A 112,783-nucleotide genomic window follows, 5' to 3' on the forward strand; every position below is an offset into this window, starting at 1 on the left:
GCGGCACCACGATCCCGCAGTGCGCGCACACCGGTCCCGCGCCGGGATAGTGGTTGAGACGGTCGCGCCACAGGAGCCGCTCCTGCGCGCAGACCGGGCAGGCGCGCCCCGCCCCCGCGTCGATCGCCGTGATGATGCGGCGCAGGACGTCCGCGAGCCGGTCGGAGGGGTGCGTGAGCGGATCGTCGCACCAGGCGACCCCGTTGCCGCCCCAGGTGCGCCGGTGCCAGTCGTCGAGCGCGCCGGGCTGCCGGATGCCGGAGAACTTCTCCTCCTTGCGGCGGGCGGCGAACTCCCGTTCGTACGCGAGCCAGACGGCCCGCGCCTCCTCCAGCTCCGCGAGTGCGGACAGCAGGCGGGCCGGGTCGGGTTCGCGGTCCTGGGGGGCGAACCCGGCGCGGGCGCACAGGTGGTCCCAGGTCGCGCGGTGCCCGTACGGAGCGAAGCGCTCCAGGCATCGCCGCAGGTAGGTGCGGCGCTGGGTGGGGGACCACCGCGGGTCGCGCACCTGTCTCGCGAGACTTCGGAATCCGGCCATGGCATGCCACCTCCGTCATCGGGTTCGCATCGCTGTCCAATGGACGTAACGGACGGCGATCCGGATCCATCCCCGGTGCGGTGAGTTCCGGCCGATCTCGTGTGCTCAAAACGTGACGCATGTTCATCTTACTCGTGGGTCAACTTCGAAGTAATCTGCGTCACACCGGCCTTCGGGAGGAGCGGTCATGCGTGTGCAGATTGACAGGTTCAGGTCAAGACTGAGAGCGGGTGCCGCCGCGGCGGTGCTCGTACTGGGCGCGAGCCTGCTCGCGCCGCTCCCATGGGCGGCCCCCGCGGCCGCCGCCACGCCCAACGACTACTGCCAGGGGCAGTGTTCCGACATCCTGCCGCCGGGGGAGAACGGCAACGCCACTCTCGCCCAGATCCTGCTCAACCAGATCTTCGGCACCCAGCCCGACCACGCGGAGGACCAGCTCGGGCCGTACGCCAATCTGGCCACCGGGTACCAGGGCCTGACGAACGCCACGATCAACACCTTCTTCAACGACGCGTCCTTCGGCGTCCCCGCCGGCCAGGTGGCGTCCACCGTCTCGCCCCGCAGCGACGTGACGATCACGCGCGACAAGAAGACCGGTGTCCCGCACATCTCCGGGACGACCCGCTACGGCACGGAGTTCGGCGCGGGGTACGCCGCGGCGCAGGACCGCCTGTGGATGATGGACCTCTTCCGGCACGTGGGCCGGGGGCAGTTGACCTCGTTCGCCGGCGGCGCCCTGGCCAACCAGGGCCTGGAGCAGCAGTTCTGGCGCGCGGCCCCGTACACCGAGGCCGATCTGCAGGCCCAGATCGACTGGATCGCCTCCCACAACGGCGCGCGCGGCCAGCAGGCGTACGCGGACGTCAGCGCGTACGTGGACGGCGTCAACGCCTACATCGCCGCATCCGACAGCGGCCGCTACTTCCCCGGCGAGTACGTGCTGACCGGTCACAAGGACGCGATCACCAACGCCGGCACCATAGAGAAGTTCAAGCCCACCGACCTGGTGGCGCTCGCCTCCGTGATCGGCGCCCTCTTCGGCACGGGCGGGGGCGGCGAGGTGACCAACGCGCTGTCGCTGCTGGCGGCCCAGGAGAAGTACGGCGTCACCGAGGGCACCAAGGTGTGGGAGTCCTTCCGCGAGCGTGACGACCCCGAGGCGGTGCTCACCGTCCACAACGGGGAGAGCTTCCCGTACGCCGTGCGCCCCGACACCCCGCGCGGCACGGCGATGCCCGACGCCGGCTCGGTCACCGAGGAACCGCTGGTCTACGACCGCACCGGCACCGGCGCGACCGCCAAGGCCGCCGCCGCGTCCAGGAGTGCGGCGAATACGGCCCTGTCGGCCAACACCAGGGGCATGTCCAACGCCCTGCTGGTGAGCGGCGCGCACACCGCGAGCGGCCACCCGGTCGCCGTCTTCGGCCCGCAGACCGGCTACTTCGCGCCGCAGCTGCTCATGCTGCAGGAGATCCAGGGGCCCGGGATCAGCGCCCGCGGCGCCTCCTTCGCGGGTCTGAGCATGTACGTGGAGCTGGGCCGCGGCCCGGACTTCGCCTGGAGCGCGACGACCTCCGCCCAGGACATCACCGACACCTACGCCGTCGAGCTGTGCCAGGACGACGTCCACTACCTCTACCACGGCACCTGCACGCCCATGGAGAAGCTGGAGCGCAGCAACTCCTGGACGCCGACCACCGCCGACGGCACGGCCGCCGGCTCGTACCGGATGCAGGTCTACCGGACCAAGTACGGGACCGTGGAGTACCGCGGGACCGTCGGCGGCAAGAAGGTGGCGTTCACCAGCCTGCGCAGCTCCTACATGCACGAGGCCGACTCGGTGGTCGGCTTCCAGATGCTCAACGACCCGTCCGCGGTCACCGGTCCCGCCTCCTTCGAGGAGGCCGTGCAGCACATCAACTACACCTTCAACTGGTTCTACGCCGACTCCCAGCACACGGCGTACTACAACAGCGGCGACAACCCCGTCCGGCAGACCGGCGTCGACGGGACCTTCCCGGTCCGCGCCGAGAGCGCGTACGAGTGGCAGGGCTTCGACCCCGCGCACAACACCGCCGACTACACACCGACCGCCCAGCACCCGCAGTCCGTCGACCAGGACTACTACGTCTCCTGGAACAACCGGCAGGCCAAGGGGTACGACGCGGCCGGGTTCGGCAACGGCTCGGTGCACCGCGGGGACCTGCTCGACGACCGGGTCAAGCAGCTCGTCGCCGCGGGCGGGGTCACCAGGGCGCAGCTCACCCGGGCGATGGCCGACGCGGCGCTGACGGATCTGCGCGGCGAGGACGTGCTGCCGAACCTGCTGAAGGTGATCCGCAGCAGCGCCGTCTCCGACCCGGCGGCCGCCGCGGCCGTCACGAAGCTCGGCGACTGGGTCACCGCGGGCGCCAAGCGCAAGGAGACCTCGGCGGGTTCGCACACCTACGCCAATGCCGACGCGGTGCGCATCCTGGACGCGTGGTGGCCGCTGCTGGTCAAGGCCGAGTTCGAACCGGGCCTCGGCAGCGGGCTGTACGCGGCGCTCACCGCCAACCTGACCGTCGACGAGTCGCCCTCGGCCGGGCACGGCCCGACCGGCGCGCACGCCGGGAGCGCCTTCCAGTACGGCTGGTGGTCCTATGTCGACAAGGACATCCGCCAGGTCCTCGGTGAGCCCGTCCAGGGCGGGTTGGCCAGGAGCTACTGCGGCGGCGGCTCGCTCAGCGCCTGCCGGGACATTCTGATCACCACCCTGAAGCAGGCCGCGGCGGCGACCGCCGCCCAGGTCTACCCGGGCGACGAGAACTGCTCGGCAGGCGACCAGTGGTGCGCCGACACCGTGATCCAGCGGCCGCTCGGCGGCATCAAGCACGGCAAGATCAGCTGGCAGAACCGCCCGACCTACCAGCAGGTCGTGGAGTTCGCCGCGCACCGCTGACCCGGTGCGACCGCCCGTGCCGCGATCCGGGGCCCGGCCGTTTCGGCCGGGCCCCGGCCCGTGTCCGGGCGGCATGACCTTCCCTCTCTCTGACCGACCGCTTAGTATGCGAAGGGAGCCGTACGAGTCGAAGGAGACGCGATGGAAGCGCTGCGCGATGCCCGGGTGGTCGTCACCGGTGCGGGGGGCGGGATCGGTGCGGCGCTGGCCCGCCGATTCGCCGCGGAGGGCGCCCGTGTCGTCGTCAACGACCTGAACAAGGCCGCCGCCGAGGCCGTCGCCGAGGAGATCGGCGGCATCTGCCTGCCCGGTGACGCCTCGGGCGTGGTCGGGCCGGCCCGCGAGGCGCTGGGCGGCCGCATCGACCTGTTCTGCGCCAACGCCGGTATCGGCTCCATGGCCGGCCCCGAGGCCGACGACGAGGTCTGGCAGCACGTGTGGGACGTCAACGTCATGGCGCACGTCCGGGCGGCGCGCGAACTGCTCCCGGAGTGGCTGGAGCGCGGTGAGGGCCGCTTCGTGGCCACCGTCTCCGCCGCCGGACTGCTGACCATGGTCGGCGACGCCCCGTACTCCGTCACCAAGCACGCGGCCCTCGCCTTCGCCGAGTGGCTGGCCGTCACCTACCGCCACCGCGGCGTCCGCGTCCACGCCGTCTGCCCGCAGGGCGTGCGCACCGACATGCTGCGCGCGGCCGGCCACGCCGGCGAACTCGTCCTCGCCCCCGGCGCCATCGAACCGGAGGACGTCGTGGAGGCCGTGCTCCAGGGCATCGCCGACGAGCGCTTCCTGATCCTGCCGCACCCCGAGGCCGCCGGGTACTACGCGGCCCGGGCCGGCGACACCGACCACTGGATCGACGCCATGAACCGGATGCAGCGGAAGCTGGAGGAGGGGGGAGCGGCATGACCTCGTACGAGAGCAAGCCCTGGCTCAAGCACTTCAGGCAGGAGCTGCGCACCCTCCCCGACCCGCCGCCGACCCTCCTGCACACCTTCCGCGCCACCGTGGAGCGGGTGCCGGACCGCACCGCGCTCGCCTACTTCGACGCCCGGATCTCCTACCGCGAGCTCGACGAGCTCTCCGACGGGCTCGCCCGCCACCTCATCGGACGCGGCTTCACGACCGGCGACCGGCTCGCGATCGTGCTGCAGAACATCCCGCAGTTCGCGGTCGCCCTGCTCGCCGCCTGGAAGGCCGGCGGCAGCGTCGTCCCGGTCAACCCGATGTACAAGGAGCACGAGCTCGGCCACATCCTGCGCGACGCCGACGTGGCCGCGCTGGTGTGCTCCGAGCGCGCCTGGGACGCCTACATCCGCAAGACGGCCGCGGACTCCCCGGTCCGCATCCCGCTGACCACCAGCGAGCTCGACCTGCAGACCCGCGACGACCAGCGGGTTCTGCCAAAGCGGCGGACCGGTGCCGGGAGTACCGGGGGCGCGGAGGACGCCGAGGACCTGCTCGCCGCCGCCCACGCCGGCACGGTGGGTCCCGCCCTGGCCGGCCCCGGGCTCACCGGCGGGGACGTCGCGCTGATCAGCTACACCTCGGGCACCAGCGGCGTGCCCAAGGGCGCGATGAACACCCACGGCAACATCAGCTTCAACGCCGACCGGCAGCGCGCCCACAGCGTGCTCCCCGAGGGGGCGACGATCTTCGCGCTGGCGCCGCTGTTCCACATCACCGGCATGGTCTGCCAGCTCGCCGCCGGCATCGCCGCAGGTGCGACGGTCGCCCTCGCCTACCGCTTCGAGACGGGCGTCGTCCTGGACGCGCTCCGCGAGCACCGTCCCGCCTACATGGTCGGGCCGTCCACCGCCTACATGGCGCTGATGGCCCACCCGGAGGCCGTGCCGGAGGACTTCGCCTCCTTCCAGCTGCTGTACTCCGGCGGCGCGCCGCTGCCGCCCGCCCTGGTGGAGGCCTTCCGGGAGCGTTTCGGGCACTACCTCCGCAACGGCTACGGCCTCACCGAGTGCACCGCCCCGGCCACCAGCACCCCGCCCCATCTGGAGGCCCCGGTGGACCCGGTCTCCGGCACGCTCTCGGTGGGCGTCCCCGGTCCCGACACCCTCGTGCGGATCGTCGACGAACAGGGCGCGGACCTGCCCTTCGGTGGGCACGGCGAGATCGTGGTGCGCGGTCCGATGGTCGTCCCCGGGTACTGGCGGCTGCCGGAGGCCTCCGCGGCGGCCCTGCCCGGCGGCGAGCTGCGCACCGGCGACATCGGCTTCATGGACGAGGACGGCTGGGTCTACGTCGTCGACCGCAAGAAGGACATGATCAACGCCTCCGGCTTCAAGGTGTGGCCCCGCGAGGTCGAGGACGTCCTCTACACGCACCCCGCGGTGCGCGAGGCCGCCGTCGTGGGCGTCCCCGACGCCTACCGCGGCGAGTCCGTGAAGGCGTACGTCAGCCTGCGCCCGGACGCCGCCGCGTCCCCCGGGGAGCTGATCGCCCACTGCAAGGACCGGCTCGCGGCGTACAAGTACCCCCGCGCGATCGAGGTCCTGCCCGAGCTGCCCAAGACCGCCACGGGCAAGATCCTGCGCCGGGAGTTGCGGGCACGAGCGGACTGACGACATACCGCTCGGTACGCTGTCCCGCGCACCGTACGGAGAGAGGGCAGGCCATGGCACGGAGTACGACACCACCGAAGGCGGCCGCCACCGCTGTCCCGCAGCGGCTGCTCGCCGAGGCCACCCGGCTGTTCGCCGAGCGCGGGTACGACCGGACCTCGGTGCAGGAGATCGTCGAGGCCGCCGGAGTGACCAAGGGCGCGCTGTACCACTACTTCGGCAGCAAGGACGACCTCCTGCACGAGATCTACGGCCGGGTGCTGCGGCTGCAGATGGAGCGCCTGGAGTCGATCGCGGACAAGGACGAGCCCGTGCAGCGGCGCCTGGTCGAGGCCGCGGCGGACGTCGTCGTCACCAGCATCCAGAACCTCGACGACACCAAGATCTTCTTCCGGTCCATCCACCAGCTGAGCCCGGAGAAGCAGAAGGCGGTGCGGGCCGACCGCCGCCGCTATCACGAGAAGTTCCGCGCGCTGGTGGAGGAGGGACAGCGCGAGGGGGTGTTCCGGGCGGAGGCCCGGCCCGACCTCGTCGTGGACTTCTTCTTCGGCGCGGTGCACCACCTCGGCACCTGGTACCGCGAGGACGGACCGCTGTCCGCCGGCCAGGTCGCCGCCGATTTCGCCGACATGCTGCTGCACTCCGTGCGGCAGCCCTGAACAGGAGCCGGGAGCGGACCGCATGAAGGCATGGCGAGTGCACGAGAACGGGGAACCGCGCGAGGCGATGCGCCTCGAGGACCTCCCCGACCCGCAGCCCGGCCCCGGCGAGCTGCTGCTCACGGTGCGCGCGGCCGCGGTCAACTTCCCCGACGCGCTGCTGTGCCGCGGCCACTACCAGGTCCGGCCACCGCTGCCGTTCACCCCCGGTGTCGAGTTCTGCGGCGAGATCACCGCCGTCGGCGAGGGCGTCGAGGGACACCGCGCCGGCGACCGCGTCATCACCCCCGCGGCGCTGCCCGGCGGCGCCTTCGCCGAGCGGGCCGTCGTCCCGGCCGCCGGTGTGCTGCCCGCGCCGCAGGCGCTGGACGACGCGGAGGCCGCCGCTCTTCACATCGGCTACCAGACCGGCTGGTTCGGCCTGCACCGGCGCGCCGGCCTGCGAGCGGGCGAGACCCTGCTCGTGCACGCCGCGGCGGGCGGTGTGGGCAGCGCCGCGGTCCAGCTCGGCAAGGCGGCGGGCGCCACGGTCATCGGCGTCGTCGGCGGCCCGGAGAAGGCCAAGGCCGCCCGGGAGCTCGGTGCCGACGTCGTCGTCGACCGGCACAGCGAGGACTTCGTTTCCGTCGTCAAGGAGGCCACCGGCGGGCGCGGCGCCGACGTGGTCTACGACCCGGTCGGCGGCGACGCCTACACCCGGTCCACCAAGTGCATCGCCTTCGAGGGCCGTATCGTCGTCGTCGGTTTCACCAGCGGCACCATCCCCAGTCCCGGGCTCAATCACGCCCTCGTGAAGAACTACGCCGTCCTCGGCCTCCATTGGGGCCTTTACAACGCCCACGACCCGGCCGCGGTCCGGCGCTGCCACGACGAGCTGACCCGGCTGGCCGCGGAGGGCGCGATCAAACCCCTGGTGAGCGAGCGGGTCCCGCTCACCGGCGCCGCCGACGCCGTGCAGCGCGTCGCGGACGGCAGGACGACGGGACGACTGGTGGTCGTCAACAGCTGATCACCCGCGAGCAACCTGTGCGCCGCCTGGATCGTCTCTTCTCCAAAGGCCGGACCGCCGAACAGGGGGAGAAACGAACGATGCGGTGGTGCCTTGACGCACGCGGGCAGTGGACGGCCTGGGCGGTGACCCGGCTGCTGCTCGTGGGGGCGTCGCTGCGCCTCGGCCCGTTCAGCGGTCTCGGAGACCTCGACCCGTCGGTCTCGGAGGTGTACACGGGCTGGTACGCGGTGCTGCGCACCGGTGTCTTCCCCGTCGCCGACGTCACCTGGCAGTACCCGCCCGGTGCCGCGCTCCCGCTGCTCGCCCCGGGCCTGGTGCCGCTGCTGGACTACGGCCACGCGTTCATCGTCTGCTGCGCGCTGTGCGACGCCGTCGTGACCGCCGTCCTGCTCCGCAAGGGGCCCGGCACGGCGGCCGCGTGGATGTGGATCGGCGGCCTGCCGCTGCTGATCACGCTGCCCTGGAGCCGCTTCGACGTCTTCGTGACCGCCACGGCCATGGGCGCCCTCATCGCGGCGGGCACCCGGCGCCGCTGGGCCGACCTCGCCTTCGGGATGCTCGTCGGGCTCGGCGCCATGGTCAAGGCCTGGCCGCTGCTCCTGCTCGGCGGACTGCGGGCCGGCCCGCGGGCCCGTACCGCGGTCCTCACGGCGGCGGCGACCGCGGCGGCCGTCGCCCTCGGCTTCGCCGTCGCCATGCCCGGGGCCTTCGACTTCCTGGCCGCGCAGCGCGAACGCGGCATCGAGGTCGAGGCGACGGCGGCGCTGCCGTTCCACGTCGCCCGGCACTTCGGCTGGTCGGGGCGGTGGATGCCGCGCGACGGCTCCATGGAGTTCGTCGGCCCCTGGATCCGCGAGGCGGTCTGGGCCAGCGAGGCCTGCACGGTCCTGGCCTTCTGCTGGCTGCTGTGGTGGTGGCGGCGGGCCGACCGCAGGGGGCCCTGGGTGCTGCCGGACGCAGCACTGACGGCGGTGCTGCTCTTCGTCGTCACCAGCCGCGTCCTGAGCCCGCAGTACCTGATCTGGCTGATCGGCCTGGCCTCCGTCTGCCTGCTGCACCGCGGCACCTCGCAGCGGCCGGTCGCCGCCCTCCTGGTCGCCGCGACCGTGCTGACGACCCTGGACTTCCCGCTGCTCTTCCGCGACCTGCTCGACGGGTCCGTCCTGGCCGTGGGCGTGCTGACCGCCCGCAACCTGCTGCTCGTGGCCGCCGCGGCGGTCTCGGCGACCCGTCTGCTGCGGGCCACCCGCCGCGCCGGCACCGGCCCCGGGGCGGTCCACCTCGTCGCGGACGGCGAGACGCGGGGCGGGAAGGACGCGCAGGCGGTGGGCGTGGGCAGCCGGGCCGCCTGACCGGGCCGGCCGCGCACCGCTCCCGCACACGAAGGCGCCCCCGGGCGGGGGACCCGGGGGCGCCTTCGCAAGCGTGTGACGCTCAGCCCTCCCGGGGGGCGTACCGCTTCAGTTCACGCCGGGCGAGCGACCGCTTGTGGACCTCGTCCGGCCCGTCGGCCAGACGCAGCGTGCGGGCCGCCGCGTACAGCTCGGCGAGCGGGAAGTCCTGGCTGACGCCGCCCGCCCCGTGCACCTGGATGGCGCGGTCGAGGATCAGGCCGACCTTCGCCGGAGTGGCGATCTTGATGGACTGGATCTCGGTGTGCGCCCCGCGGTTGCCGACCGTGTCCATCAGCCACGCGGTCTTCAGCACCAGCAGCCGCAGTTGCTCGATCTCCACGCGGGCCTCGGCGATCCACTCCTGGACGACGCCCTGCGCGGCCAGGGGCTTGCCGAACGCGACCCGCCCGGTGGCACGCCGGCACATCAGCTCCACCGCGCGCTCGGCCATGCCGATCAGCCGCATGCAGTGGTGGATGCGGCCGGGGCCCAGCCGGGCCTGGGCGATGGCGAAGCCGCCGCCCTCCTCGCCGACCAGGTTCTCCGCCGGCACCCGAACGTCGTGGAAGGCCACCTCGGCGTGGCCGCCGTGGTCCCCGTCGTCGTAGCCGAACACCCGCATGCCGCGCCGGACTTCGAGGCCGGGCGTGTCACGCGGCACGAGGATCATGCTCTGCTGGCGGTGCCGGTCCGCGGTGGGATCGGTCTTGCCCATGACGATGAAGATCGCGCACTTCGGGTTCATCGCGCCGGAGATGTACCACTTGCGGCCGTTGACGACGTAGTCGCCGCCGTCGCGCACGATCCGGGTCTCGATGTTCGTCGCGTCCGAGGAGGCCACGTCCGGCTCGGTCATCGCGAAGGCCGAGCGGATCTCCCCGGCGAGCAGCGGCTCCAGCCAGGTCTTGCGCTGCTCGTCGGTGCCGAACTCGTTCAGCACCTCCATGTTCCCGGTGTCCGGGGCGGCGCAGTTGAGGGCGGGCGGGGCGAGGTGCGGGCTGCGGCCGGTGATCTCGGCCAGGGGCGCGTACTGGAGGTTGGTCAGGCCCGCGCCGCGCTCACCGGGCAGGAAGAGGTTCCACAGGCCCAGCTCCCGCGCCGTCGCCTTCAGTTCCTCCACGACCGGCGGCGCCGACCAGACCGCGTCGCCCTCGGCCGCCTCGCGCTGCCGGTGGAAGACCGGCTCGGCGGGGTACACGTGCTCGTCCATGAAGGCGAGCAGCCGCCCGCGCAGTTCCTCGGTCCTGGCGTCGTACGCGAAGTCCATGGTCAGCCTTCCTCAAGTGTGCGCAGGCCGTTGTCGATGAAGGCCGGGACGACGGCGCCGATCCGGTCGAAGCCGGCGCCGACGGTCTGGCCGAGGGTGAAGCGGTAGTGGATGCCCTCGAGGATGACCGCGAGCTTGAAGTACGCGAAGGCCGTGTACCAGGCCACCGCCGACACGTCGCGTCCCGATCCGGCGGCGTAGCGCTCGACCAGCTCGGCGGCCGAGGGGTGACCCGGGGCGCCGCCGGTGACGGACACCGGCGTGCCGGGGGTCGGGCGCAGCTCGCCGTACATGAGCAGCAGGCCGAGGTCGGTCAGCGGGTCGCCGAGCGTGGACATCTCCCAGTCCAGGACGGCCCTGATGGTGTCGTCGGAGCCGACCAGCACGTTGTCGAGCCGGTAGTCGCCGTGCACGACCGCCGCGGGGCCGGAGGCGGGCAGCCGCGTGCCCAGGGCGGCCGCGAGCTCGTCGATGCCCGGCAGGTCGCGGCTGCGCGAGGCGTCGAGCTGCTTGCCCCAGCGGCGCAGCTGGCGCTCCAGGAACCCGTCGGGACGGCCGAAGCCGGCGAGCCCGGCCGTGACGGGGTCGACGGCGTGCAGCGCGACCAGCGTGTCCACCAGGTCGAGGACGATGGCGCGGGTGCGCGCGGGGCCGAGTTCGGTGAGCTGCTTCTCGGTCCGGTAGGGCGTGCCCTCCACGAAGTCCATGACATAGAAGGGCGCGCCCAGGACCTCGGGGTCCTCGCACAGGAGCACGGCGCCGGGGACGGGCACGGAGGTGTCGCGCAGGGCGCTGATCACCCGGTGCTCGCGGCCCATGTCGTGCGCGGTCGCCAGGACGTGTCCCAGCGGCGGCCGCCGGACCACCCAGCGCGCGATGCCGTCGGTCACGGCGTAGGTCAGGTTGGACCGCCCGCCCTCGATCAGCTCGCCGTCGAGCGCGCCGTGCAGCAGGCCGGGCCGCTGCGCGTCCAGGTACCGCCGCAGCCGGTCCAGGTCGAGCCCCGGTGGGTTCTCCGTACCGCTCATCATGCTCCTCGCCACTGCCGAACCTGTCCCCGACATCATGCCGACCAGTCGGTATGTCGTCCAGTCCACCGCGTGAACCGGCGGCCGCGCGCACCGAGGTGCCCGCGCCCGGCGGCGCCGCGGGACGTGCGGCCATGATCCCGCCCACCGCGCCCGACTGCCTCTGCGGCCCGGCCGCGATGACGCTTTCGGCTGCGCCGTCGACCGGGACGCCTTTCCCCGCGCGTTCGCCGACGCCCACGCGGCCGACCCGCACCGCGTGCCGCGCCGCATCGGCGCGGGGGAGTCGCCCCGCGGGGCGCGCGGCTCGCCGAGGGGGACCCGGCCCCGACCTCGCCCCGGCGCCGGCCCAGGTCTGGACGCGGTCGCCGACGTGCCCGGTGGCCCGCGCGTCGCGAGCCGCTTCCCGGAGGCCCCCGTCCGGCATGCCGCCGGTGTGCGGGGCTCGGGCCAACGGCGGGGTCCGCACCCGGCGCCGTGCGCTTCGCCCTCTGGGACGCCGCGGCCGGGCCGGCGGCATGGGCACCGCCCCCCGCCGCGGTGGGCGGTGTCGTCGCCGCCCGTGCCGGCGTGGCTGCCGCCCGGTCGGCGTCGCCGGGGTGCGATCCGTGTCCGGACCTGTGCGTTCTTGACGAGTTTGGGGAGGGGACCTAGGGTCCGATTCTGATAGACGCATCTCAATCATGTATGTGAACAACGAGGGTGGGCGTTGATGACACACCGCAGGGACCTGACGATCACGGACGTACGACTCACCCCCGTCCTGATCTCCGACCCGCCGCTCCTCAACACCCAAGGTGTTCACCAGCCGTTCACGCCCCGGTTGATCATCGAGGTGACCACCGAGACCGGGATCACCGGCGTCGGCGAGACCTACGGCGACGCCCGCTACCTGGAGCCGGCCCGGCAGCTCGCCGACGCGCTGCCCGGTTGCGAGGTCAGCGACCTGAACAACCTGGTGCCGCTCGCCAACCTGGTGTGCGCACCGCCCCAGGAGACCTCGGACGCCGTGGACGCCGGCGGGCTGCGCGGCGTCCAGACCGCCGACAAGGTGCTGCTGTCGGTCGTCTCCGGCTTCGAGGTGGCGTGCCTCGACGCGCTCGGCAAGGCGCTCGGGCTCCCGGTGCACGCGCTGCTCGGCGGCAAGGTGCGCGACACCGTCGACTACAGCGCCTACCTCTTCTACCGCTGGGCGGAGCACCCGGACGGGCAGGGCCTCAAGGACGACTGGGGCGCGGCGCTCGACCCGGAGGGTGTCGTGGCGCAGGCCCGGCGCTTCGTCCGCGAGTACGGCTTCGCCTCGTTCAAGCTCAAGGGCGGCGTCTTCCCGCCCGAGGAGGAGATCGCCGCGGTGCGGGCGCTGGCCGCGGCCTTCCCCGGCATGCCGCTGCGCCTGGACCCCAACGGCGCCTGGTCCGTGGAGACCTCGCTGCGCGTCGCGGACGAGCTCGGCGACGTCCTGGAGTACCTGGAGGACCCCACCTCCTCCACCGCCCGCATGGCCGAGGTCGCGGCGCGCACCGACCTGCCGCTGGCCACCAACATGTGCGTCACCACGTTCGAGGAGATCCCCGAGGCGTTCGCCCAGGAGGCCGTCCAGGTCGTGCTCTCCGACCACCACTACTGGGGCGGGCTGCGCAACACCCGTGAACTTGCCGCGCTCTGCCGCACCTTCGGGGTGGGGGTGTCCATGCACTCCAACACCCACCTCGGCATCAGCCTCGCCGCGATGACCCACGTCGCCGCCACGGTGCCGAACCTGCACCACGCCTGCGACTCGCACTACCCGTGGCAGACCGAGGACGTCATCACCCGCCGCCACGAGTTCCGCGGCGGCCGGCTGGCCGTGTCCGACGCCCCCGGCCTCGGCGTGGAGCTGGACCGGACGGCCCTGGAGACCCTGCACCGCCGCTGGCTCGACGACGACGGCGGCCTGCGCGACCGTGACGACGCCAAGGCCATGCGCCGCGCCGAGCCCGGCTGGGTCACCCCCGCGGTGCCGCGCTGGTGAAGGCGGGCCTCAGGCCAGGCACTCCGGGACCCGGCCGCCGTTCAGCACCGCCATGTCGGTGATGATCCGCGCCAGGTCCAGCGGCGAGCCGGGCGGCAGCCCGTCCAGCTCCGCGTACGCGCGGTGCAGATTGGCGACCAGCCGCTCCGGCTCGCGCAGTGCCGCGAACTCCCCGGCGTCGGCGGTCCTGGCGACCTCCAGCGGTTCCCGCCCGGCCTTGTGGCCGTCCGCCGCGAGCTCGGTCACGAAGCGCAGGTAGCGCTCCGTCGTGTCGTACGCCGACGGGTCGCAGACCTGCCCGTGGCCCGGCACGACCACCTCGGCGTCCAGCGAGCGCAGCATCTCCAGCGCGTCCAGCGAGCCCGCCACGGAGCCCATCAGGACGAAGGGCGCGCCGCCGTTGAACACCAGGTCGCCGGTGAAGACCACCCGTGACCCGGGCAGCCACACCACGGTGTCGCCGAGCGTGTGGGCGACCCCGGGGTGCAGCAGCCGCACCTCCTCGTCGCCGACGTGCAGGGTCAGCTGCTCCTCGTAGGTGACCGTGGCGGGGACGACGGGCACCTCGCCGTAGTCCACGTCCGGCCAGATGGCGTGCAGCTGGTGCCCCGCGGCCAGCTGCTCCTTGACGCACGCCGTGTGGCCGACGATCCGGGCGCCGGAGGCGAAGACGCTGTTGCCGTTGGTGTGGTCGCCGTGGTGGTGCGTGTTGACCACGTACGAGGGCTGCGGCACCCCGGCGGCGGTCAGCGCGTCGCGCAGCAGCAGGGCGCGCCGCTCGGTGGCGGCGGTGTCCACCAGCAGGGTCGTGCGGCCGTCGCTGACGAACCCGGCGTTGTTGAGGCACCAGCCGCCGTCCGGCTGGACGTAGGCGTGGACGCCCGGCGCGAGCCGGGAGGTGTACGGAGCTTCGGTGTACGACGGTGACGGCATGGCTGCGCCCTTCCCTGGTGGACCCCGAAGAACCTAACAGGGAAGGGCGCAGGCCAGGCGGGGTGGGGTCCGCCCTCGACGGACCGGCTACAGGATCAGCGAGAGCAGCAGGACGAAGACGATCGCGACCACCGAGATGAGGGTCTCCATCGCCGACCAGGACTTGAGGGTCTTCGGGACGCTCATCCCGAAGTACTCCTTGACCAGCCAGAACCCGGCGTCGTTGACGTGCGAGAAGAACAGCGACCCGGCGCCCACGGCCAGTACCAGCAGCGCGGCGTGGGTGGAGGTCATGCCCTCGGCGAGCGGCGCGACCAGGCCCGCGGCGGAGATCGTCGCCACGGTCGCGGAGCCGGTGGCCACCCGGATCAGGACGGCGATCAGCCAGGCCAGCAGCAGCGGCGAGATGTGCCAGCCGTCGGACCAGGCGAGGATCATGTCGCCGATGCCGGCGTCGACGAGGGTCTGCTTGAAGCCGCCGCCCGCGCCGACGATCAGCAGGATGCCCGCGATCGGGCCGAGGGACTTCTCGACGGTGGTGGAGATCCGCTCCTTGGTGAAGCCGGCCGCCCGGCCGAGGGTGAACATGCCGAGCACGACGGCCGCCAGCAGGGCGATCAGCGGCGAGCCGATGACGTCGAAGATGCGGAAGACCAGGCTGCCCTGGTCGTCGACCAGGACGTCCACCAGTGCCTTGCCGAGCATGAGCACGACCGGCAGCAGCATGGTGGCCACGGTGGGGGCGAAGCCGGGCCGCTTCTCCAGCTCGTCCGAGGCGCGGGTGGGGGTGAGGTGCTCGGGCGGGGTGACCTGCACCCAGCGGTCCACGAAACGGCCGAAGAGCGGTCCGGCTATCGCGACGGTCGGCAGGGCGACGAGGACGCCGAGCGCGAGGGTGGTGCCGAGGTCGGCGTGGATGGCGTCGATCGCGGCGAGCGGGCCGGGGTGCGGCGGGACGAGACCGTGCATGACCGACAGGCCGGCCAGCGCCGGGATGCCGATCCGCATCAGGGAGTGGTTGCCGCGGCGGGCCACCAGCAGTACGACCGGGATCAGCAGCACGATGCCGACCTCGAAGAACAGTGGCAGGCCGATCAGTCCGGCGATCAGGGCCATCGCCCAGGGCAGCCGGCGCTCGCTGGTCCTCGCCAGGATCGTGTCGACGATCTGGTCCGCGCCGCCGGAGTCGGCGAGCAGCTTGCCGAGGATCGCGCCGAGCGCGATGAGCACGCCGACGCCCGCGACGGTGGTGCCGAGCCCGGTGGTGAAGCTGGTGATCGTCTTGGCCAGCGGCGCTCCGGCGACGGCGCCGAGCACACCGGTGCCGATGGTCAGGGCGAGGAAGGCGTGCATCTTCCAGCGGGTGATCAGCAGGACGATCACCGCTATGCCGACGAGCGCGGCGACGGCGAGCCGGGTGTCGCCGGCGCTGGTGATCGGCTCCGTCGCCGCCGGCGTCGCGGCCAGCAACTCGGCGCTGAGTGCAGACACGTGGGTACTCCGTTGTCAGTGGGGGGAGGGTGTCGGAGGGTGCGGGGCGCGCTCCGGGGGGCTCAGTGGGGGAGAGCCGCCAAGGCGCGCTCGGTGATCTGCTGCGGCCCGCCGTCGATCGTGACGACCGCTCCGGCCTCGTCCGGGTCGAGCGGTTCCAGCGCCTCGAACTGCGAGTGCAGCAGCCCGGCCGGCATGAAGTGCTGCATCCGCGCCGCGAGACGGCCGGCGATCAGCTCCTCGGGGCCGTCGAGGTGGAGGAAGAACAGGCCGGGCGTGTCCCTGCGGAGCCGGTCGCGGTAGCGGCGGCGCAGTGCGGAGCAGCTGACCACGCCGCCGCGCTCGCCGCGTTCGGTGATCCAGGCCGCGATCGCGTCCAGCCAGGGGGCGCGGTCCTCGTCGTTCAGCGGGTGCCCGGCCGACATCTTGGCGATGTTGGCGGGCGGGTGGAAGTCGTCGGCCTCGGCGTACGGGACGCCGAGCCGCCCGGCGAGCAGTCCGCCGACGGTGGACTTGCCCGATCCGGAGACCCCCATGACCACCACCAGGGGCAGCCGCGGGCCGTCCGGGCCGTTGTCCGTCATCGCTGGTACCTCCTCGTCCGGGTGACGGCCCTCAGGAAACGGCATAGGTACTACTTATTCAAGGGGTCGAAATCAAATCGTCATACGAATCAATCCCGCATAGGCTGTCGCCATGGATCGGCAGGGAGAGAACGGCGGCCTGCACGCCCGGGTCCTGGCGGAACTCGGCCCCGCCATCGCCTCCGGCGTCCACCCGCCCGGCACGGTGCTGCGCATCGACGAGATCGCGCGCGACTTCGGCGTCTCCCGCACCGTCGTCCGCGAGGCCGTCCGCGTGCTGGAGGCCATGCACCTGGTCGAGTCCCGGCGCCGGGTCGGCATCACGGTGCGCCGCACCGAGGAGTGGAACGTCTTCGACCCCGCCGTCATCCGCTGGCGCCTGGCCGGCGCCGACCGGCCCCGCCAGTTGCGCTCGCTGACGATGCTGCGCACCGCCGTCGAGCCGGTCGCCGCCGCCCTCGCGGCGGCGGCGGCCACGCCGGCCCAGTGCCGCGAACTGACCGTGCTCGCGGCCGAGATGGCTGCGGCCGGACGGGCGGCGGACCTGGACGCCTACCTGGTCCACGACGTCGCGTTCCACCGCGTGATGCTCCAGGCGTCGGGCAACGAGATGTTCGCCCGGCTCGGCGACGTGGTCGCCGAGGTCCTGACCGGCCGCACCGAGCACCACCTGATGTTCAGCGCCCCCGACCCGGAGGCGGTCACCCTCCACGTCCGGGTCGCCGAGGCCGTCCGCTCCCGGGACGGCGAGACCGCCGAGCGGCTCATGCGGGAGATCTGCGTGGGCGCCATGCGCGAACTGGACATCCTGGCGCCCTGACACCGCCCGGCCGCCGGGACCGAGTCGGCTCAGCCCGTGGGCCCGGCGTGGCGCAGGATCGTGTCGACGGTCTCCTGCGGGGTCTGCTCGCCGGTGTCCAGCCACAGTCCGATCCGGGGGGTGCCCGAGCGCAGCGCGCGGTCGAGCCGGGCGGGTGTGACGACGGCGTCGTAGGCCCGCTTGGCGCGGGCTGCCTCCCGCGCGGCGACCGCCCGGGGCGGCGGGACGAGGACGACGACGTGCAGCGGCCTGGTGCGCAGCAGCGCGATGGTGCGCGGCAGTTCGTCGCCGAGGATCACGTCCTGCAGCACGGGCGTGAAGCCGGCGGCGGCGTACGCGTCGGCGCTCGCCGCGGCCAGCGCGTACCGCAGCCGCATCTGCCGCAGCGCCTCCTCGTCCGGGCCGTCGTCGTGTTCGTCGCCGGGGTGGCCGGGGTGGCCGGGGGCGGGCTCGGCGCGGCCGCCCACGATCATCCGGCGGAAGACGTTCCCGCGGATGTGCGCCGACCTCGGCAGCCGCTCGGCCAGTGCCTGCGCCACGGTGGACTTGCCCGAAGCCGGGATCCCGGTGATCAGGAACATGCCTCGCACCGCCGCCGTCTGTCGCGGAACCGGTAACGGGTCGTCACAAGGCCCTCCCCTCAGGGGAATTGACGTGTCAGGGGCGAATCTAGGGTCGAACGCGCCGGCAGCGGAATCCCTGGTGACGGACGACTGGAAACCGGATGACCGGCCGGGCCCCGGAATGGTCGACTGGTGGCCATGACCTCCCCGCCCGGCGCGCGCCCCGCCCCGCCGCAGCCCTACCGCTGGACGCTGTCGCGGGCCGGCGGCGGGCGTCGCCCCGACCGCCTCGGCGCGCTCGCCGAAGGGGGCGAGCCGCCCCGGCTCTGGTTCCTGCCCGAGCTGACGACCTGCGCGGGCAAGGTGCTCGCCCGCTCCGGCGGGGCCGATCCGTGCTTCGTGGGGCGTTCCCTGGACAGCATGTACGACCTGCTCAGCGGTGCCTTCGAGGGTTCCTCGTGGGACGGGCGGCTGCTGCGTCTGCCGCTGTCGCTGCGGGCGGCCGGCGCGGGGCTTGACGCGGCGCACACCCGCCGGCTGCGGGAGCACCTGGCGGCCGCCGGGCTCGCCCCGTACGACCTGGCCCGCCGCACCCGGCCGGTCGCGCTGGTCGACGTGGTGGACGGGGGCACGACGTACGACGTGCTGCACGGCGCGCTGGCCGGCTGGGCGGCAGAGAGCCGCGAGCCCTGGCCGGTGATCCGCCGCAAACTGCGCTTCGTCGGGGTGACGATCCGGGAGCGGACCAGCCCGAACACCTGGCGCTGGCGGCAGCACACCGAGGGAGACTGGGCCCGCGCCCTGCCGGCCGGGCACGTCGTGAGCGTGTCACTGGACGCCCGGGTGTGGGCCTACCTGGGCAACCACCAGGACAAACTGCAACCCTCGTTCCCGCCCCGCCGGTGGTTCGACGACTGGGCCGGCGAGCCCTGGCACCGCCCGGGGCTGCCGGCGGCCCTGGCCGAGTCGCTCGCCCTGGTCCGGGCGGGCCGCGGCCGCGCCGTGCGCGAGCACCTGATCCGTGTCATCGGCGCCGAGCCCGGCTTCGCCGACCGGAACGTCCGGGCGCTCGTCGCGCCGTTGCGGCGTCAGCCGCGGGCGCGGTCCTCCATGACCGGGCGCAGCCGCTCCAGCAGGCCGTAGAGCGCCTCCCGCTCCCCGGCGTCGAGCACGTCGAGGGCGCCGTGGGTGGCCTGCATCTCGTCGCGCACGCGGCGCATCGTCTCGCGGCCCAGATCGGTGGCGACCACGTTCTTCACCCGGCGGTCGGCCGGGCTCACCTCGCGGCGCACAAAGCCGTGGGCCTCCAGACGGTCGACGATGCCGGTGATGTTGGACGCGTCGCACACCAGCCGCTCCGCGAGACCGCGCATCGGGACCGGGCCGTGCAACTGGGCGAGCACCTTGGCCTGCATGGACGTCAGCCCGTGCCGCGCCGCCGCGGCCGCGAAGTCCTGCCACTGGGCGGTACCGATGGCCGCGAGCAGCTCCAGCAGCTGGATCTTGGAGGGCGGGGCGACGGCCGGCGAAGCCGGGGCGGTCGGGGCGTTCCGGGCGCTCATGCTGCGAGTGTACTCAGGTACTTGACATTGTGAACCATTTGCTTGACGTGCCCAAGTTCCCGCGGGCGCGGCGGCCCGGGCTCACAGGAACAGCAGCGCCGACCCGAGGAGGACCAGCACCAGGACGCACAGCCCGGCCCAGGCCGCCCACGGCACGCTCAGCACCGGCGGCCGGGCGTCGTCCAGCACGGCGATCCTGCGCTGCGCGACCGCCGTGAACGCCAGCCACACCAGCGCGCACACCGCCACCTCGCAGATCGCGCCCGCCGACACCCCGTGCAGCAACGACTCGCGCCCGGCCAGCAGCGCCGCCACCGCGAAGGCGAGGGTCGTGCGCCGCCACGCCAGCCGGGTCCGTTCCGGCTGCAGCCCGGGATCACGCGACGGGGTCCGGCCGGCGTCCATCAGCCGGCCCGCCCCAGCACGGCGGTGAGCAGCAGCGTCACCGCCATCGCGGCCACCACCACCGCCAGCAGCGCCGGGAACCGCGAGACCGGCAGGTCCTCCCCGCGCCGCATCGCCCGCTCGCAGCGCACCCAGTGGTTGACCGCCCGGACCGCGCACATCGCCCCGCCCACGACCAGAACGACCGCCAGCGTCACCCGGACCGGACGCTGCAGGTCCCGCAGGAACTGGTCCACGGCGAAGCCGCCGCCCACCAGCGCCAGCGCCGTGCGCAGCCAGGCCAGGAACGTCCGCTCGTTCGCCAGCGAGAAGCGGTAGTCGGGGGTCGTGCCCTCCGTCCGCATCCGTTCCGGGGCGAACCACAGGCCGACCGCCCGTGCGGTGTTCCGGACAGCGTCGATCACACGGTTCACCCTACCCACGCCGGGACAACCCCCGGCGTCCACGGGCTGCCGCCCAGGGGAGGGGTGCGTGACGTCCGCGGTCGTGGCACCGTACGGAGATCACCGGCGACCGGACGGCGGAGGCGCGGCATGGACGACACGGACGACACGGACGGGGCGGCGCGCTCGGCGGACGAGCTGCTGGACATCGTGGACGAGCAGGACCGGGTCGTCGGGCAGGCCCGCCGCGGCGAGGCGACCGCCCGCGGACTGCGGCACCGGTGCGTGTTCATCCTGGCCAGGGACGCCGGCGGCCGGATCTTCGTGCACCGCAGGACCGCCGGGAAGCTGGTCTTCCCCTCCCTGTACGACATGTTCGTCGGCGGTGTGGTCGGCGCGGGCGAGACGTACGACGACGCCGCCCTGCGCGAGGCCGAGGAGGAACTCGGCGTCAGCGGGCTGCCGCAGCCCACCCCGCTGTTCGGCTTCCTGTACGAGGGGACCGGTGCGGCCGCCGGCCACACCTGGTGGTCCCGGGTGTACGAGGTGCGCTGCGACCTGCCGGTCGCGCCGCAGGTGGAGGAGGTGGCCTGGCACGCCTTCCTCACCGAGCGGGAGCTGGAGGACGCGCTCCCGCGCCGCGCGTGGGTCCCCGACGGACTGGAGGCCTACCACCGGCTGCTCGCCCGGCGCCGCACCGCGCGCTGACCGCCGCCGCCCGCCGTGTGCCGCCGCCCGGCCCGGGTCCCGGCCCTTCTGCCCGGCGGGGCACCGCCGGTAGCGTGCCGCTCGCGCGCCCAGGTGTTCCGTTCGCGTCGCGACGGGGCCTGTGCGAGCGTGGCCGGAGGCGTATCCGCACACGCCGCGGGTAGGGAATCGGGCCCGAACGGTCCCACGGGAGGCGAGTGATGAACCGACCCAGGATCCTGGTCGTCGGCGGTGGCTTCGCGGGCATGGAGTGCGCGCACCGCCTGGAGCGCCGGCTGGCGCCGGACGAGGCCGACATCAGCCTGGTGACGCCCTGGAGCCACCAGCTCTATCTGCCCCTGCTGCCGCACGTCGCCGCAGGTGTGCTCACCCCGCAGGCCGTCGCGGTCCCGCTGCGCCGCATGCTGCACCGCACCGCGGTGATACCCGGTCGGGCGATCGGCGTGGACCCGGCGGCCAAGGCGGTGGTCGTCAGGAAGATCACCGACGAGGAGCAGGTGGAGGAGTACGACTACCTCGTCCTGGCGCCCGGCAGCGTCACCCGCACCTTCGACATCCCCGGACTCACCGAGTACGGCCGCGGCATGAAGACCCTCGCCGAGGCGGCGTACATCCGCGACCACGTCATCGCGCAGCTGGACCTGGCCTCCGCCACCACCGACCGGGCCGAGCGCGAGTCCCGGCTGCAGTTCGTGGTCGTGGGCGGCGGCTACGCGGGCACCGAGACCGCCGCCGTCCTGCAGCGGCTGACCACGGCCGCCGCCAAGCGCTACCCGCGCCTGGACCCGGCGCTCATCAAGTGGCACCTGATCGACATCGCGCCCCGTCTGATGCCCGAGCTCGGCGAGAAGCTCGGCCTGAAGGCGCTGCAGATCATGCGGGAGCGCGGCGTCGACGTGTCGCTCGGCGTGTCCGTCGCCGAGGTCACCCCCGACACCGTGACCTTCACCGACGGCCGCAAGCTGCCCTGCCGGACCCTGATCTGGACCGCCGGGGTCGTCTCCAGCCCGCTGGTGACCACGCTCGGCACCGAGACCGTCAAGGGCCGTCTCGTCACCGACGCCGAGATGCGCATCCCCGGCGCCGACGGGGTGTTCGCGCTCGGCGACTCCGCGGCGGTGCCGGACCTCGCGACCGGCGGCGGCGCCGTGTGCCCGCCCACCGCCCAGCACGCCATGCGGCAGGGCAAGGCCGTCGCCGAGAACGTGGTCGCCGCCCTGCGCGGCCGCCGGCTGGAGGAGTACCGGCACAAGGACCTGGGTCTGGTCGTGGACCTCGGGGGCGTCGAGGCGGTGTCCAAGCCGCTCGGCATCCCGCTCAGCGGGCTGCCCGCGCAGATCGTGGCCCGCGGCTACCACCTCGGCGCGCTGCGCACCTTCCCCGCCCGCTTCCGGGCGGCGGCGGGCTGGTTCCTCAACGCCGTCGCCGGCGACGACTTCGTGCGCACCGGGTTCCAGGCGCGCAGGCCGGCCGCCCTCAAGGACTTCGAGGTCACCGACATCTACCTCTCGCCGGAGGAGATCCGCCGCCACGTGGCGTCGCTGCGCGCGACCGCGGCCTGACCCCGGACAGTGCCGCACCTCGGCACCGCCGCACCACCACATCTGAAGACCGACACCGCCGACGGCGAGGGACATGACCCAGCGACGAGACACCCTGCGGATCGCCAACTGCTCCGGCTTCTACGGGGACCGGCTCTCGGCCGCCCGCGAGATGGTCGAGGGCGGCCCCATCGACGTGCTGACCGGCGACTACCTCGCCGAACTCACCATGCTGCTGCTGTGGAAGGCCCGGCAACGGGACCCCGGCGCGGGGTACGCGGTCTCGTTCCTCGCCCAGATGGGCGACGTGCTCGGCACGTGCCTGGAGCGCGGCATCAAGGTCGTCGTCAACGCCGGCGGCCTCAACCCCGCCGGGCTCGCCGCCAAACTCGGCGAACTGGCGGCCCTCGCCGGGCTGAGCCCCTCGGTGGCGTACGTCGAGGGCGACGACCTCGTCGAGCGGCTGCCCGAACTCCAGGCCCAGGGCCACCACTTCGCGCACCTCGCCACCGGCCGCACCCTCGCCGACGCGGGCGTGCGGCCCGTCACCGCCAACGCCTACCTCGGCGCGTGGGGGATCACGCGGGCGCTGCGCGCCGGTGCCGACGTGGTGATCTGCGGGCGCGTCACGGACGCCTCCCTGGTGGTCGGCCCCGCGGCGTGGGCCTTCGACTGGGCGCCGGACGACTGGGACCGCCTGGCCGGGGCCGTCACCGCGGGGCACATCATCGAGTGCGGCGCCCAGGCGACCGGCGGCAACTACTCCTTCTTCACCGAGATCGAGCGCCCTGTGCACCCCGGCTTCCCCATTGCCGAGATGCGCCCCGACGGGTCCGCCGTCATCACCAAGCACGACGGCACCGCCGGCGCCGTCACCGTCGAGACCGTCACCGCCCAGCTGCTGTACGAGATCGACCGGCCCGCCTACCTCAACCCGGACGTCGTCACCCGCTTCGACACCGTCACCCTGGAACAACTCGGCCCCGACCGGGTCCAGGTCAGCGGCGCCCGCGGCGAGCCCGCCCCCGACACCCTCAAGGTGTGCCTCAACCACCACGGCGGCTACCGCAACACGGCGACCTTCGTGCTGACCGGTCCCGACATCGAGGCCAAGGCCCGGTTCGCGGAGGCGTCCCTGCTGGACGCCACCGGCGGGCCCGGGCGCTTCGGGACGTACGACGTCCACCTGGAGCCCACCGCGTCCGGTGCCCGGCTCACCCTCACCGTGAAGGACGCCGACAAGGACAAGGCCGGCCGCGCCCTGTTCTCCGCCGTGGTCGGCACGGGCCTGTCGACGGCACCCGGACTGCACATGGAGCACTTCTCGCCGAAGGCCACCGAGTACGGCGTGCACTGGCCCGCCCTGGTCCCGGCCGAGGTGGTCCGGCACGAGGTCGTGCTCCACGACGGCACCCGGGTGCCCGTGCCGCGTGCACCGGTGGTCGCCGCGGCGCCCGTGCCCGCCCCCGCGCCGGGTGCCGCGTCCGCCGTGCCCGCGCCGGGCGGGCCCACCGTGCGCGCCCCGCTGGGCCTGGTCGTCGGCGCCCGGTCCGGTGACAAGGGCGGCGACGCCAACGTGGGCCTGTGGGCGCGCAGCGACGCCGCGTACGCCTGGCTGCGGGACTGGCTGGACGTCGAACGGCTGCGCGCGCTCGTGCCGGAGGCCGCCGAGCTCCGTGTGAGCCGCCACGAACTGGCCAATCTGCGCGCCCTCAACTTCGTCGTGCACGGCCTGCTCGGCGAAGGCGTGGCCGCGTCCACCCGTCCGGACCCGCAGGCCAAGGGCCTCGGGGAGCAACTGCGCGGCCTGGAGGCCGACATTCCCGCCGCGCTGCTCCCGGCGCCGCGCGGTGAGGCGTGACCATCCCCGTGAGCCATCTCGACGTGCGTCTTCGGACCCCCGCGTGCGGCGGGCGCCGGGACGTGTCCGCCGCGCCCGTGCGCGACCTGCTGACCGGTCGCGTCGTCCCCCTGGAGGGCGAGCCGCGAGTGCCGTTGGCGCGAACGCTGGTCCGCGGGGGGCTCGTCGGGTGCGCGGGCGGCCGGGCGTCCCCGGCGCGGAGCGCGTGCCAGGGACGCGAAGGCTGACGCTGCCCGCGTCCGCGGGACGACCGGGTGGGGGGTCCGGCGAGTGGGCGACGGTATGGGCGCTCGCCGAGGACCGGTTCGGCGGCGCCATGTTGGCGGACGGCCTGCCCGGCGCGGGGTCGGGGGTGCACTCCGCGTGGGCCGTCCGGTCGCGGATTCGCCCCGACCGCCGCGACCCGCGGACCTCGCAGCCGCCCGCGCCCGGCGAGGCCTCAGACCCGGAAGACCGAGCCGACGAACTCCGTCAGCAGGCGCTCCTTGAGGCGGCCCGGCAGGGCGTCCAGGAGCGCCAGCACGGGGGCCATCCGGCGCGGCAGTTCCGATCCGCCGCCGAGGCCCGCGAAGGCGAGCACCCCCGCCACCTCCTCGGGGCCCAGGGTGTCCGGGTCGAGCCCGGCCGCGAACTGCGCGAGCCCGGGGTCCACGGTGACCGGCGCCAGGGTCCGCGCGGCCTTCAGGGCCGCGTCCAGGTCGGCGAGCAGGGCGTCGACCAGCCCGGCCGACGCGGGAGTCAGGGTGAGGTGCAGATTCGGCGGGAGCCCGTCGAAGGACAGCTGCGGCTGGAGGTACCAGCCGCGTTCGCGCATCTCGTCGGCCAGGTGCAGCAGCAGGCCGAGATCGGGCGCGCCGTCCGTCCCGAGCAGGGTGAACGCCACCAGCCCTGCCCCCGGGTCGCCCAGCACCCGTACGCCCTCCACGGCGCGCAGCCCCGGCAGCAGCCGGTCGGCCGCCCCGGCGGTCCGCTCGGCGAGCTCGCGGTAGCCGTCCTCGCCGATGTACCGCTGCACCGCCCACGCCTGGGCCAGCAGCCCGGCCGACTTGGTGCCCTGCACCGTCGGGTTGACCACCGGGTAGCCCGGCCAGCCCGCGTGCGCGAAGTACTGGTGGCGGCGCAGCTCCGCGTCCCGGTACAGCACGACCGAGGCGCCCTTGTCGGCGTAGCCGTACTTGTGGAGGTCCACCGACAGCGAGGTCACCCCGGGCACCGACAGGTCGAACGGCGGCACGTCCCGCCCCGCCCGCCGCAGATGGGGCAGCAGCCAGCCGCCGATGCAGGCGTCCACATGGCAGAGCACCCCGCGTGCGGCCGCCGCGGCGGCGATCTCCGTCACCGGGTCGATCACCCCGTGCGCGTACGACGGAGCGGAGGCGACGACGAGCGCGGTGCGGCCGGTGATCGCCGCCGCCATGGCCGCTGCGTCCGCCCGCAGGCTCTCTTGGTCCACGGGAACGGTCACCGTCTCCAGACCCAGGTAGCAGGCGGCCTTGTGGAACGCCGCGTGCGCGGTCGAGGGCAGCAGGAGCTGCGGCTCCATCACCCCGCGCACGGCGCGGGCGTGGTCGCGGGCGGTCTTCACGGCCAGCAGGATCGACTCGGTGCCCCCGCTGGTGAAGGTGCCCTGCGCGCCGGGCGCGCCCAGCAGCGCCACGGCCGCCGCCACCACCTCGTTCTCCAGGCGGGCCACGCTGGGGAAGACCGTCATGTCCAGGCCGTTGACGGCGGCGAACTCCGTGTACGCGGCGGCGGCCAGCTCGTCCACCCCGGCGAGCCCGGAGTCGTAGACGTAGGCGAACGTACGCCCGCCGCGGGTCGGGGCGTCCTGCGCGCGCAGCGCCCGCAGCTCGGACAGCACCTCCTCGGCCGGCCGGCCGAGGGGGAACGCGGGGGTGGGAACGGGCTCAGTGGGCATGGTCGTTCGTGTCCTCGGAAGAGTCGGTGGCCTCGGGGCCGGGCGCGGCCGCCGCCGGGACCGGGGCGTCCTCCCGGTAGCGGTGCAGCAGCCACAGGCTCGCCGCGGCGAGCACGGCGGGCAGCAGGCTCATGCCGGACGCGATGCCGGTCAGGGCGGCGCCGGGCTGGTCGACGCGGTGCGCGGCGTCCGACGAACGGAACCCGGTCACCGCCAGGACCAGGGCGAAGACCCCGGCGCCCAGCGCGAGCGCGAGGGTCTCGGCGGCGGTCCACAGCCCGGTGAAGGTCGCCGCCCGGCGCCGCCCGGTCCGCACGGCGTCGGCGGCCAGGGTGTCGGCGAGCATCGTCAGCGGCAGCAACTGCAGCCCGGCGTAGGCGATCCCCACGGCCGCCACCGCCGGGTAGGCCAGCGCCGGACCGGCGAACGGGGTCAGCGCGAGCAGCGCGGCCGCGACGACGAACAGCGACGAGGCGCACCACTGCGCGTACTTGGGGCCGCGCGCCCGGGCCAGCCGGTTCCACAGCGGCATCACCAGCACCAACGGGCCGATCATGCAGGCGAACAGCGGGGTGACCGCCCCCGCCGCGCCGAGGGTGTACGTGGCGAAGTACTGCACCCCGGCCAGCATGATCCCGACGGCGAGCGCCTGCAGCCCCCACATGCCCACCAGGAAGAGGAAGGCCGGGTTCTCCCGGGCGGCCGCCAACTGCGCCCGCAGGGAGGGCTCCGCCGCGCTGCGGGCGACCGACGGGGCCCGCCGGGTGAAGTGCCATGCCCCGAGCGTGCCGGTCAGCAGGATCAACGCCACGACGACGCCCATCAGCCGGTAGCTCCCCGGGGTGTCGCCCCGCTCGTGCGCGATCGCGGGGGCCAGCGCCCCGGACAGCAGGATCGCCACGCCGAGGAACCCGACCCGCCAGCCCAGTACGCGGGCCCGTTCGCCGGTGTCCTCGGTCATCTCGGCGGGCATCGTCACGTACGGGACCTGGAAGACCGCGTAGGCGGTCGCGGCCAGCAGGAAGAAGGCGGCCACGTAGCCGGCCGCGGCCGCGCCCCGCAGCGGCGGCGCCGCGAAGACCAGCGCGAACAGCGGCGGCAGGGTCACCGCCCCGGCCAGCAGGAACGGCCGCCGCGAACCCCCTTGCAGCCGGCTGCGGTCGGCGGCCGCCCCCACCAGCGGATTGATCAGCACGTCCCACGCCTTGGGCAGGAACACCGCCGCGCCCGCCACGGCCGCCGGGACGGCCAGCACGTTCGTCAGGTAGTAGAGCAGGATCAGCCCCGGCACCGTGCCGAACGCGCCCGTGCCCAGCGACCCCAGGCCGTACCCGATCCGCACCGCGCGCGGCAGCGGCGCGGCGGGCGGGCGGCCGTGGTCGTCTGGAGGGGCGGTGGGCAGCGTTCCGGGCATGGGTTCCCTGCGGGCCGGGGCGGACGGCGGAGCGACAGGGCCAGGAGATCACAACGGGCCGCGCACCGACAGATCCGGGCACGGTCCGATTCCCCCGCGCTTGCCGCGGCTCACCCCTGCGGGGGTGCGGCCACCACCCGGCCCGCGACCTCGCCGAAGCCGATCCGGGTGCCGTCCGGGCCGGGCGCGGTCGCCGTGATCACGACCTCGTCCCCGTCCTCCAGGTACGTCCGCTCCGTCCCGTCGGCGAGTACCAGCGGCTCCTCGCCGTTCCACGTCAGCTCGATGAGCGCGCCGCGCTGTGCCCGCTCGGGGCCGCTGACGGTGCCGGAGGCGAAGAGGTCCCCGGCCCGCAACGAGGCGCCGTTGACGGTCATGTGGGCGAGCATCTGCCCGTACGTCCAGTACATCGTGGCGAACGGCGGCCGCGAGACCACCTCACCGCGCAGCCACATCTCCAGCGCGATGTCCAGGCCGCGCGGCGGGGCCGAGCCGTCCTGGTCGTCGAGGTACGGCAGCAGCGCCGCGTCGCGGGCCGGCGGGGCGACGCGGGCCGCGGCGAGCGCGTCGAGGGGGACGACCCAGGGCGAGACGGAGGTCGCGAAGGACTTGCCGAGGAACGGGCCCAGCGGCACGTACTCCCAGGCCTGGATGTCGCGGGCCGACCAGTCGTTGACCAGGCAGACGCCGAAGACGTGGTCCTCCGCGCCGGCGAGCGGCACGGGCGTGCCCTGCGCGGTCGGGCCGCCGACGACGAAACCGATCTCCGCCTCGACGTCCAGCCGCCGCGTCGGCCCGAAGTCCGGGACGGCCTCGCCCGGCGCCCGGCGCTGGCCGCTCGGCCGCACCACGGGCGTGCCGGAGACCACCACCGTGCCGCTGCGGCCGTGGTAACCGATCGGCAGGTGCTTCCAGTTGGGCGGCAGCGCCGCGCCGTCGGGACGGAAGATGCGGCCGACGTTGGTGGCGTGGTGCTCGGAGGCGTAGAAGTCGACGTAGTCCGCCACCTCGATCGGCAGGTGCAGCGTGACCGCCGCCCGCGGCAGCAGGTGCGGCTCGACCGCCGGGCGGTGCGCCGGGTCGGTGAGCCAGCCGGTGAGCAGCGCGCGGACCGCCGTCCACGCCGGCCGCCCCGCCGCCAGCAGCGGGTTGAGCGACGGCGCCGACAGCAGGGCGGCCGTGGCTGCCGCGAGGTCCCCGTCCGTCGCCGCGACCGCCCCCGCGTCGAGCACGTACTCCCCGACGGCCACGCCGATCCGCCGCTCGTGCGGCCGGTCGGCGGTGGTGAACACCCCGTACGGCAGGTTGTGCACGCCGAAGGGGGAGTCGTCCGGCACGGCGACCCAGGTGGGGGCGGCCATGGCACCTCCATACGCGTCAGCGCCGCGCCTCCTCGCGCGGTCGGCTCACCCTAGCGTCCAGCGTGGCTGAGGACGCCGGACGGCTCGCGTCGGTAATGTCGCGAGAACCGCACATGTCGCGAATGGTGCGCCGCGACGAGAGGGGAAGGCGATCTCCGGGACCGCGAACCAGCCGCAGGAAGCCGACCAGTTGCGGAACCTGCTGCGTCAGCCGCACTACCGCAAGGTGCTGTTGTCCTCCGCCGTGCTGGGCATCCCCGTCTCCTTCCTCGCCTTCTGGTTCCTCGTCGGCCTCCACGAACTGCAGAGGCTCGTCTGGGAGGACTGGCCGCGGCATCTCGGCCACGCCCAGCCGCCCTGGTGGTGGCCGATCCCGCTGCTGGCCGTCGCCGGCCTGGTCGTCGGCCTGGTCGTCACGCGCTTCCCGGGCGGCGGCGGCCACATCCCGGCGTCGGGACTGCACTCGGGCGGTGCCACCGCGGCGGCGGTGCCCGGCGTCGTCGTGGCGGCCGTGGCGAGCCTGCCGCTCGGCGCCGTCCTCGGCCCCGAAGCGCCGCTGATCGCCTTCGGCGGTGGCATCGCGCTCGTCTTCCGCAACCTGGTCCGCGCGTCCCCCACCCCCAGCAGCAACGTGATGCTGGGCGCCGCCGGTTCCGCGGCGGCGATCGCGACGATCTTCGGCAATCCGCTGGTGGCGGCGGTGCTGCTGATGGAGGTCGCGGGCGTCGGCGGTCCGCAGTTGTTCGCCGTCATGCTGCCCGCCCTGCTGTCCAGCGGAGTCGGCGACATCGTCTTCACCGGGTTCGGGCGCTGGACCGGCCTCAAGACCGGCGGCCTGGACATCGGCCTGCCGCGGCCGTCCGCGCTCGACGTCGGCGACGTCGTGTGGGCCGTCCTCATGGGCCTGGTCGTGGGCATCGTCGTGCACTGGATCGTCGTCGGCGGCCGGCACGCGGCCGTCCTGGTCTCCCGCAGCCCGCTGCGCAACACCGTCGCCTGCGCGGTCGCCGCGGGCGTCTGCGTGGCCGCCTACGCCCTGCTGACCGGGCGTTCACCGGCCGAGGCGGCGCTGTCCGGGCAGAGCACACTGCCCCAGCTCGCCTCCGACCCCCACGCGTGGCCGGTCACCGCCCTCGTCGCCGTCCTGGTCCTGAAGTCCCTCGCGTACGCCCTGTCCCTGGGCAGCCTGCGCGGCGGCCCGATCTTCCCGGCCCTGTTCCTCGGCGGGGCCTGCGGCGTGCTCGTGGCCCCGCTGCCGGGCTTCGGCCTCGTGCCCGCCATGGCCGCGGGGATGGCCGCCTCGTGCGCCGCGGCGATGCGGCTGCCGGTCAGCACGGTCGTGCTCGTCGTCCTGCTGCTGGGCAACGCCGGGACGGTGCCGGTGGTCGTACTGGCGGCCGTGGTCGCCTTTGTCACCACCGAACTGCTGCCCCAGGGCCCGGACATCCCCCTGTTCGGCCGCGCCGGGGACGGGGAGCCCGCGGCCGCCCCGGACGTCAGGCCTCCCGCGCGGTGACCCGGCCGGTCCGCACGGCCTCCAGGAGCGCCCGGTGGTCGCGCTCGTTCTGGTCGGCGTACAGCTCGGCGAACTCCGCCAGCGCCCGGTCGAAGACGTCACCGCGGCCCAGGTAGGCGGCGATCGCGATGCGGTCCCCCGACCGCGCGTGCGCGCGGGCCAGCGTGGCCCCGCACACCCGGCCGAAGATGCCCATCACCCGCGGCGACATCGTCTCGGCCACCACGATGCCCTTCCAGTCGCGCAACTGGCGCACGTAGAAGTCCCGCCGCCGGCCGTCGATGCCGTGGACGCGTTCCCAGCCCAAAAAGATGTCGCTCGTGGCCTGCATCAACCGCTGCCCGGCCACCACCCGCTCGCCCTGCGTCCGCTGCAGGCAGGCGCCGGCATGCCGGGCCAGCACCGACTCGTCGGCCTCCTTGGCCTGGAGGAACAGCGGGTCCTCGTCGTCCTTGCCGAGCAACAGGACGATCCAGCAGCGCGTCCCCACACTGCCCACCCCGACGACCTTGCGGGCGATGTCGACGACCCGGTACTGCTCCAGCAGGGCGCGGCGGTCGGACGGCAGGGTGTGGCCGTAGCGCTCCATCAGCCGCCCCAGTTCCCGCGCCACCCCGGAGTTCAGTGCGTCCGGCAGATCGCGCAGCGGCGTCAGCAGCGGCGGATCGGGCACGATGCGCCGCTCGCCGTCGACGATGCGGGTGAGCTTGACGAACGCCTGCAGCGTGTCGTGCGAGCGGGCCCGTTCCTGCGAACGCTCCCAGCGTGCCCGGTCCCGCGCGCCGAGCAGCGGGGCGAACTGCTCCTGCAGCCGTTCCGCCTCGAAGTGGGCGTACCAGACGTCGAGATTGCCCATCCGGGCGAAGCGGCGCATGTACTCGCGGTACCCCCCGACGGCGGCCAGGACGGTGGCCGCACGCTCCTTGGCGGAGAAACCGGCCGCCCGGCCCGCGATGACGAGACTGGCGGCCAGGCGCTTGACGTCCCACTCCCAGGGGCCGGGCAGCGTCTCGTCGAAGTCGTTGATGTCGAACATCAGCCGCCGCTCGGGCGAGGCCAGCAGCCGGAAGTTCAGCATGTGCGCGTCCCCGCACAGCTGCGCGCGCAGCCCCGTCACCGGCGTGCCCGCGAGGTCGGCCGCCATGACCGCCGCCGCGCCCCGGTAGAAGCGGAACGGAGACTCGGCCATCCGGCCGTACCGGATCGGCACCAGCTCGGGCACCCGGCGCGCGGACTGCTCCTCGATCACGTCGACCGGGTCGGCCCGGTCCGGCGGGGGCGCCCAGTGCGCGTGGTCCGACCGGGGCGTGGTCCGCCGGGCCGCCCTGCCCAGCGCGGACCGTTCCCGCGGCGGGAGGTGCTCCCGCACGTCGGGCGCGCCCGGCTCGTCCTGCTCGTCGGTCATGGCGGCCACGGCGGCAGCGTCCCTAGTGGCTTCCGCCGACCACAGTGAAGCTCTTCCAGGGGGCCTGGCCGGGCACGCCCGGGTCGCTGGTCTGCGAAGGCAGGTAGAACTGACTGGTCCCCGCGGCGTTGTGGCAGTCCTCCTGGGTGTACAGGACCACGTCGTTGACGGTGTTGTTGTCGATGTTCTTCGCCCCGGGAGCCGTCAGCGGGTGGCACCCGTCGACCGAGGGGCTGTCGATCTGCTGCGGCTTGCCGTCCGTGGTCGTGTAGACCAGGGTGCCCACGGCCTGGTGGGTCATACCGGAGCACGCCGCGGTGCCGAGGAGCAGAAGCAGGGCGCCGGCGTGAAGGCCGGGCCGGCGGAGAGCGGCCATGGTGAGCGTCCTCGTCTGTACGGGGGACCGGTACTGAGGGCAACGCTGCCGCGTGCGCCGGACCCTGTCACCCGCAGCGCGACCAGTCGGCTGAATCGGCGCGGCCCTACACCGCCGCGTGCCTCCGCCCCGGGGCGGTGCACAGGGCCCAGATGACGACGCCGTCGAGGAGGATCATCGCCAGGGCCCAGAACGGGATGTACGGCAGCCACATGAAGTTCGCCAGCATCGACAGGCCGACGATCACCGCGCCCACCGTGCGCGCCCACAGCGCGCCCCGCAGGAGCAGCAGTCCGACGAGGACGACCAGCACGCCGAGGACGAGGTGGATCCATCCCCAGGCGCTCAGGTCGAACCGGAAGGTGTAGTTGCCGGTCACGACGAAGACGGTGTCCTTGGCGATCGCGGCGACGCCCTGGAGGATCGCGGAGATGCCACCGAAGATCATCAGGACGGCGGCGAGGACGATCCATCCGGAAGCCGCGGAGCCGTCCGTTCGCGAAGTGGCCATGGTGGGCTCCTTACTCTTCGGAACCAGCGTGCCACGGTCCGCAGCGGACGGCACGCGGAGCGTGCCCGGTCCGCGGGGCCGGGGGATTCCGGGCCCGGGAACGCCGATGGGCGGCACCGCCGGAATCCGGCCGTACCGCCCATGGGCTTCACGTGGTGTCCGAGGGGGGACTTGAACCCCCACGCCCGATAAAGGGCACTAGCACCTCAAGCTAGCGCGTCTGCCATTCCGCCACCCGGACAAGGTGTCCGCCGCCCGGCGCTTGGGCCCGGCGACGTGGAAAACAATAGCAAACATCCGGGGCCCCTCGATCAATCCGCCCTCCGGACCCTTGTGACGGCCGTATGACGGGGCCCGGGGGGCCTCGCGGCCCGCGGGGGAGGCGGGGGAGGATGGGGAGATCGACGAACGAAGGAGACAGCGTGAGCGAGTCGAGCTCGGCCGCCCGTACGACCACCGGCGAGGACGAGGTCGCCGACCTCTGTCGTGACCTCATCCGCATCGACACCAGCAACTACGGCGACCACTCGGGTCCCGGCGAGCGGGCAGCCGCCGAGTACATCGCCGAGAAGCTCGCCGAGGTCGGCCTGGAACCGCAGATCTTCGAGTCGCACCAGGGCCGGGCCTCCACCGTCGCCCGCATCGCCGGCGAGGACCCCTCGCGGCCCGCCCTGCTCATCCACGGCCACACCGACGTCGTGCCCGCAAACGCCGACGACTGGACCCATCACCCGTTCTCCGGCGAGATCGCCGACGGCTGCGTGTGGGGCCGCGGCGCGGTCGACATGAAGGACATGGACGCCATGACCCTGGCGGTCGTGCGCGACATGCTGCGCAGCGGACGCCGTCCGCCGCGCGACATCGTGCTCGCCTTCCTCGCCGACGAGGAGGCCGGCGGCGTCTACGGGGCCCGCTACCTGGTCGACAAGCACCCGGAGCTCTTCGAGGGGGTCACGGAGGCGATCGGCGAGGTCGGCGGCTTCTCCTTCACGGTCAACGAGGACGTGCGGCTCTACCTGATCGAGACCGCCCAGAAGGGCATGCACTGGATGCGGCTCACCGTGGACGGCACCGCCGGCCACGGCTCCATGACCAACAACGACAACGCGATCACCGAGCTGTGCGAGGCGGTCGGCCGGCTCGGACGGCACCGGTTCCCGGTGCGCGTCACCAAGTCCGTCCGCGGCTTCCTCGACGAACTGGGCGACGCCCTCGGGACCGATCTCGACCCCGAGGACATGGAGACGACGCTGGCCAAGCTGGGCGGCATCGCCAAGCTCATCGGCGCCACGCTGCGCAACACCGCCGCGCCGACCATGCTGGGGGCCGGCTACAAGGTCAACGTGATCCCCGGCCAGGCCACCGCGCACGTGGACGGGCGCTTCCTGCCCGGCTACGAGGAGGAGTTCCTGGCCGACCTGGACCGTATCCTCGGTCCCCGGGTCCGGCGCGAGGACGTGCACTCCGACAAGGCGCTGGAGACGACGTTCGACGGGGCGCTCGTCGAGGCCATGCGCGCCGCGCTGAAGGCCGAGGACCCGATCGCCCGGGCCGTGCCGTACTGCCTGTCCGGCGGGACCGACGCCAAGTCCTTCGACGACCTGGGCATCCGCTGCTTCGGGTTCGCGCCGCTGCAGCTGCCGCCCGACCTCGACTTCGCCGGAATGTTCCACGGCGTCGACGAGCGCGTACCGGTGGACGGTCTGAAGTTCGGAGTGCGGGTGCTCGACCGCTTCCTCGCGAGCAGTTGAAACGACTCGCCAATTATCGACAATTCCTGCCGCTTAGCCGAAAAGAGTGAATGAATCCCAGCGGCAGTAGCGCGCCTTGTGTCCACTCGTTGGTTCCTGTGCGGTCCGAAGTTGGGGCCGTTTTGCCAACGAGGAGGAAAAATGATCAAGAAGGTCGTCGCTGCTGCCGTGGTCACCGGTGGGCTCGTGGCTGCGGGTGCCGGCGTGGCCGTCGCCGACTCCGGCGCCCAGGGGGCCGCGGTCGGTTCCCCGGGCGTGCTGTCGGGCAACGTGATCCAGGTTCCGGTGAACATCCCGGTCAACCTGTGCGGTAACACGATCAACATCGTGGGACTGCTGAACCCCGCCGTCGGCAACGTCTGCTTCAACAGCTGACATCGCTTCGGGCCTCTTCGAAGGCCCGATCCCGGCCGGCCCCGTGAAGCCCCTCACGGGCTTCGGGGCCGCCCCGGCTGGGGGAGTGCCGGTTTTCGTGTCCGGGGGGTCATTCATTCCCCCGGCGGGTATCGCCCGTCGGTTTCCGTATCCGGAAAAGCAAGGCAAGGAAGCACAATGCGACAGGTTGCAAAGAAGGCGCTGATCACTGCGGTCGCGGCCGGCGGTGCGCTCGCCGTCACCGGCGGCATGGCCCACGCCGACTCCCACGCGAACGGCGTCGCCGCGGGCTCGCCGGGCGTGCTGTCCGGGAACCTGATCCAGGTTCCGGTCAACATCCCGATCAACCTCTGCGGCAACACCATCAACGTGGTGGGCCTGCTCAACCCGGCGGCGGGCAACGTCTGCATCAACGGGTCCTTCGGGCACCGCGAGGTCCGCGTGTACAAGAAGGGCGGCGGCTTCCACAAGCCCATCGGTGGATACCGCGACAAGGACGGCTACGCCGACAAGGACGGCAAGTGACGTTCTCTCGGGCCTCCTTGGAGGCCTGAAACCGGTCGGCCCCGGAAATGCCCTGTGCGCTTCCGGGGCCGCCCCGGTAGGGGAGGCGAAATTCTGACGTCCGGGGGGGCGACCATTCCCCCGGCGGGCATTGCCCGCCGGTTTCCGTATCTGGAAAAGCAAGGCAGGGACATTCCATGCGACAAGTCGCGAAAAAGGGGCTTCTCACCGCGGTCGCGACCGGCGGCGTGCTCGCCGTGACCGGCGGTATGGCCGCCTACGCGGACTCCAACGCGTCCGGCGTTGCCGCCGGCTCGCCGGGCATCGCGTCCGGCAACGCGATCCAGGTTCCGGTGAACATCCCGGTGAACGTCTGCGGCAACACCATCAACGTGATCGGCCTGCTCAACCCGGCGGCCGGCAACACCTGCGTCAACGGCTCTTCCGAGCGCCGCGAGGTCCGCGTCTACAAGAAGGGCTTCCGCAAGCCCGTCGGCGGCTACCGCGACAAGGACGGCTACGGCGACAAGGACGGCGGCCCGGGCCGTTCCGTCCGCGGTGTCGACTCCGCCTTCGGCAGCCGGGGCAACGACGGCGGCCGCGGCTTCGGCGGCAACGACGGCGGCCGTGGCTTCGGCGGCGGCTTCGGTGGTGACCGCGACGGCCGCGGCTTCGGGCACGGCGGCGCCTCGGCCCACGCGGCCGCGGTCGGCTCGCCCGGCATCCTCTCCGGGAACGCCGTCCAGGCGCCGGTGAACATCCCGGTCAACGCCTGTGGCAACTCGATCAACGTGGTCGGCCTGCTCAACCCGGCGATCGGCAACACCTGCGTGAACGCCGGCGGCTACGGCGGCCACTACGGCGGCGGCAAGGGCCACGGGCACCACCCGCGCCCGCACCGCAACATCCCGCGCGGCAACGACGACTACCCGGAGCACAACTACCCGGAGCCCGCGGGCGTCCCGGGCGGCGGTGGCCCCAGCCTGGCCCAGACCGGCACCGAGGACGTCGGCACCGCGCTGCTCACCAGCGCCGGCCTGCTGCTCGGCGGTGCCGTGCTCTTCCGTCGCGCCCGCGCGGCGCGTCGCTGAACGCCTCCGTCTCCCCCCGTGGGGCGGCATGTGAGGAAAGGGGCCCCGCAGGCGCGGGGCCCCGCTTCATGTGGCGCACATCACCATGTGGCGCGGACCTGGCGGATGATTCTTCGGCGCAGCCGGACCCGGCGGCTGCCGTCGGGGTAGAGGCGGAGACGGTCCAACTCCCAGTGCCCGTACTCCGCATGGTCGGTCAGTAGCCGCTGGGCCTCCTTGCGGGAGACGCCCCGTGGCACGTACACATCTCTGAATTCGTATTCAGGCATCGCATCTATTGTGCGGGGAGCGCCCCAGTACGGATAGCGTCTTCCGCATGTCTGATGCCGCGCAGCCCGCTGTTGCCGAGGTACGAGCCGCCGTCGAGGCGGTGAAGGCCGCTCTGGACCGCCACCTGGCCGCGGTCGAGCACCGCACCGGGGAGGACGATCCCGCGGTCTACCAGGCCTTCGAGGCCCTGGCCTCGGCGGCCGAGGCCTATGACGAGCTGCTCTACGACACCTACGACGAGGTCACCCCCTTCGAGGTGCCGCTCGGGGACACGCTGCCCGAGTACGACGGTCCCGAGCAGCCGAGCGCGGTCAGCGTCCTGATCCGGCGCGACTACACCGTGGGCGACTCGCAGCGCCTGGTGCAGCAGGCGGAACGGGTCTCCGACACCGGCCCCGAGGGCGGCCCGGATGTCGCGGCCGCGATCGGGGTCCTGTTCGGGGAGTACGAGCCCGACGAGATCGCCGAGCGCCACAAGGAGTTCGGCCTGGTGGAGGGCGACTCCACGGTCTGGGTGACCGCGGTGGAGCCTGCGGAGCCGGGGGAGTGGCTGGCCAGCCCCTTCGAGCAGGCCGATCCGCGGCACCTGATCTGCCGGTTCGACGTCAGCGCGGTCTTCGACGAGGAGAGCGACGTGCTCGGCGCGGACCGCAGCGAGGCATGACGGACCGAGGGGGGCCCGGGCATGCCCGGACCCCCCTCGGTTGCGCTACTGCGCCTGTGCCGCCTGCTCGCGGAGGATGTCGCGCAGCCGCGTGGTCCGATCCCTGGCCGGGATCTCCGCGACGGCGCGGGGCAGCGCCTGGTCGACGCCCTGGACGACGGAAAGGTGCCGCTCGCCCCGGCCGAAGGCGGTGTAGATCCAGGCCCGGGTCAGGGTCTGTGCCGCGTCACCGGGCAGCACGACGACAGCGGCCGGCCAGCGGCGCCCGACGGCCTGGTGGGCGGTGACCGCCCACCCGTGACGCACCTGCGCGGCGACGGCCTCGGGCGGCACGACGACGGAGGCCCCGTCGCAGTCCACGCGCAGGCCCTCGTCGCCGCCGGCGGTCACGGTGCCCGGCACGGTCCGGCCGGGGGCGGGGGCCAGCAGCACCCGGTCCCCGGGGTCGAAACCGCCGAAGCGGCCGGGGCCGGGATTCAGCCGTTCCTTGAGCGCCGCGTTGAGCACCCGGGTACCGGCGGCACCGCCGTGGCCCGGGGTGATGACCACGGTGCTCGCGGCGGGCACCCCGATGACCCGGGGCACGGAGTCCGCGACCAGCTGCACCGTGCGGTGCACCGCCTCCCCGGCGTCCCGCACCGGGACGATCACAACCTCCTTCTCCGGCGCCTCCACCTGCGCGAGCTCACCGATGCCGATCCCCGACACGAGCTCGCCGATCGGGCCCGGGTCCGGCGTGCGCGAGGCGACCTGCGGGCACACCTTGGCGGCGGCCAGGTCGGCGAAGACCCGTCCCGGACCGGCCGACCACAGCGCCATCGGGTCGCCGGAGAGGACCAGGCGCGCGCCGTCGGGCACGGCCTCGACGAGTGTGGCCGCAGCCTCCACGTCCAGCTGCGGCGCGTCCAGGACCGCCAGCAGGTCCAGCGCCAGCGTCCCGTCCTCGTCCCGTCCCGGTCCCTCGTGGCCGGCGAGCAGGCCCGCGACGGTGGCCACCGCGTCCTCGCCCGCGCCTGCCGCGGCCAGCCGCCTGCGGCCGTCCTCGGTGGCCGCGGCGGCGTAGGCGCGCAGTCCGAGCGCCCGGGCGGCCGCCACCAGGGCCGCGGGCTCGGCACGGGCCTCCTCGGCGCCGTGGTGGACGACGAGACCGCTTCCCGCGGCCGCGCGCACGAGGGCCCCGGCGGACGAGGAGGGCGCCGCGGCGGCCGCGGCCTCCCAGCCCGGTGCCTCCTGTCCCTCGCCCGGGGAGAAGGTGTTGAGCAGCCGCATCAGGCCGTCGGCCAGGCTCTCCTCCGCCATCGCCCACCGGTCCAGGCCGAGCAGCAGCCGTACCGGCCGTTCGGCGTCCTCCTCGTCGTCGCCGCCCGCGGGCTGCGCGGGTGCGGCGTTCTCGTCGGCGACGTGGAAGAGCAGCGCCAGGCCGTCGGTGACGGCCGCCTTGAGCGCGTCGTCGGCGGCGGTGACCGCGTGCCGGCCCAGGGCCGCGCCGAGCGCGGGCCATTCGACCGCCGTGTGCCCCTGCTCGGCCGCCTGTTCCAGCAGCCGGACGACCAGGGCGCGCACCCGGCGCTCGTCCTCCGGGCCGGCGGCGCCGCCCAGCAGCGCCTTCGCGAAGCCGTCGGCCTGGTCCACCCGGACGCCCGGCACGGACAGCACCTGCCACGGGTCCTCGCGCAGCGCCTCGCCAGCCCGCTCGCCGAGCGCCGCGACGGCCGCCTCCGCGAGCCCCTCCGGCGCGCCGCCCGCGGCGAGCACCGTGCGCGCGGCGGCCACCGCGTCCCCGCTGAGCAGCGCGGGAACGGGCGCCGGGGCCACCGCGGCGGGGGAGGGCGCGGGCACCGGCGAACGCTCCGGAGCGGGGCGTGCCGGGGCGGTGCGGCCCCTGGGCACGGCCGCCGGCCGTTCGCCGCGCTCGATCGCCCGCACCGCGGCGGCCAGGTCCGTCAGTTCCTCGGGGAGCTGCGAGCCGACGCCTTCGGTGGACGGGCGCGGGCGCCGGGGCGGCGGCGCCTCCTCGCCGGTGCCGTCCGCGGCACCGGCGGACTGCGCCTGCGCCGCGTCCGCACCGGGCGCCGCCTCTGCTGCGCTGGGTTCCTCGCGGTCGCGGTCGTCGCGGTCCTCGGTCACGGTGGCCTCCGTAGTAGGGCGGACTACCTCCGGAGGACGCTCACAGCGTGCTCCAGTCGTGGTCCGGATAGCGGTGCAGCGGCGCCGAAACGTCGTCCAGCGCCTGGCAGATCTCTTCGGGAAGACTAAGGGCCTCCACTGACAACGCCGCTGCCAGCTGCTGTGCGTTGCGCGCCCCGACGATCGGCGCCGTGACCCCGGGGCGGTCCCGCACCCAGGCCAGGGCCACCTGGAGCGGCGAGGTGGCCAGCCCGTCGGCCGCTATGGCGAGTGCGTCCACGATGAGCCGGGCCGTCTCGTCGAGGTAGGGCGCGACGAAGGGCGCCATGTCCTCGGAGCCGCCCCGCGAGTCGGCCGGGGTGCCGTGCCGGTACTTGCCGGTGAGCACGCCCCGCCCCAGCGGGGAGGAGGGCAGCAGGCCCACCCCGAGGTCCAGGGCGGCGGGCAGCACCTCGCGCTCGATGCCGCGCTGCAGCAGCGAGTACTCCATCTGCGTACTGGACAGCGGCGTCCGCGTCTGCACGGCCCGCTGCCAGGTGGCGGCCTTGGCGAGCTGCCAGCCGCAGAAGTTGGAGACGCCGACGTACCGCGCGCGGCCCGAGGTGACGGCGAGGTCGAGGGCCTGCAGTGTCTCGTCGAGGGGTGTCGTGGGGTCGTACGCGTGCACCTGCCACAGGTCCACGTAGTCCGTACCGAGCCGCTGCAACGAGGCGTCCAGGGCGGCGAGCAGGTGGCCGCGGGAGGCGTCGAACCGCCGGTCGGGGTCGGGGACGCTGCCGGCCTTGGTGGCGATCACCAGGTCCGAGCGCGGCACCAGGTCCTCGACCAGCCGGCCGAGCAGGTACTCCGCGCCGCCGTCGCCGTACACGTCGGCCGTGTCGACCAGCGTTCCGCCGGCCTCCCAGAAGGCCTTGAGCTGGTCCGCGGCGTCGAGTTCGCCGGTGTCGCGTCCCCACGTCAGCGTGCCGAGCCCGAGCCGGGACACACGCAGTCCGGTACGGCCGAGGTGCCTTTGCTCCATGACGGCTGACATTACTGGTCAACGCCGCTATTTGGGCCCGTGTGACGTACCAGACGGGCGCCGTGCCGCCGTCAGGACGATATGGTCCGCAGAACAAGGACGTTACTGACTGGTAAGGGGAGCGCTATGCGGCTCGGGATCAACCTCGGCTACTGGGGCGCCGGAATGGACGCGGACAACCTCGCCGTCGCGCAGGAGGCGGACCGCCTGGGCTACTCGGTGTGCTGGGCGGCCGAGGCCTACGGCTCGGACGCGCCCACCGTCCTGTCCTGGGTCGCCGCGCAGACCGAGCGCATCGACGTCGGCTCCGCCATCTTCCAGATCCCGGCCCGCACGCCGGCGATGACCGCGATGACCGCGGCCACCCTCGACTCGCTGTCGGGCGGCCGCTTCCGCCTCGGCCTCGGCGTCTCCGGCCCCCAGGTCTCCGAGGGCTGGTACGGCGTCAGGTTCGACAAGCCGCTGGCCCGCACCCGGGAGTACGTGGAGATCATCCGCAAGGCGATGTCCCGCGAGCGGCTGACCCACGAGGGCGAGCACTGGACGCTGCCGCTGCCGGACGGCCCGGGCAAGGCGCTCAAGCTGACCGTGCACCCGGTGCGCGAGCACATCCCGCTGTACATCGCCGCCATCGGCCCGAAGAACCTGGAGCAGACCGGCGAACTGGCCGACGGCGCGCTGCTGATCTTCCCCTCCGCCGAGCACCTGGAGGACACCGCCCTGCGCCACATCCGGGCGGGCCGCGAGAAGGCCGGGAAGACGATGGAGGGGTTCGACGTCTGCCCGACCGTCCCGCTCGCGGTCGGCGGGGACGTCGACGCGCTGGCCGACCTCTTCCGCCCCTACACCGCCCTGTACGTCGGCGGCATGGGCAGTCGCAAGCAGAACTTCTACAACAAGCTCGCGCAGCGCATGGGGTACGAGAAGGAGGCCGCCGAGATCCAGGACAAGTACCTGTCCGGCGACAAGGACGGCGCCGCGGCCGCGATCCCGCGCGAGCTGATCGACTCCACCACCTTGCTCGGTACGGTGGAGCGCATCGCCGACCGCATGCAGGCGTACGCCGCGGCTGGCGTGACCACCCTGACCCTCTCCCCGGCGGGCTTCACCCTGGACGAGCGGATCACGGCCCTGCGCACCGGTGTCGAGGCCCTGGAGCGGGCCGGGCTTGCCGAGTAGGCCCATCCGCGGCGCGCGGCGGCGGCCGGTCCCGGCTCAGCCCGGGACCAGCCGCCCCAGCAGCCGCCCGAAGGCGATCAGCCGCGCTATCTGCCCCGGGCCGCCGTCCTCCAGGGACTTGCTGAACCGGAAGGCCTCCGGCCGGAACCGGGCCGAGGCGATCGCCCCGTCCGCGTCCCCGCGCACCGCGCTCAGCTCGTGCGGCATGGCGGTCGCCAGCACGACGTAGACCCCGCGGTCGACCCGCCGGCCCTGCTCGTCCTGGCCCACCAGGACGCGCATCCCGACGTGGCCGATGGTCTCCAGGGGAAGCACCTGCACGGAGGAGTCCAGGACCCGGCCGCCGGGGGCGTCCTCGTCGGCGACCTCCTCGCTGTGCCAGAGGATCAGCCGCCGCCCGTCGCAGACCGCGGCCTCCTGCCACACCGACGTCCCGGCCTCCGTGAGGTCCACCACGCGTTCGAGGGTGAAGCCGCGCACCCGGCGCCGGCCCATGACCCCGCCGATCGCCTCCAGGGCCACCTCGGCGTGCAGGAAGTAGGCGTGCGCCGCGTCGTCCAGGCGCGCGTAAGGCGCCCAGTCGGAACCCGCGGGGCCCGCTGGACGCACCGTCGAGCGGCTCCGCGTCGCCTTGCTGAACATGTCTAGGTAGTGACCCCTCCGAGGGGCTATGAAATCACGAGCGCCCGGGCCGGCCGCAGGACCCCTCGGTTTCCGCGGCCGTGGTGGGGGCTCGGGGGTCTTCCCCGCCACGGCCGTCACCAAACTCAACGCCGGGAAGCGCCAAGGGTTACGCAGCCCTCACCCGATCGTCCGCATCCGTTCGGCCGAGTTGACGTGCGGGCCTGTTGCCAGGCGCTTTCCGGGGCATTTGACTCTTCATTTACGCACGGCCGATTTATTGAGTTATCCGGTGGTCCATCCGGTTCGCGCAGGAGGTTCCGACATGCTCTCCGCCCGGAGTCTGTTCCAGGAGATCCTCGACCACGACGACTCCTTCCGGCTCTTCTGCTCGATCGCCGCCAGCGGGGAGGCGCAGGGAGGCTGGGAGAACGGCCGCATCGCCGCCCTGGTCCCCGAGCAGGAGCGCGGCCTCGCGCCCAAGATCGCCCGGCACGGCGCCGACGAGGACAAGCACGGGCGGATCTTCGAAGCCCTGCTGCGCAAGCGCGGCCTGGAGCCCGTCCCCGTACCCGCGGACACCGACTACACGATGCTGCTGGAACGCGGCGGCATCGGCCTGGCCCACGACAAGCTCCGCCGAGACGAGCCGCTGACCGTCCGGGACGTGGTCACCTACCTCGCCCACAGCCGTGTCACCGAGCAGCGCGCCTCCGAGCAGATGGCCCTGCTCGTCCGGTACTTCGCGGACCATCCCGACGTCGGCCGCGCCGTCCGCATGATCTCCCAGGACGAGGACAACCACCTCGCCTACTGCCACGAGGAGCTGCTGCGCTTCGCCTCCGCCGGGCACGGCCGCGCCATCCGGCACACCCTGCGCACCTGCGCGCTGGCCGAGGTACGCGTCTACCGGGACGTCAGCCTGGCCGTCATGACCCACATGGGACGTGTCCTCGGCTGGTCGCGGGGACGGTCCGCGCTGCTGCGCGCGGGCATCCACGCGGTGTACGTCTACGAGCGCCTGGGCGGCTGGCGGCGCATGGTCCGCCTGTCCATGCCGCAGCGCCGCAACGCCCTCGGCGGGCCGGCCACCGCGGCCGAGGCGGCGGTATAGCGGCGGGTGGGCGCGGGCACCGGCACCAGCAGGGCGGCAGGGCCGGCTACAGCCAGTCGTGCCGCTTGAAGGTCCGGTACAGCAGGATCTCGGCCACCACGATGACCGCCAGGACCGCGGGATAGCCCCACACCTGGCGCAGTTCCGGCATGTGCTCGAAGTTCATCCCGTACACGCCGGTGATCATCGTCGGCACGGCGGCCATGGCGGCCCAGGCGGAGATCTTGCGCATGTCGTCGTTCTGCCGCACGCCGACCTGGGTCAGATGGGCGCCCAGGATGTCGCTGAGCAGCCGGTCGAGGCCGTCTACCAGCTCGTTGGCCCGGGTGAGGTGGTCGGCGACGTCCCGGAAGAAGGGCTGGGTGCTGGACGCCACGTGCGGCACCGTCCCCGCGGACAGCCGGATCATCGGCTGCATCAGGGGCGAGGCCGCCCGGCGGAACTCCAGCAACTGGCGCTTGAACGCGTAGATCCGGCTGGCCGTGCTCTCCGCGCCGCGCCGGGCGGCCGCACGCCGCGGCTCGGGGGCGAACACCTCCGCCTCCAGTTCCTCCAGATCGGCCTGGAGATCGGCCGCCACCACGATGTAGTCGTCCACCACGGTGTCGCTGATGGCGTACATCACGGCGCCCGGGCCGTGCTTGAGCACCTCGTGCTCGGCCTCCAGCCGTTGCCGGATCTCACCGGGGGCGATGGCCTCGCCATGGCGCACGGTGACGACGAAGTCGTTCCCGACGAAGACCATCAGCTCGCTCGCGGAGACCGTGTCCCGCGCGTCGTCGTAGGCCACCGGCTTGAGCACGAGGAAGAGCGAGCCCTCGTAGACCTCCAGCTTGGGGCGCTGATGGGCGCTGAGGGCGTCCTCCACCGCCAGCGGGTGCAGCGTGAACTCCCGGCTGACGAGGTCGAACTCCTTCTCCGTGGGCTCGTACAGCCCGATCCACACGAAGGCGCCGTCCACCGCCCGGGCGGCCTCCAGCGCCTCGGCCACGTCGGTGGGGGTCGCCGTCCGCTCGCCGTCGCGGTACACGGCACAGTCCACGATCACGTAAGTCTCTTTCCGCGTACCGCCGCCGACACACCGGTCCCGGGCGCGCCGTATGGTGGCGGTCATGTCCACCGTGATCCTGGTCCGGCACGGCCGGTCCACCGCCAATACCGAGAACGTGCTCGCCGGACGGCTCCCCGGCGTCGCCCTCGACGAGACCGGCCGCGACCAGGCCGCGGACCTCGCCGCGCGGCTCGCCGTCCTGCCGCCCGCCGCCGTGGTCACCAGCCCGCTGCAGCGCTGCCGCGAGACGGTCCAGCCGCTGCTGGACGTGCTGCCCGACGTGCCCCTGCACGTCGAGGAACGGATCACGGAGTGCGCCTACGGCGACTGGAGCGGACGCAAGCTCGCCGAACTCGCCGACGAGCCGCTGTGGGGAGTCGTGCAGCGCTACCCGTCGGGTGCCGTCTTCCCCGGCGAGGGCGGCGAGTCGGTGCGCGCCATGCAGAACCGCGCGGTCGACGCCGTGCGCGAGTGGAACGCCCGCATGGAGGAGGCCCACGGCCCCGACGCGCTGTGGGTCCTGTGCTCGCACGGCGACGTCATCAAGTCGGTCGTGGCGGACGCGCTCGGCATGCACCTCGACCTCTTCCAGCGCATCGCCGTCGACCCCTGCTCGGTGACGGCCATCCGCTACACCTCGGAACGGCCCTTCCTGCTCCGACTCGGCGACACCGGCAGCCTCGACGGGCTCCGGCCGCGCGAGCAGCCCCCGGCCGCGGCGGGGGACGCGGAGGTCGGTGGTGGTGCGGGCGCACCGTGATCAGCTTCCGCAGTAGGGTGGACCGGACCTCGAAGACACCGAGCAAACGGAGCAGGACGTGCCTCGTCAGGTGTTCCTCTACGACAAGCCCGATCGCTTTGTCGCAGGCACCGTTGGCCAGCCAGGACAACGCACCTTCTTCCTGCAGGCCAGCGCGGCCGGCCGGACCACCAGTGTCGCCCTGGAGAAGACCCAGGTGGAGGCGCTGGCCGAACGCATCGACGAACTCCTGGACGAGGTCGTGCGGCGCACCGGCGGCGCCGCGCCCGTCCCCGCCGTGGCCCCCAGCGAACTGGCGGACAACGCTCCCCTGCAGGCCCCGGTCGAGGAGGAGTTCCGGGTGGGCACCATGGCCCTCGCCTGGGACGGCGCCGAGGAGCGCATGATCCTGGAGGCGCAGGCCCTCGTCGAGATCGAGGCGGACGACGACGAGGACCTGGAGGCCGCGGAGGAGATGCTCCTCCAGGACGACGAGAACGGCCCGCCGTTGCTGCGGGTGCGCCTGACCGGCGCCCAGGCCCGCACCTTCGCCAAGCGCGCCCTGGACGTCGTGGCCGCCGGCCGGCCCCCGTGCCCGCTGTGCAGCCTGCCCCTGGACCCGGAAGGACACGTATGCCCGCGTCAGAACGGGTACCGGCGATCGGCGACGGCCTGAGCGGCGACGTGCCGGGCCGCGACGGCGTCGACGGCATCGACGGCGGCATAGCCGGGGCCGGGGCCGAACTGCTCGCGCACGGCGAACTGACGGTGCTCGGACGGCTGCGCGACGCCTCGAACGCCGTGCTCTACTGCGAGATCGCCCACGAGGGCGTCACCGCCCACTGCGTCTACAAGCCGGTCGCCGGGGAGCGGCCGCTGTGGGACTTCCCCGACGGCACGCTCGCCCAGCGCGAGGTCGCCGCGTACCTGGTGTCCGAGTCGACGGGGTGGGGCCTCGTGCCGCCCACGGTGCTGCGGGACGGACCGTACGGCGAGGGCATGTGCCAGCTGTGGATCGACACCCCCGAGGAGGGGGAGGGCGGCGGCGACGGCCTGCTCGCCCTCGTCGACGCCGAGGAGCCGGGGCCCGGCTGGAAGGCGGTCGGGTTCGCGGAGGTCGGCGAGGGCCGCACCGCGCTGCTGGTGCACGCGGACGACGAGCGGCTGCGGCGGCTCGCGGTGCTCGACGCCGTGATCAACAACGCGGACCGCAAGGGCGGCCACCTGCTGCCGACGGCGCGGGGCGGGCTCTACGCCATCGACCACGGTGTGACGTTCAACGCGGAGAACAAGCTGCGGACGCTGCTGTGGGGGTGGGCGGGGGAGCCGCTGACCGAGGAGGCCGTGGAGGTGCTCGGCAAGCTGGGGACGGAGCTCGGCGACGGCGGCCTCGGGGCGCGGCTGGCCGAGCTCATCACCGCCGCGGAACTCGCCGCACTGCGCGAGCGCGTGGCGGATCTGCTGCGCACGGGGCGGCACCCGGAGCCGTCCGGGGAGTGGCCGGCCATCCCCTGGCCCCCGATCTGAGCGTTCCGGACGCCCCCGGCGGCGCCGCAGTGGGCGACGGCACAGTCCCGGGGGCGCCCAGCGGTCGTTTGCCGATCACGCGGGCGGTTAATCTCATGACATGCATGCCTGGCCCGCTTCCGACGTCCCCGCCCTCCCGGGCAAGGGACGCGACCTCCGTCTCCACGACACCGCGACCGGCGGACCCGTAACCCTGGACCCCGGTCCGGTCGCCCGCATCTACGTCTGCGGGATCACCCCGTACGACGCCACCCACATGGGGCACGCGGCCACCTACAACGCGTTCGACCTCGTGCAGCGCGTGTGGCTCGACACGAAGCGCCAGGTCCACTACGTCCAGAACGTCACCGACGTCGACGACCCGCTGCTGGAGCGGGCCGCGGCCACGGGCCAGGACTGGACGGCCCTCGCCGAGCGCGAGACCACGCTGTTCCGTGAGGACATGACCGCCCTGCGGATGCTGCCGCCCGCGCACTACATCGGCGCGGTCGAGGCCATCCCCGGGATCGTCCCGCTGGTCGAGCGGCTGCGTGAGGCGGGTGCCGCCTACGAGCTCGACGGCGACATCTACTTCCACGTCGACGCCGACCCGCACTTCGGCAGCGTCTCGCACCTCGACGCGGCGGCCATGCGCGCGCTGTCCGCGGAGCGCGGCGGCGACCCGGAGCGCCCCGGCAAGAAGAACCCCCTCGACCCGATCCTGTGGCTCTCGGCCCGCGAGGGGGAGCCCAGCTGGGACGGCGGCGGCCTCGGCCCGGGACGGCCCGGGTGGCACATCGAGTGCGTCGCGATCGCCCTGGACCACCTCGGCATGGGCTTCGACGTCCAGGGCGGCGGCTCCGACCTCGCCTTCCCGCACCACGAGATGGGCGCCTCGCACGCCCAGGTGCTCACCGGCGAGTTCCCGATGGCCAAGGCCTACGTGCACGCCGGGATGGTGGCGCTGCACGGCGAGAAGATGTCCAAGTCGAAGGGCAACCTGGTCTTCGTCTCGCAGCTGCGCCGGGACGGGGTCGACCCGGCCGCCATACGCCTCAGCCTGCTGGCCCACCACTACCGCTCCGACTGGGAGTGGACGGACGCCGTGCTGGAGCGGGCCGTGGAGAGGCTCGGCAGCTGGCGCGCGGCTGTGTCGCGGCCGGACGGACCGCCTGCCGACGCCCTGGTCGAGGAGATCCGCGAGGCGCTCGCCGACGACCTCGACGCGCCCGCCGCGCTCGCCGCGGTGGACCGCTGGGCGGCCCTCCAGGCCGCCGAGGGCGGCACCGACACCGGGGCTCCCGGGCTGGTGTCGCGCGCGGTGAACGCGCTGCTCGGCGTGGCGCTCTGAACCGGCCCGACCTGAGCTGACCAACGGCGAGGGCCGTTGTCCCCGCGGGGACAACGGCCCTCGCCGTTCGCCGTGGCGGCCGGCGGCCGCCACGGGTCACTCGTCCTTGTCGGTGTTCTCGGTGTTCTCGGTGCTCGCCGTGCCCTCGCCGTCGGCGTCGGCAGGCGTGTCGGCGTCGGCGGAGCCTTCCTTCCCCGGCGCGTCCCGGTCGGGCCTGGCCACGTTGCCCTGCCCCGCGGTGCCGGTGTCCGGCTTCGGGGAGGTGTCCCGCAGGTAGGGGCTCGCGTCCTGGTCGCCCGCCTGCGGGTCGCGGCGCCGCAGATAGCGTTCGAACTCGCGGGCGATGGCCTCGCCCGAGGCCTCCGGCAGCTCGGCCGTGTCGCGGGCCTCCTCCAGGGTCTGCACGTACTCGGACACCTCGCTGTCCTCGGCCGCGAGCTCGTCCACCCCGACCTGCCACGCGCGGGCGTCCTCGGGGAGCTCGCCGAGCGGGATGCGCAGGTCCAGCAGGTCCTCCAGCCGGTTGAGCAGAGCCAGGGTGGCCTTCGGATTGGGCGGCTGCGACACGTAGTGGGGCACGGCGGCCCACAGGCTCACCGCCGGGATCCCCGCGTGCGTGCAGGCCTCCTGCAGGATGCCCACGATGCCGGTGGGGCCCTCGTAGCGGGACTCCTCCAGGCTGAGGGCCGTCGCCAGGTCCGGGTCCGAGGTCACCGCGGTGACCGGGACGGGACGGGTGTGCGGCGTGTCGCCGAGCAGCGCGCCCATCACCACGACCATCTCGACGCCGAGCTCGTGGGCGAAGCCCAGGATCTCGTTGCAGAACGAGCGCCAGCGCATGCTGGGTTCGATGCCCCGGATCAGGACCAGGTCGCGCGGCTTGGGGGTCTCGATGCGGACGACGGACAGCCGGGTCGTGGGCCAGGTGATCTGGCGAACGCCGCCGTCCATCCACACCGTGGGACGGTTGACCTGGAAGTCGTAGTAGTCCTCGGCGTCGAGCGCCGCGAACACCTCGCCCTTGAACTCCCGGTCCAGATGCCCGACCGCGGCGGAGGCGGCGTCCCCGGCGTCGTTCCAGCCCTCGAACGCGGCCACCATGACCGGGTCGATCAGCTCGGGAACTCCCTCGAGCTCGATCACCCAGCGCCTCCTTCCGGCCGGAAGGGGGATGGTGTCACCCCCGCCGGCTGCCGTTCCTTCGCGTGCGGCACCAGCCTACGGCTTCACGGGGCGGGTGCCGCCGCCTTCGTAGGGGGATGATCCCCAGCGTCACCGGACGTACGCGTCCTGTCGTCCACCGGCCCCCACGCGGAGCGGTACGCGGCCCAGTCCTCCGCAGTCGCGTGGAAGTCGACGTAGAGGGCGAGCCCGAAGCGCTCGCGGCCGGGATCCTGCCGGGCGAGCCCCAGCCGGGCCCCGCGGGCGGCGGCGGCGACGGTCTCCGCCCACGCGTGGTGGCCCAGGTTGTTCGTGTGGTAGCCGGGCAGCCCCATCAGCAGGTCCGTACCCGGCGGGGTCACCTCCAGGGCCAGCGCGGTCTGCTGGGCGACGTAGCCGCCGAAGAGGCTCTCCAGCGGCATCGCGGTGTCGTAGGCCATCACCGCGACCTGGTCGACGCGCCGGGCGACGTCCCCGAAGTAGGCCTGCGACCACCACTTGGGATGGTGGAACAGCGCGCCCGCCGGTACGTGCAGCGAGGGCAGCGGATCGATCTGGTGTGTCGCCACGGAGAGGACCGCGCCGTGCCGGGCCGTCAGCGCGTGGACGGAGTCCAGGACGTCGAGGAAGCCGCGGTCGCCCGAGTACATCGGCTCCAGGTCCAGGTGCACCCCGTCGAAACCCACCGCCAGCGCCTGCCCTGCGCTCGCCGCGATCCGGGACCGCGTCGCCGGGTCGTCCAGGTGCAGGCCCTTGTCGCCGTGGTGCGAGACCACCTGTCCCAGCCACGCCTGCACACGGACCCCGGGCAGCGCGCGGTGCGCCTCACGCACCAGCGACGCGGCCTCGGGGTACAGCGCCGGATCGAGACTGCCGTCGAACTCCATCGGGCCCGTGTGCACGTACAGGTCCCGGGTGCCGCTGCCGCGCAGCTCCCGGCCGAGCGCGGCCAGGTCGGCCGCGTCCCGGCGGCCGTCGACCCAGGCGTGGCCGAGCCAGACCGCGTTGCGGCCGCGGTCGGCGCCCGCTCCTGAGGGGTCGCCCACGTACTCCAGGCGCAGGGCGACGCCGGCCGCCAGCACCGGCAGCAGTACGACGAGGGCGACCGCGAGGGCGCCGCGCCGCACCGCGCGGGCGGAGGGGCGGTGCAGGCGGAGCGGGCGGCGGGGCGCCGGGCGGGGGAGGTCCGGTTGCACGCGTGAATTCATCCGATCCCTTTTCTCGATCACTTCTTCGAGGGATCGGACGCACGGGGCGCCGTGCCCGGTTCGCCCGCGGGCCGGCGGCTCAGAGGGTCGAACGCAGCCACTGCTCCACGCTGGCGACATGGACCGTCGCCCACGACCGCGCCGCCTCCGCGTCGCGGTCGCGCAGCGCGCCGAGGATCGCCCGGTGCTCGTGCAGGGTGCGGCTGACCGCGTCCTCCTGGGTCAGCCCGCGCCAGATCCGCGCCCGCGTGGTGGGCCCGGACAGCCCGTCGAGCAGCGAGCACAGCACCGAGTTGCCGGCCGCCTGCACGATGCCGCGGTGGAACTCCAGGTCGCACGCGACCAGTTCCTCGACCGACGGCTCCGTCCCCAGCGCCGCCAACTGGGCCTCCAGGGCGTCGAGCTGGGCCTCCGGGATGATCGCGGCGGCCATGGCGGTCGCCGCGGGCTCCAGTATCCGCCGCACGGCCAGGAACTCCAGCACGGTGTCGTCGCGGTGGAAGTCCACCACGAAGCTCATGGCCTCCAGCAGGAGTTGGGGGTCGAGGCTGGTGACGTACGTGCCGTCGCCCTGCCGCACGTCCAGGATGCGGATCAGCGAGAGCGCGCGCACCGCCTCGCGCAGCGAGTTGCGCGACAGGCCGAGGTCGGCCGCCAGTTCGCTCTCCTTGGGGAGCCGGTCGCCCGGTCGCAGCGCACCGGAGACGATCATCCCCTTGATCTTCTCGATCGCCTCGTCGGTGACCGCCATGACCGCCCTCGCCTCCAGGACATCCGATGTATCGGGCCATTATGCCGTGCATCCGCGGATCGGGAGCCCTGCCGGTCGACCGCGATGTCCACGGTGCGCTCCGAAGATCCGGCGACGGCGTTCCGGGCGCCGCGGGGAGAGGGCCCGGACACGCCAAAGGCCGTTTCCCGGCTTCGGGAAACGGCCTTCGAACTGCGACGACGTTTGTCACACCGTCGGGACGACAGGATTTGAACCTGCGACCCCTTGACCCCCAGTCAAGTGCGCTACCAAGCTGCGCCACGTCCCGGTGCGGACCGGCCGGGGCGGTGCCCCGGAAGATCACGTAAAGAGGAGAATACCCGAAGGTCGCTGATCAGCCGAATCGCTCGATGCGGATCCGCCCCGCCGGCTGCCCGCCGTCCACCAGGAGGCGGGAGGCGTGCTCCGCGAAGCCGTTGCCGCCGCACACGTACGCCTCCCAGCCGCCCGGCGGCGGATCGGCCAGGTAGGGGGCCAGATGCGCGGCGCCGAGCCGGCCCTGGGCGCGGGTGAGGACGACGGTGGTCTCCGCGCCGTACTCGCGGGCGTAGATCAGGTCCTCGGGCGTTCGGGCGGAGACGATCAGCCGCAACGGCACGTCCAGCCCGCGCAGCCGGCGGTGGCGGATCATCGACATCAGCGGCACGACCCCGGAACCGGCGCCGAGCAGCAGCGCGGGCCGGTCGCCGGACCAGGCGAAGAAGCCGCTGTGCGGGCCGCGCACCTCGAAGGCGTCGCCGGGCCGGGCGACGCGGTGCAGATGGCCGGAGACCTCGCCGTCGGCGACGTGGTCGAGGGTGAGCTCGATGTGGCCTGAGCCGTCCGGCGCGGAGGCGAGCGAGTAGTTGCGCTGTGCCGTGTAGCCGTCGCCCGCCGTCAGCCGCAGCGTGAGGTACTGGCCCGGCAGGTGCCCGGCCCAGCCGGGCACCGCGAACCGGAAGGTGGCGGCGCGGGGGGTCTCCCGGCGGACCTCGGTGAGCGTGGCGCGCCGCCACACCGCGGCGGCGGCGCCGCTCACCGCGACGCGGCCGGGCACGGCGAAGCGGGTCGGCGGGACGAAGGCGGGGGCGGAGAGGTCAGTCATGGGCGTAGCGCTGCTCCTGCCACGGGTTGCCCCGAGGGTGGTAGCCGTTCTGCTCCCAGAAGCCGGCCTCGTCGTGGTCGAGCAGCCGGATGCCCGCGATCCACTTGGCGCTCTTCCAGAAGTACAGGTGCGGCACGACCAGCCGGGCCGGGCCGCCGTGCTCGGGGGCGAGCGGCGCACCGTCGTACTCGAAGGCGATCCAGGCCCGGCCGCCGGTGACGTCGGCGAGCGGCAGGTCGGCGGCGTAGCCGGTGTGCGCGTACGCCACGACGTGCGTCGCGGCGGGGGAGGGGCGTACCTCTTCGAGGAAGGCGTCCAGCGACACCCCGCCGAAGTGCACGCCGAACTTGGACCACCCGGTCACGCAGTGGATGTCACCGCGGTAGGAGGACCGGGGCAGGGCCCGCGCCTCGTCCCAGGTCCAGGTGCGCGGCGCCGCCACCAGGCCGTCGACGCGGAACGTCCACTGCTCCGCGGTGAGCCGCGGGGTGACCTCGGCGGACAGCACCGGCCACTCGTCGCGCGCGTCGTACTGGCCGGGTGGCAGCCGCGGGTCGCGGTCGGCGGCCCGGGCACGGCCGGTGAAGCCGCGGGTGGGTTCCCGCGCGGAGGTCATGCCGGGTGCTCCTGCTCCAGCGCCTCCAGCGCGCGCAGCGCGGCCGGTTCGTCCAGGGTGAGCAGGGCGCGGTCGCGCATCAGGACGCGGCCGTCCACGACGGTGTCGCGCACATCGGCGGCCGCGGCGGCGTACGCGAGCATCGACCACGGGTCGTGGCGCGGGGCCAGGTGCGGCCCGCCCAGGTCGAGGACGACGAGGTCGGCGCGCTTGCCGGGCTCCAGCGAGCCGAGGTGGGCGTCCAGGCCCAGCGCGCGGGCGGCCTCGATCGTCGCCATCCGCACCGCCTGCTCGGCGCCCACGGCGGTGGGGTCGCCGGACGCCTTGTGGACCAGGGCGGCGGCGCGCACCGCGCCGAGCACGTCGAGGGTGTTGGAGCTGACCACGCCGTCGGTGCCGAGGCCGACCGTCACACCGGCGGCCAGCAGGTCGGGGACGCGGGCGATGCCGCAGCCCAGCTTCAGGTTGGACACCGGGCAGTGCGCGACGGCCGTGCCGGTCCTGGCCAGCGCGGCGATCTCGCCGTCGGAGAGGTCCACGGCGTGCGCGAGGAGCACGTCGGGGCCGAGCACCCCGAGCGAGTCCAGCAGTTCCACCGGGCGCTTGCCGTGGCGTTCGACGACCATGGCGACCTCGGCGGCGTTCTCCGCCGCGTGGACGTGCAGCAGCGCGCCGTGCTCGCGGGCGAGCCCGCTGATCGCCACCAGCTGGTCGGGGTCCAGGGTGTAGGCGCTGTGCGCGAAGAGCACGGGGCGGGTACCCGGCGCACCGGACGCGCGTGCCGCCAGGTCGGCGGCGGCCCAGGGCATGCGCTCCGCGTAGGCGCGGCCGTCCGGCGGGCCGGGGACGTCCATGAACGTCGGGCCGGCCAGCAGCCGCCAGCCCGCCTCCCGGGCGGCCTCCTCGGCGGCCTCGTGGAACCAGTACATGTCCAGGCCGGTGGTGACGCCCGCGCGCACGCTCTCCGCCACCGCGACCCGCACCCCGGCCGCCACCGCGGGCGGCGAGAGCAGCTCGGCCTCGCGGGGGATCACCCGGGCCAGGAACTCCTGCAGGTCCACGTCGTCGGCGCAGCCCCGCAGCAGGGTCATCGCCAGGTGCGTGTGGGTGTTGATCAGGCCGGGCAGCACCAGGCGGCCCGTCGCGTCGATCTCCTCGGCGGCCCGGTACGCGGCGCGGACCTCCGCCGCCGGGCCGACGGCCACGATCGCGCCGCCGCGCACCGCGACCGCGCCGTCCGGCACGACGGTGCCCGCCGCGTCGACGGTCAGCACAGTGCCGCCGTGCACCAGCAGATCGGCGTCCTGAACGCTCACTTCACGTCGCTTCCGTACTCGGTGGCCAGCAGATGCAAGGCGTCCAACGTTACCCGGCTGCCGCGGGCAACCCCCTCGGCGACCACCGCCCGGTACGGGTCGTAGCCGCCGGTCGCCTCGACGTCGACCAGGTCGTCCGCGTTCGCCCCGTCCACGACGAGCGCGCCGCCCGCGACCAGGCCCCGGGTGGAGGCGAGCACCAGCAGCGCCGACAGCTCCATCTCGATGGCCGCGATCCCGGCGGCCGTGTACGCCTCGCCCGGCAGCGGCAGGAAGCCCGGCTGGAAGGCGGCCCGCGTCCAGACCACCCCGCGGTGGTGCGGCGCCTCCAGCGCCCGGGCCGCGCGCTGCAGGGCCAGGACCGCCTCAGGCGCCGCGAACGCCGGGTACTCCGGCGGCAGGAGCTGCTGCGTGACCCCGTCGTCGCGTACGGCCGCCTCGGCGATCACCAGGTCGCCGTCGCCGATCCCGGCCGCGATCGCCCCGGCGGTGCCCAGTCGCAGGATCGTACGGACCCCGGCGTCGGCCAGCTCCTGGAACAGCAGCATCGCCCCCGGGGCGCCCACGCCGTGCGAGGCGACCACCACGTCCGTGCCCTTCCACGTGCCCGTGAAGGTGCGGTACTCGCGGTGGTACGCCACCTCCCTCGCCTGCGCCAGCATCCCGGCGACCTCCGCCGCCCGCGCCGGGTCGCCCACGACGACCGCGTGGGCGGGCAGCCCCGTGCGGGGAATGCGGGTGATGGGCTGCGGATCGGCGGTCATCGGTCCTCCAGGCGCGGTCGGCGGTGCTCCCGGACGCTACACGGATCGCGCCGGACCGCTTCAGGCCGCCCGGCGGCGCAGCAGCCCGAAGGCCGCGACGCAGGCGAGGGCGGCCACGGCCAGGACGATCCCCGACTCGACGAACTGGAGCGGCCAGTAGTGCGAGGCGGGGTGGACCACGGCGTAGGCGTCCGCGGCGCCCATGTCCCGCAGGCACTGCTCGAACTCCCTCGGCACGTCCATATTGCACTGGGTCCCGGAGAGGGGTTTCCCGGCGGCCGTGACGAGGCCGACCTCGATCCGGTCGGCACTGGCGGGCAGCCGGGCCGCCTCGAAGCCGGTCCACCGGGTCGTCGGCCACAGACGGGACCGGAACGTGACGAGGGTGAAGTGGACGAGGACGGTCGCGAAGAAGGCGAAGCCGAGACCGCTGAGCGTCCGCCGCATCAGCAGGCCGCTCAGCGCGCCCAGTGCCAGCCCGAGCAGGACGTACGCGAGCCCGACCGGGCCGCCGGCGAAGAAGACGTCCTTCTCGTACCAACCGGGTGCCGCGTCGCTCGTACCGGACGTCCAGACCCAGCGGAAGAGCAGCGTCAGGACGGTCATGCCCGCCGTGAGCGCCAGGGCGGGCACGGCGAGTTTGGCGGCGAGCCAGCGGGCCGGGCTGACCGACTGGGTCCAGGCGAGTGCGGCGGTGCCGTTCTCGAGCTCCCGGCCGATCAGCGCGCCGCCCGCGAAGGCGGCGACGACCGGCGGCAGGAGGAGGATCGCGCTGCCGGCCAGGCGGAGGCCGGCGAAGTCGTCGAGGGGGAGGCCGTCCCCGGCGTTCCCCGTGGCCTGCCGGTACGACCACAGGAGTCCGCCGACCCCGGCGGCCACGACGGCGGCCCAGACCCACAGGGCCGTACGGTGCACCCGCAGCACCGACCAGGTCAGGCCGTGCCGGTCGCGCAGGCGGCGCGGGGGGAGCGTCAGGGCGGTCATGCGGTGGCCTCCTGCCGGGACGTGGGAACGCTGCTGCCGATGACGAGGGCGGGTGCCCCGGGATTGCGCAGGTGGGCGAGGACCAGCTCGTCCAGACCGGGGTTCTCCACCAGCCAGCGGTCGCCGTCGATGGCCCCGCCGGGCCGGACCAGCGCCGTGCGTCCCCGGCCCGAGGCGCGCTGCTCGACGACGGTGTGGGTTCCGTGGTCCTCGCCGACACCGGTCAGCAGGCGGTGGGCCGCCAGCAGTTCCTCGATCCCGCCCGCCAGCCGGACCTGGCCGCCGCCGAGCAGCAGCAGGTGGTCGCAGGAGTCCTCCAGTTCCGAGACGATGTGGGAGCTCATCACGACGGTCGTGCCGTGCTCCACCGCCTCGGCCAGGAGCGCGCCGGTCAGTTCGTGCCGGGCCTGCGGGTCGAGTCCGGACATCGGCTCGTCGAGCAGGAGCAGGTCGGGCCGTTTGCCGAGCGCCAGGGCGAGGGCGACGCGGGTGCGCTGGCCGCCGGACAGCGAGCGGATCCGCGCCTTCGGGGACAGGCCGCCGGCCTCAACGATGCGCGTCGCCGCCTCGTGGTGCCAGCGGTCCGGGTTCAGTTCGGCGCCGAGGCGCAGCGTCGCGGCGACGGTGAGGTGCGGGTACAGGGGTTTGTCCTGGGCGACGTACGCGACGCGGGCGCGTGCGGCGGCCGGCGCCTTACCGAACACCCGTATCTCCCCTTCCGCGGGCCGGAGCAACCCCGCGGCCACCGCGAGGAGCGTCGACTTGCCCGCGCCGTTGGGCCCGACGAGTGCGCAGATCCGCCCCGCGGGCAGCCGGAAGGCGCAGTCCCGCAGCACGGGCTCGCGGCGCCACGGATATCCCACGGTGAGCCCGGACGCCTCGACGGCGGCCGTTTCCTCGTTCATTTCTCCCCCTCGGAGAACTCCTGGTCCAGCACGGAGGTGAACAGCGCGGAGGCGTCCTCACGGTCGAGTCCGCCCTCGCGTGCCCGGCGCATCCACGCGGCCAGTTCCGCGGCGAGCGGAGAGTCCGCGGGCGCGGCGCCGAGCGACTTCTGCACGAAGGTGCCGAGGCCGCGGCGGGCCACCACCAGCCCCTCCCGCTCGAGTTCGCGGTAGGCCTTCAGCACGGTGTTCGGATTGACGACGGCCGTCTCGACCACTTGGCGGGCGGTGGGCAGCTGGTCGCCGGGCCGGAGCAGCCCGAGCCGCAGGGCCTGCTTGGTCTGATGGACGATCTGCAGGTAGGTGGCGACCCCACTGCGCCGGTCGATGCGGAACTCGACCATGCGACAACCCCCCTTTAACTAATCAAGTAGTTAAAGAGTGTTTCAGGGAGGCGCCGATGTCAACCCGGCGCCAACCCGTCCTGTCGCGGGGCGGGTTGGCGGACCGTGGCGCCGGAACGCGAAAGGCCCGGGTGGGCTGTGCGGACCAGCCGTTCGGCTCGGTCGCACAGCCCACCCGGGCCCGTGGCGAGAGGGTCAGTCGCGCCGGCCGGCCAGCACGGCCTCCACGCGCGTACGGACGTCCGCGGTGTCCAGCCCCCGTACCGTCAAGGTGGTGCGGCGGCGCAGTACGTCGTCCGCGGTCCGCGCCCACTCGTGGTCGCGGGCGTAGACGACCTGGGCCCATATCTCCGGGCCGTCGGGGTGGATGCGCTCGCCGAGCGCGGGGTCCTCGTTCACCATGCGGGCGATGTCGAAGGACAGCGCCCCGTAGTGAGTGGCCAGGTGGCGGGCCGTCAGCGGGTCGATGCGGTGGCCCGGGTCGCGGTCCACGAGCAGCCGGTGGGCGACCGCGTTCGGGTTGGCGACCCCCGGCAGCGGTACCCGGCGCGGCAGCTGGTCCAGCGGCTGCATGTCCTCGTTGAGCGGGCCGCCGGGCAGCTTGGCGAGCTTGGCCATCACGGTGCGCCCGATGTGCCGGTACGTGGTCCACTTGCCGCCCGCGACCGACAGCATGCCGCCGCTGCCCTCGGACACGACCGTCTCGCGCTTGGCCTTCTCCACGCCGCCGGGGCCGCCCGGCAGTACCCGCAGGCCCGCGAAGGCGTAGGTGATCAGGTCGGGGGACAGGTGCTCGTCCCGCACGGAGTGGGCAGCCTCGTCCAGGATCTGCCGGATGTCGGCGTCGGTCGCCCGTACGTCGGCCGGGTCTCCCGTGTACTCCTCGTCCGTGGTGCCCAGCAGCAACTGGTCCTCCCACGGCAGCGCGAAGGTGATGCGGTACTTGTCGATCGGCGTCGCCATGGCCGCCCGCCACGGCGCCTTGCGCTTCAGGACGATGTGGGCGCCCTTGGACAGCCGGATGCTGGGCGCGGCGCCCTTGTCCTCCATCTGCCGCAGGTGGTCGACCCACGGGCCGGTGGCATTGAGCACCAGGCGGGCGTCGACACCGAACTCGGTGCCGTCCAGCCGGTCCTTGAGGTCGGCGCCGCTGACCCGGCCGTGGGTGAAGCGCAGCCCGGTGACCTCCGCGTGGTTGAGGACGACCGCGCCCGCCTCGACGGCCGCGCGCACCGTCATGACCGCCATCCGCGAGTCGTTCATCTGGTGGTCGTAGTAGACGGCGACGGCCTTCAGGTCGTCCGTGCGCAGCGCGGGGTTGGCGGCGGCCGCCCGGGACGGGGAGATGATCCTGCCCACCCCGTCACCGAAGGCGGACAGCGCCGAGTAGGCGAAGACACCCGCACCGAGCTTGGCGGCGCCGACCGGGCCGCCCTTGTAGACCGGCAGGTAGAAGGTGAGCGGGTTCACCAGGTGCGGGGCCACGTCCTTGGCCAGCACCCGGCGTTCCATGTGGTTCTCCGCCACCAGTTTGACCGCGCCGGTCTGCAGGTAGCGCAGACCGCCGTGGACGAGCTTGGAGGAGGCGGAACTGGTGGCGCCGGCGAAGTCGCCGGCGTCCACCATCGCCACCCGCAGCCCCGACTGCGCGGCGTGCCAGGCCACGGAGGTGCCCAGGATGCCGCCGCCGATGACCAGCAGGTCGTAGCCCGCGCGGCTCAGCAGTTCCCGGGTCTCGGCGCGGCCCGGGTTCCGGCCGGCGATCGGATGCGTCCCGAGGCCCGGGACGTGCTGCAGGGTTGTCATGATCGATTCACTTCTCCTCGTCGATCCAGCCCATGGTCCGCTCGACGGCCTTGAGCCAGCTCTTGTACTCGCGGTCGCGGACGTCGGCGTCCATCCGCGGGGTCCATTCGGCGGCCCGACGCCAGTTGGCGCGCAGCTCGTCGGTGTCCGACCAGAAGCCCACCGCCAGACCGGCGGCGTAGGCCGCGCCCAGGCAGGTGGTCTCGGCGACCAGCGGGCGCACGACGGGCGCGTCCAGGAAGTCGGCGAGGGTCTGCATGAGCAGGTTGTTGGCGGTCATGCCGCCGTCGACCTTGAGCGCGGTGAGCTCCACGCCCGAGTCCTTGGTCATCGCGTCGACGATCTCGCGGGTCTGCCAGGCGGTCGCCTCCAGCACCGCGCGGGCGATGTGCGCCTTGGTCACGTACCGGGTGAGGCCCGCGATCACCCCTCGGGCGTCGGAGCGCCAGTACGGGGCGAACAGACCGGAGAAGGCCGGCACGAAGTAGGCGCCGCCGTTGTCCTCGACCGACATGGCCAGCGTCTCGATCTCGGCCGCCGTCTTGATCAGGCCCATCTGGTCGCGCATCCACTGCACCAGCGAACCGGTGACGGCGATCGAGCCCTCCAGGGCGTACACCGGCTTCTGGTCGCCGATGCGGTAGCCGACGGTGGTGATCAGGCCGTTGTAGCTGTTGATCGGCTTGTCGCCGGTGTTCATCAGCAGGAAGGTGCCCGTGCCGTAGGTGGACTTGGCCTCGCCCTCGGAGTAGCACGTCTGGCCGAACAGCGCGGCCTGCTGGTCGCCGAGCGCGGAGGCGACCGGCACACCGGCCAGGGCGCCCGAGGCCGCCTCGCCGTACACCTCGGCGGAGGAGCGGATCTCCGGGAGGACCGCGGCCGGGATGCCGAGGGACGAGACGATCTTGTCGTCCCAGTCCAGGGTGTGCAGGTTCATCAGCAGCGTGCGGGAGGCGTTGGTGACGTCGGTGACGTGCCGTCCGCCGTTGACACCGCCGGTGAGGTTCCAGATCACCCAGCTGTCCATGGTGCCGAAGAGGATCTCGCCGGCCTCGGCGCGCTCGCGCAGCCCCTCGACGTTGTCCAGCAGCCAGCGGATCTTCGGACCGGAGAAGTAGGAGGCCAGCGGCAGGCCGGTCTCCCGGCGGAAGCGGTCCTGGCCGACGTTGCGGCCGAGCTCCTTGCACAGGGCGTCGGTGCGGGTGTCCTGCCAGACGAGCGCGTTGTGCACCGGCTCGCCGGTCGCCTTGTCCCACAGCAGCGTGGTCTCGCGCTGGTTGGTGATGCCGATGGCCTTGACGTCGGCGGCGGTGATGCCCGCCTTGGAGACGGCCTCGGCGACGACCTCCTGGACGTTGGTCCAGATCTCCGCGGCGTTGTGCTCGACCCATCCCGGCTTCGGGAAGATCTGCTCGTGCTCCTTCTGTCCGACCGAGACGATGCGGCCGTCCTTGTCGAAGATGATGCAGCGCGACGACGTGGTGCCCTGGTCGATCGCCGCGATGAAGGGGCCTTCGGTGTGGGCGTTGGTCACGGTGTGCTCCTCAAGTCCAAAGTCCAGTGGGTCGTCGGGTGCTACTGCTCAGAATGCGATCCTGTGGAGGCCGGCTGCGAGGACCGCGCCCACGATCGGGCCGACAACCGGTATCCAGGCGTAGCCCCAGTCCGAACCGCCCTTGTTCGGCAGCGGCAGGAGCGCGTGCACGATGCGCGGGCCGAGGTCGCGGGCGGGGTTGATGGCGTAACCGGTCGGGCCGCCGAGCGAGAGGCCTATGCCGACGACGACCAGGGCCACCATCAGGGTGCCGGTGCCGGAGACGCTGAGGCCCTTGGTGAGGCCGAGGGTCAGGATGAACAGCACGAGGACGAAGGTGCCGATGATCTCGGTCGCGAGGTTCTGCACGACGTTGCGGATCTCCGGACCGGTGGAGAAGATGCCCAGCACCGGGCCGGGAGCGGAGGCCCGCCGCTGTCCGGGGGCGGCGGCATCGGTGCCGTCGGTGGCAGCGGCGGCGGTGTGGGGGCCCTCGACGGCGCCGGTGATCTCGCTGTCGGTCAGATGGGCCTGGAACTGACCCGCGTAGGCGGCCCACACGAGCGCGGCGCCGATCATCGCGCCGAGCATCTGGCCGGCCAGGTAGACCGGGACCTTGCTCCACTCGCCGGTGTCGACGGCGAGGCCGATGGTCACGGCCGGGTTGAGGTGGGCGCCGGAGAGGCTGCCCGAGATGTAGGCACCGGTCAGGACGGCGAAGCCCCAGCCGAAGGTGATGGCGAGCCAGCCGGCGTTGCGGGCCTTGGAGCTCTTGAGCGTGACGGCCGCGCAGACGCCGCCGCCGAGCAGGATCAGGATGGCGGTACCGATGGTCTCGCCGAGAAAGATGTGCTCACTGGACACGTGCGACTCCTTTGTCCTTCGTCCAGGGGAAGGCGAACCCTCGTCCCGTTCATGGGTTCGCGGGCCTGTCACTAGGCCCCCCGGCGGTCCCACGGCCAGGTACACCGTACCGACTCCGTCGGCTTCCGTTCGACAATGTCGACCGCCGAACGAGAGTGTTCTCCTGCGTGACCGGATGCGTCAAGAGTTCGACAGGTTCTGGGACGGTTCTCCGGCCGGCTTCAGAACCGGCCGGCGCCCAGGTCACGGGAGACCGCGCGGGCGCAGTCCCGCACCGCGGCGACCAGTTGGGCGCTGATGCCGCCGTCGTCGTCGCAGACCCGTTCCACCGCGCCGGTGACCGCGACCGCGCCGACCGGCATGCGGTGCCGGTCGTGGATGGGCGCCGCGATCGAGGCCACGCCGTCCCAGGTCTCCTCCAGGTCCGCCCCCCAGCCGCGAGCCCGTGTGAGGTCGAGCACTCCCTCGAACTCCGCGGCCCCGGTGACCGTGCGCGGCGTCAGCGCCTCGCGCTCCATCTCGGTCACCTCGCCGTGCGCGACCGGGTCGTACGCGGAGAGCACCTTGCCCAGCGCGCTGCTGTGCAGCGGGTGCATGGCGCCGACCTCCAGCACCTGGCGGCTGTCGTCGGGGCGGAAGACGTGGTGGACGATGAGCACGCCCTGCTGGTGGAGCACGCCCAGGTAGACGGCCTCGCCGCTGGAGCGCGCCAGGTCGTCGGTCCACACCAGGGCGCGGGCGCGCAGCTCGTGCACGTCCAGGTAGCTGTTGCCCAGCCGCAGCAGTTCCGCCCCCAGCTGGTAGCGGCCGGAGACCGGGTCCTGCTCGACGAAGCCCTCCTGCTGCAGGGTGCGCAGGATGCCGTGCGCCGTCCCCTTGGCCAGGCCCAGCGAGGAGGCCACGTCCGACAGGCCGAGCCTGCGCTCCCCGCCGGCCAGCAGCCGCAGGATCGCAGCCGCGCGGCTGAGCGACTGGATGGGACCTGGCATGAACAACCCCTCTGTCAGGAACGATCATGAACGAGTCGACAATGCTGAACGCTGTCAGACCATGCCGACCATCATCATCCCAGAGATGAGTGTGGCACCACGGTCCGCCCTTCGGAATGCCGGAGGCGGATTCCGCTCTCCCGGCTACGCTGGCCTGGTGCGTACCAGCGAGAGCGGGTGCGCACCAAGCCGACAGCCGTCGCACTCAGGGAGCACATCCATGGCCCAGCCGTCGTCGTATTCCTCCAAGGGGACCTCCCCGGCACACGCCCGCGCAGCGGCGCTCCGGGAGGCCCTCGCCCAACGGGTCGTGGTCGCCGACGGGGCCATGGGCACCATGCTCCAGTCGAAGAATCCGACGATGGACGACTTCCAGGGCCACGAGGGCCTGAACGACATCCTGAACATCTCCCGCCCCGACATCGTCCGCTCGGTGCACGAGGCCTACTTCGACGCCGGCGTCGACTGCGTGGAGACCAACACCTTCAGCGCCAACCACGCCGGCCTCCTGGAGTACGGCATCGAGGAGCGCGTCCACGAGGTCGCCGAGGCAGGCGCCCGGGTCGCCCGCGAGGTGGCCGACGCCTACGCCACCCCCGACCGCCCCCGCTGGGTGCTCGGTTCCATGGGCCCGGGCACCAAGCTCCCCACCCTCGGCCATGTCGCGTACGGGACGCTGCGCGACGCCTACGAGCAGAGCGCCGCGGGCCTGCTCGCCGGCGGCGCCGACGCGGTGATCGTGGAGACCACCCAGGACCTGCTGCAGACCAAGGCCGCCCTGATCGGCGCGCGGCGGGCCCTGGACGCGGCGCACTCGGTCGCGCCGCTCATCTGCTCCGTCACCGTCGAGACCACCGGCACCATGCTGCTGGGATCCGAGATCGGCGCCGCGCTCACCGCGCTGGAGCCGCTCGGCATCGACATGATCGGCCTCAACTGCGCCACCGGCCCCGCCGAGATGAGCGAGCACCTGCGCTACCTCGCCCGGCACGCCGGCATCCAGCTGTCCTGCATGCCCAACGCGGGCCTGCCCATCCTCGGCAAGGACGGCGCGCACTACCCGCTGACCCCCGGTGAACTCGCCGACGCGCAGGAGGTCTTCGTCCGGGAGTACGGGCTCTCCCTGGTCGGCGGCTGCTGCGGCACCACCCCCGAGCACCTGCGGCAGGTCGTCGAGCGGGTGCGCGGGCACGAGGTCGCCGCCCGCGAGCCGCGCCCCGAGCCGGGCGCGTCCTCGCTCTACCAGACGGTCCCCTTCCGCCAGGACACCGCGTACCTCGCCATCGGTGAGCGCACCAACGCCAACGGCTCCAAGAAGTTCCGCGAGGCCATGCTGGACGGCCGCTGGGACGACTGCGTGGAGATGGCCCGCGAGCAGATCCGCGAGGGCGCCCACTTCCTGGACCTGTGCGTCGACTACGTCGGCCGCGACGGCGTCGCCGACATGAACGAGATCGCCGGCCGGCTCGCCACCGCCTCCACCCTGCCGATCGTGCTCGACTCCACCGAGCCCGAGGTGCTCCGGGCGGGCCTGGAGAAGCTCGGCGGACGCGCGGTGATCAACTCGGTCAACTACGAGGACGGCGACGGCCCCGACTCCCGCTTCGCCCGCACCACCCGGCTCGCCGTGGAGCACGGCGCGGCCCTGATCGCCCTCACCATCGACGAGGAGGGCCAGGCCCGCACGCCGGAGGCCAAGGTCGCGGTCGCCGAGCGCCTCATCGCGGACCTGACCGGCAACTGGGGCATCGCCGAGAGCGACATCATCGTCGACTGCCTGACGTTCACCATCGCCACCGGCCAGGAGGAGTCCCGCGGGGACGGCATCGCCACCATCGAGGCGATCCGCGAGCTCAAGCGCCGCCACCCGGCCGTGCAGACCACGCTCGGCCTGTCCAACATCTCCTTCGGCCTCAACCCGGCCGCCCGCATCGTGCTCAACTCGGTCTTCCTGCACGAGTGCGTGGAAGCCGGCCTGGACTCGGCGATCGTCCACGCGTCCAAGATCGTGCCCATCGCCCGCATCCCGGAGGAGCAGCGCGAGGTCGCCCTCGACCTCGTCCACGACCGCCGCCGCGAGGGCTACGACCCGCTGCAGCGTTTCCTGGAGCTGTTCGAGGGCGTGGACACCAAGTCCGTCAGGGCCGGCCGCGCCGAGGAACTCGCCGCGCTGCCGCTGGACGAACGGCTGCAACGGCGCATCATCGACGGCGAGAAGAACGGCCTGGAGGCGGACCTCGACGAGGCGCTGAAGGCACGTCCGGCCCTCGACATCGTCAACGAGACCCTGCTGGAGGGCATGAAGGTCGTCGGCGAGCTCTTCGGCTCCGGCCAGATGCAACTGCCCTTCGTCCTGCAGTCCGCCGAGGTGATGAAGACCGCCGTCGCCCACCTCGAGCCGCACATGGAGAAGTCCGACGCCTCCGGCAAGGGCACCATCGTGCTGGCCACCGTCCGCGGCGACGTGCACGACATCGGCAAGAACCTCGTGGACATCATCCTGTCCAACAACGGCTACAACGTCGTCAACCTGGGCATCAAGCAGCCGGTCTCGGCGATCCTCGACGCCGCCCAGGAGCACGCGGCGGACGTGATCGGCATGTCGGGCCTGCTGGTGAAGTCCACCGTGATCATGAAGGAGAACCTGGAGGAGCTCAACCAGCGCGGGCTGGCCGCCCGGTTCCCCGTCATCCTCGGCGGCGCCGCCCTCACCCGCGCTTACGTCGAGCAGGACCTCCACGAGATCTACGAGGGCGAAGTCCGCTACGCCCGCGACGCCTTCGAGGGCCTGCGGTTGATGGACGCGCTCATCGCCGTCAAGCGCGGCGTCCCCGGCGCCACGCTCCCCGAGCTGCGGCAGCGGCGCGTGGCCCGCCGGGAGGGGCAGACGGGCCCCGGAGAGGCCGCCGCGGCGCGGGAGGCCGAGGAGAACCGCGGTCAGATCCGCTCGGACGTGGCCACCGACAACCCCGTGCCGACCCCGCCCTTCTGGGGCTCTCGGATCGTCAAGGGCATCCCGCTCAAGGACTACGCGTCCTGGCTCGACGAGGGCGCGCTGTTCAAGGGCCAGTGGGGCCTGAAGCAGTCCCGCGCCGGCGGTCCCGACTACGAGGAACTGGTGGAGACCGAGGGCCGGCCGCGGCTGCGCGGCCTGCTGGACCGCATGCAGAGCGAGGGCCTGCTGGAGGCGGCGGTCGTCTACGGATACTTCCGCTGCGTCTCCAAGGGCGACGACCTGATCATCCTCGGCGAGGACGGCGCGGAGCGGACCCGGTTCACCTTCCCGCGGCAGCGCCGCGGCCGCCGGCTGTGCCTCGCCGACTTCTTCCGCCCGGAGGAGTCCGGCGAGACCGACGTGGTCGGCCTGCAGGTGGTCACGGTCGGCAACCGGGTCTCCGAGGCCGCCAACAAGCTCTTCGCCGCCGACGCCTACCGCGACTACCTGGAGCTGCACGGCCTGTCCGTCCAGCTCGCCGAGGCGCTCGCCGAGTACTGGCACGCCCGGGTCCGCGCGGAGCTGGGCTTCTCCGGGGAGGACCCGGGCGCGATGGAGGACATGTTCGCGCTGAAGTACCGCGGTGCCCGCTTCTCCCTCGGCTACGGGGCCTGCCCCGACCTGGAGGACCGGGCCAAGATCGCGCAGCTGCTGGAGCCCGAGCGGATCGGCGTGCGGCTGTCGGAGGAGTTCCAGCTCCATCCGGAGCAGTCCACCGACGCCATCGTCATCCATCATCCGGAGGCGAAGTACTTCAACGCGCGGTAACGGGTCATACGTCGTACACTGGACGATCCGAACGGCACCTGGCCGGTCCCACGCCCCCACCACCATGGGGCGCGAGGCGACCGGCCTTTGTGCCCCCTGGACTGCGAAGGATGTGGGGCGCATGACCAGCGGTATTCCCGTCACCGAGACCCGGCCGGCCCGGGACGCAGGCCTGCAGGCCGTCCTCCTGGACATGGACGGCACGCTGGTCGACACCGAAGGCTTCTGGTGGAACGCCGAGGTGGAAGTCTTCGCGCAACTCGGTCACGTCCTCGACGACACGCACCGCGAGGTGGTCGTCGGCGGCCCGATGGCCCGCAGCCTGGGACATCTGATCTCGGTCACCGGGACGGACGCCACCCTCGCCGAGCTGTCCGCGCTGATCAACCTGCGTTTCGTCGAGCTCATCGGCCGGGGAGTACCGCTGATGCCGGGTGCCCGGCGCCTGCTCACCGAACTGGCCGCGCACGGCGTGCCCGCCGCGCTGGTCTCCGCCTCCCACCGCCGCATCATCGACGCGGTGATGCTCTCCATCGGGCGCGAGCACTTCGCGTTCTCCGTCGCCGGGGACGAGGTGGTGCAGGGCAAGCCGCACCCCGAGTCGTATCTGCACGCCGCCGCACGCCTGGGCGCGGACCCGGCGCGCTGCGTGGTCGTCGAGGACACCCCGACCGGGGTCCGCGCCGCGGAGGCGGCCGGGTGCCAGGTGGTGGCGGTGCCCTCGATCGCCCCGATCGAGCCCGCGCCCGGCCGGGCCGTCGTCGCCTCCCTCGAAGCCGTCGACGTGCCATTTCTGCGCTCTCTGATTACGGACGTTCACTGAGCGTCGCCATAAATTGAGTGGAAACTCTGGGCGCCCGGCCGCTCATTTTCCGTGACGTTTCGCTGCTGCCGAATTCTTTACCGGCGGCCCTCGGCCGGCGTGATACTTTTCACGTCGACGGGCGTCGACAGCACCGTCCGGGCGTGCTTCGGCCCGTCAATTGACGGTGCGCGTAGTGCTGTTGTGTCCGTATTGGGGCGCGGAGGGCTGTTCGTTCCGCTGTCCGGATATCGGTGCACCACTCCCTGTTATCCGCCTGTGACGCGGGCTCAACTTCTCCGTGTCAGGGGGCGGTAGGCCGGAATGCCGGGCACCGGCAATTCCGGGTATCGTCGCCCCGCTCAAGACTGCGCGGCCGAGGGCCGGAAGAGGGAGAACAACGAGGATGAATCGCAAGCTGCTGGTGCTGCCGGCCGTGATGGGCCTCGCCGCGCCCGTACTCGCCGGATGCGGCGACTCGAACGCGGGAAGCGGCGGCGGCGACGCGATCGTCGTCGGCACCACCGACCACATAGCGGTGTCCAAGGAACTGCCCTCTCCCGTGGACCCGGCCACCTCGTACGACGGTGGCACGTACACCTTCTTCAACAACACCTTCCAGATGCTGCTGGGTTACGAGCGCAGCGCGACGATCCCGTCCCCGGACGCGGCGAAGTCCTGCGAGTTCTCGGACACCAAGTCCGAGACCTACCGCTGCACTCTGCGCGACGGCCTGACGTTCTCCAACGGGCACGCGCTGACCTCCGAGGACGTCAAGTTCTCCATCGACCGCGTCATCAAGATCAAGAGCGACTACGGCCCGGTCAGCCTCCTGTCGAACATCCAGTCCGTCGAGGCCCCGGACGAGAAGACCGTCGTCTTCCACCTCAAGGCCTCCGACGCCACGTTCCCGTACAAGCTGGCGACCCCGGCCGCGGCCATCGTCGACAGCGAGGTGTACCCCGCCGACAAGCCGCTGGACGGCCTGCAGATGGTCGGCTCCGGCCCCTACAAGCTGGACTCGTGGGAGGACGGCAAGGCCGTTCTCAGCGCCAACCCGAACTACAAGGGCCTGGTCGGCAAGCTCAACAACAGCAAGATCGAGGTCCGCTTCTTCGAGACGGCGGCCGACATGGAGAAGGCGCTCACCGACGGCGACATCGACATGGTGAACCGCACCTTCACCTCCGACCAGATCGCCGGCATCCAGCAGGGCAAGGAGCCGAACATCAAGCTGACGGAGGCCTCCAGCCCCTCCGTGCGCTACATGTTCTTCAACATCGACGACCCGACGGTGAAGGACAAGGCCGTGCGTGAGGCGATCGCCCGCCTCGTCGACCGTGGCGCGCTCACCCGGGATGTGACCCACCGCACCGCGACGCCGCTGTTCGGCGCCGTGCCCACCGGCATCGTCGGGCACAGCAACGCGTACTTCAACACCTACGGGCAGCCCAGCCGCAACAAGGCCGCCGGGGTCCTGTCCGCCGCCGGCATCAGCACCCCGGTCAAGTTGACGTTCTCGTACCCGACGGACCGGCCGGCCACGCCGAACAAGGAAGAGGCGCTGGCCCTGCAGAAGCAGCTCAACAGCAGCGGCCTGTTCGACGTGACCCTCAAGGGCATGCCGTGGAAGAAGTTCCTTCCGGGCGCGGTCAAGGGCCAGTGGGCGATGTACGACCTGAGCTGGCTCCCCGACTTCCCGGACCCGGACACCTACATCGCGCCGTTCTTCGCCGAGGGCTTCCTCAACCTGAACTACCCCGGCGGCGACATCAAGAACTCGCTGCTGCCCAGCACCCGTCAGACCGCCGACCGCGGTGAGACGGACAAGGACTTCCTCAAGATGCAGAACATCCTGGCCCAGGACCTGCCGGTGATCCCGCTGTACCAGGACAAGCAGTTCGTCACCACGCGTGACAACATCACCGGCGCCGAGTGGTTGCTGAATTCCTCCTCCACGGCCCAGTTCTGGGAGCTCGGGCGCGGCGTGGCAGGATGAGCCGCCGGCTGGTACGGATCCGGGCACAACGCCCGGATCCGTAGCAGCCGGGCCCATCCGCACCACGACGCTTTGAGGTACCCCGTGAGGAAACGAGTCCAACTCCTGGCTCTCCCACTCTCCGCGACCGCGATCCTGGCCACCGGCTGCGGAAGCGGCGGCGGCGACGGAGGTGGCGAGGGAAAATCCGTCACGATGGGGATCACGGACAAGGTCACCGCCGTCGATCCCGCCTCCGGTTACGACGTGGGCTCCTGGATCGTCTTCAACAACGTCTTCCAGTCCCTGATGAGCTTCCCCAAGGGCGCCACCAAGCCCGAGCCCGAGGCCGCCGAGAACTGCGCCTTCACCGACACGGCCAGCCGGACCTTCGACTGCACCCTGCGGCCGGGCCTGAAGTTCAGCAACGGCGACGACCTCACCTCGCAGGACGTCAAGTACTCCTTCGAGCGCACCATCAAGATCAACGACGAGAACGGCCCCGCCGTCCTCCTCGACTCGATCAAGACGATCGACACCCCCTCCGCAGCCCGCGTCGTCTTCCACCTGAAGTACTCCGACGCGACCTTCCCCATGAAGATCGCCTCCGGCGCCGGCTCCATCGTGGACCACCGCGAGTACCCGGCGGACAAGCTCCGCGAGGACGACAAGGCGATAGGCAGCGGCCCGTACCGGCTGGACACGTACACCGCCGGCGACCAGGCCGTCTTCTCGGTCAACGACCGCTACCAGGGCACCGCGGAGGTCCACAACTCCGGTATGACCATGAAGTTCTTCGCGGAGGAGAGCGGCCTGGAGAAGGCCCTCGAGAGCGGCAGCGTCGACCTCGCCTACCGCGGCCTGGCGGCGAAGGACATCGCCGCCCTGCAGCAGAAGGCGGCTTCAGGGGACAGCGGCATGAAGGTCGTCGAGGGCACCGGCGCCGAGGTCCAGCACCTCGTCTTCAACGTCAAGGACCCCGTGGTCGCCAGCAAGGCCGTCCGCCGCGCCGTCGCCTACCTGATCGACCGCAAGGCCATCATCCGCGACGTCTACGACCGCACCGCCAGCCCGCTGTACTCGATCGTGCCGCAGGGCATCACCGGCCACAACACCGCGTTCTTCGACCGCTACGGCGAGGGCGCCGACACGGCCGCCGCCCAGGCCGCGCTCACCGACGCCGGCATCACGGACAAGGTCCGCTTCACCCTCTGGGGCACCCCCGTCCGCTACGGACCCGGCACCGTGCCCGAGCTGACCGAGATCGCCCAGCAGCTCAACTCCAGCGGCCTGTTCGACGTCGACGTCAAGACCACCGACGCCGACCAGTACGCCAAGGACATCTCCAAGGGCAAGTACGCGGTCTACGTCCGCGGCTGGGTCCCCGACTACCCGGACCCCGACAACTTCACCGCCCCCTTCTTCGGCGACGGCAACGTGCTGTCCAACAACTACGTGAACCAGCGGATCAGCGGCCAACTGATCCCGCGCACCGCCGCCCAGGCCGCCCGCGCCTCCACCACCGCGGACTTCGAAGAGCTGCAGGACACGGTCGCCGACGACGTGCCGATCATCCCGCTGTGGCAGGGCAAGCAGTACGTGGCCGCGAAGGACACCGTGAACGGCCTGGAGTGGACGCTCGACCCGTCCACCGTCTTCCGCTTCTGGGAGATCCAGAAGGTCGCGCAGGCCGGCTGACCCGTCCGGCGCCTCCGGTCCCCGACAGACCGGACGTCCCCCGCCCCATCCGGGGGACGACTACTGCGCCCCGGGGCGCACCAGACCGCTCTCGTACGCGTACACCGCGGCCTGCACCCGGTCGCGCAGCGCCAGCTTCGTCAGCACGTGGCCCACATGGGTCTTGACCGTCGTCTCGCTGACGAACAGCTCCGCCGCGATCTCGGCGTTCGACAGGCCCCGCGCGACCAGCTTCAGCACCTCGACCTCACGGTCGGTCAGGGTGTGCAGCGCCTGGGGCACCGGCTCCTCGCCCGACGGCAGCCGGCCCGCGTACTTGTCCAGCAGCCGCCGCGTGATGCTCGGCGCGAGCATCGCCTCGCCCGCCGCGACCACCCGGATCGCCTGCACCAGTTCGTGCGCCGGGGCGTCCTTGAGCAGGAAGCCGCTGGCACCCGCGCGCAGCGCCTCGACCACGTACTCGTCCAGGTCGAAGGTGGTCAGCACCAGCACCTTCGCCGGGCCGTCCCGGCCGGGGCCGGTGATCTGCCGGGTGGCCTCCACCCCGTCCATCCGCGGCATGCGGATGTCCATCAGCACGACGTCCGGCTGCAGTGCCCGCACCTGCTCCAGCGCCTGCTGACCGTCCCCCGCCTCACCCACCACCGCGAGTTCCGGCTCCGCCTCCAGGATCATCCGGAAACCGGTGCGCAGCAGCGGCTGGTCATCGACCAGCAGAACGCGAATGGCCACGTGATCTCCTCAGCTCAGGAATCCCCATTCTTCCCCACCACCGCCAGCGGGTACGGCGGGGGAGTGCCGCCGAACGACGGGCAGATCGCCTGGTGGTCGCACCAGTCGCAGAGCCGGCTCGGTCGCGGGCGCCAGTCGCCGGACTCGGTGGCCCGCCGGATCGCCTGCCACAGCGCCTCCAGCTTGCGCCCCACCGCCAGCAGGTCCTCCTCCGAGGGGTCGTACGTCATCACCTCGCCGCTGCCGAGGTACACCAGCTGCAGCCGGCGCGGCACCAGCCCGCGCAGCCGCCACAGCACCAGCGCGTAGAACTTCATCTGGAACAGCGCCTCGTCCGCGTACTCCGGGCGCGGGGCCTTGCCGGTCTTGTAGTCCACCACGCGCAGGTCGCCGGAGGCCGGGGCCACGTCGAGCCGGTCGATGTAGCCGCGCAGCGTCAGCCCCGACTCCAGCTCGGTCTCCACGTACAGCTCGCGCTCCGCGGGCTCCAGCCGCGTCGGGTCCTCCAGCGAGAACCACCGCTCCACCAGCCCGGCCGCCCCCTCCAGCCACTCCGCCAGCTCCTGCCCCTCCTCGGTGGAGAACAGCTCGGACAGCTCGGGACGCTCCTCCAGCAGCCGCTGCCACTGCCCGGGCACCATCGCCCGCGCCCGCTCCGCCGTGCGCTCGGGGGCCGGAGTGTCGAAGAGCCGCTCCAGCACCGCGTGCACCACCGTGCCCCGCGCGGCGGCCGGGCTCGGCTTCTCCGGCAGCTTGTCGATCACGCGCAGCCGGTACAGCAGGGGGCACCGCATGAAGTCGGCGGCGCGCGACGGCGACAACGACGAAGGAGCGGCCGGCGGCCTTCGCGGCGTCGGCGGAACGGGTTCGATGCTGGTGCCCATGGCAGGACCCTATGGGGTCGCACCGACAGCCGGTGTCGGCTCCGGGCAGCCGGGCAATACCATCGACGTCGGACCGACAGCAAAACGAGGGGAACCAGTGAGCGAGAGCCAGCAGCCGCCTGACGGCGGCGAGCAGACTCCCGGAGCCGACGGCGGCACCGGCAAACGCCCCGCCGGCCCCGGCGGCGGCATCCTCATGGGCCGCATCTTCGGCGTCCCCGTGTACGTCGCCCCGAGCTGGTTCCTGGTCGCGGCCCTGATCACCTGGGTCTTCGGCGGTCAACTCGACCGCGTCCTGCCCGGACTCGGCGCCGCCCGCTATCTCGTCTCGCTCTTCTTCGCGGTGGCCTTCTACGCCTCCGTCCTGGTGCACGAACTCGCCCACACCGTCGCCGCGCTCCGCTTCGGACTGCCGGTGCGCCGCATCCAGCTGCAGTTCTTCGGCGGCGTCTCGGAGATCGAGAAGGAGTCCGACACCCCGGGGCGCGAGTTTGTCCTCGCCTTCATCGGGCCGTTGCTCTCGCTCGTCCTGGCCGGGGTGTTCTACCTCGGCATGCAGGGCGTGGACCCGGGCACCGTGCCGGGCGTGCTGCTGGCGGGGCTGATGATCAGCAACCTCCTCGTGGCGGCGTTCAACCTGCTGCCGGGACTCCCGCTGGACGGCGGGCGCATGCTGCGCGCGGTGGTGTGGAAGATCACCGGAAAGCCCATGACCGGCACCGTCGCCGCCGCGTGGATCGGGCGCTTCCTCGCCATCGCGGTCCTGGTGGGGCTGCCCCTGCTGTCGTACGCGGGCGGCCTCAGCGACGGCACCGGCGACGCCACCGGCTTCGACTCGCTCACCGACGCCCTGCTCGCCGCCATCCTGGCCGCGATCATCTGGACCGGCGCGGGCAACGCCCTGCGCATGGCCCGGCTGCGTGAGCACCTCCCCGAGCTCCAGGCGCGGACCCTCACCCGCCGCGCCCTGCCCGTGGCCTCCGACACCCCGCTCTCCGAAGCCCTCCGGCGCGCCAACGAGGCCGGGGCCCGCGCCCTCGTCGTCGTCGACGGCCACGGCACCCCCACCGCCGTGGTCCGCGAGGCCGCGATCGTCGGCGTGCCCGAGCACCGGCGGCCCTGGGTCGCCGTCTCCGGACTGGCGCAGGACATCAAGCCGGGCATGAAGGTTTCCGCGGAACTCGCGGGGGAGGACCTGCTGGACACACTGCGGGCGACGCCGGCCACGGAGTACCTGGTGGTGGAGAACTCCGGCGAGATCTACGGCGTGCTGTCCACCGCGGACGTCGAGAAGGCCTTCCTCGCCGCCATGGCCCGGCCCACCGCGTCGGCCTGAGGCCCGCCCCGCCCGGCGGTGCGGACGCGAGCGTCCGGCGCGGCCCACGGGGAACGCGACGGCCTGTCCGTCACAAGGCGCCCCGGAGGCGAACCGAGCCCCCGGAAAAGACCGGTAGGCTGGGGCGCATGTCCGAACCGACCGGTGCCGCCCGCCGTCGCGGGCCCTTCAAGGTCGGGGACCAGGTCCAGCTCACCGATCCCAAGGGACGCCACTACACGTTCACGCTCGAAGCCGGGAAGAACTTCCACACCCACAAGGGGTCGTTCCCGCACGACGAGCTGATCGGCGCCCCCGAGGGCAGTGTGGTCCGAACCACGGGAAACGTCGCCTACCTCGCGCTGCGCCCCCTGCTCCCCGACTACGTCCTGTCCATGCCCCGCGGCGCCGCCGTGGTCTACCCCAAGGACGCGGGGCAGATCCTGTCCATGGCCGACATCTTCACCGGCGCGCGCGTCGTGGAGGCCGGCGTGGGCTCGGGCTCGCTCAGCATGTTCCTGCTGCGGGCGATCGGTGACGAGGGGATGCTTCACTCCTACGAGCGCCGCGCCGACTTCGCCGAGATCGCGACCCAGAACGTGGAGCGCTACTTCGGCGGTCCGCACCCCGCGTGGCAGCTCACCGTCGGCGACCTGCAGGACAACCTCAGCGACGTCGACGTCGACCGCGTCATCCTGGACATGCTCGCCCCCTGGGAGTGCCTGGAGGCCGTCTCCAAGGCCCTGGTGCCCGGCGGCATCCTGTGCGCCTACGTGGCGACGACCACGCAGCTCGCCCGGACCGTCGAGGCGATCCGCGAGCACGGCACGTTCAACGAGCCGTCCGCGTGGGAGACGATGGTGCGCACCTGGCACGTCGAGGGCCTCGCGGTGCGTCCGGACCACCGGATGATCGGGCACACCGGGTTCCTGCTGACCGCCCGCCGGCTGGCGGACGGAGTCGAGCCCCCGCTCCGGCGCAGGCGCCCCGCGCCCGGCGCGTACGGCGAGGACTACACCGGTCCGGGCGCCGGGCGCGCGTCGGGCAGGTCCGCCAAGGCGACCGAGGCCGTCGAGCCGGTCGCGGACCAGACAGCCGAGGCGGCCGACACGACGGAGTGATCGCGCACCACGGGAAGCGCCGCCGCCGGGATTCCGGCGGCGGCGCCTTTCGTTCCCCTGCCGTTGTCTCCTGTCACATACGTCATATGACGTACCGATAAGAGATCCGCGACACACGGGACCCGGTCGTACCGGCGCCGTGTGCGCTGTGGCAGCATGCTGGCCACCCCGCTCGACCAACTCCACAGGAGACAGGCGCGTGCAGCCAACCGCAGGGCAGGCCCTTCCGCACACCCGGGCCCGTTCGGTGCACTGGATCACCACGGCCGCGGTCATCGCCGCCGTCATAGGCAGCGCCGCCCTGGTGCAGCCCGCCGGGGCCTCCACCGCGAAGCGGCCGGTCGCCGGAGTGAAGGCCGGCGTCCCCGCCGTGCAGCCGCCTGACCCGAAGGCTGCCCACTACCCGATGAACTGCGCGGGCGCGCCGGTGGACGTCGTCGGCCGGGCCTCCGGCGACCTGGACGGGGACGGACGCCCGGAGACGGTCGCGGTCGCACGCTGCCACTCCGGGACGGGTACGCCGCCCAGCGGTCTGTACGTGCTCGCGCCGGACGCCGCAGGCGGCGGCGCGCCACGGATCGTGGAGACCCTGGTCGACCCCAAGGAGCAGCGGTCCTTCAAGGACCTGCGGATCGAGGACCGAAAGGTTCGCGCCACGGTCCTCGGCTACTCCTCGGACGACATCCCGCGCTGCTGCCCCGACCAGATGCGGGACTACAGCTGGGAGTGGCGGTCCGGCACCTACTACGAGGTTCCGGGACCGCTCGCGAACGGCGTGTGACAGATCACTCCGCGGCGGGTCCGTACAGCTCTACACTGTCCGAAACCCGACGTACATGAATACATTCGCCAGGACATTCCCTGGCCGAATCCACCACATCGGTCAGCAACGGCAGGGGTACCGGGGCGGAGGCCCCGGGGGCCTGACGCAGCTCGTTGTCTTCACCCTTGACGTAGGCGAGCCCGTCGATGTCCAGCTCGAAGACCTCGGGCGCGTACTGCACACAGATGCCGTCTCCGGTGCACAGGTCCTGATCGATCCAGACCTCAAGCGCCTCGACGACTTCGTCGCTCACGGGTATCTCGCCTGCCGTTCATCGTTCGGGAAGGGACCGCCCCTGACGGGCGTTGACCGAACCGACGATACAACCGGCCGCTTTCGGATGGTGATGGCTGGGTATCTCCCTGGCACGAGGACGTGCGCAAGGGTGAAGATCGGACACACACCGGACGTCTTTGTGATCTAGGGGTTTCAACCCCTACTGGCCCAGGTAGGGTCTGGAAGCGTCCAGCTCCCCTTGGAGGAGGTGAGGACCGTGGCGGCCCACGACGACGACATCAACCGTGGCGGCCGACCCGCTCGTGGATCGGAAGACCCCATGAGCCAGGTCGCCTTTCTTGAGCAGGAGATCGCCGTCCTGCGACGTAAGCTCGCCGACTCTCCGCGGCACACGAGGATTCTCGAGGAGCGGATCGTCGAGCTGCAGACCAATCTTGCGGGTGTCTCCGCTCAGAACGAGCGGCTGGCCAACACCCTCCGCGAGGCCCGCGACCAGATCGTGGCTCTCAAGGAAGAGGTGGACCGGCTGGCACAGCCCCCCGCCGGATTCGGCGTGTTCCTGCAGGCGAACGACGACGGGACGGCGGACATCTTCACCGGCGGCCGCAAGCTGCGGGTGAACGTCAGTCCGTCGGTCGAGCTGGACGACCTCCGGCGCGGCCAGGAAGTCATGCTCAACGAGGCGCTCAACGTGGTCGAGGCCATGGAGTTCGAGCGCATCGGAGACATCGTCACCCTCAAGGAGATCCTTGAGGACGGCGAGCGGGCCCTGGTCATCGGGCACACGGACGAGGAGCGGGTGGTGCGGCTCGCCGAGCCGCTGCTGGACGGCACCCTCCGCGCCGGCGACGCGCTGCTGCTCGAACCGCGCTCGGGATACGTCTACGAGCGGGTGCCCAAGAGCGAGGTCGAGGAGCTCGTCCTCGAAGAGGTGCCCGACATCGACTACCGCCAGATCGGCGGCCTGCGGAACCAGATCGAGCAGATCCGCGACGCGGTCGAACTGCCCTACCTGCACGCCGAGCTGTTCAAGGAGTACGAGCTCCGCCCGCCCAAGGGCGTCCTCCTCTACGGCCCCCCCGGCTGCGGGAAGACCCTGATCGCCAAGGCGGTCGCCAACTCCCTTGCCAAGAAGGTCGCCGAGGTCACCGGGCAGCCCCAGGGCAAGAGCTACTTCCTGAACATCAAGGGCCCCGAGCTGCTGAACAAGTACGTCGGCGAGACCGAGCGGCAGATCCGCCTGGTCTTCCAGCGTGCGAGGGAGAAGGCCAGCGAGGGCACCCCCGTCATCGTCTTCTTCGACGAGATGGAGTCGCTGTTCCGGACCCGTGGGTCCGGTGTCAGCTCGGACGTGGAGAACACCATCGTCCCGCAGCTGCTCGCCGAGATCGACGGTGTCGAGGGGCTGGAGAACGTCATCGTCATCGGCGCCTCCAACCGCGAGGACATGATCGACCCCGCGATCCTGCGGCCCGGCCGCCTGGACGTGAAGATCAAGATCGAGCGGCCGGACGCCGAGGCGGCCAAGGACATCTTCTCCAAGTACCTGGTCGCGACCCTGCCGCTGCACGGGGAGGACCTGTCGGAGCACGGCGAGTCCGCCGAGGCCACCGTCGACGCCATGATCCAGTCGGTGGTGGAGCGGATGTACTCGGAGTCCGAGGAGAACCGCTTCCTGGAGGTCACCTACGCCAACGGTGACAAGGAGGTCCTGTACTTCAAGGACTTCAACTCCGGCGCCATGATCCAGAACATCGTGGACCGGGCCAAGAAGATGGCGATCAAGGCCTTCCTCGACCACAACCAGCGGGGCCTGCGCGTCTCCCACCTGCTCGCCGCCTGCGTGGACGAGTTCAAGGAGAACGAGGACCTGCCCAACACCACCAACCCGGACGACTGGGCCCGCATCTCCGGAAAGAAGGGCGAGCGGATCGTCTTCATCCGCACGCTCGTCACCGGCAAGCAGGGCGCCGACACCGGTCGCTCCATCGACACCGTCGCCAATACGGGTCAGTACCTGTAACGCGACCACTCTCCGGCTGCGGGTGCCCACGCAGGGGCACCCGCAGCCGGAGTGTTTCACCCCGGCATAACCCAAGAAAGCGCGTAATGATCTCCCCACCACCGTCATCGCGTTCTAGGCTCATCGGTACCGCCCGAGGGTCATGTGCGGGGCGGTACTTGAGCGACCGGGCCGGCACGGCCCGGAGCCGGGCAAGGAGGGCCGCATGACCGTACGGCGAGTAATGGGCATCGAGACGGAGTACGGGATCTCCGTCCCGGGCCACCCGAACGCCAATGCCATGCTCACCTCGTCCCAGGTCGTCAACGCCTACGCGGCGGCGATGCACCGGGCGCGCCGCGCCCGCTGGGACTTCGAGGAGGAGAATCCACTGCGGGACGCCCGCGGCTTCGACCTCGCCCGCGAGGCCGCGGACTCCAGCCAGCTCACCGACGAGGACATCGGCCTGGCCAATGTGATCCTCACCAACGGTGCCCGGCTCTACGTCGACCACGCCCACCCGGAGTACAGCTCGCCGGAGGTCACCAACCCCCGCGACGCGGTGCTGTGGGACAAGGCCGGCGAGCGCATCATGGCCGAGGCCGCCGAGCGGGCCGCCCAGCTTCCCGGCGCCCAGCCCATCCACCTGTACAAGAACAACACCGACAACAAGGGCGCGTCCTACGGCACGCACGAGAACTACCTGATGAAGCGGGAGACCCCCTTCTCGGACATCGTGCGGCACCTGACGCCCTTCTTTGTCTCGCGCCAGGTGGTCACCGGCGCCGGGCGGGTCGGCATCGGCCAGGACGGCCACGACCACGGCTTCCAGATCAGCCAGCGCGCCGACTACTTCGAGGTCGAGGTCGGTCTGGAGACCACCCTCAAACGGCCGATCATCAACACCCGGGACGAGCCGCACGCCGACGCCGAGAAGTACCGGCGGCTGCACGTGATCATCGGCGACGCCAACCTCGCGGAGCTCTCGACCTACCTCAAGCTCGGCACCACCGCCCTGGTGCTGTCGATGATCGAGGACGGCTTCATCAACGTCGACCTCGCCGTCGACCAGCCGGTCCGCACCCTGCACCAGGTCAGCCACGATCCCACGCTGCGCCGGCTGGTCACGCTGCGCAGCGGCCGCACCCTCACCGCGGTGCAGCTCCAGATGGAGTACTGCGAGCTCGCCCGCAAGTACGTCGAGGACCGCTTCGGCACGGACGCCGACGAGCAGACCAAGGACGTCCTCGGGCGCTGGGAGGACGTGCTCAACCGGCTCGAGAGCGACCCGATGAGCCTGTCCCGCGAGCTGGACTGGGTCGCCAAGCGGGAACTGCTGGAGGGCTACCGCCGCCGGGACAACCTGGAGTGGGACGCGGCGCGCCTGCACCTGGTCGACCTGCAGTACGCGGACGTGCGCCCCGAGAAGGGCCTGTACAACCGCCTGGCCGCGCGGGGACGGGTCCAGCGGCTGCTCACCGACGAAGAGGTCGACCGGGCCGTGGGCAAGCCCCCGGAGGACACCCGGGCCTACTTCCGCGGGCGCTGCCTCGAACAGTACGCGGACGACGTCGCCGCGGCCTCCTGGGACTCGGTGATCTTCGACCTGCCCGGTCGTGACTCCCTGCAGCGGGTGCCCACCCTGGAGCCGCTGCGCGGCACGCGCAACCACGTCAAGGAGCTGCTCGACCGCTGCCGCACGGCGGAGGAGCTGGTGCGGATCCTGTCGGGCGGCTGATCAGGGCTGAAAACCTCCCGAACTGGGAATCATGGGGGTGGCCCCCGGACGTTGCGCAATACCGGGGGCCGATGTCAGGCCCTCCTTGTAGGGTCTGATCTTGTAGGACATGGAACCGAGCGGGGTGAGGGACACATGGCTACCAAGGACACCGGCGGCGGACAGCAGAAGGCCACGCGTTCGGCCGAGGAGGTCGAGGAGACCGCGCAGGACGCGCAGGGCAGCTCCGACCTCAAGGACCGCCACGAGAAGCTGTCGGACGACGTGGACTCCGTGCTGGACGAGATCGACGACGTCCTCGAGGAGAACGCGGAGGATTTCGTGCGTTCCTTCGTGCAAAAGGGCGGCCAGTAGCACACCCGGCTCGCCGTCGAGCGGCACGGGAGGGGCGCGCACGCCGCGCCCCTCCCGTCGGCCGCCCTGGGGGCGGTCGCGTCCGTGCACGGTTTCCCAACTCCTGCCCCGCGGCATGTGGATCGCGATCACCTCACGGGTAGGGTGCGAGCAGTGCCACACCCAGAACTGCTGCGCCACGCAGCGGACTACGTGGAAGGAAACGTGTGGAAGCCAACACTCGTAGCACCGGGCGTCTACCGGCCGCCTTCCTGACGCCCGGGTCGTCGTCGTTCGTGGATTTCCTGGGCGCGCACTCGCCCGCGCTGCTCCCGGGCAACCGTCCGCTGCCGCCCCTGCAGGGCGCCGTCGAGCTGCCGCACGGCACCACGATCGTCGCGGCGACGTTCGCCGGCGGCGTGGTGCTCGCCGGTGACCGGCGCGCCACCATGGGCAACATCATCGCGCAGCGCGACATCGAGAAGGTGTTTCCCGCCGACGAGTACTCGGCGGTGGGCATCGCGGGCACGGCGGGCCTGGCCGTGGAGATGGTCAAGCTCTTCCAGCTGGAGCTGGAGCACTACGAGAAGATCGAGGGCGACGTCCTCTCCCTGGAGGGCAAGGCGAACCGCCTGTCCACCATGATCCGGAGCAACCTCGGCATGGCGCTCCAGGGCCTGGCCGTGGTGCCGCTCTTCGCCGGGTACGACACCGATCGCGAGAAGGGCCGGATCTTCTCGTACGACGTGACCGGCGGCCGCTCCGAGGAGCACGGCTTCGCCGCCACGGGCTCCGGCTCGGTCTTCGCCCGCGGCGCGATGAAGAAGCTCTACAAGCCCGACCTCACCGCGGAGCAGGCCACCACCCTGGTCGTCCAGGCGCTGTACGACGCGGCGGACGACGACTCGGCGACCGGTGGTCCCGATCTGGCCCGCCGCATCTACCCGATCGTCACGGTCATCACCGAGGACGGCTTCCGCAGGCTCACCGAGTCCGAGAGCCAGGAGATCGTCCGTGCCGTCCATGAGCGGCGGATGGAGCAGCCCGACGGCCCGCGCGCCGAGCTGCTCTGAGCCCGGACGTCCTCAGATGCACCCGCACTCGACAGAAAGGGACGGATAGCCGGTGTCGACGCCGTTCTATGTCTCACCCCAGCAGGCCATGGCCGACCGCGCCGAGTTCGCCCGCAAGGGCATCGCGCGCGGGCGCAGCGTCGTCGTTCTGCAGTACACCGACGGCATCGTCTTCATCGCCGAGAACCCGTCCCGCGCACTGCACAAGGTCAGCGAGATCTACGACCGCATCGCCTTCGCCGCGGTGGGCAAGTACAACGAGTTCGAGAACCTGCGGATCGGCGGGGTGCGCTACGCCGACCTGCGCGGTTACACCTACGACCGTGACGACGTCACCGCCCGCGGCCTGGCGAACGTGTACGCCCAGACCCTGGGCACCATCTTCTCCAGCGTCGGCGAGAAGCCCTACGAGGTGGAGCTGATCGTCGCGGAGGTGGGTGCCGACCCCTCCGAGGACCAGATCTACCGGCTGCCGCACGACGGCTCGATCGTCGACGAGCACGGCGCCGTGGCGGTCGGCGGCAACTCCGACCAGATCGGCAGCTATCTGGACCAGCGGCACCGCGACGGCATGACCCTCGCGGAGGCGCTGAAGCTGGCGGTGGAGTCCCTGAGCCGGGACAACAACGGCAGCGACCGGCAGCTCACGGCGGAGCAGCTGGAAGTGGCGGTGCTGGACCGCACGCGGCCGCAGCAGCGCAAGTTCAAGCGCATCCTCGGCCGGCAGCTGTCGCGGCTGCTGGAGGAGGAGGGCGAGTCCGGTACGACCGGCAAGGCCGCGCCCGCCACCACGACCGACGATGACGACGACCTCCCGGAGCTCGACGAGGACGTGTGAGTCCGCACGTTCCCGCGCCTCGTCGAACGCCCCGGCCGCCCCGCGGTGGCCGGGGCGTTCGCGTACGCGCCCTCAGGCGTCCCGTGGCGGGGCGGTGGACCCGCGGACGACGAGGTGGACGGGGAGTTCGGCGCCGGTGGCCGGGCGGCCCGCCAGGGCGTCCAGCAGGGCGGTCATGCCGCCGGCTCCGACCGCCTCGGCGGGCAGCCGGACCGTGGTGAGCTCCGGTTCGATCGCGGTGGCCAGCGCGAAGTCGTCGTAGCCGGTCACCGAGACGTCGTCGGGGACGCGCAGCCCGAGGCGCCGCAGGGCCTTGCAGGCGCCGACCGCGAGCACGTCGTCGTCGCAGACCACCACGGTCGGACGGGCGCCGGGACGGGCGAGCAGGCGCTCGGCGGCCTGCCGGGCGGCCTCGGGGTCCAGGGCGGAGTGCTCGGTGGCGGGTGTGGTCCCGAGGACTTCGGCGAGGGCCTGGGCACGGATCCGGAAGGTCCAGGTGTCGATGGCGGCGGCGAGGTGGGCGACCCGCTCCGGGCGGTGGCCGAGGGCCCCTACGTGGCGGGCGATCTGCCGCATCCCGTCGGCGATGGCGAGGTTGACGGTGGCGGCGGGCCCGGGTTCCGCGGGGTCCGCGTCCAGCATCACCAGGGGCAGGCCGCCCTCCCCGATCGCGGCGAGCGCGTCGGCGGCCATGGAGGAGGCGATGATGCCGTCCAGCGCGGCCTGGGCCGAGCCGAAGGGGTCCCGGGCCGGTCCGACGCCCTCGGGGGAGGGGTAGAGCACGACGCCGAAGCCGTTCTCCTCGGCCACGCGGGCGGCGCCGGTGTAGATCCGGGCGAAGTACTCGTTGGTGATCGAGGGCACGACCAGCAGGGCGGTCCGGGTCCGGCCCAGGCGCAGGTTGCGCGCGGCGATGTTGGGCCGGTAGCCGAGCTCGCGGGCCTGCGCGCGGACGGTGTCGGCGGTGCGCTCGGACACCCGGCCGCGCCATTTGCCGCCGAGCACGAGCGAGACCGTGGCCTGTGAGACCCCCGCGGCCCGCGCGACGTCCCGGGAGGTCGGACGCGCTGTGTCGGTCACCGTGAGTGGCCCCTCTCGCCTTGCTCGCCTTGCTCGACCGGTGCCACGGCTGGACCCGTGGACTGCGGCCATGGTACGTATGACCCAGGACGTTATACGTACAACTAGACGAGGACGGCACATGGCGACGGGTTACGCGGACCTGCTGCGCGCACCGCACGCGATGCGGCTGCTGGCCGGCACCCTCGTCGGCCGGCTGCCCAACGCCACGGCCGCGCTCGGGATCGTGCTCCTGACCCGGTCCCAGGGCGGTGACTTCGCCCTCGCCGGCGCGCTGTCCGCGGTCTACGGCATCGCCAACGCCGTCGGCCAGCCGCTGCTGGGCCGGGCCGTCGACCGGCTCGGCCAGCCCCGCGTGATGCTGCCCGCCGCGCTCGCCTCGGCCGCCGGGATGGCGGTCTTCGCGCTGGCCGGGCTCCGCCCGCTGCCCCTGGCCTACGCGGCCATGCTCGTCGCCGGCTTCTTCACCCCGCCGCTGGAGGGCGGACTGCGGGCGCTGTGGCCCGGCGTGCTCGAGCGGCCCGACCGCGTCCACGCGGCCTACGCCCTCGACGCCGCCGCGCAGGAGGTCATGTTCGCGGTCGGGCCGCTGCTGGTGACCCTGCTGGTGGCCGGCTTCTCCGAGGCGGCCGCGCTGTTGTGGATCGCGGCCGTGGGGGTGGCGGGGGCGGTCAGCGTGGTCGCCTCGCCGCCGTCGCGGGCGTGGCGCTCGCAGCCGCGGGTCCCGGACTGGCTGGGGCCGTTGCGCTCGCGCGGCATCGTCGTGCTGGTCGCCTCCTTCTTCTTCGTCGGCCTGGCGCTCGGTTCCATCGCGGTGGCCGCCGTCGCCTACGCCGACGACCACGGTGGCGGGATGGTCTCCAGCTACGTGCTGTCCGGCACCGGATTCGGCGCGCTGGTGGGCGGCGTCGCGTACGGCGCCCGGCAGTGGCCGGGGGTGCACGAGCGCAGACTGCGGCTGCTGATGGCGGGCCTGGCGGTCTGCTATCTCCCGCTCGCCCTGGTGCCCGGGGTGGCCCTGATGACCGCCCTCGCGGCGCTGTCCGGACTGTTCCTGGCGCCCACGCTGGCCTGTGCGTTCGTGGTGGTGGACCGGCACGCCCCGGCGGGCACCGTCACGGAGGCGTTCTCATGGATCGTCACCGCGGTCGGCGTCGGGGCGGCGGTCGGCACCGCCGCCTCGGGACCGGCCGCCCAGTACGGCGGAGCCGTGGCGGCGTTCGCGGTCGCAGGGGCGGGCGGAGTGGCCGCGCTGGCGGCCCTGCTGGCAGGCGGCCGGCCGTTGCACCTTCCAAACCCGGCAAGCGGGACAGAAAAAGATCGAATCGCCGCGGCCCAAGACGGTTTGAGGTCCACGCATCAGGCGTAAGGTCTCAGCATGGACCGCCGCATTTTCGGGCTGGAGAACGAGTACGGCGTCACGTGCACGTTCCGGGGACAGCGGCGTCTGTCCCCGGACGAGGTGGCGCGGTACCTCTTCCGCCGTGTCGTGTCATGGGGTCGTAGCAGCAACGTCTTCCTCCGCAACGGCGCCCGCCTCTACCTCGACGTGGGGTCCCACCCGGAGTACGCCACTCCCGAGTGTGACAACGTGACGGAACTGGTCACCCACGACAAGGCGGGTGAGCGCATTCTCGAAGGGCTCCTCGTGGACGCCGAACGGCGCCTGCACGAGGAGGGCATCGCGGGTGATGTCTACCTCTTCAAGAACAACACCGACTCCGCCGGCAACTCCTACGGCTGCCACGAGAACTACCTCGTCGCCCGCCACGGGGAGTTCTCCCGCCTCGCGGACATCCTCATCCCCTTCCTGGTCACCCGGCAGCTGATCTGCGGCGCCGGCAAGGTGCTGCAGACCCCGCGCGGCGCGGTCTTCTGCGTCAGCCAGCGCGCCGAGCACATCTGGGAGGGCGTCAGCTCCGCCACCACGCGCTCCCGGCCCATCATCAACACCCGGGACGAGCCGCACGCCGACGCCGAGCGCTACCGGCGCCTGCACGTCATCGTCGGCGACTCCAACATGTCCGAGACGACCATGCTGCTCAAGGTCGGCGCGACCGACCTCGTGCTGCGCATGATCGAGGCGGGCACCGTCATGCGGGACCTCACGCTGGAGAACCCCATCCGGGCGATCCGCGAGGTCTCCCACGACATAACGGGACAGCGCAAGGTGCGCCTCGCCTCCGGCCGGGAGGCCTCCGCCCTGGAGATCCAGGAGGAGTACTACTCCAAGGCGGTGGACTTCTGCGAGCGTCGCGGCATCCGCAGCGGCGTCATCGAGCAGGTCCTCGAACTGTGGGGCCGGGCCCTGGAGTCGATCGGCAGCGGTGATCTGGACCGGATCGGCACCGAGATCGACTGGGTGATGAAGTACCGGCTGATCGAGCGGTACCGGGCCCGCGACAACATCACCATGTCGCACCCGCGCATCGCGCAGATAGACCTCGCCTACCACGACATCCACCGCCGCCGCGGGCTCTACTACCTGCTGGAGAAGCGGGGTCAGGCCAAGCGGATCTGCAACGATCTCAAGATCTTCGAGGCCAAGTCGGTGCCCCCGCAGACCACCCGGGCCCGGCTGCGCGGCGACTTCATCCGCCGCGCCCAGGAGCAGCGGCGCGACTTCACGGTCGACTGGGTGCACCTCAAGCTCAACGACCAGGCGCAGCGCACGGTGCTGTGCAAGGACCCCTTCCGGTCCGTCGACGACCGGGTGGAGAAGCTGATCGCCGGGATGTAGCACAAGAGCGTGAAGGCAGGCGCGGGGCCCCGTCGGTGTTCGTACGGGGCCCCGCGCACGCCGTAGAGTGGCGCGCACGCCAGATACACAAGATCGACCTGATGGGGATCCCTGTGCGCCGACGTTCTCTCCTCCTCGCCGTGCCCGCCGGCCTGCTCACGCTCGCGGGCTGCGGTGACGACAAGTCCGACAAGGTCAAGCCCGGCGCCTCCCCATCGGGTTCCGCCTCGGCCCCCGCGGCGGACGTCAAGATCGTCAGCGGTCCGGTGCCGGAGATCACCGCCGGCACGAAGTTCGGCGAGAAGCCGACCGTCGCCAAGGGGTCCGGCAACCCGAGCAGCGACCTGGCGGTCAAGACCGTCATCCAGGGCAACGGCGCCGTGGTCGCCAGCGGCGACTACCTCCAGGCGGACTATCTCGGCCAGATCTGGAGCACCGCCAAGGTCTTCGACAACTCCTACGACCGCGGCGCGCCGGCCATCTTCCCGATCGGCGTCGGGCAGGTCATCCCCGGCTGGGACAAGGCCCTGGTGGGCAAGAAGGTCGGCGACCGCGTCGAGCTGGCCATCCCGCCGGCCCTCGGCTACGGCGCGCAGGGCAACGCCCAGGCCGGCATCAAGGGCACCGACACGCTCGTCTTCGTCGTCGACGTGGTGAACACCTTCGGCGCCAAGAGCTCCGCCCAGGGCAAGGCCGTGCCGCAGAGCGACGCCGCGCTGCCCAAGGTCGGCACCAACACCGACGGCCAGGCACCCTCGATCGACGTCCCCAAGGGTGCGGCGCCGGCCAAGCTGGTGTCCGACTACGTCATCGAGGGCACCGGCCCCGCGGTGAAGGCCGCCGACAACCTGCTCGTGCAGTACAAGGGCGTCCTGTGGAACGGCGGCAAGGAGTTCGACTCGACGTACTCCCGCGGCCAGCTCGCCTCGTTCTCCCTCCAGCAGGTCATCAAGGGCTGGCAGCAGGGCCTGGTCGGCAAGAAGACCGGCAGCCGCGTGCTGCTCGTCGTGCCGCCGGACCTTGGTTACGGCAACAAGGCGCAGAGCGGGATTCCCGCCAACTCCACCCTGGTCTTCGCGGTCGACATCCTCGCCGTGGTGTAAGACTGTGCAGGTTGTCCGCAATATCAAGAGGAGCACGTACGTGAGCATCGACAAGCCCGAGATCGACTTCCCGGGCGGCGAGCCCCCGGCCGACCTGGAGATCAAGGACATCTGGGAGGGTGACGGCGCCGAGGCCAAGTCCGGACAGAACGTCACGGTCCACTACGTCGGCGTCGCCTTCAGCACCGGCGAGGAGTTCGACGCCAGCTGGAACCGCAACTCGCCCTTCACCTTCCCCCTCGGTGGCGGCCGCGTCATCAAGGGCTGGGACCAGGGCGTGCAGGGCATGAAGGTCGGCGGTCGTCGCCAGCTGACGATCCCGGCGCACCTCGCCTACGGCAACCAGAGCCCGACGCCGGCCATCAAGCCGGGCGAGACCCTGATCTTCGTGGTGGACCTGCTCTCCGTCTGACGGACCGTAGGGCGTCCTTCGCGCAGAGGAGCCCCCGCCGCGCCGGCACTGCCGGTGCCGCGGGGGCTCCGGCGTGTCCCGGCCCGCTCGCCGGGGACCCCCGGCGAGCAGGCCGCATTCGCTTTTGCCGGGCGGCGCCGTCGCGGTACGGTCTCGATCGAGAGCCGAAGAGGAAGAAGGTTGCGTCGAGTGGCCATTGCCAAGGCCGAGCGGCTGATGAACCTGGCGCTGTGCCTGATGAACACCCGGCGCCCGGTCAGCAAGCGGGAGCTGCGCGCTTCCATCGAGGCCTATCACGAGATCGGTTCCGACGAGGCGTTCAACCGCATGTTCGAGCGGGACAAGGACGACCTGCGTGAACTCGGCATGGTCATCGAGACCGTGGAGAGCATCGACGGCGAGATCGGCTACCTGGCCCGCAGGGACCGCAACCGCCTTCCGGAGATCGCCCTGGACGCCGAGGAGGCCGCCGCGCTGAGCCTGGCCGCCAAGGTGTGGCAGCAGGCGCGGCTCGCGGAGGCCGCCAGCGGCGCCCTGCAGAAGCTGCGCGCCGCCGGCGTGCCCTTCGACGACAGCGACGCCGACGCGGCCGCCGGCTCGCGCGATCCCGCCGTCTCGGGGCAGAGCGCCCTGGAGCCGCGCATCCCGGCCCCCGAGCCGGCGTTCGAGCCGCTGATGCTGGCCACCCGCGACCGCCGCCCGGTCGCCTTCGACTACCGCAAGGCCAACGCGGTCCGCCCCGAGCCCCGCCAGGTCGAGCCCTGGGCGCTGGAGTGCTGGCGCGGCCACTGGTACCTGGCCGGCTGGGACCGCGACCGCCACGACGTCCGGGTGTTCCGGCTCTCCCGGATCACCGGCCGGGTGCGCACCCGCGGCGGTACCTTCACCGCCGAGGTGCCCGACCACGTGGACGTGCGGGCCACCGTGGCCAGCTGGGCCGGCGAGGGCGCGACCGCGACCGCCCGGATCCGGCTGCGCCGCGACTCGGGCTATCCGCTGCGGGCCCGCGCGGTGGAGACGCTGCCGGTGGACGCGGACTGGGACGAGCTGGAGATCCCGTACGGGCACGGACTGGACGCCTGGCTGGTGGAGTTCGGCCCGGACGTGGTCGTGCTGGAGCCCGCCGAGCTGCGGGCCGACGTGGTGGACCGGCTGCGCGCCGTCGCCAAGGGCTGAGCGGGGGAGAAGAACGAGATGGCGAACGCGATCGACCAGACGCGCCGGATGCTGTCCCTGGTCACGTATCTGCGCGAGCGCCCCGGCGCCCGGGTGAGCGACGTGGCCCGCGCGTTCGGGGTCACCGAGGCCGAGCTGATCGGCGACCTCAACGTGCTCCCGCTGTGCGGGACCAGCTTCCGCGGCGGGGACCTGCTCGACATCGACACCGACGGCGAGCGCATCTGGTGGCACAACGTGGACGACGTCGCCCAGCCGCTGCGGCTGGCCGCCGACGAGGCCGCCGCGCTGCTGGTGGCCGCCCGTGCCGTCGCCAACCTGCCCGGGCTGCGGGAGAGCGACCGGCAGGCGCTGCTGCGCGCCACCGCCAAGATCGAGGGAGCGGCGGGCGAGGCCGCCGGCGCCTCGTCACGGCTCTCGGTGACCTTCGAGTCCGAGGGCAGCGTCTTCGCCGACGTCGACCGGGCCATCGCCGAGCGCCGCAGGCTGTGGATCCGCTACTACTCGCCGGCCCGGGACGAGCTCACCGAGCGCGAGGTCGACCCGATCCGGCTGTTCGCCGTCGGCCACACCTATTTCGAGGGCTGGTGCCGCCTGTCGGAGGACCGGCGCACCTTCCGGCTCGACCGGGTCGCCGAGATCCGGCTGCTGGACGAGGCCAGCGACCCGCCGCGCATCGAGCCCCGGGACCTGTCCCAGGGACTGGTGCAGCCGGCCGGCGACGACCCGGAGGTGGTGGCCGAGGTCGGGCCCGGCGGCCGCTGGGTCGCCGAGTACTACCCGCACGACCGTGCCGAGGAACTGCCCGACGGGGGCCTGCGGATCACCCTGCGCACCCCCGACCCGGGTTCGCTGCGCCGGCTGGCGCTGCGGCTCGGCCGGGACGGCCGCATCGTCTCCCCGGCCGACCTGGTCACCAGCGCCCGGGACGCGGCCACCCAGGCCCTCGCGGCCTACGGTGAGTGACGGGGAGCACCCATGACGGACACTGCGGACACTGCGGACCGGGCCGACCGGGCGGACGCGGCCCGCACCTTCGGCGCGGACGATCCCGTCCCCGACGGCGATCCGGCGCCGGAGGCGGTCTTCCGGGCCTCCTGCACCGAGTGCCGGGCGAGCTTCGAGCTCACCGCGGGCGACCTGCGGCTGGCCATCGGCGGCAGCCACCGGACGACCTTCTACTCCTTCACCTGCCCCGACTGCGGCATCCCGGTGCGCAAGCCGGCGGGCGACCGCATAGTGGAGCTGCTCACCGACGGCGGTGTGCGCACGATGCGGCTCCACCTGGGCTGAGCCGCTACGCTCGGCATCCATGTGGTGGCTCTACCTGTACGTCGGCCTCGCGACCGCCGGCATCCTCGTGCTCGGCGTCCTCGGCATCCGCGTCTACGCCGAGGTGGTCGGCCTCGCCCGTCAGGTGGGGCGCAGCAGCGCCGATCTGACGCGCGCCGCCGACGAGTTGCAGCGTGCGGCCGATCCGCTGGCCAGGGAGGCCGGGGAGCTCTCCCGGCCGTGAACTCCGGCCGGTCACCGGGCAGTACCGCCTCCGACGGGCTCTCGTTCTCAGCGGTCCCGGGAGGTACGCTGCAGATCGCGGCCCCACAAGAGCGCGGCGGGGGCAGCAACTGTACGGATGCCGGGTGATTGCCACACGTTTACTCCCGCACGTTACGATCGCTGGCAGAGTGGTCGGCGGGCCTACCGCGCCCGCGGGTCACAGACAGGTACCCATGCCGCCTCGGTGAGAAGGTAGACGCACATGTTCGGACGGCTCGGCCCCACCGAGATCATTCTCATTCTCGTCGTCATCCTGCTGCTTTTCGGCGCCAAGCGGCTGCCGGACATGGCACGCGGCCTCGGCAAGTCGATGCGCATCCTCAAGAGCGAGGCCAAGGCGATGAAGAACGACGACGCGCCCCCCGCCGAGCAGCCGGCGGACGCCCCGCAGGCCGCGCCGCGTACGATCCAGGCGGCACCCGGCGACGTCTCCAGCGCCCGCCCGGTGAACGAGACGCCGCAGCAGACGCAGCACACCCAGAGCTGACCGCACGGCACAGGTACGCGGAAGCCGACCGCGACGGCGGCGACCGCCCGAATTGAGGACGTGGGTTGCTCAAGTCCGCCCGCCAGCAGCAGGAGAGGGACCCCGAGGGGCGCATGCCCCTCGTGGAGCACCTGCGTGAACTGCGCAACAGGCTCTCCAAGGCGTTGCTCGCGATCATCGTCGTCACGGTCGTCGCCGCCTTCTTCTACAACGAGATCATCGAGTTCTTCACCAAGCCGGTGCTGGAGTCGGTCGGGTGCAAGAGCACGTTCACCGAGCTGGCCAAGCAGTCGCAGGGCACGTGCGCCCGGATCACCATCAACGGTCTGCTGACGCCGTTCACCCTGGCGCTGAAGGTCTCGCTGATGGCGGGCGTGGTGCTCGCCGCGCCGGTCTGGCTGTACCAGCTCTGGGCGTTCCTCGCACCGGGTCTGCACCGGCACGAGAAGAAGTACGCCCTGTCCTTCGTCGGCGCGGGCTTCCCGCTCTTCCTCGGCGGCGGCTTCTTCGCCTACAAGGTGCTGCCCACCACCGCGAAGGTACTGATCGGCTTCACGCCCGGCAACGTCGAGAACCTGCTTCCGCTGGACGACCTGCTGGACCTCGTCACGCGCATGGTCATCGTCTTCGGGCTCGCCTTCGAGATGCCGCTGCTGCTGGTGCTGCTGAACTTCGGCGGTGTGGTCACCGGGCGGCGGATGCTGAGCTGGTGGCGCGCGATGATCGTCGGTATCACCGTCTTCGCGGCGGTCGCCACCCCCAGCACCGACCCGCTGACGATGATGGCGCTGGCGGGTCCGATCTGGGTGCTGTACTTCATGGCCGTCGCCGTCTCGCTCCTCAACGACCGGCGCAAGCGCCTGGCCAACCCCGACGCCGACCTGGACGACGACGAGGCGTCCGAGCTCGACCTCACCCCCGAGCCCGTCGGGGCTCCGGTGCCCGAGCAGGCGTCGCCGGTGGACGACGACATCCAGCCGAGCGGACGCGGCTTCGACGACGCCACCTGACAAGGGCGGTGACGCGCGGTAGGGTCCGCGCGTGACCAGCGAGATCACCCTCATCGTCAATCCCACCGCGGGCCGCGGCCGGGGCGCGCACGCCGCGTCGCCGGCGGTCCGCGCGTTGCGGGACGCGGGCCACACCGTCCGCACGGTGACGGGCACCGACGCCGCGGACGCCCTGCTCAAGGCCCGCAGGGCGGTGGAGGGCGGCACCCGCGCCCTGGTCGCGGCCGGCGGCGACGGCATGGTCTCCCTGGCGCTGCGCGCGGTGGCGGGGACCGGCACCCCCATCGGCGTGGTCCCGGCGGGCACCGGCAACGACTTCGCCCGCGCGGCCGGGCTGCCGCTGCGCGACCCCGCGGCGGCCGGGCGGCTGATCGCGCGGGCGCTGGCGGAGGGGCGGACCCGGGAGATCGACCTGGGACGGGTGGGCGAGCGGTGGTTCGGCACCGTGATGGCCTCCGGCTTCGACTCCCGCGTCAACGACCGGGGCAACCGCATGCGCCATCCGGCGGGCCGGCTGCGCTACGACGTGGCGATGCTGGCCGAACTGGCGGCCCTGCGGCCCATCCGGTACCGGATCGCTCTCGACGACGGCCCGGAGCGGGAGATCGAGGCGACGCTGATAGCGGTGGGCAACGGCTCGTCGTACGGCGGCGGCATGCGCATCTGCCCGGAGGCCGCGATGGACGACGGCCTCTTCGACATCTGCGTGGTGGGCCCCTGCTCCCGCGGCACGCTGCTGCGCGTCTTCCCCCGGGTCTTCCGGGGCACCCACACCACGCACCCGGTGGTCACCGTGCACCGCGCCGCCAAGGTGACGCTCGCCGCCGCTGACCTGACCGGCTACGCGGACGGGGAGCGCCTCGGGCCGCTGCCGCTGACCGCGGTCACGGTGCCCCGCGCGGCGCGCCTGCTCACCGGGGCATGAGCCCGCCCTCACCTCACAGGTCCAGGACGAGGTCCTCGGGCGGCTGCGCGCAGCAGATGAGGACGTTGCCGTCGGCGGGCGGGTCGACCGGGTCGGGCTCGTAGACGGCGCGGCCCGACAGCAGCGCGGTCTCGCAGGTGTGGCAGACACCGGTGCGGCACGACCAGCGCGTGGGCACGTCGCAGGCCTCGGCGAGTTCCAGCAGCGTCCCGTAGCCGGGGTCCCAGGGCACGTTGAGGCCGCTGCGGGCGAAGGACACCGTGGGTCCGGTGGCCGGGCCGGGCGGCCGCGCGGGCTGGTGCGGGGCCTTCGCCGGGCCCTGCGCGATCCCCGGGGTGATCGCGGACTGCGCCCCGAAGGCCTCCGTGCGGATGCTTCCGGCCGCGAGCCCGCAGGCGCGCAGGGCCTCGGTCATGTCCGCCATGAAGGCGTCGGGACCGCAGATGTAGGCCTCCGCGTCGGCCGGCGGCGCCAGTCCGCGCAGCACGGCCGCCGTCAGCCGTCCCGCCGCGGTGCAGTCGGCCCCGACGCTGTCCTGCGCGCGCGGCCTGCTGTACGTGATGAACGCGCGGCTGCCGGGCAGCCGGGCCAGCAGGTCGCGCGCCTCGGCCGCGAAGGGGTGGTGGAGGCCGTCCCGGGCGCCGTGCACCCACCACACGGGTCGCGGGGTGTCCGCGTCGGCCAGTGCGTGCAGCATCGCCAGCACCGGCGTGGCGCCCACGCCCGCGGACACCAGCAGGACCGGCGTGTCGCCCTCGGCCAGGGTGAAGGCGCCACGGGGCGCGGCCACGTCGAGCACGTCGTCCACCTTCAGGTGCTGGTGCACGTAGGTGCTCGCCACGCCGTGCGGCTCCTGCTTCACGCTGATCCGGTAGGCCGCCGCGCCCGGCCGGCCCGACAGCGAGTAGCTGCGGATCACCGGCGGCGCGTCCGGGCGGGGCCGCATCCGCACGGTGAGGAACTGGCCGGGCAGCCCCGGCGGTACCGGCCGGCCGTCGGGCGCGGCCAGCGTCACCGAGGAGATGCCCTCGCTCTCCGGGGCGATGGCCGCCACCCGCAGCGGCCGGAAGCCGGGCCACGCGGGCGGCGGGCCGACGCTTCCCGCGGTCAGCCCGGCATTGCCCTTGGACGTCCCCGGCGCCCGGTCGCCCTCGGCCGCGTCCGTGAGCAGCGCCCGCATCGAGCCCTGCCAGCCGGGGCTGAGGGCCGGGATGCGCAGGGCGCGCTCCACCTGGGACCGCTCGTGGCCCGGCAGGTAGAGCACCGCGTCGATCTCGGCGACGGTCATCGCCTCGGGGCCCGTGGCGATCTTGACGATCTCGTCGCCGGCCGCCACCTCGCCCTCGGTCAGCACCCGGAAGTAGAAGCCGGGCCGGGCGTGCGAGACCAGCAGCGCCGCCATCTGCGGCTCCTCCATCCGCAGGCCGACCCGGTAGCAGGTCACCCGGGGCTGGGTCACCTCGAACTCCGCGGTGCCGATGCGGTAGCGGTCGCCGATGCACACCTCGTCGTCCGGCAGCCCGTCCACGGTGAAGTTCTCGCCGAACTGGCCGTAGGACAGGTCGTCCCGCTTCAGATGCTCCTGCCAGTGCCGGTAGGAGTCGAGCTGGTAGACCAGCACCGCCCGCTGCTCGCCGCCGTGCCCGGCGAGGTCGCCCTGGCCGTCGCCGTCCAGATTGAGTCGCCGCACCCTGCGCCGGCCGGAGACGGGCCGCTTCCAGACGCCGGTGTGCGTGATCCGGCCGCGCCACTCGACGTCCTTGGGCAGTCCGACGTTCACGGAGACCAGGGTGGCCATGTGCTCTTCCTTGCCGGGGCGGGGATGCGTGCCTGCCACGCTAGTGGCGGCACGACTCTTCGCAAATCGGGCGCGAGGCGGCCCGGTGCGGCGGTCCGGGTGTGCGAGCGGTAAAAGATCAGTCGGCTGTCAGTGCCGCCGGGTAGTCTCGTTTTCAAGATGAACGACGAGATGTCTCCCGCCGAGCGCTACGCGGCGGCCAAGGTCCGGGCCGCCGAGCAGGCCACCGCACTCGCGGGCTTCCGCGAGCTGTACGACTTCGCCCTGGACCCCTTCCAGATCGACGCCTGCCAGGCGCTGGAGGAGGGCAAGGGCGTGCTGGTGGCGGCGCCCACCGGATCGGGCAAGACCATCGTGGGCGAGTTCGCGGTCCACCTGGCCCTGCGCGAGGGCCGCAAGTGCTTCTACACCACGCCCATCAAGGCCCTGTCGAACCAGAAGTTCACCGACATGGTCAAGCGCTACGGCGCCGAGCGCGTCGGCCTGCTCACCGGTGACAACAGCGTCAACGGCGATGCGCCGATCGTGGTCATGACCACCGAGGTGCTCCGCAACATGCTGTACGCGGGCTCCCAGGCGCTCGACGGCCTCGGCTACGTGGTCATGGACGAGGTGCACTACCTCTCCGACCGCTTCCGCGGCGCGGTGTGGGAGGAGGTCATCATCCACCTCCCGCAGTCCGTGACCCTGGTGTCGCTCTCCGCGACCGTCTCCAACGCCGAGGAGTTCGGCGACTGGCTGGACACGGTGCGCGGCGACACCGAGGTCATCGTCTCCGAGCACCGGCCCGTGCCGCTGTGGCAGCACGTGCTGGCCGGCCGCCGGATGTACGACCTCTTCGAGGAACGGGCCGGCGCGAGCGCCCCGACCCCCCAGCGCGCCGTCAACCCCGACCTGGTGCGCCTGGCCCGCATGGAGAACCAGCGCGCCTTCAACGGCCGCGACCGGCGTGCCGGCAAGATGCGCGAGGCCGACCGCGAGCGCGACCGGCGCCAGCAGCGCCGGATCTGGACGCCCAGCCGGGTCGAGGTCATCGAGCGGCTGGACGCCGAGGGGCTGCTCCCCGCCATCACGTTCATCTTCAGCCGGGCCGGCTGCGAATCCGCCGTCCAGCAGTGCCTGTACGCCGGCCTGCGGCTCAACAGCGAGGAGAACCGGGCCAGGGTCCGGGCCATCGTCGAGGAGCGCACGAAGTCCATCCCGGACGAGGACCTGCACGTCCTCGGCTACTTCGAGTGGCTGGAGGGCCTGGAGCGGGGCATCGCCGCGCACCACGCGGGCATGCTGCCGACCTTCAAGGAGGTTGTCGAGGAGCTCTTCGTCAAGGGCCTCGTCAAGGCGGTCTTCGCCACCGAGACGCTCGCGCTGGGCATCAACATGCCTGCGCGGTCCGTGGTGCTGGAGAAGCTCGTCAAGTGGAACGGCGAGACCCACGCCGACGTCACCCCCGGCGAGTACACGCAGCTCACCGGCCGCGCCGGGCGGCGCGGCATCGATGTCGAGGGCCACGCCGTCGTGCTGTGGCAGCGCGCCTTCGACCCGGCGCACCTGGCGGGGCTCGCCGGTACGCGCACCTACCCGCTGCGGTCGTCCTTCAAGCCCTCGTACAACATGGCCGTCAACCTGGTCGGCCAGTTCGGGCGGCACCGCTCGCGGGAGCTGCTGGAGACCTCCTTCGCGCAGTTCCAGGCGGACCGCTCGGTGGTCGGCATCTCCCGGCAGGTGCAGCGCAACGAGGAGGGACTGGAGGGCTACAAGGCCTCCATGACCTGCCACCTCGGGGATTTCGACGAGTACATGTCGCTGCGCCGGCAGTTGAAGGACCGCGAGGCCGAACTGTCCCGCCACGGGGCCAACCAGCGCCGGGCGGCCGCCGCCGAGGCCCTGGAGAAACTGCGGCCCGGCGACATCATCCACGTCCCGTCCGGCAAGTTCGCCGGCCTGGCCCTCGTCCTGGACCCCGGCGTGCCGGCCGGCCGCAGCCCCGGCCACCACAACCGGCACGACCAGTTCCACCAGGACGGGCCGCGCCCGCTGGTGCTGACCGCCGAACGCCAGGTCAAACGGCTGGCGCAGATGGACTTCCCGGTGCCGGTCGAACCGCTGGACCGGATGCGCATCCCGAAGTCCTTCAACCCGCGCAGCCCGCAGTCCCGGCGCGACCTCGCGTCCGCCATGCGCTCCAAGGCCGGAACGGCCGGCATCGCGCCGCAGCGGCCGCGCCGCGAGCGCTCCGCCGCCGCGGACGACACCGAGATCGCGCGGCTGCGCACCGCCATCCGCGCGCACCCCTGCCACGGCTGCGACGAGCGCGAGGACCACGCCCGCTGGTCCGAGCGCTACCAGCGACTCGCGCGCGACACCAAGCAGTTGGAGCGGCGGATCGAGGGGCGTACCAACACCATCGCCCGCACCTTCGACCGCATCTGCGCCCTGCTGACCGACCTGGGCTACCTGGAGGGCGACCAGGTCACCCCCGACGGGCGCCGGCTCGGCCGGCTCTACGGCGAACTCGACCTGCTCGCCAGCGAATGCCTGCGCGACGGCGTGTGGGAGGGCCTCGACCCCGCCGAACTCGCCGCCTGCGCGTCGGCCTTGGTCTACGAGTCGCGGTCCGCCGACGACGCGCTGCCGCCGCGGCTGCCGTCCGGCAACGCCAAGGAGGCGCTGGGCGAGATGGTCCGCATCTGGGGCCGGCTGGACGCGCTGGAGGAGGAGCACCGCATCAACCAGGCCGAGGGCGTCGGGCAGCGCGAGCCCGACCTCGGCTTCGCCTGGTCCGCCTACCGCTGGGCCTCCGGCCACGGCCTCGACGCGGTGCTGCGCGACGCGGACATGCCGGCCGGCGACTTCGTGCGGTGGACCAAGCAACTCATCGACGTGCTCGGCCAGATCGCCGGCGCGGCCCCGGAGGGCGGTCAGGTCCGGCGCAACGCCCGCAAGGCGGTCGACGGTCTGCTGCGCGGCGTCGTGGCCTACTCCTCGGTGGGCTGAGCCCTTCCGGCCCCGGCGGCGGTTCCGGCCGTGCGGGGCGAGCGGGCTCCCGGCGTGAGGAGTTCGCCCGGTCCCCGCAGGCTCCGGGCGGGGCCGGGAGCGCTGTGCGAGGATCGAAGAATGAGCGGCACGGGACGGCGGGTCGGGCGGCCGCGGGCACAGGAGCGGCCGGAGACCGGGCTGTCCCCCCGGGAGGAACTGCTGGCGGCGGCGGCGGAGCTGTTCACCACGCGGGGCTACGCGGCCACGACGACCCGGGCGGTCGCGGACCTCGCCGGTATGCGGCAGGCCTCGATGTACCACTACTTCGCCGGCAAGGAGGACCTGCTGGCCGCGCTGCTGGAGGGCACCGTACGCCCGTCCCTCGAGCTGGCCGGCGCGCTGACCCGCCGGGAGGACGCGCCGGGCGAGGTGCGGCTGTGGGCACTGTGCCGAGCGGACGTGGCACTGCTGTGCGGCGGCCCGCACAATCTGGGCGTGCTCTATCTGCTGCCCGAGGTGCGGGCCGAGCGCTTCGCCGGGTTCCGTGCGGTGCGGGACGAGCTCAAGGCCGCCTATGCCGCGCTGCTGGCCGCCACCGCGTCCGGTGCGCGCCTCACGCCCGCGGCCTTCGCCGTCCGCGCCGACCTCGTGTTCGGTCTCATCGAGGGCGTGATCCTGATCCGCCGCGAGGCGGCGATCCCCGATGCCCCGGCCTTCGCCCGGGCAGCTGCCGACGCTGCGCTGCGGGTCGCCGGCTGCCCGGAGGACGTCATGGCCCGCCTGCACCGGGAGGGCGAGGCACTGCTGCCCCCGTGAGCCGTGCGGCCAGGTCCACCAGATCCGCCAGGCGCAGGACCCGCCCCGGCCATCCGGGCATCGGCACGTGCAGGGGTTCGGTCCACCGCGTCGGAACGGCGCCGAGTCCGTGGACCGCGCCGGCCAATGTGCCGGTGACCGCGGCGACCGTGTCGGTGTCTCCGCCGAGGTCGATCGCGGCGCGCACCGCGTCCTCGTAGGAGCCGGTCGTCCGCACCGCCCAGAGCGCGGAGCCGAGGCAGGGCCAGACCGCGCCGTTGAACTCGGTGGCCAGGCCGGGGTGCCAGTCCGGCGCGAGCACGGCGGACCACCGTTCCCGGAAGGGATCCGGCACCTGCGCCAGGGCGTCGGCCACGACCGCGGGCGCGACGGGGTCCCCGCCGTCGAGGGCGACGCGCACGAGGTCGTGGAGGATCGCGCTGCCCTCCCAGGCGGCACGGTCTCCGTGGGTGAGGGCGGCGATCCGGCGGGCCGCGTCGAGCGAGGCCGACCGCCCGTGCCCGGCGAAGTGGACGGCGGCGGGGGCGGCGCGCATCAGGGCGCCGTTGCCGGCCGCCCGGGCGTGGGTCCGGAAGTGCAGGGCGGCGGCGAGGTCCCAGGGATCGCCCGAGGTGAGGACGGCCTCGGTCTGCAGCCCGATGTCCTTGGGGTCCGCGGCGGACCAGCGCCGGAAGCGCGCGAAGAGGTCCGGCAGGTCGAGGGTTCCGCGTTCCAGCAGCGAGTCCGCGACCAGCACGGCCATCTGTGTGTCGTCCGTGGCCTCGCCCGGGTCCCACCCGCCGCCCCCGCACATCTCGCCCCCGCCGCCCGCACACGGGAACCGCGCGCCGAACGCGCCCTCCGGACCGAACTCGAAGGGCGCGCCCAGTGCGTCACCGACCGCCGAGCCCACGACGGCGCCGGCCGCTCTTTCACCGCGTTCCGTCACCTCGCCAGGCTACGTGGCACGGGGAGCGGCGGGGTATCGGCTCAGCAGTAGCGGTTCCAGCCCGCGCGGTACCCGTCGCGGTAACCCTGCCGGTAGTCACGGTCATCGCGCCGGGGATCGTAGGAATCCCGGTAGTCGCGGCAGCGCGGCCGGGAGTGGCGGGAGTCCCAACGTCCGTCGTCGTACCCGTCCCTGAAGCCCCGTTGGTACCTGTCGCGTGACGACTGCGGGGCGATGGCGCCGGCGGACGGTGCCGCGACGGCCGCCGTCGGCGAGGCCGCGGCCGCTGGTGACGCCGCGGCCGGCAGGAACGCCACGGCGCCCGCCGCCACCGGGGCAACGAGCAGGGCCAAAAACTGCTGTGCGCGCATGATGTCCCCTTCCGGAAGCCGGAACGCGCAGTCGACGCGCCGTCCTGGCGAGGCGGCCGATGCGGCGGCCGGCCGGGCGGACGCGGTGGAGAAGCCGAGGTGCGCCATCGTCAAGAGCCGGGCCGGAGCCGGGCCCTTCGTGGCCGGGTCACCCTCGGCGCTGTCCGTTCTTCGACCGTAGCGAGACGGGTGTGATGTGTCCAGTTGTGGGTGAATTGACTGGTGGGGTGGGTGGGTTGCGGATCCGGGCCGATCCGGCACCCGGCCCCGCGGACCGCCCCTGGGCCCCCTGCCCGGCGTCGTGCTCCGCCGGGACGCCGGCGTCGGTACCTCCCGCAGCTGACGTTCTTGGCCGTCGGTGCTGCCGGTGGATGCGAAACGGCCCCCGGAGATGTCTCCAGAGGCCTTCTGTCGAAGCGTCAACGGGCCGACCGCGCAGGCGAGTCAGCGGCCTCGCCGCGGGACGGGGGGAGCGGCCGGGGCACTTGGGGGGCCCACTCGCCGGCCACGTCGGTCGGCCGCGGGCGGGCCCGCCAAGTGCGCGGTGGCGCGTGAGGGGTCCTAGCCGAACTCGCCCTCGCGCACGCCGTCCCGGAACGCTTCCCACTCTCCGGCGGTGAACCGCAGCGGCGGCAGGTCGGTGTTGTTCGAGTCGCGGAGGGCGACGGCTCCGCCGCCGAGGTCCGCCACCTCGACACAGGTCTCGCGGTAGGGGCTCTTGCTGCTCTTGGTCCAGCGCGCTTCCGTCAGGTCGCGTGCGTACAGTTCGCTCTTTCGCGCTTCCATTAGAAACTCCGTTCGAGATTCGATCGGATTTCCCCCCTCTCACCCCTTCACCCTTGTCCCGTCCCTCCTGCTCCGCAACCTGCGGGCGGTCCGGTTGATCATGCCGCGCCCGTGCGGACGCCCGAGGGCGGAATTCGCGATGTATCGCGCTTGTGGAGCCGCGACACTCGCGATATGTTCGGCTACGGATATACGGGAGCGAGGTGTACGGACATGGCGACGCGGCGCAAGCTCGGCAACCCCCTGGCGCTGGCGGTGATGGCGACGCTCGGCGAGCGGCCCATGCATCCGTACGAGATCGCCCAGGTGCTCCGGCAGCGGGGCAAGGAACAGAGCATCAAGATCAATTACGGCTCGCTCTACACCGTCGTGCAGAACCTGGAGAAACACGGATTCGTCGAGGTGACCGGCGTCCAGCGACAGGGCAACCGCCCCGAGCGCACGCTGTACGGCCTCACCGACGCCGGTCGCGAGGAGATGCACGACTGGCTGTCCGACCTGGTCGCCGTCCCCGTCCGCGAGTACCCGTCCTTCGAGGCCGCCCTGTCGCTGCTGCTCGTGCTCCCCGCCGACGAGGTGGTCGGGCTGCTCACCGAGCGGGTGGCCAAGCTGGAGGTCCAGGCGGCCGCCGTCCACGGCGTGCTCGCCCGGCTCCGCCGCGACCTGCCCCGGGTGTTCCTGCTGGAGACCGAGTACCAGGTGCACATGATCGAGGCCGAGGCGGCCTGGATCCGCGGCTTCCTGGACGACCTCGACCAGGGCGCCGTCTCCGGCGCCGCCGAGTGGCGGCAGTGGCAGGCGACCGGCGAGATGCCGGACACCTGGACCGGGATCGACGAGCTGACCCGCGACGGCGCGGCCGCCCGCCACTTCAGGGAGGAACTGGACAAGCTCACACCCCCGACATGAGAGAACCCCCGGTGGGCCGCTGCGGGAACAGCGGCCCACCGGGGGTGGAACCCCGGACCGGACAACCGCGGGAACGGATGCCAGGCGATCGAGGTGCGGCACACCCAGAGTAGCCCGGCAGTCCTCCCGTCGATCGGTCCGTCGCAGCACGCCGACACCCTCGGTGCGTTCAGCGCATGCAGTGCGTTCAGTGCATCGACTTATCGACACAGACAGGCGGAGGAATCTGTCATGAACACCCGCGCGCCCGCGATCGTGGCGCACGACCTCGTCAAGACCTATCCCGGCGACGTCCGGGCACTGGACGGCATGGGCATCACCGTGCAGCCCGGCACCGTCTTCGGGCTGCTGGGCCCCAACGGCGCCGGCAAGTCCACCACCGTCAAGATCCTGACCACCCTGGCCCGGCCGGACTCGGGGACCGCCGTCGTGGCCGGTCACGACGCGCTGCGCCACCCCGACCGGGTGCGGTGCGCCATCGGCGTCGTCGCGCAGAAGTCCGGTGCCGACCCGGTCGCCACCGGCGCGGAGAACCTGCTGCTGCAGGGCCGGCTGTACGGCCTGCGAGGCGCCGGTCTCACCGGCCGGGTCGCCGAACTCCTCGCCCGGTTCGACCTCGTCGACGCCGCCAAGCGCCAGGTCAAGACGTACTCCGGGGGCATGCAGCGGCGTCTGGACGTCGCCCTCGGCCTGGTTCACCGTCCCGAGGTGCTCTTCCTCGACGAGCCGACCACCGGCCTCGACCCGGAGGCGCGCACCGCGATGTGGGAGGAGATCACCCGGCTCGCCGGCGACGACGGGCTGACCATCCTGCTCACCACCCACTACCTGGAAGAGGCCGACCGGCTCGCCGAGCGCGTCGCGATCGTCGACCGCGGCCGGGTGGTCGCGGAGGGCACGCCCGACGGACTCAAGGGCGAACTGCGCGGCGACGCGGTGCACGTGGAACTGCGCGAGCCGGCCGGTCCGGTCGACGCGCATCTGCTGGAGACCGCGCTCACCGAGTTCGCCGGTGTGCGGGAGGCGCTGCTCGACGGGCGCCGGCTCAGCGCCCGCGCCGACGACGGGGGCGCCGCGGTGCCGCGGGTGCTCGCGGTCCTGGAGCGCGAGGGCGCCGCCGTCGCCTCCGTCACCGTCGCCCGCCCCTCCCTGGACGACGTGTACCTGCGCTATGCCGGACGTCGTTTCGCCGATGCCGACGCCGGCTCCGCCGCGGCCGCCGGCGCCGCCACCGTCCACGCGAACGCCGGAGGTGCGCGATGAGCGCGATCAGCCCGAGGAGCGCGAAGGCCGGGCCGGTGCCGGCGAGCGCGGCCCTCACCCAGACCTGGTACATGACGCAGCGCCAGCTGATGGCGGTCTGGCGCCAGCCCGCCTACCTGCTCATCACCCTGGTGCAGCCGGTGATCTGGCTCTTCCTCTTCGGCGGGCTCTTCCGCCGCGTCGTGGAGCTGCCCGGCTTCGGCGCTACCTCGTACCTGGACTACCTCGTGCCGGGCGTCGTCGTGATGAGCGCACTGTCCTCCAACATGTGGGCCGGGATGGGCACTTTGGAGGAGATCGAGCGCGGCACCCTCAACCGCTTCCTGACCACGCCGGTCAGCCGGGCCGCCCTGATCAACGGCAATGTGGTCTCGCAGGGGCTGAGCACCGCCCTCCAGTCGGTCGTGATCGTGGCGCTGGGCAGACTGGGCGGCGCCGACTACCCCGGTGGGGTCGTCGGACTGCTGGTGCTGTTCGTGGCGTCGGTGCTGCTCGGCACCCTGGTGGGGGCCTTCTCCAACGCCATGGGCATGCTGGTGCGGCAGCGCGAGAGCATCATCGGCATCAACACCTTCCTGCTGCTGCCGCTGACGTTCCTGTCGTCCGCCTTCATGGCGCCCGCGCTGATGCCGCCCTGGATGCGGCACGTCGCGGACTTCAACCCGGTGAACTGGGCGCTGGTCGCCGGGCGTTCGGCGATGGCCGACACCCCGGACTGGGGCGGCGTGCTCAGCCGGGGCGGCGCGCTGGTCGTCGTCGCGGTCGCCGCGGTGTGGCTGTCGACCCGCACCTTCCGCTCGTACCAGAAGTCGGTCTGAGCCCGCACCGGGACGACAGCGAGGCGTGGCCCCGTCAAGGGGTCACGCCTCGTGCGTCGGGTACGGGCAGGAGGACGGCGTCAGGAGGCCAGGGCCCTGGGGGCTTCCTGCTCCTCCTCCACCCGGCGGTTCCAGTCCGCCTTGGAGGCCTGCCAGCCGTCCTCGTCGTGGCCGGTGCGCCAGTAGCCGGAGATCGACAGCCGCTCGCGCGGCACCCCGTGCTCGACGCGCAGCAGCCGGCGCAGCTGCTTGACGAAACCGGCCTCGCCGTGGACGAAGGCCTGCAGGTCCCCGGCCGGGAACTCCAGCGCCTGCACCGCCCGCAGCAGGGCCTCGCCGACCCGGCCGCTGCCGCGGTGCACCCAGGTGATCTCGGCGTCGCCCGAGGTGGGGAGCTTCTGCTCCTCCTCGGGCCCCGCGACCTCCACGAACACATGGGCGCGGGCGCCCTCGGGCAGCAGTTCCAGCGACGCGGCGATGGCGGGCAGCGCGCTCTCGTCGCCCACCAGCAGATGCCAGTCGGCGGCCGGGTCCGGGGCGTAGGCGCCGCCGGGGCCGAGGAAGAGGATCTCCTCGCCGGGCCGGACGCGGGCGGCCCACGGGCCGGCCAGGCCCTCGTCGCCGTGCAGGACGAAGTCGACGGTCAGCTCGCACGATGCGGCGTCCCAGCGGCGCACGGTGTACGTCCGGGTGCGCGGCCACTGCTCGCGCGGGAACTCCGCGCGGATCGCCTGGATGTCGAAGGGTTCCGGGTAGGTCACGCCCTCGGCCGGGAAGAGCAGCTTGATGTAGTGGTCGCTGCATTCGCCCACCGGAAAGCCCTGGAGCGAACCGCCGCCGAGCACCACGCGGATCATGTGCGGGGTCAGCCGTTCCACGTGCTGCACCTGCGCGCGGTTGAGCTGCGGCTTCCTGCGCACCGGACGGTCTGCCATGAACACACTCCTCGCGACGGTTAGGCAAGCCTAACCGATAGTGCCCCCGGAATGCGACGACTCCGGGAAGGTCGCGCGTTCCCTCGGGCACCCACCCCACCCCGTCTCAGCCGGCCTGCGCGGCCCCCAGCACCGTGAGCAGCCGCTGGAGCGCGCCTCCCAGGCCCCACCGCTCGGCCAGCGCCGACAGCTCCTGCGGGTGGCGCGGTTCGCGGGGGAGCCGCGGATCGAAGGCGGGCATCGGCACATCGCCGGCGACGTGGACGACCTTGGGCGCGACGGCGACGTAGTCCGCCGCCTCCTGCAGCCGCTTGCGCTGCGCCGGGGTGACCTTCGAGGCGGGGTCGTGGGCGGCGGCCATGATCCCCGCCAGGTCGCCGTACGCGTCGAGCAGCTTGGCCGCGGTCTTCTCGCCGATGCCCGGCACGCCCGGCAGGCCGTCGCTCGGGTCGCCGCGCAACGTCGCGAGGTCGGCGTAACCGGGGCCGTCCACCCCGTACTTGGCGCGCAGCCACGCCTCGTCGACCACGTCCAGCGCGCCCACGCCCTTGACCGGGTACAGCACGCGCACCCCGCGCGCGTCGTCCACGAGCTGGAACAGGTCGCGGTCGCCGGTGACGATGTCCACCGGTCCGGCCGCCGCCCCCGCCAGGGTCCCGATCACGTCGTCGGCCTCGTACCCCGCGACACCGACCCGGGCGATGCCGAGCGCGTCCAGCACCGCCTCGATCACCGGCACCTGCGGCGACAGCGTGTCCGGCACCTCCTCGATGTCCGAACCCTGCGGGACCTCCTCGGCGACGCGGTGCGCCTTGTACGAGGGGATCAGGTCCACCCGCCACTGCGGGCGCCAGTCGGCGTCCATGCACGCCACCAGGTCGCCGGGGGAGTGGTCGGCGACCAGGCGGGCGATGAAGTCCAGCAGACCGCGCACGGCGTTGACCGGTGTGCCGTCCGGGGCGCGCACCGAGTCGGGCACCCCGAAGTACGCGCGGAAGTAGAGGCTGGCGGTGTCGAGGAGCATCAGGCGTCGAGTCACACGCCGATGATGCCGCACGCCGCCGACACCGTGACCTCGGTCACGGAACGGTTTGCTCCGCTTGTGTCGGGGCACCCGCCGTCCCGGAGCGGGCCAGGACCGCTCCACGACCTGGGTGCGGGGGCAGCGGGTCGTTCTCCGCACGACCCGAGAGGTGCATGTGCACAGGCTGCAGGCAGAGCATCTGTACAAGGTGTTCGGACCCGACCCGGAGGACGGCGTACGCCGTCTGCGGGACGGCGCCGGACGCGACGAGCTGCGCGAGAGCGGCACGACCGCGGCGGTGATCGACGCGGGCTTCGACGTCCACGAGGGTGAGATCTTCGTGGTCATGGGGCTGTCCGGCTCCGGCAAGTCCACCCTGCTGCGCACGCTCAACGGGCTGCTCCCCCCGACCTCCGGGCGGGTGCTCTTCGACGGCCGCGACCTCACCGCACTGTCCCCGCGCGAGCTGCGCCGTGTGCGCTCGCACGGCATCAGCATGGTCTTCCAGCACTTCGCGCTCTTCCCGCACCGCACCGTGCTGGAGAACGCCGCCTACGGCCTGGAGGTGCAGGGCGTCGGCCGCACGGAGCGCGAGGAGCGCGCCGCCCAGGCGCTGGAGCTGACCGGGCTGGCCGGCTGGGGCGACTCCTGGCCCGACGAACTGTCCGGCGGCATGCAGCAGCGCGTCGGCCTGGCCCGCGCCCTCGCCACCGACGCCGACGTGCTGCTGATGGACGAGTCCTTCAGCGCCCTCGACCCGCTCATCCGGCGCGACATGCAGGACCAGCTCCTGGAACTGCAGCGCGCCCTGAAGAAGACCATCGTCTTCATCACCCACGACCTCAACGAGGCCATGCGGCTGGGCGACCGCGTGGCCGTCATGCGCGACGGCCGCATCGTGCAGATCGGCACGCCCGAGGACATCCTGCTGCGTCCCGCCGACGACTACGTCGCCTCCTTCGTGCACGACGTCGACCGCTCCCGCGTGCTGACCGCGGGCACCGTCATGGAGCCGCCGTCCGGTTCGGACACCGGCGACTGCCGTTGCGAGAGCGTCGACCCGCGGACCCCGCTCGCCGACGTGCTCCCGGTCAGCGCCCGCACGCCGCACCCGGTCACCGTGCGCGACAGGAGCGGCGACGTCGTGGGCGTGATCGCCCAGGAGCGGCTGCTCGCCTGCCTCGGCTCGTACGAGGGCCCGCCCGCCGCCTGCACCGACGAGGCCGCGCCCGCGGCGTCCGCGCCCGCGGCGTCCGCGCCCGCGGCAGCCGCGCCCGATGTGCCGGCGCAGGCCCGGAAGGAGGCGGCGCGTGCCTAGACTGCCGCTCGGCGACTGGACGGACAGCGCCGTCACCTTCCTGCGCGACCACTTCGGGCCGCTCTTCGACCTCATCAGCGCGGTCGTCTCCGGCATGTACGACGGCCTCGACGCCGTCCTGCGGGCCCCCGCGCCACTGCTGCTCGCCGGCATCCTCGCCGTCCTGGCGCTGTGGCTGCGCGGGGTGACCGCGGCGGTGCTGTCCTTCGCGGGCCTGGCCGTCGTGGTCTCGGTCCAGCAGTGGGACGAGGCCATGGACACCCTGTCCCTGGTGCTCGTGGCCACCGTCATCACGATCGTGCTGGCCGTGCCGCTGGGCATCTGGTCGGCGCGCAACCGTACCGTCTCCGCCGCGCTCCGGCCGGTGCTGGACTTCATGCAGACGATGCCCGCCTTCGTCTACCTGATCCCCGGCATCTTCTTCTTCGGCGTCGGCCAGGTGCCCGGCATCATCGCCACCATCGTCTTCTCGCTGCCGCCGGGCGTGCGGATGACCGAGCTCGGCATCCGCCAGGTCGACGGTGAACTCGTCGAGGCCGCCGAGGCGTTCGGCACCACCCCGCGCAACACCCTGCTGCGGGTGCAGCTGCCGCTCGCGCTGCCCACGATCATGGCGGGCGTCAACCAGGTGATCATGCTGGCGCTGTCCATGGTCGTCATCTCCGGCATGGTCGGCGGCGGGGGCCTGGGCGCCTCCGTCTTCACCGCCATCAGCCAGGTCGACATCGGCCTCGGCTTCGAGGCGGGCCTGTCCGTGGTCATCCTCGCCATGTACCTCGACCGCGTCACCGGCGCGCTCGGCAGCCGCGTCTCGCCGCTCGGCCGCCGCGCGCTCGCCGCGGCCGCCGCCCCCCGCCGGTCCCGGCTGTGGACCTACCGTCCGCACACCTCCGTGGCCGTCGTCGGTGTCGTCGTCCTCGCGCTCGTCGCCGGCGGCATGAACATCCTCGGCGGCGGGGACGACGTGCCCGCCGTCTCCGGCGCGAAGAACGTCGGCAAGGGCCGGCAGGTCGACCTGGGCTACATCCCCTGGGACGAGGGCGTCGCCTCCACCTTCCTGTGGAAGGAACTGCTGGAGCGCCGCGGCTACCGGCCGAAGGTCACCCAGTACGACGTCGGCGCGCTCTACACCGGCATGTCCGCCGGGCGGGTCGACGTCGAGACCGACTCCTGGCTGCCCGTCACCCACCGGTCGTACTGGGAGAAGTACAAGAACCGGCTGGACGACTACGGCTCCTGGTACGGCCCCACCTCCCTGGAGCTCACCGTCCCCTCCTACGTCAAGGGCGTCGACTCGCTCGCCGACCTCAAGGGGCAGGGCAAGCGGTTCGGCGGCCGGATCATCGGCATCGAGCCCGGCGCCGGGATGATGAAGATGCTCAACGACACGGTCCTGAAGAAGTACGGCCTGGAGGGCGAGTACAAGGTCACCACCGGCTCGACCGCGAGCATGCTGGCCCAGCTCGACCGCTCGATCAAGGCCAAGGAGCCCGTCGTCGTCACCCTGTGGTCCCCGCACTGGGCCTACAGCGAGTTCCCCCTGAAGAAGCTGAAGGACCCGCTCGGCGCCTGGGGCTCCGGTGACGGCATCCACACGCTGGCCCGCGACGGCTTCGCCGCGAAGGAGCCCGCCGTCGCCCGTTGGCTGAAGGACTTCAGGCTCAGCGAGAAGGAGCTCAACGGGCTGGAGGCCGCCGTGCACGGTGCCGGTCAGGGCCACGAGCAGGACGGCGTCCGCGACTGGCTCGCCGAGAACCCGTCGGCCGAGAACCGGCTCGCTCCGGTGGGGTCCCACTGACGCCACGCGCCTGAACCCCACGCGCCTGAACCCCACGCGCCTGACCCCACGCGCCCGCACGGCGCGGCACCCGGATCCCCCTCCCTCAGTTCCGGCGGCCGCGCCGTCCGGCCGTCCTCGCCCGCCGGGGCTCGATACGGTGGGCATATGACCCGTCGCGACTCCGGCCCGGCACGGCGTGTGGTCTCCCTCGTGCCCTCGCTCACCGAGGCGGTGGCGACCACGGCGCCCGCGCTGCTGGTGGGCGCGACCGACTGGTGCAGCCACCCGCCCGACCTGCGCGTCACCCGGGTCCGGGGGACCAAGAACCCCGACATCGAGGAGATCGTCCGGCTGGCCCCGGACCTGGTGATCGCGAACGAGGAGGAGAACCGCGCGCCCGACCTGGGCGCGCTCCGTTCCGCCGGGCTCGACGTGCTGGTCACGGAGGTGCGCAGCCTGCCGCAGGCCTTCGACGAACTGCACCGCGTGGTGGTCGGCGCCCTGGGCCTGCCCCGTCCCGCGTGGCTGGACGCCGCGGAGAAGGCCTGGGGCACCGTCCGGCCCGCGCCCCGGCCGCGACGGGCCGTGGTCCCGATCTGGCGGCGCCCCTGGATGGTGCTCGGGCGGGACACCTTCGCGGGCGACCTGCTCGCCCGGCTCGGCGTCGAGAACGTCTACGGCGGCCACCAGGAGCGCTACCCGCGGGTCCCGGTCCAGGAGCTCAACGCGGCGGGGGCGGACGTGGTGGTGCTGCCCGACGAGCCGTACCGCTTCACCGCCGAGGACGGGCCGGAGGCTTTTCCCGCCCTGCCCGCGGCGCTGGTCAGCGGCCGCCACCTGACCTGGTACGGGCCGTCGCTCGCCGAGGCCCCCGCGGTCCTGGCGGCGGCGCTCGGCTGACGTCAGGGGCGGCGGGGCGTGTCCGGCCCTCGCGCGCGGTGGCGCGCCGCCCCCTTCCGGCGGCGCCTGGCACGTCCTGGACAACGGTCTTCGCAGGACCGGCTGACGCCGTCCGCCGCGGGGCACGCCGGCCGTGTGCCCGGCTGCGCCCCGGGGTGCGCGGCGGAGCACTGCCGCGCACCCCGGGGCGGGGGATACCGGTGTCAGCCGCGGCCCGCGGACCCGAACGCCGTGTGCCCCGAGCCGACGCGGTAGACCGCACGGCCGTCCCGGACGCCCAGGTACGCGGCCCGGCCGCCGGAGACGGTGCAGCGGCCGCCGTCCACCACCGGCAGGGCCACCGTCGCCGTGACGTTGACCGGCACGTCGACCGAGGTGTCCACGCCGTGCCGCGTGCGCGCCCACCTCGCCGCGCACGGTCCACTGCGTACCGGAGGCGTGGCTCACCCCCGCGTCCCGCCGGGCCACTGTCAACGATCGTGCGGGCGCGAACCCCGCTTCCCGGCCGCGCCGCGGCCGACCGTAGGGTGAAACGCATGAGTGACCTGCGCATGCGCCCCGCGACGCCCGCCGACCTGCCCGAGATCGTGGCGATGTTCGCCGACGACGAACTCGGCCGGAGCCGCGAGACCCCCGACGACATGACGCCCTACCTGGCGGCGTTCGAGCGGGTCGCCGCGGACCCGGGCCAGCACGTCGTCGTGGCGGAGCGGGACGGCCGGCTGGTGGGCGTGCTGCAGTTGTCGGTGATCCCCGGTCTGTCACGGCGCGGCGCGACGCGCTCCGTGATCGAGGCCGTGCGCGTGCACAGCTCCGCCCGGGGTGGGGGCCTGGGGTCGGCGATGATCGAGTGGGCGGTCGAGGAGTCCCGCCGGCTGGACTGCGCGCTGGTGCAGCTCACCTCCGACGCCTCCCGCACCGACGCGCACCGCTTCTACGAGCGGCTCGGCTTCACCGGTTCCCACGTCGGCTTCAAGATGCAGCTCTGACCAGCGCCCGCATCACCCGCTCGTCGGCGTCGTCCATCTCCGGGTGCCACTGCACCCCCAGGACGAAGGCGTCGCCGGGCAGCTCGACCGCCTCGGCGGTGCCGTCCTCGGCGTGGGCGGCGACCAGCAGCCCCCGCCCGAGGACGTCGACCGCCTGGTGGTGGTAGGTGGGCACGGAGACGGCCTCCGGGACCGCCTCCGCGTACCGCGTGCCGGGCACCGGCTTGACGAGGTGGTCACCGAAGACCCCGGCGGCCGGGCCGCGGTGGCCCTCCAGGTGCTGGACGAGCGTGCCGCCGAGCGCGACGTTGAGCAGCTGCATGCCGCGGCAGATGCCGAGCACCGGCACCCCCGCGGTCAGGGCGGCCCCGATCAGGGCGAGTTCCCAGGCGTCGCGCTCGCGGGCCGGCGGATCGGTGTGCGGGTCGCGCTCCGCCCCGTAGTGCCCCGGGTCGACGTCCGGGCCGCCCGCGACCACGAGCCCGTCCAGCCGCGCCACCGTCTCCGGGGCGATCCCCGGCTCGTCCGGCGGGAGCATCGCCGCGAGCCCGCCAGCGCGCTGCACCAGACGCGGATACCCGGCCGGCAGCAGGGCGGCGGGCAGGTCCCAGGCACCCCAGCGGGCGGAACCGACCCAGTAGGTGCTGATCCCGATGAGCGGACGGGCCACAGGAGCCTCCCGGCGACGCGCGGATTTCTTCTCGCACCGTACCCAACCAGCCCTCCCGGCCCGTACTTTTGGATCACCTGTCGGCCGGTAGGAGAGGTGACCACCCGTGGAGCACCGAACAGCCCCGCTCAGCACCCACGACCTGAGGCGTCTTGTCGACGCCGGGGAGGTCGACACCGTTGTCGTCGCGTTCGCGGACATGCAGGGCCGTCTCCAGGGCAAGCGCTTCGCCGCGCGCCACTTCCTCGACGACGTCCTGGAACACGGCACGGAGGGCTGCAACTACCTGCTGGCCGTGGATGCCGACATGAACACGGTCGACGGCTACGCCCTGTCCTCCTGGGAGCGGGGCTACGGCGACTTCGCCCTTCACCCGGACCTCGCCACGCTGCGCCGCACCCCCTGGGACGCGGGAACCGCCCTGGTCATCGCCGACCTGCGGCTCCTGGACCACGACGCGGCGCCGGTCGGCCCCTCGCCCCGGCAGATCCTGCGCCGCCAGCTGGAACGGCTCGCCGAACGCGGCTGGACCGCGTACGCGGGCACGGAGCTGGAGTTCATCGTCTTCAAGGACACCTACGAGCAGGCCTGGAACAGCGGCTACCGCGACCTGACGCCCGCGAACCAGTACAACGTCGACTACTCCCTGCTCGGCACCGGCCGCATCGAGCCGCTGCTGCGCCGCATCCGCAACGAGATGGGCGCGGCCGGGATGCGCGTGGAGTCCGCCAAGGGCGAGTGCAACCTCGGGCAGCACGAGATCGCCTTCCGCTACGACGAGGCCCTGGTCACCTGCGACCAGCACAGCGTCTACAAGACGGGCGCCAAGTCGATCGCGTCCCAGGAGGGTTACGCGCTGACCTTCATGGCCAAGTACAACGAGCGCGAGGGCAACTCCTGCCACATCCACCTGTCGCTGCGCGACGCCGACGGGAACCCCGTCTTCGCGGGCGAGGAGCCCGGGGCGATGTCGGAGACGATGCGCCACTTCCTGGCCGGGCAGCTCGCGGTACTGCGCGACTTCTCGCTGCTCTACGCGCCCAACATCAACTCCTACAAGCGCTTCCGGCCGGGCTCCTTCGCGCCGACCGCCGTCGCGTGGGGCCCGGACAACCGCACCTGCGCGCTGCGTGTCGTGGGGCACTCCCCGGCCGCGCTGCGCCTGGAGAACCGGGTGCCGGGCGGCGACGTGAACCCGTACCTGGCCGTGGCCGGCATGGTCGCCGCCGGGCTGTACGGCGTGGAGAACAAGCTCGCCCTCCCGGAGCCCGTCACGGGCAACGCCTACGCCGAGGACGGCGTGGCGCGCGTGCCCACGACGCTGCGCGAGGCCGCGGAACTGTGGCAGGCCAGCCCGATCGCGCGCGCGGCGTTCGGTGACGAGGTCGTCGAGCACTACGCGAACATGGCCCGCGTCGAACAGGACGCGTACGACACCGCCGTGACCGACTGGGAGCGCTACCGCTCCTTCGAACGCATGTGAGGCCCGCAGTGCCCGATGTGCTGGACGCCCTGGAAGTGATCAACCCGGCCACCGAGGAGGTGATCGCCACCGTCCCCGCGGCCGGTCCGGGGGACGTGGACGCCGCCGTCGCGCGCGCCGCCCGCGCCCAGACCGGCTGGGCGGCCCTCGCCCCGGCGGACCGGGCCCGGCTGCTGCGCCGCTTCGCCGCCGCGGTCGACGCGCACACCGAAGAACTGGCCGCCCTGGAGGTGCGGGAGGCCGGCCACACGATCGGCAACGCGCGCTGGGAGGCCGGCAACGTCCGCGACCTGCTGGAGTACGCGGCGGGCGGGGTGGAGCGCCTGATGGGGCGGCAGATCCCGGTTCCGGGCGGCATCGACGTCACGTTCCTCGAACCGCTCGGCGTCGTCGGCGTCATCGCGCCCTGGAACTTCCCCCTGCCCATCGCCGCCTGGGGCACCGCCCCGGCGCTCGCGGCGGGCAATGCGGTGATCCTCAAGCCCGCCGAGACCACCCCGCTGACCGCGCTGCGGCTCGCGGAACTCGCCCTGGAGGCGGGGCTGCCCGAGCACCTCTTCCAGGTGCTGCCGGGGCAGGGCCCGGTCGCGGGCGCGGCCTTGGTGGAGCACCCGGGCGTCGCGAAGATCGTCTTCACCGGCTCGACCCGGGTCGGCAAGCA

103 protein-coding genes, 2 tRNA genes and 2 pseudogenes (2 of these 107 only partly in view) are annotated in these 112,783 nt (G+C 72.7%); 58 read left to right on the forward strand and 49 right to left on the reverse strand.

The window, feature by feature from the left end:
- Positions 1-538, reverse strand: the 5' portion of a protein-coding gene (locus PV364_RS22245) for a hypothetical protein (RefSeq protein ID WP_319661925.1). 65 nt of this gene lie to the left of the window's left edge; only the first 538 of its 603 coding nucleotides appear in the window; the start codon lies at positions 536-538; the stop codon falls past the left edge of the window.
- Positions 539-725: 187 nt separating this feature from the next.
- On the opposite strand from PV364_RS22245, the gene PV364_RS22250 reads away from it, so the two are divergent.
- The 6 genes from PV364_RS22250 to PV364_RS22275 all read left to right on the forward strand — a co-directional run bounded on the left by PV364_RS22250 (position 726) and on the right by PV364_RS22275 (position 9,081).
- Positions 726-3,479: a penicillin acylase family protein gene (locus PV364_RS22250; protein WP_319661926.1), complete on the forward strand. Its 2,754-nt coding sequence runs from the start codon at positions 726-728 to the stop codon at positions 3,477-3,479.
- Positions 3,480-3,620: 141 nt separating this feature from the next.
- Entirely contained in the window at positions 3,621-4,388 is a 768-nt protein-coding gene (locus tag PV364_RS22255) for an SDR family oxidoreductase (protein WP_319661927.1), read from the forward strand.
- Positions 4,385-6,058: an AMP-binding protein gene (locus PV364_RS22260; RefSeq protein ID WP_319661929.1), complete on the forward strand. Its 1,674-nt coding sequence runs from the start codon at positions 4,385-4,387 to the stop codon at positions 6,056-6,058. Before PV364_RS22255 ends, PV364_RS22260 begins: the two co-directional genes overlap by 4 nt.
- A gap of 53 nt (positions 6,059-6,111) precedes the next feature.
- Positions 6,112-6,717, forward strand: a complete 606-nt coding sequence (locus PV364_RS22265) for a TetR/AcrR family transcriptional regulator (protein WP_319661930.1) — start codon at positions 6,112-6,114, stop codon at positions 6,715-6,717.
- Between the two features lie 22 nt (positions 6,718-6,739).
- Complete coding sequence (locus tag PV364_RS22270) at positions 6,740-7,726, forward strand: NADPH:quinone oxidoreductase family protein (protein ID WP_319661931.1); 987 nt, start codon at positions 6,740-6,742, stop codon at positions 7,724-7,726.
- 80 nt (positions 7,727-7,806) lie between these two features.
- Positions 7,807-9,081, forward strand: a complete 1,275-nt coding sequence (locus PV364_RS22275) for a glycosyltransferase family 87 protein (protein ID WP_319661932.1) — start codon at positions 7,807-7,809, stop codon at positions 9,079-9,081.
- 82 nt (positions 9,082-9,163) lie between these two features.
- Here the strand turns inward: PV364_RS22275 and PV364_RS22280 are convergent, their stop codons facing one another.
- Together PV364_RS22280 and PV364_RS22285 are read right to left on the reverse strand one after the other, a co-directional pair.
- Complete coding sequence (locus PV364_RS22280; RefSeq protein WP_319661933.1) at positions 9,164-10,390, reverse strand: acyl-CoA dehydrogenase family protein; 1,227 nt, start codon at positions 10,388-10,390, stop codon at positions 9,164-9,166.
- Positions 10,391-10,392: 2 nt separating this feature from the next.
- Positions 10,393-11,418, reverse strand: coding sequence for a phosphotransferase family protein (locus tag PV364_RS22285; RefSeq protein ID WP_319662052.1), 1,026 nt, complete (start codon positions 11,416-11,418; stop codon positions 10,393-10,395).
- Positions 11,419-12,130: 712 nt separating this feature from the next.
- On the opposite strand from PV364_RS22285, the gene PV364_RS22290 reads away from it, so the two are divergent.
- Positions 12,131-13,429 carry a glucarate dehydratase family protein gene (locus tag PV364_RS22290; RefSeq protein WP_319661934.1) on the forward strand — a complete coding sequence of 433 codons (1,299 nt, stop codon included), beginning with the start codon at positions 12,131-12,133 and terminating at the stop codon, positions 13,427-13,429.
- 9 nt (positions 13,430-13,438) lie between these two features.
- Here PV364_RS22290 and PV364_RS22295 read toward each other — a convergent pair whose 3' ends face one another.
- From PV364_RS22295 to PV364_RS22305, 3 genes are all read right to left on the reverse strand, one after another.
- Positions 13,439-14,362, reverse strand: a complete 924-nt coding sequence (locus tag PV364_RS22295) for an MBL fold metallo-hydrolase (protein WP_319661935.1) — start codon at positions 14,360-14,362, stop codon at positions 13,439-13,441.
- Positions 14,363-14,449: 87 nt separating this feature from the next.
- Entirely contained in the window at positions 14,450-15,853 is a 1,404-nt protein-coding gene (locus PV364_RS22300) for a gluconate:H+ symporter (RefSeq protein ID WP_319661936.1), read from the reverse strand.
- A 62-nt stretch (positions 15,854-15,915) separates the two neighbouring features.
- Complete coding sequence (locus PV364_RS22305) at positions 15,916-16,437, reverse strand: gluconokinase (protein ID WP_319661938.1); 522 nt, start codon at positions 16,435-16,437, stop codon at positions 15,916-15,918.
- Between the two features lie 112 nt (positions 16,438-16,549).
- On the opposite strand from PV364_RS22305, the gene PV364_RS22310 reads away from it, so the two are divergent.
- Complete coding sequence (locus PV364_RS22310; protein WP_319661939.1) at positions 16,550-17,257, forward strand: FadR/GntR family transcriptional regulator; 708 nt, start codon at positions 16,550-16,552, stop codon at positions 17,255-17,257.
- 29 nt (positions 17,258-17,286) lie between these two features.
- On the opposite strand, the gene PV364_RS22315 is transcribed toward PV364_RS22310, so the two are convergent.
- On the reverse strand, positions 17,287-17,838 hold the full coding sequence (locus PV364_RS22315; RefSeq protein WP_319661940.1) for an AAA family ATPase: 552 nt from the start codon (positions 17,836-17,838) through the stop codon (positions 17,287-17,289).
- Between the two features lie 180 nt (positions 17,839-18,018).
- Between PV364_RS22315 and PV364_RS22320 the strand changes: the two genes are divergently transcribed.
- Positions 18,019-18,963, forward strand: a complete 945-nt coding sequence (locus PV364_RS22320) for a hypothetical protein (RefSeq protein WP_319661941.1) — start codon at positions 18,019-18,021, stop codon at positions 18,961-18,963.
- On the opposite strand, the gene PV364_RS22325 is transcribed toward PV364_RS22320, so the two are convergent.
- From PV364_RS22325 to PV364_RS22335, 3 genes are all read right to left on the reverse strand, one after another.
- On the reverse strand, positions 18,909-19,382 hold the full coding sequence (locus PV364_RS22325; RefSeq protein WP_319661942.1) for a MarR family transcriptional regulator: 474 nt from the start codon (positions 19,380-19,382) through the stop codon (positions 18,909-18,911). The genes PV364_RS22320 and PV364_RS22325 overlap by 55 nt on opposite strands.
- An 81-nt stretch (positions 19,383-19,463) precedes the next feature.
- Entirely contained in the window at positions 19,464-19,787 is a 324-nt protein-coding gene (locus PV364_RS22330) for a DUF202 domain-containing protein (RefSeq protein ID WP_319661943.1), read from the reverse strand.
- Positions 19,787-20,131: a YidH family protein gene (locus PV364_RS22335; protein ID WP_319662053.1), complete on the reverse strand. Its 345-nt coding sequence runs from the start codon at positions 20,129-20,131 to the stop codon at positions 19,787-19,789. The genes PV364_RS22330 and PV364_RS22335 overlap by 1 nt, the downstream gene beginning before the upstream one ends.
- A 189-nt stretch (positions 20,132-20,320) precedes the next feature.
- Here PV364_RS22335 and PV364_RS22340 point away from each other — a divergent pair, with 189 nt between their 5' ends.
- The 3 genes from PV364_RS22340 to PV364_RS22350 all read left to right on the forward strand — a co-directional run bounded on the left by PV364_RS22340 (position 20,321) and on the right by PV364_RS22350 (position 24,280).
- Complete coding sequence (locus tag PV364_RS22340; RefSeq protein WP_319661944.1) at positions 20,321-20,878, forward strand: NUDIX hydrolase; 558 nt, start codon at positions 20,321-20,323, stop codon at positions 20,876-20,878.
- A 200-nt stretch (positions 20,879-21,078) separates the two neighbouring features.
- Positions 21,079-22,440 carry an NAD(P)/FAD-dependent oxidoreductase gene (locus PV364_RS22345; RefSeq protein ID WP_319661945.1) on the forward strand — a complete coding sequence of 454 codons (1,362 nt, stop codon included), beginning with the start codon at positions 21,079-21,081 and terminating at the stop codon, positions 22,438-22,440.
- A gap of 73 nt (positions 22,441-22,513) precedes the next feature.
- Positions 22,514-24,280, forward strand: coding sequence for an acyclic terpene utilization AtuA family protein (locus PV364_RS22350; protein ID WP_319661946.1), 1,767 nt, complete (start codon positions 22,514-22,516; stop codon positions 24,278-24,280).
- 439 nt (positions 24,281-24,719) lie between these two features.
- Here PV364_RS22350 and PV364_RS22355 read toward each other — a convergent pair whose 3' ends face one another.
- The 3 genes from PV364_RS22355 to fahA all read right to left on the reverse strand — a co-directional run bounded on the left by PV364_RS22355 (position 24,720) and on the right by fahA (position 28,973).
- Complete coding sequence (locus PV364_RS22355; protein WP_319661947.1) at positions 24,720-26,198, reverse strand: pyridoxal phosphate-dependent decarboxylase family protein; 1,479 nt, start codon at positions 26,196-26,198, stop codon at positions 24,720-24,722.
- Positions 26,188-27,612, reverse strand: coding sequence for an MFS transporter (locus PV364_RS22360; RefSeq protein ID WP_319661948.1), 1,425 nt, complete (start codon positions 27,610-27,612; stop codon positions 26,188-26,190). The genes PV364_RS22355 and PV364_RS22360 overlap by 11 nt, the downstream gene beginning before the upstream one ends.
- A gap of 110 nt (positions 27,613-27,722) precedes the next feature.
- Positions 27,723-28,973: a fumarylacetoacetase gene (gene fahA / locus PV364_RS22365; RefSeq protein WP_319661949.1), complete on the reverse strand. Its 1,251-nt coding sequence runs from the start codon at positions 28,971-28,973 to the stop codon at positions 27,723-27,725.
- 199 nt (positions 28,974-29,172) lie between these two features.
- On the opposite strand from fahA, the gene PV364_RS22370 reads away from it, so the two are divergent.
- The gene (locus tag PV364_RS22370; protein WP_415924590.1) at positions 29,173-30,489 is read left to right on the forward strand and encodes a chloride channel protein; all 1,317 of its coding nucleotides are present in this window, start codon (positions 29,173-29,175) and stop codon (positions 30,487-30,489) included.
- Here PV364_RS22370 and PV364_RS22375 read toward each other — a convergent pair.
- The 4 genes from PV364_RS22375 to PV364_RS22390 form a co-directional block, all read right to left on the reverse strand.
- Positions 30,470-31,894: a DUF2252 domain-containing protein gene (locus PV364_RS22375; protein ID WP_319662054.1), complete on the reverse strand. Its 1,425-nt coding sequence runs from the start codon at positions 31,892-31,894 to the stop codon at positions 30,470-30,472. The two genes, PV364_RS22370 and PV364_RS22375, sit on opposite strands and share 20 nt — an antisense overlap.
- 22 nt (positions 31,895-31,916) lie before the next feature.
- Complete coding sequence (locus PV364_RS22380; RefSeq protein WP_319661951.1) at positions 31,917-32,270, reverse strand: hypothetical protein; 354 nt, start codon at positions 32,268-32,270, stop codon at positions 31,917-31,919.
- Between the two features lie 106 nt (positions 32,271-32,376).
- Positions 32,377-32,781 carry a hypothetical protein gene (locus PV364_RS22385; protein WP_319661952.1) on the reverse strand — a complete coding sequence of 135 codons (405 nt, stop codon included), beginning with the start codon at positions 32,779-32,781 and terminating at the stop codon, positions 32,377-32,379.
- A gap of 153 nt (positions 32,782-32,934) precedes the next feature.
- Positions 32,935-33,022, reverse strand: a tRNA-Leu gene (locus tag PV364_RS22390).
- Positions 33,023-33,173: 151 nt separating this feature from the next.
- On the opposite strand from PV364_RS22390, the gene PV364_RS22395 reads away from it, so the two are divergent.
- The 4 genes and pseudogenes from PV364_RS22395 to PV364_RS22410 all read left to right on the forward strand — a co-directional run bounded on the left by PV364_RS22395 (position 33,174) and on the right by PV364_RS22410 (position 36,502).
- Entirely contained in the window at positions 33,174-34,532 is a 1,359-nt protein-coding gene (locus PV364_RS22395) for a M20/M25/M40 family metallo-hydrolase (protein WP_401976728.1), read from the forward strand.
- Between the two features lie 141 nt (positions 34,533-34,673).
- Positions 34,674-34,907 (forward strand): chaplin, encoded by a 234-nt coding sequence (locus PV364_RS22400; RefSeq protein ID WP_319661954.1) that lies wholly within the window; start codon positions 34,674-34,676, stop codon positions 34,905-34,907.
- A gap of 177 nt (positions 34,908-35,084) precedes the next feature.
- A pseudogene (locus PV364_RS22405) lies at positions 35,085-35,369 on the forward strand (chaplin); the annotation flags it as partial.
- A 239-nt stretch (positions 35,370-35,608) separates the two neighbouring features.
- On the forward strand, positions 35,609-36,502 hold the full coding sequence (locus PV364_RS22410; protein WP_319661955.1) for a chaplin: 894 nt from the start codon (positions 35,609-35,611) through the stop codon (positions 36,500-36,502).
- Between the two features lie 80 nt (positions 36,503-36,582).
- Here the strand turns inward: PV364_RS22410 and PV364_RS22415 are convergent, their stop codons facing one another.
- Positions 36,583-36,771 carry a DUF5703 family protein gene (locus PV364_RS22415; RefSeq protein ID WP_319661956.1) on the reverse strand — a complete coding sequence of 63 codons (189 nt, stop codon included), beginning with the start codon at positions 36,769-36,771 and terminating at the stop codon, positions 36,583-36,585.
- Positions 36,772-36,818: 47 nt separating this feature from the next.
- Here PV364_RS22415 and PV364_RS22420 point away from each other — a divergent pair, with 47 nt between their 5' ends.
- Complete coding sequence (locus PV364_RS22420) at positions 36,819-37,436, forward strand: hypothetical protein (RefSeq protein ID WP_319661957.1); 618 nt, start codon at positions 36,819-36,821, stop codon at positions 37,434-37,436.
- A gap of 45 nt (positions 37,437-37,481) precedes the next feature.
- On the opposite strand, the gene PV364_RS22425 is transcribed toward PV364_RS22420, so the two are convergent.
- A complete protein-coding gene (locus tag PV364_RS22425; protein WP_319661958.1) occupies positions 37,482-39,563 on the reverse strand; it encodes a helix-hairpin-helix domain-containing protein in 2,082 nt (693 codons plus the stop codon).
- A gap of 40 nt (positions 39,564-39,603) precedes the next feature.
- Positions 39,604-40,584 carry an aldo/keto reductase gene (locus PV364_RS22430; RefSeq protein ID WP_319661959.1) on the reverse strand — a complete coding sequence of 327 codons (981 nt, stop codon included), beginning with the start codon at positions 40,582-40,584 and terminating at the stop codon, positions 39,604-39,606.
- Between the two features lie 126 nt (positions 40,585-40,710).
- Here PV364_RS22430 and PV364_RS22435 point away from each other — a divergent pair, with 126 nt between their 5' ends.
- On the forward strand, positions 40,711-41,763 hold the full coding sequence (locus PV364_RS22435) for an LLM class F420-dependent oxidoreductase (protein WP_319661960.1): 1,053 nt from the start codon (positions 40,711-40,713) through the stop codon (positions 41,761-41,763).
- 36 nt (positions 41,764-41,799) lie between these two features.
- Here PV364_RS22435 and PV364_RS22440 read toward each other — a convergent pair whose 3' ends face one another.
- Positions 41,800-42,405 carry a hypothetical protein gene (locus PV364_RS22440; RefSeq protein WP_319661962.1) on the reverse strand — a complete coding sequence of 202 codons (606 nt, stop codon included), beginning with the start codon at positions 42,403-42,405 and terminating at the stop codon, positions 41,800-41,802.
- Between the two features lie 304 nt (positions 42,406-42,709).
- Between PV364_RS22440 and PV364_RS22445 the strand changes: the two genes are divergently transcribed.
- On the forward strand, positions 42,710-43,498 hold the full coding sequence (locus PV364_RS22445) for a ferritin-like domain-containing protein (protein ID WP_319661963.1): 789 nt from the start codon (positions 42,710-42,712) through the stop codon (positions 43,496-43,498).
- Between the two features lie 46 nt (positions 43,499-43,544).
- Here the strand turns inward: PV364_RS22445 and PV364_RS22450 are convergent, their stop codons facing one another.
- The gene (locus PV364_RS22450; RefSeq protein ID WP_319661964.1) at positions 43,545-44,546 is read right to left on the reverse strand and encodes a magnesium and cobalt transport protein CorA; all 1,002 of its coding nucleotides are present in this window, start codon (positions 44,544-44,546) and stop codon (positions 43,545-43,547) included.
- Between the two features lie 64 nt (positions 44,547-44,610).
- On the opposite strand from PV364_RS22450, the gene PV364_RS22455 reads away from it, so the two are divergent.
- From PV364_RS22455 to mshC, 4 genes are all read left to right on the forward strand, one after another.
- Positions 44,611-45,309: a histidine phosphatase family protein gene (locus tag PV364_RS22455; RefSeq protein ID WP_319661965.1), complete on the forward strand. Its 699-nt coding sequence runs from the start codon at positions 44,611-44,613 to the stop codon at positions 45,307-45,309.
- A gap of 58 nt (positions 45,310-45,367) precedes the next feature.
- On the forward strand, positions 45,368-45,964 hold the full coding sequence (locus PV364_RS22460; RefSeq protein WP_319661966.1) for a DUF3090 domain-containing protein: 597 nt from the start codon (positions 45,368-45,370) through the stop codon (positions 45,962-45,964).
- Positions 45,922-46,815, forward strand: coding sequence for an SCO1664 family protein (locus PV364_RS22465; RefSeq protein WP_319661967.1), 894 nt, complete (start codon positions 45,922-45,924; stop codon positions 46,813-46,815). Before PV364_RS22460 ends, PV364_RS22465 begins: the two co-directional genes overlap by 43 nt.
- Positions 46,816-46,915: 100 nt before the next feature.
- A complete protein-coding gene (gene mshC, locus PV364_RS22470; protein WP_319661968.1) occupies positions 46,916-48,145 on the forward strand; it encodes a cysteine--1-D-myo-inosityl 2-amino-2-deoxy-alpha-D-glucopyranoside ligase in 1,230 nt (409 codons plus the stop codon).
- A gap of 96 nt (positions 48,146-48,241) precedes the next feature.
- Here the strand turns inward: mshC and PV364_RS22475 are convergent, their stop codons facing one another.
- From PV364_RS22475 to PV364_RS22545, 15 genes are all read right to left on the reverse strand, one after another.
- A complete protein-coding gene (locus PV364_RS22475) occupies positions 48,242-49,288 on the reverse strand; it encodes a PAC2 family protein (RefSeq protein WP_319661969.1) in 1,047 nt (348 codons plus the stop codon).
- An 83-nt stretch (positions 49,289-49,371) separates the two neighbouring features.
- A complete protein-coding gene (locus PV364_RS22480; protein WP_415924588.1) occupies positions 49,372-50,514 on the reverse strand; it encodes a hypothetical protein in 1,143 nt (380 codons plus the stop codon).
- Between the two features lie 79 nt (positions 50,515-50,593).
- Positions 50,594-51,265, reverse strand: a complete 672-nt coding sequence (locus tag PV364_RS22485; RefSeq protein ID WP_319661971.1) for a FadR/GntR family transcriptional regulator — start codon at positions 51,263-51,265, stop codon at positions 50,594-50,596.
- Between the two features lie 215 nt (positions 51,266-51,480).
- Positions 51,481-51,554, reverse strand: a tRNA-Pro gene (locus PV364_RS22490).
- A 66-nt stretch (positions 51,555-51,620) separates the two neighbouring features.
- Positions 51,621-52,370, reverse strand: coding sequence for a ferredoxin reductase (locus PV364_RS22495; protein ID WP_319661972.1), 750 nt, complete (start codon positions 52,368-52,370; stop codon positions 51,621-51,623).
- Positions 52,363-52,986 carry a sulfite oxidase-like oxidoreductase gene (locus PV364_RS22500; protein ID WP_319661973.1) on the reverse strand — a complete coding sequence of 208 codons (624 nt, stop codon included), beginning with the start codon at positions 52,984-52,986 and terminating at the stop codon, positions 52,363-52,365. The genes PV364_RS22495 and PV364_RS22500 overlap by 8 nt, the downstream gene beginning before the upstream one ends.
- Positions 52,983-54,302: an amidohydrolase gene (locus PV364_RS22505; protein WP_319661974.1), complete on the reverse strand. Its 1,320-nt coding sequence runs from the start codon at positions 54,300-54,302 to the stop codon at positions 52,983-52,985. The genes PV364_RS22500 and PV364_RS22505 overlap by 4 nt, the downstream gene beginning before the upstream one ends.
- Positions 54,299-55,066: a nucleoside phosphorylase gene (locus PV364_RS22510; protein ID WP_319661975.1), complete on the reverse strand. Its 768-nt coding sequence runs from the start codon at positions 55,064-55,066 to the stop codon at positions 54,299-54,301. Before PV364_RS22510 ends, PV364_RS22505 begins: the two co-directional genes overlap by 4 nt.
- Before the next feature lie 60 nt (positions 55,067-55,126).
- Positions 55,127-56,050, reverse strand: a complete 924-nt coding sequence (locus PV364_RS22515) for an ABC transporter permease (RefSeq protein ID WP_319661976.1) — start codon at positions 56,048-56,050, stop codon at positions 55,127-55,129.
- The gene (locus tag PV364_RS22520; RefSeq protein ID WP_319661977.1) at positions 56,047-56,955 is read right to left on the reverse strand and encodes an ABC transporter ATP-binding protein; all 909 of its coding nucleotides are present in this window, start codon (positions 56,953-56,955) and stop codon (positions 56,047-56,049) included. Before PV364_RS22520 ends, PV364_RS22515 begins: the two co-directional genes overlap by 4 nt.
- Positions 56,952-57,338, reverse strand: a complete 387-nt coding sequence (locus PV364_RS22525) for a GntR family transcriptional regulator (protein WP_319661978.1) — start codon at positions 57,336-57,338, stop codon at positions 56,952-56,954. Before PV364_RS22525 ends, PV364_RS22520 begins: the two co-directional genes overlap by 4 nt.
- 195 nt (positions 57,339-57,533) lie before the next feature.
- Positions 57,534-59,144, reverse strand: a complete 1,611-nt coding sequence (locus PV364_RS22530; RefSeq protein ID WP_319661979.1) for a glycerol-3-phosphate dehydrogenase/oxidase — start codon at positions 59,142-59,144, stop codon at positions 57,534-57,536.
- Between the two features lie 7 nt (positions 59,145-59,151).
- Entirely contained in the window at positions 59,152-60,678 is a 1,527-nt protein-coding gene (gene glpK, locus PV364_RS22535; protein ID WP_319661980.1) for a glycerol kinase GlpK, read from the reverse strand.
- A gap of 48 nt (positions 60,679-60,726) precedes the next feature.
- Complete coding sequence (locus tag PV364_RS22540; RefSeq protein WP_319661982.1) at positions 60,727-61,542, reverse strand: MIP/aquaporin family protein; 816 nt, start codon at positions 61,540-61,542, stop codon at positions 60,727-60,729.
- Between the two features lie 221 nt (positions 61,543-61,763).
- Positions 61,764-62,531, reverse strand: coding sequence for an IclR family transcriptional regulator (locus tag PV364_RS22545; RefSeq protein ID WP_319661983.1), 768 nt, complete (start codon positions 62,529-62,531; stop codon positions 61,764-61,766).
- Between the two features lie 220 nt (positions 62,532-62,751).
- Between PV364_RS22545 and metH the strand changes: the two genes are divergently transcribed.
- From metH to PV364_RS22565, 4 genes are all read left to right on the forward strand, one after another.
- Positions 62,752-66,294, forward strand: coding sequence for a methionine synthase (metH, locus tag PV364_RS22550; RefSeq protein ID WP_319661984.1), 3,543 nt, complete (start codon positions 62,752-62,754; stop codon positions 66,292-66,294).
- A gap of 121 nt (positions 66,295-66,415) precedes the next feature.
- Complete coding sequence (locus tag PV364_RS22555) at positions 66,416-67,117, forward strand: HAD family phosphatase (RefSeq protein ID WP_319661985.1); 702 nt, start codon at positions 66,416-66,418, stop codon at positions 67,115-67,117.
- A 385-nt stretch (positions 67,118-67,502) separates the two neighbouring features.
- Positions 67,503-69,095 (forward strand): ABC transporter substrate-binding protein, encoded by a 1,593-nt coding sequence (locus PV364_RS22560; RefSeq protein WP_319661986.1) that lies wholly within the window; start codon positions 67,503-67,505, stop codon positions 69,093-69,095.
- Positions 69,096-69,179: 84 nt separating this feature from the next.
- Complete coding sequence (locus PV364_RS22565) at positions 69,180-70,772, forward strand: ABC transporter substrate-binding protein (protein WP_319661987.1); 1,593 nt, start codon at positions 69,180-69,182, stop codon at positions 70,770-70,772.
- 60 nt (positions 70,773-70,832) lie between these two features.
- Here PV364_RS22565 and PV364_RS22570 read toward each other — a convergent pair whose 3' ends face one another.
- The gene (locus tag PV364_RS22570; RefSeq protein WP_319661988.1) at positions 70,833-71,504 is read right to left on the reverse strand and encodes a response regulator transcription factor; all 672 of its coding nucleotides are present in this window, start codon (positions 71,502-71,504) and stop codon (positions 70,833-70,835) included.
- A 14-nt stretch (positions 71,505-71,518) separates the two neighbouring features.
- On the reverse strand, positions 71,519-72,388 hold the full coding sequence (locus tag PV364_RS22575) for a PD-(D/E)XK nuclease family protein (protein WP_319661989.1): 870 nt from the start codon (positions 72,386-72,388) through the stop codon (positions 71,519-71,521).
- Positions 72,389-72,485: 97 nt separating this feature from the next.
- On the opposite strand from PV364_RS22575, the gene PV364_RS22580 reads away from it, so the two are divergent.
- The 3 genes from PV364_RS22580 to PV364_RS22590 all read left to right on the forward strand — a co-directional run bounded on the left by PV364_RS22580 (position 72,486) and on the right by PV364_RS22590 (position 75,605).
- Positions 72,486-73,724 (forward strand): site-2 protease family protein, encoded by a 1,239-nt coding sequence (locus PV364_RS22580; protein ID WP_415924589.1) that lies wholly within the window; start codon positions 72,486-72,488, stop codon positions 73,722-73,724.
- A 128-nt stretch (positions 73,725-73,852) separates the two neighbouring features.
- On the forward strand, positions 73,853-74,824 hold the full coding sequence (locus tag PV364_RS22585; RefSeq protein ID WP_319661991.1) for a tRNA (adenine-N1)-methyltransferase: 972 nt from the start codon (positions 73,853-73,855) through the stop codon (positions 74,822-74,824).
- Positions 74,825-75,023: 199 nt separating this feature from the next.
- On the forward strand, positions 75,024-75,605 hold the full coding sequence (locus tag PV364_RS22590; protein ID WP_319661992.1) for a hypothetical protein: 582 nt from the start codon (positions 75,024-75,026) through the stop codon (positions 75,603-75,605).
- A 4-nt stretch (positions 75,606-75,609) separates the two neighbouring features.
- Here the strand turns inward: PV364_RS22590 and PV364_RS22595 are convergent, their stop codons facing one another.
- Positions 75,610-75,906, reverse strand: coding sequence for a ferredoxin (locus PV364_RS22595; RefSeq protein WP_401976846.1), 297 nt, complete (start codon positions 75,904-75,906; stop codon positions 75,610-75,612).
- A 234-nt stretch (positions 75,907-76,140) separates the two neighbouring features.
- On the opposite strand from PV364_RS22595, the gene arc reads away from it, so the two are divergent.
- The 5 genes from arc to prcA all read left to right on the forward strand — a co-directional run bounded on the left by arc (position 76,141) and on the right by prcA (position 81,868).
- Entirely contained in the window at positions 76,141-77,907 is a 1,767-nt protein-coding gene (arc, locus tag PV364_RS22600) for a proteasome ATPase (RefSeq protein WP_319661995.1), read from the forward strand.
- A gap of 205 nt (positions 77,908-78,112) precedes the next feature.
- Positions 78,113-79,624 carry a depupylase/deamidase Dop gene (gene dop, locus PV364_RS22605; protein WP_319661996.1) on the forward strand — a complete coding sequence of 504 codons (1,512 nt, stop codon included), beginning with the start codon at positions 78,113-78,115 and terminating at the stop codon, positions 79,622-79,624.
- Between the two features lie 135 nt (positions 79,625-79,759).
- Positions 79,760-79,978, forward strand: coding sequence for a ubiquitin-like protein Pup (locus PV364_RS22610; protein ID WP_319661997.1), 219 nt, complete (start codon positions 79,760-79,762; stop codon positions 79,976-79,978).
- A 206-nt stretch (positions 79,979-80,184) separates the two neighbouring features.
- Complete coding sequence (gene prcB, locus PV364_RS22615) at positions 80,185-81,030, forward strand: proteasome subunit beta (protein ID WP_319661998.1); 846 nt, start codon at positions 80,185-80,187, stop codon at positions 81,028-81,030.
- A 52-nt stretch (positions 81,031-81,082) separates the two neighbouring features.
- Positions 81,083-81,868, forward strand: a complete 786-nt coding sequence (gene prcA / locus PV364_RS22620; protein WP_319661999.1) for a proteasome subunit alpha — start codon at positions 81,083-81,085, stop codon at positions 81,866-81,868.
- A 72-nt stretch (positions 81,869-81,940) separates the two neighbouring features.
- Here the strand turns inward: prcA and PV364_RS22625 are convergent, their stop codons facing one another.
- Complete coding sequence (locus PV364_RS22625) at positions 81,941-82,948, reverse strand: LacI family DNA-binding transcriptional regulator (RefSeq protein WP_319662000.1); 1,008 nt, start codon at positions 82,946-82,948, stop codon at positions 81,941-81,943.
- A gap of 121 nt (positions 82,949-83,069) precedes the next feature.
- On the opposite strand from PV364_RS22625, the gene PV364_RS22630 reads away from it, so the two are divergent.
- From PV364_RS22630 to PV364_RS22680, 11 genes are all read left to right on the forward strand, one after another.
- Entirely contained in the window at positions 83,070-84,317 is a 1,248-nt protein-coding gene (locus PV364_RS22630) for an MFS transporter (protein ID WP_319662001.1), read from the forward strand.
- A 9-nt stretch (positions 84,318-84,326) separates the two neighbouring features.
- Positions 84,327-85,688, forward strand: a complete 1,362-nt coding sequence (pafA, locus tag PV364_RS22635; RefSeq protein ID WP_319662002.1) for a Pup--protein ligase — start codon at positions 84,327-84,329, stop codon at positions 85,686-85,688.
- A 113-nt stretch (positions 85,689-85,801) separates the two neighbouring features.
- Complete coding sequence (locus PV364_RS22640; protein ID WP_319662003.1) at positions 85,802-86,791, forward strand: FKBP-type peptidyl-prolyl cis-trans isomerase; 990 nt, start codon at positions 85,802-85,804, stop codon at positions 86,789-86,791.
- A gap of 40 nt (positions 86,792-86,831) precedes the next feature.
- Positions 86,832-87,203: an FKBP-type peptidyl-prolyl cis-trans isomerase gene (locus PV364_RS22645; RefSeq protein WP_319662005.1), complete on the forward strand. Its 372-nt coding sequence runs from the start codon at positions 86,832-86,834 to the stop codon at positions 87,201-87,203.
- Positions 87,204-87,392: 189 nt separating this feature from the next.
- Positions 87,393-88,379, forward strand: coding sequence for a helix-turn-helix transcriptional regulator (locus PV364_RS22650; protein ID WP_319662006.1), 987 nt, complete (start codon positions 87,393-87,395; stop codon positions 88,377-88,379).
- Between the two features lie 18 nt (positions 88,380-88,397).
- On the forward strand, positions 88,398-89,345 hold the full coding sequence (locus PV364_RS22655; RefSeq protein WP_319662007.1) for a helix-turn-helix transcriptional regulator: 948 nt from the start codon (positions 88,398-88,400) through the stop codon (positions 89,343-89,345).
- A 12-nt stretch (positions 89,346-89,357) separates the two neighbouring features.
- On the forward strand, positions 89,358-89,672 hold the full coding sequence (locus PV364_RS22660) for a hypothetical protein (protein WP_319662009.1): 315 nt from the start codon (positions 89,358-89,360) through the stop codon (positions 89,670-89,672).
- Positions 89,673-89,691: 19 nt separating this feature from the next.
- Positions 89,692-89,895 (forward strand): hypothetical protein, encoded by a 204-nt coding sequence (locus PV364_RS22665; RefSeq protein WP_319662010.1) that lies wholly within the window; start codon positions 89,692-89,694, stop codon positions 89,893-89,895.
- A 243-nt stretch (positions 89,896-90,138) separates the two neighbouring features.
- Positions 90,139-90,423, forward strand: a complete 285-nt coding sequence (tatA, locus tag PV364_RS22670) for a Sec-independent protein translocase subunit TatA (protein WP_319662011.1) — start codon at positions 90,139-90,141, stop codon at positions 90,421-90,423.
- Between the two features lie 65 nt (positions 90,424-90,488).
- The gene (gene tatC / locus PV364_RS22675; protein ID WP_319662012.1) at positions 90,489-91,433 is read left to right on the forward strand and encodes a twin-arginine translocase subunit TatC; all 945 of its coding nucleotides are present in this window, start codon (positions 90,489-90,491) and stop codon (positions 91,431-91,433) included.
- Between the two features lie 31 nt (positions 91,434-91,464).
- Positions 91,465-92,358 carry a diacylglycerol kinase gene (locus PV364_RS22680; protein WP_319662013.1) on the forward strand — a complete coding sequence of 298 codons (894 nt, stop codon included), beginning with the start codon at positions 91,465-91,467 and terminating at the stop codon, positions 92,356-92,358.
- Between the two features lie 13 nt (positions 92,359-92,371).
- Here the strand turns inward: PV364_RS22680 and PV364_RS22685 are convergent, their stop codons facing one another.
- A complete protein-coding gene (locus PV364_RS22685) occupies positions 92,372-94,156 on the reverse strand; it encodes an MOSC and FAD-binding oxidoreductase domain-containing protein (protein WP_319662015.1) in 1,785 nt (594 codons plus the stop codon).
- Positions 94,157-94,315: 159 nt separating this feature from the next.
- Between PV364_RS22685 and PV364_RS22690 the strand changes: the two genes are divergently transcribed.
- Both PV364_RS22690 and PV364_RS22695 read left to right on the forward strand, forming a co-directional pair.
- Complete coding sequence (locus PV364_RS22690) at positions 94,316-97,150, forward strand: DEAD/DEAH box helicase (RefSeq protein WP_319662016.1); 2,835 nt, start codon at positions 94,316-94,318, stop codon at positions 97,148-97,150.
- Between the two features lie 120 nt (positions 97,151-97,270).
- Entirely contained in the window at positions 97,271-97,948 is a 678-nt protein-coding gene (locus PV364_RS22695) for a helix-turn-helix domain-containing protein (RefSeq protein ID WP_319662017.1), read from the forward strand.
- On the opposite strand, the gene PV364_RS22700 is transcribed toward PV364_RS22695, so the two are convergent.
- From PV364_RS22700 to PV364_RS22710, 3 genes are all read right to left on the reverse strand, one after another.
- The gene (locus tag PV364_RS22700) at positions 97,902-98,876 is read right to left on the reverse strand and encodes an ADP-ribosylglycohydrolase family protein (RefSeq protein ID WP_319662018.1); all 975 of its coding nucleotides are present in this window, start codon (positions 98,874-98,876) and stop codon (positions 97,902-97,904) included. The two genes, PV364_RS22695 and PV364_RS22700, sit on opposite strands and share 47 nt — an antisense overlap.
- A 41-nt stretch (positions 98,877-98,917) precedes the next feature.
- Complete coding sequence (locus PV364_RS22705) at positions 98,918-99,247, reverse strand: hypothetical protein (protein WP_319662019.1); 330 nt, start codon at positions 99,245-99,247, stop codon at positions 98,918-98,920.
- Positions 99,248-99,808: 561 nt separating this feature from the next.
- Positions 99,809-100,033 (reverse strand): DUF397 domain-containing protein, encoded by a 225-nt coding sequence (locus PV364_RS22710; protein ID WP_319662020.1) that lies wholly within the window; start codon positions 100,031-100,033, stop codon positions 99,809-99,811.
- Positions 100,034-100,246: 213 nt separating this feature from the next.
- Here PV364_RS22710 and PV364_RS22715 point away from each other — a divergent pair, with 213 nt between their 5' ends.
- From PV364_RS22715 to PV364_RS22725, 3 genes are all read left to right on the forward strand, one after another.
- A complete protein-coding gene (locus tag PV364_RS22715; RefSeq protein ID WP_319662021.1) occupies positions 100,247-100,942 on the forward strand; it encodes a PadR family transcriptional regulator in 696 nt (231 codons plus the stop codon).
- 231 nt (positions 100,943-101,173) lie between these two features.
- Entirely contained in the window at positions 101,174-102,205 is a 1,032-nt protein-coding gene (locus tag PV364_RS22720) for an ATP-binding cassette domain-containing protein (RefSeq protein WP_319662022.1), read from the forward strand.
- Entirely contained in the window at positions 102,202-103,023 is an 822-nt protein-coding gene (locus PV364_RS22725) for an ABC transporter permease (protein WP_319662023.1), read from the forward strand. Before PV364_RS22720 ends, PV364_RS22725 begins: the two co-directional genes overlap by 4 nt.
- 80 nt (positions 103,024-103,103) lie before the next feature.
- On the opposite strand, the gene PV364_RS22730 is transcribed toward PV364_RS22725, so the two are convergent.
- Together PV364_RS22730 and PV364_RS22735 are read right to left on the reverse strand one after the other, a co-directional pair.
- On the reverse strand, positions 103,104-103,958 hold the full coding sequence (locus PV364_RS22730; RefSeq protein WP_319662024.1) for a siderophore-interacting protein: 855 nt from the start codon (positions 103,956-103,958) through the stop codon (positions 103,104-103,106).
- 106 nt (positions 103,959-104,064) lie between these two features.
- Positions 104,065-104,982: a 5'-3' exonuclease gene (locus PV364_RS22735; RefSeq protein ID WP_319662055.1), complete on the reverse strand. Its 918-nt coding sequence runs from the start codon at positions 104,980-104,982 to the stop codon at positions 104,065-104,067.
- A 175-nt stretch (positions 104,983-105,157) separates the two neighbouring features.
- On the opposite strand from PV364_RS22735, the gene PV364_RS22740 reads away from it, so the two are divergent.
- From PV364_RS22740 to PV364_RS22750, 3 genes are all read left to right on the forward strand, one after another.
- Positions 105,158-106,300, forward strand: a complete 1,143-nt coding sequence (locus tag PV364_RS22740) for a glycine betaine/L-proline ABC transporter ATP-binding protein (protein WP_319662025.1) — start codon at positions 105,158-105,160, stop codon at positions 106,298-106,300.
- Positions 106,293-108,098, forward strand: a complete 1,806-nt coding sequence (locus PV364_RS22745) for an ABC transporter permease/substrate binding protein (RefSeq protein WP_319662026.1) — start codon at positions 106,293-106,295, stop codon at positions 108,096-108,098. Before PV364_RS22740 ends, PV364_RS22745 begins: the two co-directional genes overlap by 8 nt.
- Before the next feature lie 147 nt (positions 108,099-108,245).
- Positions 108,246-108,980: a helical backbone metal receptor gene (locus PV364_RS22750; protein WP_319662027.1), complete on the forward strand. Its 735-nt coding sequence runs from the start codon at positions 108,246-108,248 to the stop codon at positions 108,978-108,980.
- A 203-nt stretch (positions 108,981-109,183) separates the two neighbouring features.
- On the opposite strand, the pseudogene PV364_RS22755 reads toward PV364_RS22750, so the two are convergent.
- A pseudogene (locus PV364_RS22755) lies at positions 109,184-109,390 on the reverse strand (alpha-L-rhamnosidase C-terminal domain-containing protein); the annotation flags it as partial.
- 126 nt (positions 109,391-109,516) lie between these two features.
- On the opposite strand from PV364_RS22755, the gene PV364_RS22760 reads away from it, so the two are divergent.
- Positions 109,517-109,969 carry a GNAT family N-acetyltransferase gene (locus PV364_RS22760; protein ID WP_319662028.1) on the forward strand — a complete coding sequence of 151 codons (453 nt, stop codon included), beginning with the start codon at positions 109,517-109,519 and terminating at the stop codon, positions 109,967-109,969.
- Here PV364_RS22760 and PV364_RS22765 read toward each other — a convergent pair.
- Complete coding sequence (locus tag PV364_RS22765; RefSeq protein ID WP_319662029.1) at positions 109,953-110,639, reverse strand: gamma-glutamyl-gamma-aminobutyrate hydrolase family protein; 687 nt, start codon at positions 110,637-110,639, stop codon at positions 109,953-109,955. The genes PV364_RS22760 and PV364_RS22765 overlap by 17 nt on opposite strands.
- A 106-nt stretch (positions 110,640-110,745) precedes the next feature.
- Between PV364_RS22765 and PV364_RS22770 the strand changes: the two genes are divergently transcribed.
- Positions 110,746-112,122, forward strand: coding sequence for a glutamine synthetase family protein (locus tag PV364_RS22770; protein ID WP_319662030.1), 1,377 nt, complete (start codon positions 110,746-110,748; stop codon positions 112,120-112,122).
- Between the two features lie 17 nt (positions 112,123-112,139).
- Positions 112,140-112,783: the 5' portion of an aldehyde dehydrogenase family protein gene (locus tag PV364_RS22775; RefSeq protein ID WP_319662056.1), read on the forward strand. Its footprint extends 724 nt past the window's final position; 644 of the gene's 1,368 nt are visible here — the first part of the coding sequence; its start codon is at positions 112,140-112,142; its stop codon lies off the right edge, out of view.

The sequence above is a fragment of the Streptomyces sp. MI02-7b genome, assembly GCF_033793585.1.
Lineage (GTDB): Bacteria > Actinomycetota > Actinomycetes > Streptomycetales > Streptomycetaceae > Actinacidiphila.

What these genes read in the sequence shown, in the direction of transcription:
- PV364_RS22250 (WP_319661926.1), top strand. Translation starts at nt 726, where the DNA reads ATGCGTGTGCAGATTGACAGGTTCAGGTCAAGACTGAGAGCGGGTGCC.
- PV364_RS22255 (WP_319661927.1), top strand. Translation starts at nt 3,621, where the DNA reads ATGGAAGCGCTGCGCGATGCCCGGGTGGTCGTCACCGGTGCGGGGGGC.
- PV364_RS22260 (WP_319661929.1), top strand. Translation starts at nt 4,385, where the DNA reads ATGACCTCGTACGAGAGCAAGCCCTGGCTCAAGCACTTCAGGCAGGAG.
- PV364_RS22265 (WP_319661930.1), top strand. Translation starts at nt 6,112, where the DNA reads ATGGCACGGAGTACGACACCACCGAAGGCGGCCGCCACCGCTGTCCCG.
- PV364_RS22270 (WP_319661931.1), top strand. Translation starts at nt 6,740, where the DNA reads ATGAAGGCATGGCGAGTGCACGAGAACGGGGAACCGCGCGAGGCGATG.
- PV364_RS22275 (WP_319661932.1), top strand. Translation starts at nt 7,807, where the DNA reads ATGCGGTGGTGCCTTGACGCACGCGGGCAGTGGACGGCCTGGGCGGTG.
- PV364_RS22280 (WP_319661933.1), bottom strand. Translation starts at nt 10,390, where the DNA reads ATGGACTTCGCGTACGACGCCAGGACCGAGGAACTGCGCGGGCGGCTG.
- PV364_RS22285 (WP_319662052.1), bottom strand. Translation starts at nt 11,418, where the DNA reads ATGAGCGGTACGGAGAACCCACCGGGGCTCGACCTGGACCGGCTGCGG.
- PV364_RS22290 (WP_319661934.1), top strand. Translation starts at nt 12,131, where the DNA reads ATGACACACCGCAGGGACCTGACGATCACGGACGTACGACTCACCCCC.
- PV364_RS22295 (WP_319661935.1), bottom strand. Translation starts at nt 14,362, where the DNA reads ATGCCGTCACCGTCGTACACCGAAGCTCCGTACACCTCCCGGCTCGCG.
- PV364_RS22305 (WP_319661938.1), bottom strand. Translation starts at nt 16,437, where the DNA reads ATGACGGACAACGGCCCGGACGGCCCGCGGCTGCCCCTGGTGGTGGTC.
- PV364_RS22310 (WP_319661939.1), top strand. Translation starts at nt 16,550, where the DNA reads ATGGATCGGCAGGGAGAGAACGGCGGCCTGCACGCCCGGGTCCTGGCG.
- PV364_RS22315 (WP_319661940.1), bottom strand. Translation starts at nt 17,838, where the DNA reads ATGTTCCTGATCACCGGGATCCCGGCTTCGGGCAAGTCCACCGTGGCG.
- PV364_RS22320 (WP_319661941.1), top strand. Translation starts at nt 18,019, where the DNA reads ATGACCTCCCCGCCCGGCGCGCGCCCCGCCCCGCCGCAGCCCTACCGC.
- PV364_RS22325 (WP_319661942.1), bottom strand. Translation starts at nt 19,382, where the DNA reads ATGAGCGCCCGGAACGCCCCGACCGCCCCGGCTTCGCCGGCCGTCGCC.
- PV364_RS22330 (WP_319661943.1), bottom strand. Translation starts at nt 19,787, where the DNA reads ATGGACGCCGGCCGGACCCCGTCGCGTGATCCCGGGCTGCAGCCGGAA.
- PV364_RS22335 (WP_319662053.1), bottom strand. Translation starts at nt 20,131, where the DNA reads ATGCGGACGGAGGGCACGACCCCCGACTACCGCTTCTCGCTGGCGAAC.
- PV364_RS22340 (WP_319661944.1), top strand. Translation starts at nt 20,321, where the DNA reads ATGGACGACACGGACGACACGGACGGGGCGGCGCGCTCGGCGGACGAG.
- PV364_RS22345 (WP_319661945.1), top strand. Translation starts at nt 21,079, where the DNA reads ATGAACCGACCCAGGATCCTGGTCGTCGGCGGTGGCTTCGCGGGCATG.
- PV364_RS22350 (WP_319661946.1), top strand. Translation starts at nt 22,514, where the DNA reads ATGACCCAGCGACGAGACACCCTGCGGATCGCCAACTGCTCCGGCTTC.
- PV364_RS22355 (WP_319661947.1), bottom strand. Translation starts at nt 26,198, where the DNA reads ATGCCCACTGAGCCCGTTCCCACCCCCGCGTTCCCCCTCGGCCGGCCG.
- PV364_RS22360 (WP_319661948.1), bottom strand. Translation starts at nt 27,612, where the DNA reads ATGCCCGGAACGCTGCCCACCGCCCCTCCAGACGACCACGGCCGCCCG.
- fahA (WP_319661949.1), bottom strand. Translation starts at nt 28,973, where the DNA reads ATGGCCGCCCCCACCTGGGTCGCCGTGCCGGACGACTCCCCCTTCGGC.
- PV364_RS22375 (WP_319662054.1), bottom strand. Translation starts at nt 31,894, where the DNA reads ATGACCGACGAGCAGGACGAGCCGGGCGCGCCCGACGTGCGGGAGCAC.
- PV364_RS22380 (WP_319661951.1), bottom strand. Translation starts at nt 32,270, where the DNA reads ATGGCCGCTCTCCGCCGGCCCGGCCTTCACGCCGGCGCCCTGCTTCTG.
- PV364_RS22385 (WP_319661952.1), bottom strand. Translation starts at nt 32,781, where the DNA reads ATGGCCACTTCGCGAACGGACGGCTCCGCGGCTTCCGGATGGATCGTC.
- PV364_RS22395 (WP_401976728.1), top strand. Translation starts at nt 33,174, where the DNA reads ATGGGGAGATCGACGAACGAAGGAGACAGCGTGAGCGAGTCGAGCTCG.
- PV364_RS22400 (WP_319661954.1), top strand. Translation starts at nt 34,674, where the DNA reads ATGATCAAGAAGGTCGTCGCTGCTGCCGTGGTCACCGGTGGGCTCGTG.
- PV364_RS22410 (WP_319661955.1), top strand. Translation starts at nt 35,609, where the DNA reads ATGCGACAAGTCGCGAAAAAGGGGCTTCTCACCGCGGTCGCGACCGGC.
- PV364_RS22415 (WP_319661956.1), bottom strand. Translation starts at nt 36,771, where the DNA reads ATGCCTGAATACGAATTCAGAGATGTGTACGTGCCACGGGGCGTCTCC.
- PV364_RS22420 (WP_319661957.1), top strand. Translation starts at nt 36,819, where the DNA reads ATGTCTGATGCCGCGCAGCCCGCTGTTGCCGAGGTACGAGCCGCCGTC.
- PV364_RS22430 (WP_319661959.1), bottom strand. Translation starts at nt 40,584, where the DNA reads ATGGAGCAAAGGCACCTCGGCCGTACCGGACTGCGTGTGTCCCGGCTC.
- PV364_RS22435 (WP_319661960.1), top strand. Translation starts at nt 40,711, where the DNA reads ATGCGGCTCGGGATCAACCTCGGCTACTGGGGCGCCGGAATGGACGCG.
- PV364_RS22440 (WP_319661962.1), bottom strand. Translation starts at nt 42,405, where the DNA reads ATGTTCAGCAAGGCGACGCGGAGCCGCTCGACGGTGCGTCCAGCGGGC.
- PV364_RS22445 (WP_319661963.1), top strand. Translation starts at nt 42,710, where the DNA reads ATGCTCTCCGCCCGGAGTCTGTTCCAGGAGATCCTCGACCACGACGAC.
- PV364_RS22455 (WP_319661965.1), top strand. Translation starts at nt 44,611, where the DNA reads ATGTCCACCGTGATCCTGGTCCGGCACGGCCGGTCCACCGCCAATACC.
- PV364_RS22465 (WP_319661967.1), top strand. Translation starts at nt 45,922, where the DNA reads ATGCCCGCGTCAGAACGGGTACCGGCGATCGGCGACGGCCTGAGCGGC.
- mshC (WP_319661968.1), top strand. Translation starts at nt 46,916, where the DNA reads ATGCATGCCTGGCCCGCTTCCGACGTCCCCGCCCTCCCGGGCAAGGGA.
- PV364_RS22480 (WP_415924588.1), bottom strand. Translation starts at nt 50,514, where the DNA reads ATGAATTCACGCGTGCAACCGGACCTCCCCCGCCCGGCGCCCCGCCGC.
- PV364_RS22485 (WP_319661971.1), bottom strand. Translation starts at nt 51,265, where the DNA reads ATGGCGGTCACCGACGAGGCGATCGAGAAGATCAAGGGGATGATCGTC.
- PV364_RS22495 (WP_319661972.1), bottom strand. Translation starts at nt 52,370, where the DNA reads ATGACTGACCTCTCCGCCCCCGCCTTCGTCCCGCCGACCCGCTTCGCC.
- PV364_RS22500 (WP_319661973.1), bottom strand. Translation starts at nt 52,986, where the DNA reads ATGACCTCCGCGCGGGAACCCACCCGCGGCTTCACCGGCCGTGCCCGG.
- PV364_RS22510 (WP_319661975.1), bottom strand. Translation starts at nt 55,066, where the DNA reads ATGACCGCCGATCCGCAGCCCATCACCCGCATTCCCCGCACGGGGCTG.
- PV364_RS22515 (WP_319661976.1), bottom strand. Translation starts at nt 56,050, where the DNA reads ATGACCGCCCTGACGCTCCCCCCGCGCCGCCTGCGCGACCGGCACGGC.
- PV364_RS22520 (WP_319661977.1), bottom strand. Translation starts at nt 56,955, where the DNA reads ATGAACGAGGAAACGGCCGCCGTCGAGGCGTCCGGGCTCACCGTGGGA.
- PV364_RS22525 (WP_319661978.1), bottom strand. Translation starts at nt 57,338, where the DNA reads ATGGTCGAGTTCCGCATCGACCGGCGCAGTGGGGTCGCCACCTACCTG.
- PV364_RS22530 (WP_319661979.1), bottom strand. Translation starts at nt 59,144, where the DNA reads ATGACAACCCTGCAGCACGTCCCGGGCCTCGGGACGCATCCGATCGCC.
- PV364_RS22545 (WP_319661983.1), bottom strand. Translation starts at nt 62,531, where the DNA reads ATGCCAGGTCCCATCCAGTCGCTCAGCCGCGCGGCTGCGATCCTGCGG.
- metH (WP_319661984.1), top strand. Translation starts at nt 62,752, where the DNA reads ATGGCCCAGCCGTCGTCGTATTCCTCCAAGGGGACCTCCCCGGCACAC.
- PV364_RS22555 (WP_319661985.1), top strand. Translation starts at nt 66,416, where the DNA reads ATGACCAGCGGTATTCCCGTCACCGAGACCCGGCCGGCCCGGGACGCA.
- PV364_RS22560 (WP_319661986.1), top strand. Translation starts at nt 67,503, where the DNA reads ATGAATCGCAAGCTGCTGGTGCTGCCGGCCGTGATGGGCCTCGCCGCG.
- PV364_RS22575 (WP_319661989.1), bottom strand. Translation starts at nt 72,388, where the DNA reads ATGGGCACCAGCATCGAACCCGTTCCGCCGACGCCGCGAAGGCCGCCG.
- PV364_RS22585 (WP_319661991.1), top strand. Translation starts at nt 73,853, where the DNA reads ATGTCCGAACCGACCGGTGCCGCCCGCCGTCGCGGGCCCTTCAAGGTC.
- dop (WP_319661996.1), top strand. Translation starts at nt 78,113, where the DNA reads ATGACCGTACGGCGAGTAATGGGCATCGAGACGGAGTACGGGATCTCC.
- PV364_RS22610 (WP_319661997.1), top strand. Translation starts at nt 79,760, where the DNA reads ATGGCTACCAAGGACACCGGCGGCGGACAGCAGAAGGCCACGCGTTCG.
- PV364_RS22630 (WP_319662001.1), top strand. Translation starts at nt 83,070, where the DNA reads ATGGCGACGGGTTACGCGGACCTGCTGCGCGCACCGCACGCGATGCGG.
- pafA (WP_319662002.1), top strand. Translation starts at nt 84,327, where the DNA reads ATGGACCGCCGCATTTTCGGGCTGGAGAACGAGTACGGCGTCACGTGC.
- PV364_RS22655 (WP_319662007.1), top strand. Translation starts at nt 88,398, where the DNA reads ATGGCGAACGCGATCGACCAGACGCGCCGGATGCTGTCCCTGGTCACG.
- PV364_RS22660 (WP_319662009.1), top strand. Translation starts at nt 89,358, where the DNA reads ATGACGGACACTGCGGACACTGCGGACCGGGCCGACCGGGCGGACGCG.
- PV364_RS22665 (WP_319662010.1), top strand. Translation starts at nt 89,692, where the DNA reads ATGTGGTGGCTCTACCTGTACGTCGGCCTCGCGACCGCCGGCATCCTC.
- tatA (WP_319662011.1), top strand. Translation starts at nt 90,139, where the DNA reads ATGTTCGGACGGCTCGGCCCCACCGAGATCATTCTCATTCTCGTCGTC.
- PV364_RS22685 (WP_319662015.1), bottom strand. Translation starts at nt 94,156, where the DNA reads ATGGCCACCCTGGTCTCCGTGAACGTCGGACTGCCCAAGGACGTCGAG.
- PV364_RS22690 (WP_319662016.1), top strand. Translation starts at nt 94,316, where the DNA reads ATGAACGACGAGATGTCTCCCGCCGAGCGCTACGCGGCGGCCAAGGTC.
- PV364_RS22695 (WP_319662017.1), top strand. Translation starts at nt 97,271, where the DNA reads ATGAGCGGCACGGGACGGCGGGTCGGGCGGCCGCGGGCACAGGAGCGG.
- PV364_RS22705 (WP_319662019.1), bottom strand. Translation starts at nt 99,247, where the DNA reads ATGCGCGCACAGCAGTTTTTGGCCCTGCTCGTTGCCCCGGTGGCGGCG.
- PV364_RS22710 (WP_319662020.1), bottom strand. Translation starts at nt 100,033, where the DNA reads ATGGAAGCGCGAAAGAGCGAACTGTACGCACGCGACCTGACGGAAGCG.
- PV364_RS22715 (WP_319662021.1), top strand. Translation starts at nt 100,247, where the DNA reads ATGGCGACGCGGCGCAAGCTCGGCAACCCCCTGGCGCTGGCGGTGATG.
- PV364_RS22720 (WP_319662022.1), top strand. Translation starts at nt 101,174, where the DNA reads ATGAACACCCGCGCGCCCGCGATCGTGGCGCACGACCTCGTCAAGACC.
- PV364_RS22725 (WP_319662023.1), top strand. Translation starts at nt 102,202, where the DNA reads ATGAGCGCGATCAGCCCGAGGAGCGCGAAGGCCGGGCCGGTGCCGGCG.
- PV364_RS22730 (WP_319662024.1), bottom strand. Translation starts at nt 103,958, where the DNA reads ATGGCAGACCGTCCGGTGCGCAGGAAGCCGCAGCTCAACCGCGCGCAG.
- PV364_RS22735 (WP_319662055.1), bottom strand. Translation starts at nt 104,982, where the DNA reads ATGCTCCTCGACACCGCCAGCCTCTACTTCCGCGCGTACTTCGGGGTG.
- PV364_RS22750 (WP_319662027.1), top strand. Translation starts at nt 108,246, where the DNA reads ATGACCCGTCGCGACTCCGGCCCGGCACGGCGTGTGGTCTCCCTCGTG.
- PV364_RS22760 (WP_319662028.1), top strand. Translation starts at nt 109,517, where the DNA reads ATGAGTGACCTGCGCATGCGCCCCGCGACGCCCGCCGACCTGCCCGAG.